Annotated in this window: 98 protein-coding genes, 1 other RNA gene and 1 other annotated feature; of the genes, 43 read left to right on the top strand and 56 right to left on the bottom strand. The window is 54.1% G+C overall.

All coding sequences use genetic code 11. The features are described from left to right. Nucleotides 1-159: 159 nt before the first annotated feature. From clpB to rluD, 3 genes are all read right to left on the bottom strand, one after another. The gene (gene clpB / locus INF61_RS17145; protein ID WP_193547940.1) at nt 160-2,733 is read right to left on the bottom strand and encodes an ATP-dependent chaperone ClpB; all 2,574 of its coding nucleotides are present in this window, start codon (nt 2,731-2,733) and stop codon (nt 160-162) included. Nucleotides 2,734-2,862: 129 nt separating this feature from the next. Next, nucleotides 2,863-3,594, bottom strand: a complete 732-nt coding sequence (gene yfiH, locus INF61_RS17140) for a purine nucleoside phosphorylase YfiH (protein WP_045339950.1) — start codon at nt 3,592-3,594, stop codon at nt 2,863-2,865. Beyond that, the gene (rluD, locus tag INF61_RS17135) at nt 3,591-4,571 is read right to left on the bottom strand and encodes a 23S rRNA pseudouridine(1911/1915/1917) synthase RluD (protein ID WP_193042585.1); all 981 of its coding nucleotides are present in this window, start codon (nt 4,569-4,571) and stop codon (nt 3,591-3,593) included. The genes yfiH and rluD overlap by 4 nt, the downstream gene beginning before the upstream one ends. Before the next feature lie 131 nt (nt 4,572-4,702). On the opposite strand from rluD, the gene bamD reads away from it, so the two are divergent. From bamD to pheA, 4 genes are all read left to right on the top strand, one after another. Next, nucleotides 4,703-5,440, top strand: a complete 738-nt coding sequence (gene bamD / locus INF61_RS17130) for an outer membrane protein assembly factor BamD (protein WP_003863164.1) — start codon at nt 4,703-4,705, stop codon at nt 5,438-5,440. A gap of 267 nt (nt 5,441-5,707) precedes the next feature. After that, on the top strand, nt 5,708-6,049 hold the full coding sequence (raiA, locus tag INF61_RS17125) for a ribosome-associated translation inhibitor RaiA (RefSeq protein ID WP_003863162.1): 342 nt from the start codon (nt 5,708-5,710) through the stop codon (nt 6,047-6,049). A 104-nt stretch (nt 6,050-6,153) separates the two neighbouring features. Further along, nucleotides 6,154-6,279: a sequence feature (Phe leader region), on the top strand. Next, the gene (pheL, locus tag INF61_RS17120; RefSeq protein WP_100229775.1) at nt 6,155-6,202 is read left to right on the top strand and encodes a pheA operon leader peptide PheL; all 48 of its coding nucleotides are present in this window, start codon (nt 6,155-6,157) and stop codon (nt 6,200-6,202) included. Its footprint overlaps the feature before it by 48 nt. A 30-nt stretch (nt 6,280-6,309) precedes the next feature. Next, on the top strand, nt 6,310-7,470 hold the full coding sequence (pheA, locus tag INF61_RS17115) for a bifunctional chorismate mutase/prephenate dehydratase (protein ID WP_015571567.1): 1,161 nt from the start codon (nt 6,310-6,312) through the stop codon (nt 7,468-7,470). Here pheA and INF61_RS17110 read toward each other — a convergent pair. The 3 genes from INF61_RS17110 to aroF are packed head-to-tail and all read right to left on the bottom strand — an operon-like array spanning nt 7,467 to nt 10,602. Then, on the bottom strand, nt 7,467-8,339 hold the full coding sequence (locus tag INF61_RS17110; RefSeq protein ID WP_193547939.1) for an SMP-30/gluconolactonase/LRE family protein: 873 nt from the start codon (nt 8,337-8,339) through the stop codon (nt 7,467-7,469). The genes pheA and INF61_RS17110 overlap by 4 nt on opposite strands. 60 nt (nt 8,340-8,399) lie before the next feature. Beyond that, nucleotides 8,400-9,521, bottom strand: coding sequence for a bifunctional chorismate mutase/prephenate dehydrogenase (tyrA, locus tag INF61_RS17105; RefSeq protein WP_049133915.1), 1,122 nt, complete (start codon nt 9,519-9,521; stop codon nt 8,400-8,402). Nucleotides 9,522-9,531: 10 nt separating this feature from the next. Next, nucleotides 9,532-10,602 (bottom strand): 3-deoxy-7-phosphoheptulonate synthase AroF, encoded by a 1,071-nt coding sequence (gene aroF, locus INF61_RS17100; protein WP_006811632.1) that lies wholly within the window; start codon nt 10,600-10,602, stop codon nt 9,532-9,534. 212 nt (nt 10,603-10,814) lie between these two features. Here aroF and INF61_RS17095 point away from each other — a divergent pair, with 212 nt between their 5' ends. The 4 genes from INF61_RS17095 (at nt 10,815) to INF61_RS17080 (ending at nt 13,590) form a co-directional block, all read left to right on the top strand. After that, nucleotides 10,815-11,189, top strand: a complete 375-nt coding sequence (locus INF61_RS17095; RefSeq protein WP_032619209.1) for a DUF2799 domain-containing protein — start codon at nt 10,815-10,817, stop codon at nt 11,187-11,189. Nucleotides 11,190-11,342: 153 nt separating this feature from the next. Next, a complete protein-coding gene (locus INF61_RS17090; RefSeq protein WP_015571570.1) occupies nt 11,343-11,879 on the top strand; it encodes a YfiR family protein in 537 nt (178 codons plus the stop codon). Further along, nucleotides 11,872-13,092 carry a diguanylate cyclase DgcN gene (gene dgcN / locus INF61_RS17085; protein ID WP_017692859.1) on the top strand — a complete coding sequence of 407 codons (1,221 nt, stop codon included), beginning with the start codon at nt 11,872-11,874 and terminating at the stop codon, nt 13,090-13,092. The genes INF61_RS17090 and dgcN overlap by 8 nt, the downstream gene beginning before the upstream one ends. Nucleotides 13,093-13,104: 12 nt before the next feature. Further along, nucleotides 13,105-13,590 carry an OmpA family protein gene (locus INF61_RS17080; protein ID WP_017382956.1) on the top strand — a complete coding sequence of 162 codons (486 nt, stop codon included), beginning with the start codon at nt 13,105-13,107 and terminating at the stop codon, nt 13,588-13,590. A 2-nt stretch (nt 13,591-13,592) separates the two neighbouring features. On the opposite strand, the gene INF61_RS17075 is transcribed toward INF61_RS17080, so the two are convergent. From INF61_RS17075 to ffh, 7 genes are all read right to left on the bottom strand, one after another. Then, nucleotides 13,593-14,963, bottom strand: a complete 1,371-nt coding sequence (locus INF61_RS17075; protein WP_193547938.1) for a PepSY-associated TM helix domain-containing protein — start codon at nt 14,961-14,963, stop codon at nt 13,593-13,595. 38 nt (nt 14,964-15,001) lie between these two features. After that, nucleotides 15,002-15,406: a DUF2946 domain-containing protein gene (locus INF61_RS17070; protein ID WP_023304265.1), complete on the bottom strand. Its 405-nt coding sequence runs from the start codon at nt 15,404-15,406 to the stop codon at nt 15,002-15,004. A 132-nt stretch (nt 15,407-15,538) separates the two neighbouring features. Further along, nucleotides 15,539-15,886, bottom strand: a complete 348-nt coding sequence (gene rplS / locus INF61_RS17065; RefSeq protein WP_002914145.1) for a 50S ribosomal protein L19 — start codon at nt 15,884-15,886, stop codon at nt 15,539-15,541. Between the two features lie 43 nt (nt 15,887-15,929). Then, on the bottom strand, nt 15,930-16,697 hold the full coding sequence (trmD, locus tag INF61_RS17060; protein ID WP_015571574.1) for a tRNA (guanosine(37)-N1)-methyltransferase TrmD: 768 nt from the start codon (nt 16,695-16,697) through the stop codon (nt 15,930-15,932). 31 nt (nt 16,698-16,728) lie between these two features. Next, nucleotides 16,729-17,268 carry a ribosome maturation factor RimM gene (rimM, locus tag INF61_RS17055; protein ID WP_015571575.1) on the bottom strand — a complete coding sequence of 180 codons (540 nt, stop codon included), beginning with the start codon at nt 17,266-17,268 and terminating at the stop codon, nt 16,729-16,731. A gap of 15 nt (nt 17,269-17,283) precedes the next feature. Then, a complete protein-coding gene (gene rpsP / locus INF61_RS17050) occupies nt 17,284-17,532 on the bottom strand; it encodes a 30S ribosomal protein S16 (RefSeq protein WP_003863133.1) in 249 nt (82 codons plus the stop codon). A 116-nt stretch (nt 17,533-17,648) separates the two neighbouring features. Then, the gene (gene ffh, locus INF61_RS17045) at nt 17,649-19,010 is read right to left on the bottom strand and encodes a signal recognition particle protein (RefSeq protein ID WP_003863132.1); all 1,362 of its coding nucleotides are present in this window, start codon (nt 19,008-19,010) and stop codon (nt 17,649-17,651) included. A gap of 166 nt (nt 19,011-19,176) precedes the next feature. Here ffh and INF61_RS17040 point away from each other — a divergent pair, with 166 nt between their 5' ends. Next, nucleotides 19,177-19,968, top strand: a complete 792-nt coding sequence (locus INF61_RS17040) for an inner membrane protein YpjD (RefSeq protein ID WP_014832951.1) — start codon at nt 19,177-19,179, stop codon at nt 19,966-19,968. Nucleotides 19,969-19,987: 19 nt separating this feature from the next. Further along, nucleotides 19,988-21,274, top strand: a complete 1,287-nt coding sequence (locus INF61_RS17035) for an HlyC/CorC family transporter (RefSeq protein ID WP_026094274.1) — start codon at nt 19,988-19,990, stop codon at nt 21,272-21,274. Nucleotides 21,275-21,325: 51 nt separating this feature from the next. Here INF61_RS17035 and grpE read toward each other — a convergent pair whose 3' ends face one another. Further along, complete coding sequence (gene grpE / locus INF61_RS17030; protein ID WP_003863126.1) at nt 21,326-21,919, bottom strand: nucleotide exchange factor GrpE; 594 nt, start codon at nt 21,917-21,919, stop codon at nt 21,326-21,328. Nucleotides 21,920-22,041: 122 nt separating this feature from the next. Here grpE and nadK point away from each other — a divergent pair, with 122 nt between their 5' ends. The 3 genes from nadK to bamE all read left to right on the top strand — a co-directional run bounded on the left by nadK (nt 22,042) and on the right by bamE (nt 25,144). Then, on the top strand, nt 22,042-22,920 hold the full coding sequence (gene nadK, locus INF61_RS17025; protein ID WP_017383004.1) for an NAD(+) kinase: 879 nt from the start codon (nt 22,042-22,044) through the stop codon (nt 22,918-22,920). A gap of 85 nt (nt 22,921-23,005) precedes the next feature. Next, nucleotides 23,006-24,667: a DNA repair protein RecN gene (gene recN / locus INF61_RS17020; RefSeq protein ID WP_193547937.1), complete on the top strand. Its 1,662-nt coding sequence runs from the start codon at nt 23,006-23,008 to the stop codon at nt 24,665-24,667. A gap of 138 nt (nt 24,668-24,805) precedes the next feature. Continuing rightward, entirely contained in the window at nt 24,806-25,144 is a 339-nt protein-coding gene (bamE, locus tag INF61_RS17015; protein ID WP_003863121.1) for an outer membrane protein assembly factor BamE, read from the top strand. A gap of 108 nt (nt 25,145-25,252) precedes the next feature. Here the strand turns inward: bamE and INF61_RS17010 are convergent, their stop codons facing one another. After that, the gene (locus INF61_RS17010; RefSeq protein ID WP_017383006.1) at nt 25,253-25,540 is read right to left on the bottom strand and encodes an RnfH family protein; all 288 of its coding nucleotides are present in this window, start codon (nt 25,538-25,540) and stop codon (nt 25,253-25,255) included. Beyond that, complete coding sequence (locus INF61_RS17005) at nt 25,530-25,967, bottom strand: type II toxin-antitoxin system RatA family toxin (protein ID WP_003863117.1); 438 nt, start codon at nt 25,965-25,967, stop codon at nt 25,530-25,532. Before INF61_RS17005 ends, INF61_RS17010 begins: the two co-directional genes overlap by 11 nt. Before the next feature lie 156 nt (nt 25,968-26,123). On the opposite strand from INF61_RS17005, the gene smpB reads away from it, so the two are divergent. From smpB to INF61_RS16965, 9 genes are all read left to right on the top strand, one after another. Further along, nucleotides 26,124-26,606 carry an SsrA-binding protein SmpB gene (gene smpB / locus INF61_RS17000; protein WP_003863115.1) on the top strand — a complete coding sequence of 161 codons (483 nt, stop codon included), beginning with the start codon at nt 26,124-26,126 and terminating at the stop codon, nt 26,604-26,606. An 89-nt stretch (nt 26,607-26,695) separates the two neighbouring features. Continuing rightward, nucleotides 26,696-27,059, top strand: a transfer-messenger RNA (tmRNA) gene (ssrA, locus tag INF61_RS16995). Nucleotides 27,060-27,486: 427 nt separating this feature from the next. Beyond that, nucleotides 27,487-28,725 carry a ribokinase gene (rbsK, locus tag INF61_RS16990; protein WP_032649197.1) on the top strand — a complete coding sequence of 413 codons (1,239 nt, stop codon included), beginning with the start codon at nt 27,487-27,489 and terminating at the stop codon, nt 28,723-28,725. A gap of 121 nt (nt 28,726-28,846) precedes the next feature. Then, entirely contained in the window at nt 28,847-29,770 is a 924-nt protein-coding gene (locus INF61_RS16985; protein ID WP_227413505.1) for a sugar ABC transporter permease, read from the top strand. After that, nucleotides 29,770-30,669: a carbohydrate ABC transporter permease gene (locus INF61_RS16980; RefSeq protein WP_017692842.1), complete on the top strand. Its 900-nt coding sequence runs from the start codon at nt 29,770-29,772 to the stop codon at nt 30,667-30,669. The genes INF61_RS16985 and INF61_RS16980 overlap by 1 nt, the downstream gene beginning before the upstream one ends. A gap of 14 nt (nt 30,670-30,683) precedes the next feature. Next, on the top strand, nt 30,684-32,084 hold the full coding sequence (locus tag INF61_RS16975) for an extracellular solute-binding protein (protein ID WP_040118006.1): 1,401 nt from the start codon (nt 30,684-30,686) through the stop codon (nt 32,082-32,084). Next, a complete protein-coding gene (locus INF61_RS23040; protein WP_255510104.1) occupies nt 32,081-32,746 on the top strand; it encodes an ADP-ribosylglycohydrolase family protein in 666 nt (221 codons plus the stop codon). The genes INF61_RS16975 and INF61_RS23040 overlap by 4 nt, the downstream gene beginning before the upstream one ends. After that, nucleotides 32,659-33,291: an ADP-ribosylglycohydrolase family protein gene (locus INF61_RS23035; RefSeq protein ID WP_255510106.1), complete on the top strand. Its 633-nt coding sequence runs from the start codon at nt 32,659-32,661 to the stop codon at nt 33,289-33,291. Before INF61_RS23040 ends, INF61_RS23035 begins: the two co-directional genes overlap by 88 nt. Nucleotide 33,292: 1 nt before the next feature. Further along, on the top strand, nt 33,293-34,348 hold the full coding sequence (locus INF61_RS16965) for a sn-glycerol-3-phosphate ABC transporter ATP-binding protein UgpC (RefSeq protein ID WP_193547936.1): 1,056 nt from the start codon (nt 33,293-33,295) through the stop codon (nt 34,346-34,348). A 65-nt stretch (nt 34,349-34,413) separates the two neighbouring features. Here INF61_RS16965 and INF61_RS16960 read toward each other — a convergent pair whose 3' ends face one another. The 19 genes from INF61_RS16960 to flgB form a co-directional block, all read right to left on the bottom strand. Further along, complete coding sequence (locus INF61_RS16960; RefSeq protein ID WP_015571587.1) at nt 34,414-34,917, bottom strand: chemotaxis protein CheW; 504 nt, start codon at nt 34,915-34,917, stop codon at nt 34,414-34,416. Beyond that, nucleotides 34,914-36,902 carry a chemotaxis protein CheA gene (gene cheA / locus INF61_RS16955; RefSeq protein ID WP_193361052.1) on the bottom strand — a complete coding sequence of 663 codons (1,989 nt, stop codon included), beginning with the start codon at nt 36,900-36,902 and terminating at the stop codon, nt 34,914-34,916. The genes INF61_RS16960 and cheA overlap by 4 nt, the downstream gene beginning before the upstream one ends. Continuing rightward, on the bottom strand, nt 36,889-37,794 hold the full coding sequence (gene motB / locus INF61_RS16950) for a flagellar motor protein MotB (protein ID WP_017692838.1): 906 nt from the start codon (nt 37,792-37,794) through the stop codon (nt 36,889-36,891). The genes cheA and motB overlap by 14 nt, the downstream gene beginning before the upstream one ends. Next, nucleotides 37,791-38,687: a flagellar motor stator protein MotA gene (motA, locus tag INF61_RS16945; RefSeq protein ID WP_017692837.1), complete on the bottom strand. Its 897-nt coding sequence runs from the start codon at nt 38,685-38,687 to the stop codon at nt 37,791-37,793. The genes motB and motA overlap by 4 nt, the downstream gene beginning before the upstream one ends. 85 nt (nt 38,688-38,772) lie before the next feature. Beyond that, a complete protein-coding gene (gene flhC / locus INF61_RS16940) occupies nt 38,773-39,345 on the bottom strand; it encodes a flagellar transcriptional regulator FlhC (RefSeq protein ID WP_015571589.1) in 573 nt (190 codons plus the stop codon). A gap of 1 nt (nt 39,346) precedes the next feature. Further along, a complete protein-coding gene (flhD, locus tag INF61_RS16935) occupies nt 39,347-39,697 on the bottom strand; it encodes a flagellar transcriptional regulator FlhD (RefSeq protein ID WP_023295279.1) in 351 nt (116 codons plus the stop codon). A 356-nt stretch (nt 39,698-40,053) separates the two neighbouring features. Continuing rightward, nucleotides 40,054-40,782 (bottom strand): RNA polymerase sigma factor FliA, encoded by a 729-nt coding sequence (fliA, locus tag INF61_RS16930; protein WP_026094273.1) that lies wholly within the window; start codon nt 40,780-40,782, stop codon nt 40,054-40,056. Between the two features lie 169 nt (nt 40,783-40,951). After that, complete coding sequence (locus tag INF61_RS16925; RefSeq protein ID WP_032649212.1) at nt 40,952-42,580, bottom strand: methyl-accepting chemotaxis protein; 1,629 nt, start codon at nt 42,578-42,580, stop codon at nt 40,952-40,954. Between the two features lie 65 nt (nt 42,581-42,645). Further along, nucleotides 42,646-43,539: a flagellar hook-associated protein FlgL gene (gene flgL / locus INF61_RS16920; RefSeq protein ID WP_017692833.1), complete on the bottom strand. Its 894-nt coding sequence runs from the start codon at nt 43,537-43,539 to the stop codon at nt 42,646-42,648. 11 nt (nt 43,540-43,550) lie between these two features. Beyond that, a complete protein-coding gene (flgK, locus tag INF61_RS16915; protein WP_017692832.1) occupies nt 43,551-45,191 on the bottom strand; it encodes a flagellar hook-associated protein FlgK in 1,641 nt (546 codons plus the stop codon). Nucleotides 45,192-45,295: 104 nt separating this feature from the next. Beyond that, the gene (flgJ, locus tag INF61_RS16910) at nt 45,296-46,225 is read right to left on the bottom strand and encodes a flagellar assembly peptidoglycan hydrolase FlgJ (protein ID WP_045349520.1); all 930 of its coding nucleotides are present in this window, start codon (nt 46,223-46,225) and stop codon (nt 45,296-45,298) included. Then, a complete protein-coding gene (locus INF61_RS16905; RefSeq protein ID WP_045324746.1) occupies nt 46,225-47,289 on the bottom strand; it encodes a flagellar basal body P-ring protein FlgI in 1,065 nt (354 codons plus the stop codon). Before INF61_RS16905 ends, flgJ begins: the two co-directional genes overlap by 1 nt. Nucleotides 47,290-47,347: 58 nt before the next feature. Beyond that, a complete protein-coding gene (locus INF61_RS16900; protein WP_015571594.1) occupies nt 47,348-48,061 on the bottom strand; it encodes a flagellar basal body L-ring protein FlgH in 714 nt (237 codons plus the stop codon). Between the two features lie 62 nt (nt 48,062-48,123). Continuing rightward, nucleotides 48,124-48,906 (bottom strand): flagellar basal-body rod protein FlgG, encoded by a 783-nt coding sequence (gene flgG, locus INF61_RS16895; RefSeq protein ID WP_015571595.1) that lies wholly within the window; start codon nt 48,904-48,906, stop codon nt 48,124-48,126. An 18-nt stretch (nt 48,907-48,924) separates the two neighbouring features. Continuing rightward, nucleotides 48,925-49,662 carry a flagellar basal body rod protein FlgF gene (locus tag INF61_RS16890; RefSeq protein WP_017692829.1) on the bottom strand — a complete coding sequence of 246 codons (738 nt, stop codon included), beginning with the start codon at nt 49,660-49,662 and terminating at the stop codon, nt 48,925-48,927. 9 nt (nt 49,663-49,671) lie between these two features. Continuing rightward, nucleotides 49,672-50,886, bottom strand: coding sequence for a flagellar hook protein FlgE (flgE, locus tag INF61_RS16885; RefSeq protein WP_193547935.1), 1,215 nt, complete (start codon nt 50,884-50,886; stop codon nt 49,672-49,674). Between the two features lie 28 nt (nt 50,887-50,914). Continuing rightward, nucleotides 50,915-51,613, bottom strand: coding sequence for a flagellar hook assembly protein FlgD (locus INF61_RS16880; protein WP_015571598.1), 699 nt, complete (start codon nt 51,611-51,613; stop codon nt 50,915-50,917). Nucleotides 51,614-51,621: 8 nt separating this feature from the next. Next, entirely contained in the window at nt 51,622-52,026 is a 405-nt protein-coding gene (flgC, locus tag INF61_RS16875; protein ID WP_015571599.1) for a flagellar basal body rod protein FlgC, read from the bottom strand. Nucleotides 52,027-52,030: 4 nt separating this feature from the next. After that, nucleotides 52,031-52,441 carry a flagellar basal body rod protein FlgB gene (gene flgB, locus INF61_RS16870; protein ID WP_015571600.1) on the bottom strand — a complete coding sequence of 137 codons (411 nt, stop codon included), beginning with the start codon at nt 52,439-52,441 and terminating at the stop codon, nt 52,031-52,033. Nucleotides 52,442-52,700: 259 nt separating this feature from the next. Here flgB and flgA point away from each other — a divergent pair, with 259 nt between their 5' ends. From flgA to INF61_RS16855, 3 genes are all read left to right on the top strand, one after another. Next, nucleotides 52,701-53,399 carry a flagellar basal body P-ring formation chaperone FlgA gene (gene flgA, locus INF61_RS16865; protein ID WP_015571601.1) on the top strand — a complete coding sequence of 233 codons (699 nt, stop codon included), beginning with the start codon at nt 52,701-52,703 and terminating at the stop codon, nt 53,397-53,399. Between the two features lie 73 nt (nt 53,400-53,472). Further along, nucleotides 53,473-53,763 carry a flagellar biosynthesis anti-sigma factor FlgM gene (gene flgM, locus INF61_RS16860; protein WP_017692828.1) on the top strand — a complete coding sequence of 97 codons (291 nt, stop codon included), beginning with the start codon at nt 53,473-53,475 and terminating at the stop codon, nt 53,761-53,763. A 23-nt stretch (nt 53,764-53,786) separates the two neighbouring features. Further along, complete coding sequence (locus INF61_RS16855; protein ID WP_015571603.1) at nt 53,787-54,230, top strand: flagella synthesis protein FlgN; 444 nt, start codon at nt 53,787-53,789, stop codon at nt 54,228-54,230. A 116-nt stretch (nt 54,231-54,346) separates the two neighbouring features. Here the strand turns inward: INF61_RS16855 and fliT are convergent, their stop codons facing one another. From fliT to fliD, 3 genes are read right to left on the bottom strand one after another with little or no spacing between them, the layout of a single operon-like run. Then, complete coding sequence (fliT, locus tag INF61_RS16850; RefSeq protein WP_015571604.1) at nt 54,347-54,655, bottom strand: flagellar protein FliT; 309 nt, start codon at nt 54,653-54,655, stop codon at nt 54,347-54,349. Beyond that, nucleotides 54,648-55,055: a flagellar export chaperone FliS gene (gene fliS / locus INF61_RS16845; protein WP_017692827.1), complete on the bottom strand. Its 408-nt coding sequence runs from the start codon at nt 55,053-55,055 to the stop codon at nt 54,648-54,650. The genes fliT and fliS overlap by 8 nt, the downstream gene beginning before the upstream one ends. A 44-nt stretch (nt 55,056-55,099) precedes the next feature. Continuing rightward, nucleotides 55,100-56,602 carry a flagellar filament capping protein FliD gene (fliD, locus tag INF61_RS16840; RefSeq protein ID WP_017692826.1) on the bottom strand — a complete coding sequence of 501 codons (1,503 nt, stop codon included), beginning with the start codon at nt 56,600-56,602 and terminating at the stop codon, nt 55,100-55,102. 310 nt (nt 56,603-56,912) lie between these two features. Here fliD and INF61_RS16835 point away from each other — a divergent pair, with 310 nt between their 5' ends. The 3 genes from INF61_RS16835 (at nt 56,913) to INF61_RS16825 (ending at nt 60,575) form a co-directional block, all read left to right on the top strand. After that, nucleotides 56,913-58,406, top strand: coding sequence for a flagellin (locus INF61_RS16835; protein WP_032654678.1), 1,494 nt, complete (start codon nt 56,913-56,915; stop codon nt 58,404-58,406). A gap of 863 nt (nt 58,407-59,269) precedes the next feature. After that, a complete protein-coding gene (locus tag INF61_RS16830; RefSeq protein WP_039269992.1) occupies nt 59,270-60,088 on the top strand; it encodes a transcriptional regulator in 819 nt (272 codons plus the stop codon). After that, nucleotides 60,054-60,575 (top strand): hypothetical protein, encoded by a 522-nt coding sequence (locus INF61_RS16825; protein ID WP_128771948.1) that lies wholly within the window; start codon nt 60,054-60,056, stop codon nt 60,573-60,575. Before INF61_RS16830 ends, INF61_RS16825 begins: the two co-directional genes overlap by 35 nt. Nucleotides 60,576-60,579: 4 nt before the next feature. Here INF61_RS16825 and fliR read toward each other — a convergent pair whose 3' ends face one another. From fliR to fliF, 13 genes are all read right to left on the bottom strand, one after another. Beyond that, complete coding sequence (gene fliR, locus INF61_RS16820) at nt 60,580-61,359, bottom strand: flagellar biosynthetic protein FliR (RefSeq protein WP_017692823.1); 780 nt, start codon at nt 61,357-61,359, stop codon at nt 60,580-60,582. Beyond that, nucleotides 61,359-61,628 (bottom strand): flagellar biosynthesis protein FliQ, encoded by a 270-nt coding sequence (fliQ, locus tag INF61_RS16815; RefSeq protein WP_017692822.1) that lies wholly within the window; start codon nt 61,626-61,628, stop codon nt 61,359-61,361. The genes fliR and fliQ overlap by 1 nt, the downstream gene beginning before the upstream one ends. 9 nt (nt 61,629-61,637) lie before the next feature. Then, nucleotides 61,638-62,381 (bottom strand): flagellar type III secretion system pore protein FliP, encoded by a 744-nt coding sequence (gene fliP / locus INF61_RS16810; RefSeq protein ID WP_077580234.1) that lies wholly within the window; start codon nt 62,379-62,381, stop codon nt 61,638-61,640. Next, complete coding sequence (gene fliO, locus INF61_RS16805; protein WP_015571611.1) at nt 62,378-62,773, bottom strand: flagellar biosynthetic protein FliO; 396 nt, start codon at nt 62,771-62,773, stop codon at nt 62,378-62,380. Before fliO ends, fliP begins: the two co-directional genes overlap by 4 nt. Then, on the bottom strand, nt 62,773-63,156 hold the full coding sequence (gene fliN / locus INF61_RS16800; RefSeq protein ID WP_015571612.1) for a flagellar motor switch protein FliN: 384 nt from the start codon (nt 63,154-63,156) through the stop codon (nt 62,773-62,775). Before fliN ends, fliO begins: the two co-directional genes overlap by 1 nt. 7 nt (nt 63,157-63,163) lie before the next feature. Further along, complete coding sequence (gene fliM, locus INF61_RS16795; protein ID WP_015571613.1) at nt 63,164-64,156, bottom strand: flagellar motor switch protein FliM; 993 nt, start codon at nt 64,154-64,156, stop codon at nt 63,164-63,166. A gap of 5 nt (nt 64,157-64,161) precedes the next feature. Continuing rightward, entirely contained in the window at nt 64,162-64,668 is a 507-nt protein-coding gene (gene fliL / locus INF61_RS16790) for a flagellar basal body-associated protein FliL (protein ID WP_032669358.1), read from the bottom strand. Nucleotides 64,669-64,795: 127 nt separating this feature from the next. Beyond that, nucleotides 64,796-65,857 carry a flagellar hook-length control protein FliK gene (locus INF61_RS16785; protein ID WP_086524002.1) on the bottom strand — a complete coding sequence of 354 codons (1,062 nt, stop codon included), beginning with the start codon at nt 65,855-65,857 and terminating at the stop codon, nt 64,796-64,798. Next, nucleotides 65,854-66,285, bottom strand: a complete 432-nt coding sequence (fliJ, locus tag INF61_RS16780; protein WP_015571617.1) for a flagellar export protein FliJ — start codon at nt 66,283-66,285, stop codon at nt 65,854-65,856. Before fliJ ends, INF61_RS16785 begins: the two co-directional genes overlap by 4 nt. Before the next feature lie 21 nt (nt 66,286-66,306). Then, entirely contained in the window at nt 66,307-67,680 is a 1,374-nt protein-coding gene (fliI, locus tag INF61_RS16775) for a flagellar protein export ATPase FliI (RefSeq protein ID WP_033487535.1), read from the bottom strand. Next, nucleotides 67,677-68,381 carry a flagellar assembly protein FliH gene (locus INF61_RS16770; protein ID WP_017692817.1) on the bottom strand — a complete coding sequence of 235 codons (705 nt, stop codon included), beginning with the start codon at nt 68,379-68,381 and terminating at the stop codon, nt 67,677-67,679. Before INF61_RS16770 ends, fliI begins: the two co-directional genes overlap by 4 nt. Continuing rightward, nucleotides 68,368-69,354, bottom strand: coding sequence for a flagellar motor switch protein FliG (gene fliG / locus INF61_RS16765; RefSeq protein ID WP_015571619.1), 987 nt, complete (start codon nt 69,352-69,354; stop codon nt 68,368-68,370). Before fliG ends, INF61_RS16770 begins: the two co-directional genes overlap by 14 nt. Then, nucleotides 69,351-71,021: a flagellar basal-body MS-ring/collar protein FliF gene (fliF, locus tag INF61_RS16760; protein ID WP_193547934.1), complete on the bottom strand. Its 1,671-nt coding sequence runs from the start codon at nt 71,019-71,021 to the stop codon at nt 69,351-69,353. The genes fliG and fliF overlap by 4 nt, the downstream gene beginning before the upstream one ends. A 264-nt stretch (nt 71,022-71,285) precedes the next feature. Here fliF and fliE point away from each other — a divergent pair, with 264 nt between their 5' ends. Genes fliE through INF61_RS16720 form a run of 8 tightly spaced genes read left to right on the top strand, consistent with a single transcriptional unit; the run spans nt 71,286 to nt 78,233 of the window. Then, nucleotides 71,286-71,609, top strand: a complete 324-nt coding sequence (fliE, locus tag INF61_RS16755; RefSeq protein WP_193547933.1) for a flagellar hook-basal body complex protein FliE — start codon at nt 71,286-71,288, stop codon at nt 71,607-71,609. Nucleotides 71,610-71,624: 15 nt separating this feature from the next. Continuing rightward, nucleotides 71,625-72,479, top strand: a complete 855-nt coding sequence (locus INF61_RS16750) for a CheR family methyltransferase (RefSeq protein WP_015571622.1) — start codon at nt 71,625-71,627, stop codon at nt 72,477-72,479. Then, complete coding sequence (locus INF61_RS16745; protein ID WP_193547932.1) at nt 72,476-73,537, top strand: chemotaxis response regulator protein-glutamate methylesterase; 1,062 nt, start codon at nt 72,476-72,478, stop codon at nt 73,535-73,537. The genes INF61_RS16750 and INF61_RS16745 overlap by 4 nt, the downstream gene beginning before the upstream one ends. Beyond that, nucleotides 73,527-73,913, top strand: coding sequence for a chemotaxis response regulator CheY (cheY, locus tag INF61_RS16740; RefSeq protein ID WP_015571623.1), 387 nt, complete (start codon nt 73,527-73,529; stop codon nt 73,911-73,913). Before INF61_RS16745 ends, cheY begins: the two co-directional genes overlap by 11 nt. Nucleotides 73,914-73,918: 5 nt before the next feature. Then, a complete protein-coding gene (cheZ, locus tag INF61_RS16735) occupies nt 73,919-74,560 on the top strand; it encodes a protein phosphatase CheZ (protein ID WP_015571624.1) in 642 nt (213 codons plus the stop codon). 18 nt (nt 74,561-74,578) lie between these two features. Further along, on the top strand, nt 74,579-75,724 hold the full coding sequence (gene flhB, locus INF61_RS16730; protein ID WP_015571625.1) for a flagellar biosynthesis protein FlhB: 1,146 nt from the start codon (nt 74,579-74,581) through the stop codon (nt 75,722-75,724). Then, nucleotides 75,724-77,817 (top strand): flagellar biosynthesis protein FlhA, encoded by a 2,094-nt coding sequence (gene flhA / locus INF61_RS16725; protein ID WP_015571626.1) that lies wholly within the window; start codon nt 75,724-75,726, stop codon nt 77,815-77,817. The genes flhB and flhA overlap by 1 nt, the downstream gene beginning before the upstream one ends. Continuing rightward, the gene (locus INF61_RS16720; RefSeq protein ID WP_023304283.1) at nt 77,814-78,233 is read left to right on the top strand and encodes a flagellar protein FlhE; all 420 of its coding nucleotides are present in this window, start codon (nt 77,814-77,816) and stop codon (nt 78,231-78,233) included. Before flhA ends, INF61_RS16720 begins: the two co-directional genes overlap by 4 nt. Here INF61_RS16720 and INF61_RS16715 read toward each other — a convergent pair. The 5 genes from INF61_RS16715 to INF61_RS16695 form a co-directional block, all read right to left on the bottom strand. Next, nucleotides 78,230-79,600, bottom strand: a complete 1,371-nt coding sequence (locus tag INF61_RS16715) for an amidase (RefSeq protein WP_015571627.1) — start codon at nt 79,598-79,600, stop codon at nt 78,230-78,232. The genes INF61_RS16720 and INF61_RS16715 overlap by 4 nt on opposite strands. A gap of 53 nt (nt 79,601-79,653) precedes the next feature. Further along, the gene (hisD, locus tag INF61_RS16710; protein ID WP_063413152.1) at nt 79,654-80,949 is read right to left on the bottom strand and encodes a histidinol dehydrogenase; all 1,296 of its coding nucleotides are present in this window, start codon (nt 80,947-80,949) and stop codon (nt 79,654-79,656) included. Beyond that, complete coding sequence (locus INF61_RS16705) at nt 80,950-82,092, bottom strand: ester cyclase (RefSeq protein ID WP_033487538.1); 1,143 nt, start codon at nt 82,090-82,092, stop codon at nt 80,950-80,952. Between the two features lie 105 nt (nt 82,093-82,197). After that, nucleotides 82,198-83,169: a nuclear transport factor 2 family protein gene (locus tag INF61_RS16700; RefSeq protein ID WP_015571630.1), complete on the bottom strand. Its 972-nt coding sequence runs from the start codon at nt 83,167-83,169 to the stop codon at nt 82,198-82,200. Next, entirely contained in the window at nt 83,166-84,236 is a 1,071-nt protein-coding gene (locus tag INF61_RS16695; RefSeq protein ID WP_003862277.1) for a LacI family DNA-binding transcriptional regulator, read from the bottom strand. Before INF61_RS16695 ends, INF61_RS16700 begins: the two co-directional genes overlap by 4 nt. Before the next feature lie 308 nt (nt 84,237-84,544). On the opposite strand from INF61_RS16695, the gene INF61_RS16690 reads away from it, so the two are divergent. From INF61_RS16690 to INF61_RS16660, 7 genes are all read left to right on the top strand, one after another. Then, the gene (locus INF61_RS16690) at nt 84,545-85,783 is read left to right on the top strand and encodes an MFS transporter (protein WP_023295299.1); all 1,239 of its coding nucleotides are present in this window, start codon (nt 84,545-84,547) and stop codon (nt 85,781-85,783) included. A gap of 75 nt (nt 85,784-85,858) precedes the next feature. After that, nucleotides 85,859-87,181, top strand: a complete 1,323-nt coding sequence (gene hisD, locus INF61_RS16685; RefSeq protein WP_017692807.1) for a histidinol dehydrogenase — start codon at nt 85,859-85,861, stop codon at nt 87,179-87,181. 3 nt (nt 87,182-87,184) lie between these two features. Continuing rightward, nucleotides 87,185-87,949 carry an SDR family NAD(P)-dependent oxidoreductase gene (locus tag INF61_RS16680; protein ID WP_033487539.1) on the top strand — a complete coding sequence of 255 codons (765 nt, stop codon included), beginning with the start codon at nt 87,185-87,187 and terminating at the stop codon, nt 87,947-87,949. Between the two features lie 8 nt (nt 87,950-87,957). After that, complete coding sequence (locus tag INF61_RS16675; protein ID WP_023295300.1) at nt 87,958-88,701, top strand: alpha/beta fold hydrolase; 744 nt, start codon at nt 87,958-87,960, stop codon at nt 88,699-88,701. Then, nucleotides 88,683-89,474 carry an HpcH/HpaI aldolase/citrate lyase family protein gene (locus INF61_RS16670; protein ID WP_023295301.1) on the top strand — a complete coding sequence of 264 codons (792 nt, stop codon included), beginning with the start codon at nt 88,683-88,685 and terminating at the stop codon, nt 89,472-89,474. Before INF61_RS16675 ends, INF61_RS16670 begins: the two co-directional genes overlap by 19 nt. Before the next feature lie 11 nt (nt 89,475-89,485). Further along, a complete protein-coding gene (locus INF61_RS16665) occupies nt 89,486-90,661 on the top strand; it encodes a cupin (protein WP_126495402.1) in 1,176 nt (391 codons plus the stop codon). Between the two features lie 864 nt (nt 90,662-91,525). After that, nucleotides 91,526-92,070 (top strand): BapA prefix-like domain-containing protein (locus INF61_RS16660; protein WP_193042565.1); only part of this gene is annotated, 545 nt, incomplete at its 3' end.

Here is a 92,070-nt window from a genome sequence, read left to right as displayed (position 1 = left end):
GGAGGCGCATTATAGGGAGTAATTCCGAACCTGCAAGGATAAAGTGAAAATTATTTACTGACCGCTCATTTTCCAGGCAAATCACATCCCAGACCTCAATTTTCGCCTGGTTTTTAAACAAAAACGAGCCGCAAGCGGCCCGTTTTTGCGTTTTGTGACTTACTGCACTGCCACAATGCGATCGTCGTTGGCTTCCAGACGAATAACTTTGCCCGGAACCAGCTCCCCAGAGAGGATTTGCTGTGCCAGCGGGTTTTCGATCTGCTGCTGGATAGCACGTTTTAACGGACGCGCACCATAAACAGGATCGTAACCATTCTCGCTCAGCAGTTTCAGCGCATCGTCGGAAATGTGGATTTCATACCCACGCTCTTCCAGACGTTTGTACAGACGCTGCAACTGGATCAGCGCAATCGACGCGATGTGTTTCTCGCCCAGCGGATGGAACACGACCACTTCATCAATACGGTTGATGAACTCCGGACGGAAGTTTTGGCTGACCACACCCAGCACAAGATCTTTCATATGGCTGTAATCCAGCTCACCGAAGCGTTCCTGAATCAAATCGGAACCCAGGTTCGAGGTCATGATCACCACCGAGTTACGGAAGTCGACCGTTCTTCCCTGCCCGTCCGTCAGACGCCCATCATCCAGCACCTGCAACAGAATGTTAAACACGTCAGGATGAGCCTTTTCCACTTCATCCAGCAGGATGACGGAATAAGGACGACGACGAACCGCTTCCGTCAGGTAACCGCCCTCTTCATAACCGACATATCCCGGAGGCGCACCGACCAGACGCGAGACGGAGTGTTTCTCCATAAACTCGGACATATCGATACGCACCATCGCGTCATCGCTGTCGAACATAAAGTTAGCCAGCGCTTTACACAGCTCGGTTTTACCGACACCGGTTGGCCCCAGGAAAAGGAACGAGCCGATTGGACGATTCGGATCGGACAGCCCCGCACGGCTACGACGAATGGCGTTAGATACCGCTTCGACCGCTTCGTTCTGTCCAATGACGCGCTGATGCAGATCCTGCTCCATACGCAGCAGTTTCTCACGTTCGCTTTCCATCATGCGAGCCACAGGAATGCCCGTCCAGCGCGCCAGCACTTCGGCAATCTCGGCATCCGTCACTTTATTACGCAACAGACGCATGGTTTTGCCTTCCGACTGCGTGGCAATCTCTAGCTGTTTTTCCAGCTCAGGGATCTTGCCGTACTGTAGCTCGGACATCCGCGCCAGATCTCCTACGCGACGGGCCTGCTCAATGGCAATTTTCGCCTGCTCCAGCTCCGCCTTGATTGTCTGGGTGCCAGAGAGGGAGGCTTTCTCAGCTTTCCACTCTTCTTCCAGCTCAGAATACTGACGCTCTTTCTCGTCCAGTTCTTCGTTAAGCATATCGAGGCGTTTCTTACTCGCTTCATCAGACTCTTTGTTCAGCGCCTGCTGTTCCAGCTTGAGCTGGATAATGCGGCGATCGAGTCGGTCCAGCTCTTCCGGTTTCGAGTCAATCTGCATACGGATGCTGGACGCCGCTTCATCGATAAGGTCGATGGCTTTATCCGGCAACTGACGGTCGGCAATGTAACGATGCGAAAGCGTCGCCGCCGCAACGATGGCCGGGTCAGTGATCTGCACGTGATGGTGCAGCTCATAACGCTCTTTCAGACCACGCAAAATGGCGATGGTATCTTCAACGCTTGGTTCAGCGACAAACACCTTCTGGAAGCGACGCTCCAGCGCGGCATCTTTTTCAATGTACTGACGATACTCGTCCAGCGTAGTGGCGCCGACGCAGTGAAGTTCACCACGCGCCAGCGCAGGTTTCAGCATGTTCCCGGCATCCATTGCGCCGTCAGCTTTACCCGCGCCCACCATGGTGTGCAGTTCGTCGATAAACAGGATGACGTTACCTTCCTGTTTCGCCAGATCGTTCAGCACGCCTTTCAGACGCTCTTCAAATTCACCGCGGTATTTCGCCCCGGCCACCAGCGCGCCCATATCCAGCGCCAGTACGCGACGGCCTTTCAGCCCTTCGGGCACTTCGCCATTAACGATACGCTGCGCCAGCCCTTCAACGATGGCGGTTTTACCGACGCCAGGCTCACCAATCAGCACCGGGTTGTTTTTGGTACGACGTTGCAGTACCTGGATAGTCCGACGAATTTCTTCGTCACGGCCGATTACCGGGTCAAGTTTGCCCTGCTCGGCACGTTCGGTCAGGTCGACCGTAAATTTCTTCAAAGCCTGACGTTGGTCTTCGGCTCCCTGGTCGTTCACGCTTTCACCTCCGCGCATTTTCTCAATCGCCTGGGTCACATTAGCGGTGGTTGCACCGGCGGATTTCAGCAGGTCGGTTAAGGTACCGCGTGATTCAAGCGCCGCCAGAACAAACAGCTCTGACGAAATAAAGTTGTCCCCACGTTTTTGCGCCAGCTTGTCGCAAAGGTTCAGCACGCGCACCAGATCCTGCGACGGCTGCACGTCGCCGCCGGTACCTTCTACCTGCGGTAAACGGCTCAGCGCCTGATCGATGGCGGTGCGTAACTGGCCGGCATTAATGCCAGCGGACGTTAATAAAGGACGTACCGATCCCCCTTCCTGATTCAGCAAGGCGCTCATTAAATGAAGAGGTTCGATAAATTGGTTGTCGTGCCCCAGTGCGAGGGACTGGGCATCGGCGAGAGCAAGCTGGAATTTATTAGTAAGACGATCCAGACGCATAACTCCTCCCATAACAGGTCAAATTTGCTACTGGAGATTAAATGAGGTCATCCCTCAATTATTCAAGGTTAATAACCTGAATTATGTGAAAAGAAAACGGCGCGTACCGGATCGTCTTGATTCTTTAGGTTATATCAGCCAAATGAAACTTGCCATACGACCTGTCGTCTTGTCGCGGCGATAGGAGAAAAAATCACCCTTTTCGGTGAAGGTACAGCGATCTCCGCCGAAGATGTGGGTCACGCCGACGTTATTCAGGCGCTGGCGGGCAAGCTGATAAATATCGGCCAGATATTTATCTCCGGAAGCCACAAACGCTTCGACCGCTTGCGGATCTTTTTCCATAAAGGCATCGCGCACTTCGGGCCCGACCTCAAACGCCTGCGGGCCAATCGCCGGGCCAAGCCAGGCGATGAGATTTGCAGAATCGTCATGGAAGCAGGCAACGGTCTCTTCCAGCACGCCTTCGCACAGGCCTCGCCATCCGGCGTGGGCAGCAGCCACTTCAGTTCCTGCCTTATTGCAGAACAACACCGGCAGGCAATCAGCAGTCATCACCGCGCAAACCGTTCCCGGCGTATTGCTGTACGAAGCATCGGCGCGCTTAGACGCATAGGGCTCCCCCGTCAGCTTCAGCACCGCTTTACCGTGCACCTGCTCAAGCCAGACCGGTTTTGAAGGAAGGTTTCCCGCAGCAAAGAGGCGTTTACGGTTCTCTTCAACGTGCTCCAGGTTATCGCCACAGTGCGCACCGAGGTTCAGAGACTCCCACGCGCCCTGGCTCACGCCACCGATACGGGTTGAACTACAGGCGGCCACGCCTTCAGGCAGTGGCCACGCCGGGACAATCAGTTTGGTCATAACCAGTCCACGTGATCCTTATGTTCTTCGAAATCTGCGCGCATCGCGTCGATAAGTTCCACCATATCCTGTGGGATCGGCGCATGCCATTCCATCTGAATTCCAGTAATTGGGTGATAAAGACGCAGCATCGTCGCATGCAGCGCCTGGCGATCGAATTTACGCAGCACGGAGATGAATTCATCCGATGCGCCCTTTGGTGGACGCGGACGACCGCCGTAAACCGGGTCACCCACCAGCGGATGGGTAATATGCGCCATGTGCACGCGGATCTGGTGAGTACGCCCGGTTTCCAGGCGCAGACGCAGGCGCGTATGAATACGGAAATGTTCCATGATGCGGTAGTGGGTTACCGCCGGTTTACCCATCGGGTGTACGGACATATGCGTACGCTTGGTTGGGTGACGGCTGATAGGCTCTTCCACCGTGCCGCCAGAGGTCATATGACCAATCGCCACCGCTTCATATTCACGGGTAATTTCGCGCAATTGCAAAGATTCCACCAGGCGAGTCTGAGCTGGGACCGTCTTCGCCACCACCATCAGACCCGTGGTGTCTTTATCCAGACGGTGAACGATACCGGCACGCGGTACGTCGGCAATCGGCGGATAATAATGAAGGAGAGCGTTAAGTACCGTACCGTCAGGATTGCCCGCGCCCGGATGAACAACAAAGTCGCGCGGCTTGTTGATGATCAGAATATCGTCATCTTCGTAGACGATATCCAGCGGGATATCCTGCGGCTCGAAGCGGACTTCCTCTTCGATTTCAGCATTGATGGCGACAGCTTCCCCACCAAACACTTTCTCTTTTGGTTTGTCCCAGATCTTGCCGTTTACCAGCACGCGCTGGTCAAGGATCCATTCTTTTATGCGTGAACGCGAATAATCAGGGAACAATTCGGCCAAAGCCTGATCTAAGCGTTGACCGAGCTGATTTTCGGAGACTGTTGCGGTGAGTTCTACTCGTTGTGCCATAAACTGCTTCTTCGTTTAACGTTGGGTTTTACGGCTTTGCCGTTTAATATAGTGTGCTATTGTAGCTGGTCTTAATCGGGAGCAGGAACTGAGTTTCTCCCGGACAAACATTTGAGGAAAGTCAAAACGTCATGACGCGCATGAAATATCTGGTGGCAGCGGCCACGTTGAGCCTGGCTTTGGTGGGCTGCTCCGGTTCGAATGAACAGGTCCCTGACAATCCGCCGAATGAAATCTATGCGACTGCACAACAAAAGTTGCAGGACGGTAACTGGAAACAGGCGATAACGCAACTGGAAGCGTTGGATAATCGCTATCCGTTTGGCCCGTATTCGCAGCAGGTACAGTTAGATCTTATCTACGCCTACTACAAAAATGCCGATCTGCCGCTGGCTCAGGCAACGATCGATCGTTTCATGCGTCTGAACCCTACCCATCCTAACATCGATTACGTGATGTACATGCGCGGCCTGACTAACATGGCGCTGGATGATAGTGCATTGCAGGGCTTCTTCGGGGTGGATCGTTCCGACCGTGACCCGCAACATGCGCGTGATGCTTTCAATGACTTCTCCAAGCTGGTGCGTAGCTACCCGAACAGCCAGTACATTACCGATGCCACTAAGCGTCTGGTGTTCCTGAAAGATCGTCTGGCGAAATATGAGTACTCCGTTGCGGAATACTACACCCGCCGTGGCGCATGGGTTGCCGTGGTTAACCGTGTAGAAGGCATGCTGCGTGATTATCCGGATACCCAGGCCACGCGTGATGGCCTGAAGCTGATGGAGAATGCGTATCGCCAGATGCAGATGACGGCTCAGGCTGACAAAGTGGCGAAAATCATCGCCGCGAACAGCAGCAACACCTGATACCGCTACAATGCATAACGGCAGCCCGCGGGCTGCCGTTTTTTTATTCTTTCAGACTTACGCTGAAGCGGTTTAGCTTCAACACATCCATTCAACTATGACCGCAATTGTTGGCTTCGACAAGGTAAATCTCACCTCTTCCTGCCCTGCCTCACAAAAAAGATTCCCTGACAAAAACCGACAAAATAACGTGATCTAAATCACACATTTTGACATTAGGTCGGGTATGCTGGGATCACCAAGACGGAAAGACAAGAGGTAAAATTTATGACAATGAACATTACCAGTAAACAAATGGAAATTACTCCGGCAATCCGCCAGCACGTCGCAGACCGTCTCGCCAAACTGGATAAATGGCAAACACATTTGATTAATCCACATATCATCCTGTCCAAGGAGCCGCAGGGTTTCATCGCTGATGCAACTATCAATACTCCAAACGGCCATCTGGTCGCCAGCGCAAAACACGAGGATATGTACACCGCAATTAACGATTTGATCAACAAGCTGGAACGGCAGCTCAATAAAGTGCAACACAAAGGTGAAGCACGTCGCGCCGCAACCTCGGTGAAAGACGCCAGCTTCGCGGAAGAAGTTGAAGAAGAGTAATCCTCTAAAATTGAGTGTACCGACAACGCGCCTTCGGGCGCGTTTTTTATTGACAGGATCAAAACAGTGCAGGTACTTTAACCCTATCAATTTCAGGATGACTTTATGAAACAGACACCGTTTTTCTTCGCATTCTTTTTTACCTTCCCCTGACCGGGAGGCGTTTCGTCGTGTGATAAAGAATGCGAAGACGAACAACAAGGCCTCCCACACCGGGAGGCCTTTTTTATTGATAACGATAAAATGAGACAGACAACACTATGACACCGGAAAACCCGCTCCTGGATTTACGCGTAAAAATCAGTGCACTCGACGAAAAATTACTGGCCCTGCTGGCAGAACGCCGCGCGCTCGCCGTTGAAGTGGGCAAAGCCAAGCTCGAGTCCCATCGGCCGGTGCGCGATATCGATCGCGAACGTGATTTACTGGAACGGTTGATTCAACTCGGCAAAGCGCATCATCTGGATGCGCACTACATCACCCGCCTGTTCCAGCTCATCATCGAAGACTCCGTTCTGACGCAACAAGCCCTGCTCCAGCAGCATCTGAACAAAACCAACCCGCACTCTGCTCGTATCGCTTTCCTCGGCCCGAAAGGGTCCTATTCTCACCTGGCAGCTCGCCAGTACGCAGCCCGCCATTTCGAAGAGTTTATTGAGAGCGGCTGCGCGAAATTTGCAGACATTTTCAACCAGGTCGAAACCGGCCAGGCAGATTACGCCGTGGTGCCTATTGAGAACACCAGTTCCGGCGCCATCAACGATGTTTACGATCTGCTCCAGCACACCAGCCTGTCGTTAGTCGGCGAGTTGACTATCCCTATCGATCACTGCGTGCTGGTCTCTGGCTCAACCGATCTGAGTCAGATCGAAACGGTGTACAGCCACCCGCAGCCGTTCCAGCAGTGCAGCCAGTTCCTGAACCGTTATCCGCACTGGAAAATTGAATACACCGAAAGCACCTCGGCGGCGATGGAAAAAGTGGCGCAGGCAAACTCTTCTGCCGTCGCGGCTCTCGGTAGCGAAGCGGGCGGCGCGCTGTATGGCTTACAGGTGCTGGAACGCAATCTGGCCAACCAGACGCAGAATATCACCCGTTTCGTGGTTCTGGCCCGCAAGGCCATCAACGTGTCGGACCAGGTCCCGGCGAAAACCACCCTGCTGATGGCGACCGGCCAGCAGGCGGGTGCGCTGGTTGAAGCGCTGCTGGTGCTGCGTAATCACAACCTGATCATGACGAAGCTGGAATCCCGCCCAATACATGGCAACCCGTGGGAAGAAATGTTTTATCTCGACGTTCAGGCCAACCTGGAGTCTGCGTCCATGCAGAAAGCCCTGCGCGAACTGGGCGAGATCACACGCTCCATGAAAGTGCTGGGCTGCTATCCGAGCGAAAACGTGGTCCCGGTCGATCCGGCTTAACGTTCGATAAAGCGGCTTTTCTTCATCCCTGCCACATTTACAGGCAGGGTGAAGATGGCACCGGAAAGCGGATATTTCGCCAGCTCCTCCGCCTCCATATTTTCCCGCGTGGTGGTGATAAACAGCGTTTTCATATCGTCGCCGCCAAAGCAGACCATTGTCGGGCAGCGTACCGGCAGCCGGTACTCTTCCAGCTGTTCGCCTTGCGGTGAAAACCGTGCGATACGCCAGCCGTCAAACAGTGCGCTCCAGTAGCAGCCTTCCTCGTCCATTGCCGCTCCGTCGGGCATACCTTCTCCCTCGCTAAACCGGCGAAACTCTTCGCGCTTACCGGGTTCCCCCTGCTCATCAAGCGGCGTACGGTAGATCACACCGTTCGGCGTATCAGAAGTAAACATCCATCGTTTGTCAGGACTAAACGCTAAACCGTTATGCCCGTGAATATCGCACTGGATCACTTTCGGCGTCAGGTCGTTGTCAATACGCATCAGCATGGCGCCGTTATAATCTCCCGGCCCCCAGAAGGTGCCCGCATAAAACCGTCCCTGATGCTCGGTACCGCCATCGTTAAAGCGTGCAAGCTGCGGGTTGGATGGGTTATCGCAAACTTTACGCTGTAGCAGGCCGTGCTTATCGGTCAGCCAGATGGCGTTTCGCATCGCGACGATAAATCCGCCGCGTTCACGCAGGGCAAAACACCCAACTTCTTCATGGAATGAGAGCACCGAGTGCTCTGCGGTGGGCAGATGGTACCGATGGATCTCCCCTTCCAGGATATCCGCCCAGTAGAGCGCCTTCTCTTCTGCACTCCACGTCGGGCATTCGGGCAGATGCCCGGTATAGTTCAACAGCAGCTGCGGTTCAGCCATGACAGTTCCCCAAAATGAAAAAAGCCAGCAATGCTGGCTTTCAGTATATACATCATCGCATTACTGGCGACTGTCATTTGCCTGGCGCAACAGCGTGCGGCTTTCACTCTGGAATCGCGTGGCGTAATCACCGAACCAGTGCTCCACTTTACGGAAACTGTCGATAAAGGCTTGTTTATCGCCGTGTTCCAGCAAGGTGATCGCTTCGCCAAAACGCTGATAATAGCGCTTGATCAGCGCCAGATTATTTTCAGACGACATGATGATGTCGGCGTAAAGCTGCGGATCCTGGGCAAACAGTCGCCCGACCATCGCCAGCTCCAGACGATAGATTGGCGAGGAAAGCGCCAGCAATTGTTCAAGCTGAACGTTCTCTTCCGCCAGGTGCAGCCCATAGGCGAAGGTTGCAAAGTGGCGCAGCGCCTGAATAAACGCCATGTTCTGGTCATGCTCTACCGCGCTAATGCGGTGCAAACGTGCTCCCCAGACCTGGATCTGTTCCAGGAACCACTGGTAGGCTTCCGGCTGCCGTCCGTCACAGTAAACCACTACCTGCTTCGCCAGGCTTCCGCTGTCCGGGCCAAACATCGGGTGTAACCCAAGCACGGGGCCAGTGTGCGCCGCTAGCATTGCCTGTAACGGACCATTTTTAACGGAGGCCAGGTCCACCAGTATGCAATCTTCCGGCAGCGGAGGAAGTTTCGCGATTATTTGCTCCGTCACATGGATCGGCACGCTGACGATAACCATTCCGGCGTCTTTCATCAGCTCCGGCGCGTGCGACCAGTCCTCTTTCTCCAGAATACGCACCTGATAGCCAGAAAGCGTCAGCATTTTCTCAAACAGACGCCCCATCTGCCCGCCACCACCGACGATAACCACCGGGCGCAGCGACGGACAGAGGGTTTTGAAGCCCTTGTCGTTTTCGCTGGAATAGGACTCGCGCATCACGCGACGCAGGACGTCCTCAATCAAATCAGGTGATACGCCCAGGGCCTGCGCCTCTTTACGGCGGGAGGCGAGCATAGTGGCCTCGCGCTCCGGAACGTAAATCGGCAGTCCGTATTTACTTTTAACCTCGCCGACCTCAGCAACCAGTGCCATGCGGCGCGCCAGAAGATCCAGCAACGCCTTATCCACTTCATCAATTTGATCGCGTAATGCGGTCAATTCAGCAACCATAACTACCCTCTTATGCCAGACGCGTCGCCAGCTGGCCGTTCAAATCTTTGTGGATCTCACGCAGCAGCGCATCGGTGGTTTCCCAGCTAATGCAGGCATCGGTGACCGAGACGCCGGGCTTCATCGCGCTACGCGGCTGTTCCGATGACTGATTGCCTTCATGAATATTACTTTCAATCATCAGGCCGATAATTGAACGGTTGCCATCTTTAATCTGAGCAATCACAGATTCTGCAACCGCAGGCTGGCGACGGTAATCTTTATTCGAATTACCATGACTGCAATCTACCATCAGCGCCGGACGCAGTCCCGCCTGTTCCATCTCTTTTTCACACTGCGCGACATCCGCCGGGCTGTAGTTTGGCGCTTTACCACCGCGCAGGATCACATGCCCGTCCGGGTTGCCCTGCGTTTGCAGCAGGCATACCTGGCCCGCCTGGTTGATCCCGACAAAACGATGGGGCATGGCGGCGGCGCGCATGGCGTTAATCGCCGTGGCCAGGCTGCCGTCGGTACCGTTTTTAAAACCAACCGGCATAGACAGGCCAGACGCCATCTCGCGGTGGGTTTGTGACTCGGTGGTGCGCGCCCCAATCGCAGACCAGCTAAACAGATCGCCCAGGTACTGCGGGCTGTTCGGATCCAGCGCTTCGGTTGCCAGCGGCAGCCCCATGCTGACCAGCTCTACCAGCAGGCGACGCGCAATCTTCAGGCCGGCTTCCACATCAAACGAGCCATCCATGTGCGGATCGTTGATCAACCCTTTCCAGCCAACGGTCGTACGTGGCTTCTCAAAATAGACGCGCATCACCAGATAGAGGCTATCGCTGACCTCCTCCGCTAATGCTTTAAATCGACGAGCGTACTCAATGGCGGTTTCAGGATCGTGAATAGAGCAAGGACCACATACCACCAGCAGGCGCGGATCGCGGCCAGCGATAATGTCAGAAATGGTCTGGCGCGAGTGCTCAATCTGAGCTTCCTGCGCGACGCTCAGCGGGAATTCCGCCTTCAGTTGATCCGGGGTGATTAACACCTGTTCGTCAGTGATATGTACGTTGTTCAGCGCGTCTTTTTGCATGATTGCGATCCTGTCAAACTCGTTTGCGATAGTGGTTTTCCTCGAAGAGGTGACACAACGATATCACATTAAGTAAAGATTTCAATCCAAAATACGTACACATTACTTTACACCAACCCTTTAATTGCAAAAATAATGGCCTAAAATCGTAAAGTTAAAATTACACACGCACGCCTGTAAGCCAGGCTATGCTCACAAAAAGGAGAATAGCCATGCGTTCAATTGCTTTTATGTTGTTGTCGCTGATTTTGTCGGGTTGCCAGATCAATCCTTATACTTTTCAGCCTAACTGGACCAGACCGGACTGGTTCACGGCCGGTAAAGAAGACGCTATGAATGGTGTTCCGGTTAAAGATAACCAGGCTCTGGCCGATAGTTTTAATGACCCTCAGGTTGATCGAGCGGAATATCTTCGTGGCTACGCTGACGGACAGAAAAAAATATGCGAAGAGGGCTTTATTCACGCCTGGGGATTAGCGGGCAAATCATTTCCTGCCAGCTGCGATGCAACTGAAAATGCAGTAAAACTGCATGAATCCTGGCAACAAGGATTGGATGAAAGTATGCGTTCCAGCAGGCTTAATTGAGCCTGCCTTAATTCCTCTGAATATAGCTCACTGTAAGATTTAGCTTAGGTCAAAACAGGGATATTTCTGACATAATGACGGCTTTGATAAACAATGGTATTCTGCCGACAATTCTTAAGGACATCTATTTCCGGGGCGGTTTGGCGGATTCTGATGAGAAATGCAATCTTGATCGCTTTGCTCCGACTCCCCCTGGTGCTAATACTGTTCATTTTAGTAGCCCCTGCAACGGCAGGCTCGTTCACGGAAACGGATAAATCAGTACGTTCGATTGTTTCTGGCATTGTGAGCTACACCCGATGGCCAGCACTGTCCGGCCAGCCTAAGCTCTGTATTTATGCCTCTTCCCATTACAGACAGGCGCTCAGCAGTGAAGATGAACACAACCCGTTGCCCTATAGTCCTGTCATTGTGCATAGCGATCGGGAAGCACTCGCAGCAAGGTGTGATGCCCTCTATTTCGGGAGCGAGTCGCCGGCAAAACAACAGGAAATAATAAATCAATATCAGGGCCAGGCGTTGCTATTAATGTCAGAACAAAATCCTGAATGCGTTATTGGCAGCGCATTTTGTCTGATAATAGAGCACAACCTCGTCAGGTTTTCCGTAAATCTGGATGCGCTGGCGCGCAGTGGCGTAAGAGTCAATCCGGATGTATTAATGCTCGCACGGAATAAGAAGCATGAATAAGGAAGTCGCACCAACACCGCGTCCGACGTTTAAAAGAACGTTGCGACGAATCAGCATGATAAGCGTCATTATAACGATGACGTTTATATGGTTGCTGCTGTGTTTCGCTTCCGTGGTGACATTAAAGCAATACGCGCAAAAAAACCTCGAACTTACCGGCGCCACCATGAGCCACAGCCTTGAAGCCTCTCTGGTGTTCAACGATGCCGTGGCGGCAAATGAAACGCTGGCGACCCTCGGCAAGCAGGGGCAGTTCGCCGTGGCGGAAGTGCTTAACGCACATCATAAACGGTTTGCCTGGTGGTCATGGAACCCGGCGGATAATACCGACACGCTGGGCGCGCTGGTCAACCGGTGGTTGTTCCCTGTTCCTGTCGCACAGCCCATCATACATAACGGCAATGTGATTGGCGAAATTCGTCTGACCGCGCGAGACAGCCTGATTAGCCACTTTATCTGGCTCTCATTTGCGGTCCTCACCGGCTGCATTCTTTTTGCCTCTGCCGTCGCATTGACCATCACTCGCTCGCTACATCATGGCATGGTTGTTGAAATGCAAAACATCACTGACGTTGTGCATGACGTTCGCACTAACCGCAACTTCTCTCGCCGGGTAACGGAAGGCCGCATTGAAGAGTTCCACCAGTTTGGTGAAGACTTCAACAGCCTGCTGGATGAAATGGAAGAGTGGCAGCTCAAGCTACAGGCGAAAAACGCTCAACTGTTGCGTACCGCCATGCACGATCCGCTCACGGGGCTTGCAAACCGCGCCGCGTTTCGCAACAACATTGCGGCATTAATGAACGACGCTTCAGCAAAAACCAATTCTGCCCTGCTCTTCCTGGACGGTGATAACTTTAAGGTTATCAATGACACCTGGGGTCATGCCGCGGGTGACTGCGTACTGATCGAAGCCGCCAAAAGGATGGTCGAGTTTGGCGAAAAACGTCATCAGTCTTACCGTCTTGGCGGCGATGAATTTGCCATGATCCTTTACGGCGTCCACACCGCACGTGAGGTCGAATTTATTTGCGCTGCTCTGTCGCAGCAATTTATCCGTCCGTTTGATCTGCATAACGGGCACACAGCATCAATGTCCCTCAGCATTGGCTTTGCTCTGGCGTGGGAAAATGCCTCCGTTGAAGCATTACTGGAGCAAGCCGATCGCAATATGTATCTGGTCAAAAACCAGCGTTCGAAAACAATATCCTGAAAGGAAGACGATATGTTAAAGCGATACTTTGCGCCGTTAATACTGGCATCACTGGTAATGTCCGGATGCCAGTCATCCCCTGAAGGGAAATTCACGCCAGAGCAAATTGCGGCCATGAAATCCTACGGCTTTAACGAACTGAATGGCGACTGGTCTCTGGGCCTGTCGGATAAGATCCTGTTTGATAAAAATGACGCCAGGCTGCGCCCGGAAAGTGAAACGCAGATCCAGACTATGGCCTCACGCCTGGCGGCAACCGGTCTGAACCACGCCAGGATGGATGGCCATACGGATAACTATGGCGAAGAGAGCTACAACGAAGCGCTTTCGTTAAAACGTGCCAATGTTGTGGCGGATGCCTGGGCGAAGGGCGCGAATATCCCGCGCAGCAATCTCACTACGCGGGGCTTAGGCAAAAAATACCCTGTCAGCAGCAACCGCACTGCGCAGGGGCGAGCTGAAAACCGCCGGGTTGCGGTAGTCATCAGCACGCCTTAAGGCTATTTAACGGCTGTTCCGGCGAGCGACACGCCTGAACCTGCTCGCCAGCGCAGCCAGTCAATCACAATAAAGACCGCCAGACTGACGCCCATTACCGGCAACGCCAGCCCCAGCAGGAGGCTTATCAGGAACGTCACTCCCCTTCCCCACAGCGGCAATGCCAGCCAGCTTTGACAGAGCGTCTGTACCGGGTTAGCGGCTGACGTTGCAGGGCGACGCATCCACCACATCCGGTATCCCCAGATAATTAACACACACAGCGCAACGCCAAACGCGATGAGCAGCAGCTGATTTGCCAGACCAAACATGATCCCCATATGGAAATCCACGCCCCAGCGGGTGAGTTTAGCCATCAGCGGGAAATCCCCGAAGCGAGTGCTGTCCAGCACCTTCAGTGAGTGGGGATCCACGGCAACGGCATCAACCTGCGTTGGCCAGCGGCGATCGATTTCCGTCACCGTCCAGGCCTGGTCGGCCCTGCTTGCCGGACGGATCTCAACGTTGTTCGCATCAATCCCTGACTGGCGGGCGACCTGCAATACGTTGTCAAAAAGCGACAGTTTGACTGGCATTTCAGGCATCGTCATTCCCCCGTGATGACCACGATGTTCGGCGTGTTCATCCCTCATTTCCGGCGCACCGGAAAGGGTGGTGTTTACCTGCGGCGTCAGCCAGTTCATCTCTGCACGCAGCTTATCGACGTTGCCACCGGCCCATTGTGACCAGGTTAACCCGGTGACTGAGAACAGCAGCATTCCCGCCAGTAACGTCCAGCCTAAGATCACATGCAGGCGGCGACGATTCTGGAAACGATTGTTAATACGGCGCTTCGGTCGGGTGTAGAACCACAGCGCGATCCCGCCCAGGGCAGCAACCCACATCCACGAGGCGGCTAACTCGCTATAGAGGCGCCCGATGTTGCCCAGCATCAGCGAGGTATGCAGATAATCGATAGTCTGACGCAGCGGTAAAATCCCGCTGGTGCCGTACACGGTCATATCCCCTCGAATCTCAAGGCTGGTGGGATCAATAAAAATAGCCCGATGCTCGGAGGGACCCAGCGCCGGGTCGGCAAACATCACGCGGGTCGTTTCGCCCTCTTCCAGCCCCGGACGTACAGCATGTAAACGCAGCGCTGAACCCACGGCCTTTTCCGCCACGGCAATTTGTTCAGCAAGAGGCTGCGCCTCACCCACGGCATCCGTGTGGAGTGCATGATGGTACAGCGCCTTTTCAAGCTGCGGCGTGGCGACATACAGTGTTCCGGTCAGCGCTGCGAAGAAGATAAACGGACCGACAAACAGCCCGATATAGAAATGGAGGCGACGCAGCAGGTTTCCCCATGCCGCGCGCGGAGTGCAGGTAGTCATACTTTTCCTTTTTAAGGCAAAAAGTGAGTGATTTTGTTTTAAAGGGAGAAAGCAGACCGACGCGGCGGCGCGCGGGTATCGGGGTAAAGCCAGGGGAAAAAGTGCCAGTGGCTGACCGCCTGACGAGGCGGTTTCACGCGCAGCCGCTGCAACACCACGCTGAGCAGAACGATAAGCGCCAGCATCACGCCCGGCACATGCGCTAACAGCACGCAGTAGCCGCATGCTTCCGCATGGTCAACTGGCATAGAATGCGGCATATCACCATGATGCTCGTCCATCGACATCATGCTCATGTCATGGTGCATACCCGGCATGGCGCTCATGGGATCTTTTTGCAGCGAGACGGAGATCAGCGGCGCCACGACGATCAGCAGGATCGCAAACAGCGCGGTCAATGCCGCTGCGCGTTTCCAGTTACGCTGATGCAGTACGTTATCCACTTACCCTCCACCCAAGAGGCGAACATTGTAAATGATTTATGACGGAAGGGTTAACGCGAGAGGTGCGATGGGATAAAAAAAGGGCCAGCCTTTCGGCCAGCCCTTTCTAACAGGATGTCGCTTAAGCGAATCTTAGTTCAGACGCTCTTTAATACGAGCAGACTTACCAGTACGCTCACGCAGGTAGTACAGTTTAGCTTTACGTACAGCACCACGACGTTTAACAGCAATGCTGTCAACTACCGGAGAGTGAGTCTGGAAGACACGCTCAACGCCTTCGCCGTTGGAAATTTTACGAACAGTGAATGCAGAGTGCAGACCGCGGTTACGAATAGCGATAACCACGCCCTCGAATGCCTGCAGACGTTTTTTGGAACCTTCAACAACCCATACTTTCACTTCCACGGTGTCACCTGGACGGAAGGAAGGTACGTCCTGCTTCATCTGCTCTTGTTCAAGTTGCTTAATAATGTTGCTCATAATTTAATCTCTTATCCTGGGTAAACTGATATTCGGGTGCGTATTACGCATTCCCATCATGTTCATGCTGCTGGTGCACGTGTTCAGTTTTGAACTCGGCCAGCAACTTTGCTTGCTCTTCAGTCAGAGCCAGGTTTTCCAGAAGTTCAGGTCTTCTAAGCCAGGTTCGGCCCAGCGACTGCTTCAAACGCCAGCGACGTATCTCGGCATGGTTTCCAGACAGTAATACTGCCGGGACTTCCATCCCTTCTAACACTTCAGGACGAGTATAGTGTGGACAGTCCAGCAATCCATCGGCAAACGAATCTTCCGTTGCCGAAGCTTCATGGCCCAGTACACCCGGAATGAACCGGGCAACGGAGTCAATCAGCGTCATTGCTGGTAACTCACCACCGCTGAGAACGTAATCGCCGATAGACCATTCTTCGTCAATCTCGGTTTGAATTACACGCTCATCTATCCCTTCGTAGCGACCACAGACCAGAATCAGCTTTTGATTCGTCGCCAGTTCGCTCACGCCCGCTTGATCAAGCTTGCGTCCCTGAGGTGAAAGATAAATCACCTTCGCGCCTTCACCTGCCGCGGCTTTTGCTGTGTGAATGGCGTCCCGTAAGGGTTGCACCATCATCAACATCCCCGGTCCGCCGCCGTAAGGACGATCGTCCACGGTACGGTGCCGGTCGTGCGTGAAGTCACGAGGACTCCAGCTCTGGATGCTCAGCAGGCCATTCTTTACTGCCCGGCCAGTTACCCCGTAATCGGTAATCGCGCGGAACATTTCAGGAAACAGGCTAATTATGCCAATCCACATAGCGCCGTCTTTTACCGTTTATCCGGAGAATTTAAAAACCAGGATCCCAATCTACTTCAATGGTTTGAGTAGTGAGATCGACTTTCTTGATAACCTGTCCATCGAGGAACGGAACCAACCGCTCCTTGATGCCAAATGCATCTTTCAGGTTTGCCTTAATGACGAGAACGTCATTTGACCCGGTTTCCATCATGTCGATGACTTTCCCCAGGCTGTAGCCTTCAGTGGTCACTACCTGGCAACCCATAAGGTCTTTCCAGTAGTAGTCACCCTCTTCCAGCTGTGGCAACTGCGACGAATCCACGACAATTTCACAATTAGTCAGCGCATTCGCGGCATCACGATCGTCAATGCCTTTCAGCTTGATGATGATGTCCTGATTGTGGTGACGCCAGCTTTCCAGCTCGACCTCTTCCCACTTACCGGCTTTCTGGATAAACCAGGGCTGGTAATTAAAAATGCTATCAGCGTCTTCAGTGGAGGAAAACACTCTGAGCCAACCACGGATACCGTAGCAAGAACCCATTTTTCCCAATACGATCGGTTCAACAGGTGCTTTATTGCTCATCATGACCACCGTGACAGATTAAGCTGCTTTGTTTGCTGCTTTGATCAGCGTAGCAACGCGATCGGAAACAGTAGCGCCCTGGCCAACCCAGTGAGCGATACGATCCAGATCCAGACGGGTTTCTTCTTCTGCGCCAGCGGCCAGTGGGTTGAAGAAACCAACGCGCTCGATGAAGCGACCGTTGCGTGCATTACGGCTGTCAGTCACAACAACCTGGTAGAACGGACGCTTTTTAGCGCCGTGACGAGCTAAACGAATAGTTACCATAACATCCTCTTGTGTGAATAAAACAACCGGGCCCCATCGAGGAACGGAGCCCGGGTGTCATATTAAAAGCCCGAAAATTTTACTCATTTTCGGGCAAAAAGCAATCTCAAAAGCGATTAACGCCCAGGAAAACCGGGAGGCATCATGCCTTTCATGCCGCGCATCATCTTCGCCATGCCGCCTTTCTTCATTTTCTTCATCATGCGCTGCATGTCGTCAAACTGTTTCAGAAGGCGGTTAACGTCCTGCACCTGCATGCCGCAACCGGCTGCGATACGGCGTTTACGGGAACCTTTGATGATTTCTGGCTTCGCGCGCTCTTTCAGCGTCATCGAGTTGATGATGGCCTCCATACGCACCAGCACTTTGTCATCCATCTGGGATTTGACGTTGTCCGGGATCTGGCCCATGCCTGGCAGTTTGCCCATCAGGCTTGCCATGCCGCCCATGTTTTTCATCTGACGCAGCTGCTCAAGGAAGTCGGTCAGATCGAAACCGTCACCCTTTTTCAGCTTGCTGGCGAGTTTTTCCGCCTGCGCGCGGTCAACCTTGCTTTCAATATCTTCGATCAGCGACAGCACGTCGCCCATGCCGAGGATACGGGAGGCAATACGATCCGGATGGAACGGCTCCAGCGCTTCGGTTTTCTCGCCCACGCCGAGGAACTTGATTGGCTTACCGGTGATATGACGAATAGAGAGCGCCGCACCGCCGCGGGCATCGCCGTCGACTTTGGTCAGCACCACGCCGGTTAACGGCAGGGCTTCGTTAAACGCTTTTGCGGTGTTCGCCGCATCCTGACCGGTCATGGCGTCAACAACAAACAGGGTCTCTACCGGATTGATAGAGGCATGCACCTGCTTGATTTCGTCCATCATCGCTTCGTCAACGTGCAGACGACCGGCGGTATCCACCAGCAGCACGTCGTAGAATTTCAGCTTCGCCTCTTTCAGCGCCGCGTTAACGATATCGACAGGCTTCTGCGCCACGTCGGACGGGAAGAAGTCTACGCCAACCTGCTCGGCCAACGTTTCCAGCTGTTTGATCGCCGCCGGGCGATACACGTCCGCCGACACCACCAGCACCTTTTTCTTGTGCTTTTCGCGCAGGAATTTCCCCAGCTTACCGACGCTGGTAGTTTTACCCGCACCTTGCAGACCCGCCATCAGCACGACGGCCGGCGGCTGAGCCGCCAGGTTTAGCACCTGGTTCTCTTCGCCCATCGCCGAAACCAGCTCGTTACGGACGATTTTGACGAACTCCTGACCCGGAGTCAGGCTCTTGTTCACTTCATGGCCAACCGCTTTCTCTTTCACGCGGTTGATAAAATCACGCACGACCGGCAACGCGACGTCTGCTTCCAGCAGCGCCATGCGCACTTCGCGCAGCGTTTCCTTGATGTTCTCTTCGGTGAGGCGTCCACGGCCGCTGATGTTGCGCAGCGTGCGCGACAAACGATCGGTTAAATTATCAAACATTGTCTCTCGCCTGGGGTAGAAACGTTAGGTCGCCTGGGCGACACATACACAGAATTTTGCCGGAGTATAACATGAAGGCGCCTTTGTTGTTATGCAACGGTTGGAGCAGGCGTCACGTAACGTTATACTGCTTCTCTTTCTTATTAAGACAACTGTCGACGCCTATATGCCTGTTTTCGCACTGATCGCCCTTGTTGCCTACTCTGTCAGCCTCGCGCTGATCATTCCTGGCCTGCTGCAAAAAAACAGCGGCTGGCGGCGCATGGCTATTCTTTCGGCAGTGATCGCACTGATTAGCCACGCGTTTGCGCTGGAATCACGGATCATTCCCGGCGACGGCAGCGTGCAAAATCTGAGCGTACTGAACGTCGGCTCGCTGGTCAGCCTGATGATCTGTACGGTCATGACCATTGTCGCGTCTAAAAACCGTGGCTGGCTGCTGCTGCCGATAGTCTACGCCTTTGCGCTGATCAACCTGGCGTTAGCCACGTTCATGCCCAATGAGTTTATTACTCACCTGGAAGCCACGCCGGGGATGCTGGTGCATATTGGTCTGTCGCTGTTCTCCTACGCGACGTTGATCATCGCCGCCCTTTACGCCATGCAGCTCGCCTGGATTGACTACCAGCTGAAAAATAAAAAGCTGGCGTTTAACCACGAAATGCCGCCGCTGATGGTAATTGAGCGTAAGATGTTCCACATCACCCAGGTCGGTGTGGTTCTGCTGACGCTGACGCTGTGCACGGGCTTGTTTTATATGAAGAACCTGTTCAGCGTGGAGAATATCGATAAAGCGGTCCTCTCCATCATCGCGTGGTTTGTCTATATTGTCCTGTTATGGGGCCATTATCATGAAGGCTGGCGCGGTCGTCGCGTGGTCTGGTTCAACGTAGCGGGTGCGGGCATTCTCACGCTTGCCTATTTTGGTAGCCGCTTCATACAGCAATTTGCTGGCTAAGTAACAAAAGGAGTTCCCCCTGGAACACATCTCTACCACCACGCTGATCGTCATTCTGGTCATCATGGTGGTCATCTCCGCTTATTTCTCTGGCTCTGAAACCGGCATGATGACGCTGAACCGCTACCGGTTACGTCATCGCGCCAAGCAGGGTAACCGTGCCGCGCGTCGTGTCGAAAAGCTTCTGCGTAAGCCGGACCGGCTGATTAGCCTGGTGCTTATCGGTAACAACCTGGTCAATATTCTCGCTTCTGCACTGGGCACCATCGTCGGGATGCGTCTGTACGGCAACGCAGGCGTGGCGATTGCCACAGGTGTGCTCACGTTTGTGGTGCTGGTGTTTGCGGAAGTGCTGCCCAAAACCATCGCGGCGCTTTACCCGGAAAAAGTCGCCTACCCCAGCAGCTTCCTGTTAGCACCGCTGCTTATTCTGATGATGCCGCTGGTCTGGCTGCTGAATATGGTGACACGGGTGCTGATGCGCATGGTGGGTATAAAGGCAGACGTCACCATTAGTAGCGCACTCAGCAAAGACGAACTGCGTACCATCGTGAATGAATCCCGCTCGCAGATCTCCCGCCGCAATCAGGACATGCTCCTGTCGGTGCTGGATCTGGAAAAGGTCAGCGTTGACGACATCATGGTGCCGCGCAATGAAATCGTCGGGATTGATATCAACGACGACTGGAAGGCCATTGTCCGCCAGCTGACACACTCCCCGCACGGGCGTATCGTCCTCTATCGCGATTCCCTCGACGATGCCATCAGCATGCTGCGCGTGCGCGAGGCCTATCGTCTGATGACTGAGAAAAACGAGTTCACCAAAGAGGTAATGCTGCGCGCCGCCGACGAAATTTACTACGTGCCGGAAGGCACCCCACTCAGCACGCAGCTGGTGAAGTTCCAGCGAAACAAGAAGAAAGTCGGCCTGGTGGTGGATGAATACGGCGACATACAGGGGCTGGTGACGGTCGAAGATATTCTGGAAGAGATTGTCGGGGACTTTACCACGTCAATGTCGCCTTCCCTTGCGGAAGAGGTCACCCCGCAAAACGACGGGTCAGTGCTTATCGACGGCAGCGCCAACATTCGTGAAATCAATAAAGCGTTCAACTGGCATTTGCCGGAAGACGAAGCGCGGACGATGAACGGTATGATCCTGGAAGCGCTGGAAGAGATCCCGGCGGCAGGCACGCGCGTGCGCATTGAACAGTATGATATTGATATTCTGGACGTTCAGGACAACATGATTAAGCAGGTGAAGGTCCTGCCCGTTAAGCCTCTACGCGAAAGTATTGCCGAATAAAATGTAGGCCGGGTAAGGCGAACGCCGCCACCCGGCACTACAGGCAGCACGTTATGCTTTCGCTTTCGCCACGGTCACCATCGCAGCGCGAATAGTACGACCGTTCAGGGTATACCCTTTTTGCATCACGCCCAGCACGTTACCCGCGGCAACGTCTTCGGATTCCACCATCGCAATGGCCTGGTGAACGTTTGGATCCAGCGGTACATCCGTATCGGCAATCACTTCAACACCGAACTTACGCACCACATCCAGCATGGATTTCAGCGTCAGCTCAATTCCTTCAATCATCGCCGCGTTATCCGGGTTAGCTTTATCCGCCACTTCCAGCGCGCGATCCAGGCTGTCGATCACCGGAAGCAGTTCGTTGACGAATTTCTCCAGCGCAAATTTGTGCGCCTTTTCAACGTCCAGCTCGGTACGACGGCGCAGGTTTTCCATTTCCGCTTTGATACGCAGTACGCCATCGCGTTCGCGATTCTGCGCTTCTACCAACTGAGCTTCCAGGTTGGCAATTTTTTCATCGCGCGGGTCCACCTGCTCAGCAGACGTGTCTGGCTCTACTGCCTCAACTTCATCGTGCTGTTCCGTGATAATTTCTTCAGGGGCTTGCCCCTCAGGCGTTTTCTGTTCTTTACTACTCATGAATTTCTCCGCGTTTTTCTGCATTCATCTCGCTAACTTCGCTTATTATGGGGATCAGTTTCCTGGATTCAAGGGAACAAGGCAGATTGTCATCATTCATCAGGCACAAGGACCTCCAGAAAATGAATAATCATTTCAGGTGTATTGGGATCGTCGGCCATCCGCGTCACCCTACCGCATTGACGACACATGAAATGTTGTATCGCTGGCTGTGTGGTAAAGGCTATGAAGTGATGGTCGAGCAGCAGATCGCCCAGGAGTTGCAGCTTAAAAGCGTCAGAACCGGCACGCTGGCGGAAATTGGCCAGCAGGCGGATCTCGCCGTGGTGGTCGGTGGCGACGGCAATATGCTGGGCGCGGCGCGAACGCTGGCTCGCTATGATATTAAGGTTATTGGTATTAACCGTGGCAATCTCGGTTTCCTGACCGACCTCGACCCGGACAATGCGCAGCAGCAGCTGGCGGACGTGCTGGAAGGCCACTATATCAGTGAAAAACGGTTTTTACTGGAAGCCCAGGTGTGTCAGCAAGACTGCCAGAAGCGCATCAGCACCGCCATTAACGAGGTGGTTCTCCATCCCGGTAAAGTGGCGCACATGATCGAGTTCGAAGTCTATATCGACGAAATCTTCGCTTTCTCGCAGCGTTCTGACGGGCTGATTATTTCAACCCCGACGGGGTCAACTGCCTACTCGCTTTCAGCCGGAGGCCCAATCCTGACGCCATCGCTGGATGCCATTACCCTGGTGCCGATGTTCCCGCATACGCTCTCGGCGCGTCCGCTGGTGATCAACGGCGACAGCACCATCCGCCTGCGTTTTTCCCATCGCCGTAACGACCTGGAGATCAGCTGCGACAGTCAGATTGCGCTCCCCATTCAGGAAGGTGAAGATGTCCTCATTCGCCGCTGCGATTACCATCTGAACCTGATTCACCCGAAAGATTACAGCTATTTCAACACATTAAGCTCCAAGCTCGGCTGGTCAAAAAAATTGTTCTGATTTTGCATCCAGCACTTTACTGTATATAAAACCAGTTTATACTGTATACAAACACAGTTATGGTTTTTCATACAGGAAAACAATTATGCTGGCACAACTGACCATCAGCAACTTTGCCATTGTTCGTGAGCTTGAGATCGACTTCCATAGCGGAATGACGGCGATTACCGGAGAAACCGGTGCAGGTAAATCCATTGCCATTGATGCCCTCGGCTTGTGCCTCGGCGGTCGTGCCGAGGGGGATATGGTGCGCACAGGCGCCGCCCGTGCCGATCTCTGCGCCCGCTTCTCGTTGAAAGACACACCTGCCGCCCTGCGCTGGCTGGAAGCGAACCAGCTCGAAGACGGACGTGAGTGTTTACTTCGCCGCGTCATCAGCAGCGATGGCCGCTCCCGCGGTTTTATCAATGGTACAGCGGTTCCCCTTTCCCAGCTTCGCGAGCTGGGCCAGCTGCTCATCCAGATCCATGGTCAGCATGCGCACCAGCAGTTAATCAAACCCGAACAACAGAAAGCCCTGCTTGATGGCTACGCAGGTGAGTACGCGCTTACTCAACTCATGGCGGAGCACTATCGTCAGTGGCATCAAAGCTGCCGCGAACTTGCGCAGCATCAGCAGCAAAGCCAGGAGCGTACCGCGCGCGCCGAGCTGCTGGAATATCAGCTGAAAGAGCTGAACGAATTTAACCCGCTGGCGGGTGAATTTGAGCAAATCGACGAAGAGTACAAGCGTCTGGCCAACAGCGGTCAGCTGCTTTCCACCAGCCAGACTGCCCTTAATATGCTGGCGGATGGCGAAGACGTGAATTTGCAGAGCCAGCTGTATAACGTGCGTCAGCTTGTGACCGAACTGACCGGCATGGACAATAAGCTTTCTGGCGTACTGGAAATGCTGGAAGAGGCCGCGATTCAGATTTCAGAAGCCGGGGATGAACTGCGCCACTACTGTGAACGTCTGGATCTCGACCCGAACCGTCTGTTCGAGCTTGAGCAACGCATCTCCCGGCAGATTTCACTGGCGCGTAAGCATCACGTAACCCCGGAAGAGCTGCCGAATTACTATCAGTCTCTGCTGGAGGAACAGCAGCAGCTGGACGATCAGGCCGATTCCCTTGAAACCTTGTCTCTGGCGGTTAATCTGCATCATCAGCAGGCGCTGGAAACGGCGAAACGGCTGCATGACGTGCGGCAACACTATGCGCTGGAGCTTAGCCAGCACATTACCGACAGCATGCATACGCTGGCGATGCCGCATGGGGTGTTCACCATAGATGTTCGCTTTGAAGAGAATCACCTGACGGCGGAAGGCGCAGATCGCGTAGAATTCCGCGTCACCACCAACCCGGGCCAGCCTTTGCAGGCGATTTCGAAAGTGGCTTCCGGCGGTGAACTGTCGCGTATCGCCCTGGCCATTCAGGTGATTACCGCCCGTAAAATGGAAACCCCGGCGTTGATTTTCGATGAAGTGGATGTGGGTATCAGCGGCCCGACCGCGGCCGTTGTCGGCAAACTGCTGCGTCAGTTAGGTGAATCGACGCAGGTCATGTGTGTGACTCACCTGCCGCAGGTCGCCGGTTGTGGTCATCACCACTTTATCGTCAGCAAGGAAACCGATGGCGAAATGACGGAAACGCACATGAAGCCGCTGGATAAACGCTCACGCTTGCAGGAGCTGGCACGCCTGCTCGGCGGCAGTGAAGTCACCCGCAATACGCTTGCGAATGCGAAAGAACTGCTGGCGGCATAAACTTTTTCGGGATCTCAGGGTCATACAGAACAACAAAAACGCCGCCAGACCGGTTTCAAAGTGGGGCAAGGTCTATTATCATCGGCATATTACATATGAGCCGCGTACTGCTCGGGCCCGAAAAGGAATCAAATCACTATGCGCTGTAAAACGCTGACCGCTGCCGCAGCGGTTCTTCTGATGTTGACCGCAGGCTGTTCCACTCTGGAGAAAGTGGTTTACCGTCCTGATATCAACCAGGGGAACTACCTTACCCCTAACGATGTGTCCAAAATCCGCGTGGGTATGACACAACAGCAGGTCGCTTATGCCCTGGGAACCCCGATGATGTCCGATCCGTTCGGCACAAACACCTGGTTCTATGTATTCCGCCAGCAGCCTGGTCATGAAGATGTGACCCAGCAAACCCTGACGCTGACCTTCAGCAGTGCCGGCGTGCTGACCAACATCGACAACAAGCCTGCCCTGACCAAATAATCAGGCGTCAGCAACGCAAAAAGGTGCTCATTGAGCACCTTTTTTGTATCTGAATTCTTACGCAGAATCGTAGTCCCGGTAAGCGAAGCGCCACCGGGGGAGAAAGCGTTACTTACCCGATTTCTCCGCTCGCTGACGGCGCAGCTCTTTCGGGTCAGCAATCAGCGGGCGATAAATCTCAACCCGATCGCCATCCTTCAGCGCATCAGCAAGCTTTACCGGACGGCTATAAATGCCGACTTTATTCTTCGCCAGGTCAATATCACGGCGAAGTTCAAGGATGCCGGAGGCCCGGATAGCCGCCTCAACGGTGGCACCCTCTTCAAGCATCACGCGCTGCAAATACTGCTTCTCCGGCAGCGCATACACCACCTCAACAGCAATCTTATGCGACACTGTAAACCTCTTTGGCGCGCGTGGTGAACGCCTGAACCATATTCGAGGCCAGCTCTTTAAAGATACGGCCAAACGCCAGTTCGATCAGCTTATTGGTAAATTCAAAATCCAGATGAAACTCAATGCGGCAGGCGTCAGCGCTCAGCGGCGTAAACTTCCACCCCCCCATCAGTTTTTTAAACGGACCATCCACCAGATGCATCAAAATACTCTGATTGCTCGTCAGGGTATTGCGCGTGGTGAACGTTTTGCTGATCCCCGCTTTGGAGACATCCACGGCCGCAGTCATCTGCGTCGGGCCGGATTCCAGCACCCGGCTACCGGTGCATCCCGGAATAAATTCCGGATAGGACTGAACGTCGTTCACTAACTGATACATTTGTTCCGCGCTGTAGGGAACAAGCGCGGTACGGCTAATCTGAGGCATAGCATTTTCCATGGTCACACAACAGACAAATAATAACATTTATCACCTGTTAAAAAAACGCTAAGCCTTATCTCGTGCTAAGATAGCGCGTTAGACCTCACAGGACGCAATGAGGTGACTTTTTAAAATCAGATTACCGACGGCTTTACGACACTTATGACGAAGAAAAAAGCACATAAACCTGGTTCGGCGACCATTGCGCTTAACAAGCGTGCTCGCCACGAGTATTTCATCGAAGAAGAATTCGAGGCCGGCCTTGCGTTGCAGGGCTGGGAAGTAAAATCGCTGCGTGCCGGGAAAGCCAATATCGGCGACAGCTACGTGATCCTGAAAGACGGTGAGGCCTTCCTGTTCGGCGCGAACTTTACGCCGCTGACCGTCGCCTCTTCACATTACGTCTGCGATCCTACCCGCACCCGTAAGCTGCTGCTGAACAAGCGCGAACTGGAATCCCTCTACGGACGCATCAACCGCGAAGGCTTCACCGTGGTGGCGCTCTCTTTGTACTGGAAAAATGCCTGGTGCAAAGTGAAAATCGGCGTGGCGAAAGGTAAGAAACAGCACGACAAACGCACTGACCTGAAAGCACGCGAGTGGCAGCTCGACAAAGCACGTATCATGAAAAACGCAGGACGTTGATTCTGCGCACTTATTGTACTATTCAATAAGTTAGCGTTTCGGGCTGGTGTCGAGGAAGTAAAATCTGGTATACTGAGTTCAACACTATTGGGGCTGATTCTGGATTCGACGGGATTTGCGAAACCCAAGGTGCATGCCGAGGGGCGGTTTGCCTCGTTAAAAGCCGCAAAAAAATAGTCGCAAACGACGAAAACTACGCTTTAGCAGCTTAATAACCTGCTAAGAGCCCTCTCTCCCTAGCTTCCGCTCTTAAGACGGGGATCAAAGAGAGGTCAAACCCAAAAGAGATCGCGTGGAAACCCTGCCTGGGGTTGAAGCGTTAAAACTAATCAGGCTAGTTCGTTAGTGGCGTGTTTGTCCGCAGCTGGCGTGCGAATGTAAAGACAAACTAAGCATGTAGTACCGAGGATGTAGAAATTTCGGACGCGGGTTCAACTCCCGCCAGCTCCACCAAAATTCTCCATCGGTGATTACCAGAGTCATCCGATGAAGTCCTGAAAGCCCGCACGGCGCAAGCCCTGCGGGCTTTTTTGTGTCTGTCGTTCTCCGAGCCATTCGACTTAGTCCGGCGATTATCGCTATACGTTCAGGTATTCCGGTTCATGCCGGATCAGCCACAGCCCCCCAGACCTACACCAATGTTCTGCGTGCTAAAGCGCCCGAGAAAAATCTAACGTTGCGTCATGGCCCATGCCATCGTTGAAATCCCCGCACTGCAAATCAAAGCCCAACCCCCCTTCACGCAATCAACATAACCAATTGATATTAAATAGTTATCACCTCATATATTTCCGTTTCCTTTTGTTTTGTCGAACGATCTGTGAACAACACCAAAACATTAACAACAAGGAAACAATAATATAACTACAGAGGTGACCTTATGCTCAATAAAGAACGGCATTATGCAATTTTGACCTGGCTTAACAGGTACGAACGGGCGACGGTGAATCAGCTTGCGAAAGTATTTAACGTCACCAGGGAAACGATTCGCAGCGACCTGAACTTATTAGCGCAGGAAGGCGGCATTGAGCGATGCCACGGTGGGGCAATTATCAAACGCCGTATTTTTCATACCCAATCAGTCAATAATTTAGATAGCAATATCATTCATTTTTTTGACTCCGCGCAGTCAAGAAAAACGATCAAATCCCGACATAAAGGGCGAAAGATGAAAGGTAAAGTCTGTATTCTGGGTTCATTCAACGTTGATATTATTGCTAATGTCGATCGTTTCCCGCAAAGCGGAGAATCTATTTTCTCCGAAAATACCATTATTGGCCCCGGCGGCAAAGGCGCCAATCAGGCGCTGGCCGTAAGCAAATGCAATGTTAAAACCCATTTTGTCGGTAAGGTGGGTAACGATCAGTTTAGTCAGATGGCCTTTGAACATCTTTCATCTTCTGCTATCGACAGCTTCACGCTTTATCAGGATAAAGATCAGAAAACCGGCACCGCGCTTATTTATGTTTGTCAAAGTGATGGTGAAAATATGATTGCCATCAGCCCTGGGGCCAATCGGTCCATTACTGCCGATGAAGTTGAAGCGATTACCCCTGAAGTGAAAAACGCAGATATTTTTTTAACCCAGCTGGAAAATAATCTACCCGCTACCTTTCGGGCCATTGAAATTGCCCGCCGTAACGGGATTAAGGTGGTTTTGAACCCTGCCCCCTGGTCATCTGATGTGGTTAGCTGCCTGAAGAACGTGGACTTTCTGACCCCAAACGAGACTGAGGCCTCATTGCTGTCCGGCATTCATATTGTGGATCTTGCCAGCGCGAAGGAAGCCGCCAGAGCCATTAAAGCGAAAGGGGTAGGTCACGTCATCATCACCATGGGAGCGAAAGGCGCGCTTATTTATGACGGTGAGCAATTTATTCATATCCCGGCGCTGAAAGCCGTATGTGTGGATACCACCGGTGCTGGCGATGCCTTCAACGGCGCATTCGCCGCCGCGATGGCGAAAGGGGAATCCATTATTCAGGCAGCAAAATTTGCCTGTGCTTTCGCGTCTTTGGCCGTCGAAAAAGAAGGCGCATCAAATATGCCTGAATATAAAGATGTCCTGACCCGCCTCGCGCAATATAACGATAAAAACATTCTCACCGAGAAAATTTAACGCACGCATATTTCTGCAAACACAGATTATATTCACGACAACCATTTCAGTAATGGGAGTATGTCCGATGAAAGCCCTGACAGAATCTAAACCCGGCGGCGCGATACCGCAGGTAAATAACATGCTTCACCAGCAAACACTATCCCGCATGGCACGTTGCCGCCAGACGTTACGCCGGTGGTGGCCGTTCTACGTAATGGCCCTGCCTGGGATTATCTATTTTTTTATCTGGCACTATTTACCCATTTGGGAAACCAAAATTGCTTTTGAGCAGTACCGTATTATCCCGCCGAATATCTGGGTCGGAATGGAGTATTTTGCCACGCTGATGTCATCCCCTGTTTTCTGGCAGGTGATACAGAACACCGTGATTATCGGCGCAATGAAGCTGATTTTTATTTTTCCGGTTCCCATTATCGTGGCGCTCTTGCTCAATGAAGTGCGCTCGTCCGGTTACCGTAAATTTGTCCAGTCGGTGATTTATCTGCCGCACTATCTCTCCTGGGTGGTGATCGCCAGCATCGCGATTGCCACGCTCTCGCCGGTTGATGGCGCAGTTAACGACATCATTAAATCGATGGGCTACGATCCGATCCCCTTTATGACCGACAGCGGCTCTATCCGCTGGGTGCTGGTGTTTACTGAAATGTGGCGCAGCGCGGGCTGGGACTCATTACTTTACATCGCGGCGATCCTCGCCATCGATCCACAGCTGTATGAAGCGGCAGAAATGGATGGTGCCGGGCGCTGGCGCAAAATCTGGCACATCACCCTGCCCGCTATCACCCCGACTATCGCCACGCTGTTTATCCTCAACGTCGGGCTGTTCCTGAGCCAGGGTTTTGATCAGGTCTTCAACATGACCAACGACGTGGTGAACGGTCAGATAGACATCATCGACACCTACGTCTACCGCATGGGCCTGCGCACCGGGGAGTTCTCGCTGGCGACCGCCGCAGGGTTATTCAAAGGCGTGATCGGCATGATCCTTATCGTGCTGGCACATAACGTTTCAAAACGCCTGACGGGTAAAGGAGTCTGGTAATGCGCATCTCATCACGAAGCACCCCTTTTGAGCGCATCGAATACGTGCTCATTCTCTCGGTACTGATGCTGCTGGTTGTCGTGACGCTACAACCGATCCTCAACCTGGTGGCGATATCCTTCTCCAGCCCGGCAAACGTGCCCGGCATGAGCGGCCTGGAAATTATTCCGCAGGGCTTTTCGCTGGACGTCTGGAAGCTGCTGCTGACCAACGAAGCCGTGCTGCGCGGGTTTGGCAATGCGATGCTGATTACCGTGGTGGGCACCATCATCAACGTAGTTTTCACCGTGCTGCTGGCCTGGGCGCTGGCGCAAAAACGCCTGCCGGGACGCCGCTGGCTGTTTATGTTTGTCCTGTTCACCATCGTCTTTGAGCCGGGCATCATCCCCGATTTTCTGGTGATGAAAAAGCTGGGGCTACTGAACAGCTACTGGTCCGTCATCCTGTATCGCGCCGTCTTCGCCTGGTACCTGATTATTCTGGTTCGCCTGTTCGAAGAGATCCCGGAGGAGCTGCTGGAAGCCGCCGAACTCGATGGCGCGAATCCGTTCCAGACGCTGTGGTACGTCATTATGCCGGTCGCCAAATCGTCCATTGCCATGATCACGTTATTTTACATGGTGCTGCACTGGAACGAGTTTTTCCGCGCCATGGTGTACCTCAACGACCCGGACAAATGGCCGTTGCAGGTGGTGCTGCGTCAGTTTGTCGTCGAGGGCGATAAGCTGGCGATGGTAGGCGTCGAAAGCATGTCGAACTACACCGATGCCAGCCAGATCAGCATCAAGGCGCTGAAAGCCGGGATGATCACCTTAACCATCGCCCCGCTGATTGCCATCTACCCGATTATTTTGCGCTTCTTCACCAAAGGGACCATGTCCGGCGCGGTGAAGGGTTAACAGGAGCGATGACGATGAAATTATTCACAGCAATCGCCTGCGGCCTGCTGTTATGCCAGGCCGCCTGGGCCGAGCCGGTCACTATCCGGATTGTGGAAAAAGATCTGCTGACCACCAACCGCGAAGATGTCGCGCATATTCAGCGAATTGAGCAGGCGCTGGCACGCCAGGGACACGATATCCACATTGAGATCGTCAACCTGTCGTCTTCCGGCTACTCCGACGTGCTGAACGTGATGCTGCTCTCCGGCACCATCCCTGATCTGATCTATTTCAACGGCAGCGACCAGAAGATGGTCGAACAGGGCATTCTTGAAGACTGGCGTCCGTGGATTGCGCAAACCCGCTATCTGAAAGAGGCGCTGTGGCCGCACAACCAGCTTCGCCTGCAAAACCATCCGACCCTGCTGTATGTCTTTCCCCTGCGCGCGCGCCAGCCGGTGATCCGTGAGGACTGGTTACAGAAGAGCGGATTCAGCGCATCACCCAAAACGCTGGCGGAGTACGTCACGCTGTTCAATGCGATCCACGCCGGTGACTACAACGGCGACGGTAAGACGGATAGCTGGGGGATCACCTCCGAGAAAGACCTACGCGATCTCGACGGTTTTATGAACCCGGCGTTTGGCATTCACGCCACCTGGCTCAAGGACGATCAGGGCAAGCTGATCAACGCCCAGATAAGCCCGCAGGAGCGGAGCAAGCTGGAGTTCTACCATTCGCTGTATCAGAAAGGACTGCTCTCCTCCCAGTACATCACCACCAACTGGGAGCTAAAAGAGGATGAGTTTTATACCGGCAAGGTTGGCGTGGTATCCGTCTCATCGCCGGGCAACGTCGGCGTGTACCAGGAAAAGATGCGCCAGATCCATCCTGACGCCACCCTCACCCTGCTCGACCCACCCGAAGGCCCGGCAGGTAAAGGGCTGGCGGCGACAGATGTTTCCATGGAAACGCGCGGCTTTGCCATGTCCTCGCTCTCGAAACATAAAAAGGAAGTGATGATCCTGCTCGATTTTCTGGCAAGCCCGGAAGGGCAAATGATGGAGCAGATGGGCTTCGAGAACACGCACTACGTTCGTAAGGGCAACACGATAAACGTGACGCCAAAAATTAATGCCTGGTATCCGCGGTTTATCCAGGCCGCCAACTGGAAGCCGCCGGTGGAGTGGCGGACGCCTGCGATGCTGCGCTATATCGACAATTCACAACGTTATTTTACGGCGGATAACGCCTTTATCTTCCCGGCGTCGTTTGCCGCCGCCATCGACTCAACCAGCAGTATTTATAACCAGTGGGCGTACCAGTTTGTCTCTGGCAAAGCGTCATTTGATCAGTGGGATCAGTATGTCAGCGCCTGGAAAGCCGCAGGTGGAAACGCCATGACCGAATATGCAGAGGAAAAATTAAAATGACCGTTACTCAAGCCGCTGATTTATCGTTCACGTCCCGCATTCTGGGCATGCTGTATGGCGTGGCGTTCGGTGATGCCTTAGGCGGACCGGTTGAGAAACTCTCCGCCCGGCAAATCGCGGAGAAATATGGCCGCGTCACCTCCATCCACCAGCGCTGGCACCGGATGGACGAGCCGTCCGCACGGCGCAACAACCGCGTACGCGGCAACGGTATCATCACCGACGATACGCTGATGACGCTCTGCCTGATGGAGGTTTACAGCGAGCTGGGCCGTCACGTTGATGCGTGGGATATGGGGGAGTCTTTTGTGCGGAAGATTGCCTGGGAACCGCGCTGGGTGCCGGAACTGGATCGGGAAGCGCTGGTTATTGAGCGCCTGTTTTATCCGGAAAAATGGATCTTCCATCGTCTGCAACTGGCCGCCTGCGATCCGCGCCAGGGCGGCGTGGGCAATATGGTGAACTGCGGCGCAGCCATGTATGCCGCCCCCATCGGAGCTATTAATGCCTGCAACCCTGAGGCAGCTAACAGGAAGCCATTAATTTCACCCAGGGGCATCAGCAGAGCTATGGGCTGGAGGCCGCCGGGGTCTTCGCCGCCTGCGTTGCAGCGGCATTTATTCCTGGCATCACCATTGAGGCTATCACCAACATCGCATTGAAACTGGCTAAAGACGGCACCCGCCAGGCCATCGCGGCAACGCTTGACGTCGCGCGTCGCTACCGTGGAACCGCATGGGATTATCAACAGGTCGTTGACGCCCTGCACGATGCGCTTTTGCCCTTCTCACCGATGGGAGATGACCTGATGCACGGCCCGGAAAAAGCGGGCGTCCCGACCATGGCCTACCAGCCCTCGCGCCTGATGTCGATTGAGGAACTGCCAATGGCGCTGGCCTTCTGCCTGCTGCGCGAAGGCGAGTTTCGCGGGGCGGTGGAAGACGCCATCAATTCAGGCCGTGATACCGACTCTATCGGGGTGATGAGCGGCGCGATTTTAGGCGCGCTGCACGGGGAAGCCATTGTCGAACCTGAGGTGCTGGCGGGTATTGATAGCGCCAACCGCCTGGATCTGCGTACGGCCGCGCTGCGCTTCAGCGAATCAGCACAAAGCATTATCCAGCAGGATCTCGCTGCGGCGGCGCTTTACCGCCAGCACGTCATGCCATTATTGCAGCCAGGCCACACCGCCGGGCGAGGAGAGTAACATGAGCCAAATCGTTTTAAATAATCTCGGTAAATCCTACGGCAACGTCAGCATCATTAAAGGGATCTCGCTGAGCATTCACGAAGGCGAATTTATTGTGCTGGTCGGCCCGTCCGGGTGTGGGAAATCCACCCTGCTGCGCATGATTGCGGGTCTGGAAGACATCACCTCCGGTGAACTGCTGATGCACGGCGAGGTGGTCAACACTCTGCCCGCCAAAAAACGCGATATCGCCATGGTGTTCCAGAGCTATGCGCTCTATCCACACATGAAGGTGCGGGACAACATGAGTTTTGCCCTGAAGCTTGCCAGCGTCTCAAAAGCGGAACGGATGGCGCGCGTGGAAGAGGCAGCGGAAATCCTCGGCCTGACGCATCTGCTCGATCGCCTCCCGCGGGATCTTTCCGGCGGCCAGCGTCAGCGCGTGGCGATGGGACGCGCGCTGGTGCGTGACCCGAAGGCCTTTTTGTTTGATGAACCGCTCTCCAACCTGGACGCCAAACTGCGCCATAAAATGCGCGGAGAAATTCGTAAGATCCACCAGCGGATGGGTCGCACCACCATCTACGTGACGCACGATCAGACGGAAGCGATGACCATGGCGGACAGGATTGTGGTGCTGAATGCCGGACATATTGAGCAGGTCGGCACCCCGGAAGAGCTGTACCGTAACCCGGATAACCTGTTTGTCGCGGGCTTTATCGGCACGCCGGAAATTAACACCCTTAAAGGCGTGATTCAGCACGGCGAGATTGTGTTCAACAACGGCTACCGCTTCCCCTGCCCCCTCCGCTCACATATTGAAGGGATGGAGATCATCTGCGCCACCCGACCGCACTATATCCGGCTCGGCGAGTCAGGGATGCCAGCGGAAATCGTGCTGATAGAAATGACCGGGGAAGGACAGGAGATCCGGGTGCGTATCAACGATCAGGAGCTGATCGTGGTGTCCCATGAAAAGCTGGATATCAACGTGGGTCAGAAGGTCTTCCTCACCGTAGACGCGGAAAAAATGTTCTTGTTTGATGCCCAGACCGGTAAGCGCCTGCGGTCATAGAATGCTTAATCAATCCCTCCTGCAATCGCAGGGGGATTTCATAATGGCGGTGGGTATATATCAGGCTAGGCCAGGCTAGTTTCCAGCATCGAATCCACCATATCCATCTCTTCACGGCTGAGCAGCATTTCGATATTGACCAGGATGATCATTCTGTTTTCCATCACGCCAAGCCCAAGAAGATAGCGGCTTGATAGCATGGACGCGAAGTCCGGCGTCGGTTTAATCTGATCCATGTCCATCGACAGCACGTCAACCACACCGTCTACCACGATTCCTACAACGCGATTATTGAGGTTAAGGATGATCACTACCGTACTGTCATCCTGCTGAACGTCAGGAAGACTGAAGCGCACGCGAAGGTCAACTATTGGCACTATCACACCGCGCAGGTTGGTCACGCCGGTGATAAAACCTGGCGCGTTCGGGATACGAGTAACGCTATCGCATCCACGTATCTCTTGTACCTTCAGAATGTCGATCCCATATTCTTCGTTACCGAGACGAAAAACCAGATACTCCTGCGCAATGGCGTCCGCGCCCGCAGGCTTTGTCGTTGTTTGGGTCATGCTGTTACTCCTTGCTTGCCGAACGTCGGCCTGACATGGTTTTCCTTTTGTCCGTTCATCGTCGACAGTTCAACCACGTCGAGGATTAGCGCAACGCTGCCATCACCGAGAATGGTCGCGGCTGAAACGCCCGGTACTTTGCGATAGTTCTGTTCGAGGTTTTTTACCACAACCTGTTGCTGACCAATGAGCTGATCGACCCACAGGGCGTAGCGGCATCCAGCGCTTTGGACGATCACCACAATGCCATCTTCAGGTGCGGTCTCGCCGGGCACCGATAGGCGCTGACGCAGCATCACCAGCGGAAGATATTCGCCACGAATTTGCAGCAGACGTTCCTCCCCGACGAAGCGGCAGAGCATATCCTCGCCGGGCCTCAGCGATTCCATTACCGCGCCGAGCGGCAGAACATAGATCTCCTGTCCAACTTTCACCAGCATGCCATCAAGGATTGCCAGCGTCAGCGGCAGAATAATGCGTATCGTCGTGCCTTCTCCCGGCTTTGAAAGGACTTCGACATGGCCGCCCATGGCCATAATGTTACGACGGACCACGTCCATACCCACGCCGCGCCCGGAAACATCCGTCACGCTTTCTGCGGTGGAAAATCCCGCGGCGAAAATCAGCATCCATACGTCCTCATCGCTGAGGGTGTCGCTGATATTCATTCCCTGGGAGCGGGCTTTCGCGAGGATTTTCTCCCGGTTCAGTCCGGCACCATCATCAGTCACCTCAATGATGATATTGCCGCCATGATGTTCCGCCGAGAGGATAAGATTGCCCACTACCGACTTCCCCTTACGGGCACGTTCTTCTTTCTGCTCAATGCCGTGATCGAGACTGTTACGCACCAGATGAGTCAGTGGGTCGATAATGCGTTCGATCAGGCTCTTATCCAGCTCGGCCGAGCCGCCACGAAGAGTTAGCTCTACCTCTTTGTTCAGGCGTGAACCCAGATCGTGCACCAGCCGCGGGAAGCGGCTAAACACATAATCCATTGGCATCATTCGAATTGACATGACTGATGACTGAAGCTCGCGTGTATTACGCTCCATTTGCGCCACGCAGCTGGAGAGCATGTCGTAGCTCGCTGGATCAAGTTTTTTGGAAAGCTGAGATAGCATCGCCTGGGTGATGATGAGCTCACCCACCTGGTTAATGATCTGATCGACTTTACTGACCGCCACGCGGATGCTGCCCGATTCCTGACTATTACTGCGGGCTGGCACCGGCACGGCAGGTCGTGAAGGCGGTTCTGAATGGTCCGCGACTACAGAAGCCTTGTCCGTAACAGGAGAAGTCACTTCAACCGACGCTGGTTGAACGACATGCTCGATAAGGATTTGCGACTCTTCAAGCACAAAACACAGCACTGCGGAGATATCATCGGCAGAGGCGCTCGTGCGCAGCTGAACCACCATGCCATCATCAGCCTTCTCCGTAGCGACAATCTCTCCCATGTGGGATAACTCTTCCTGAAGCATTGCCCGCTCGCTTTCAGGAATTTTCTTCAACGTCACGCAGAGTAAAGGCTCACCATCAGCTGCCCCCTGCTGCGTGGCGGCTTTGTCTTGCAACTCGACTGCCGTCTGGGCATGTTTGTCTTCCAGAGCAATCTTGCGCAGGGCTTCACAAATATAGCGATAACTCGCTTCATCAGGTTCCTGCGAAGACTGATAGGCTTCCAGTTGCGCTTGCATAATGTCTTTACATTCCAGAAATAGATTAACGGTCGTTCGGTTAAGCGAGCGTTCTCCGGCTCGCACCTGGTCAAACAGGTTCTCAAGTAGATGCGTGGTCTCTTGCAGGGCATTAAAGCCAAAAGTCCCTGCCCCGCCTTTCAAAGAATGCGCTGCGCGAAAAATGGCATTTACCTGTTCAGGATTCGGCGATGCGGCATCAATCTCCAGCAAATGCTTCTCCATCTCGGCCAGCAGCTCTTCCGCTTCGGTAAAAAAGATCTCGGTGAAATCATTCATGTCCATCGCTATACCCCCTTACCTCCTGCTGCGTAGTGTTGTTCAGGACGTTTTCTGGGCGATGCATGCGCGTGTCTTCCAGACGGATATCCTGTTCTTTGGTTTTACTTAATACCAAAATGCTAATACGGCGATTCGCCGGACTTGAGGGATCACTGTTTTCTAAAGGCATACGGCTTCCCGTGCCGATCACGCGAAGAAAACGCTCATCGTCAAGACCTGCTTTAACCAGCACGCGGCGCGCGGCGTTGGCGCGTCCGGAAGAAAGTTCCCAGTTACTGTATCCGGAGGTGCCGCCCGCATAGGGAAGCGAGTCGGTATGGCCGGTGAGACTGATTTTATTGGGCAACTCCTGCAACAGCGGCACAAGCGCCTGCAAAATGCCGTTCATATAGGATTCCGGCAGCTCGCTGCCTACTCTAAACATCGGGCGATCCTGGCTGTCGGTGATCTGAATGAGCAGGCCGTCGTTGGTAAGACGCAGCATAATGTTGGATTTAAAGTTATTGAGCCGGGGATCGGTTTCGATCATCTGCTGCAATTTATCTCTGGCCTGTTTCAGGCTCTCCATCCAGCGCTGCCGCTCGCTCTGTACCCGCTTATGATTCGCCACTTCTCCGTCCTGCTTCATCAGATCGTCACCGCCGCCGGGGATGATGCTGTCGCTCAGGCTGGTTTTGTCGCCATTGGCCATAGATGGCTTAAGCGGCATGCGGAAGTAATCGGCGATCATCTCCCGCTGCACCGTGCTGGACTGAGAAATCAGCCACATTACCAGGAAGAACGCCATCATCGCGGTCATAAAATCGGCGTAGGCGATTTTCCACGTACCACCGTGATGAGCATGCTTTTTCTTCTTTCGCTTGCGCGAAATGATTATCGGGGAATCGTTTTTCATGCCGTGGCATCCGCAGACTTAGACTTAAGGCTGGCGCTGGATTTCACTTCCCGCACATGCTCTTCAAGCTCCTCAAAGGAAGGCCGTTCGCTGGTAAAAATGGTTTTTCGGCCAAACTCCACGGCAATTTGTGGCGCATAGCCGTTTAGACTAGAGAGCAGCGTGACTTTTATACACTGAAGGATTTTGACCTGATCGGAACTCATCTGACGCAGCAGGGTTGCGAGCGGCAATACAAACCCGTAGGCAATCAAAATTCCGAGGAACGTGCCCACCAGCGCGTGGCCAATCAGCATTCCGAGCTCGGCTGCGGGTCGGTCCGCGGCACCGAGCGCGTTCACTACCCCCATGACGGCAGCCACAATACCAAAGGCCGGAAAGGCATCGCCGACGGTATTCAGACTGTGGGCCGGAACCTCAAGCTCCTCTTCGCAGGTTTCAATTTCCTCATCCATTAACGCTTCGATTTCATGCGAGTTCATACTTCCGCCAATCATCAGGCGGAAGTAATCGAGGATAAAGTTGCTTAACATCGGATCGCTCATCAGACGAGGATAAGCGCTGAAAATTTCGCTGCCCGCCGGATCTTCAATGTCTTTCTCAAGTGACATGAGTCCCTGAACACGACTTTTTGACAGCAGCAAAAACATAAGCGCCATCAGGTCCATATAAACCGTTTTGTTGTAGCGTTTCCCCACGAACAGCTTCACGATAGCTTTACCCGTCGCCTTAAGGGATTTCATGTTATTACCAACAATAAAAGCGCCGACCCCGGCACCGCCGATAATTAACAATTCCAAAGGCTGGAACAGCGCGAGCAGATTACCACCAGACAGTACGAACCCACCAAATACGGTAGCAATAACAACAAGATAGCCAAAGATAACTAACACACTCTCTCCTTTTTACTCGCTGACCGATGTCGAGTGCCGTGGCATCGAATAAAACGCCATCCTGTGCATTGCCATCGAACATCCGTCAGGCTGTCATAATTTCCGGCGTGGCATAATTGCCTGCGATTCCGCTGAGGTTGACCTGCGATTTCTTAAATGCCCGCGAAGGAGGGCTACACAAACTACAGGTGAACGGGTTTTTGATGAATTCCGTCGTGACCACAAAACCACCGGAACAAACGCTACAGGCCTTACGGGAAATAATACCGCAGTCGATAAAGCGTAATAATGTCCAGGCACGCGTTAGCCCCAGGACAGGTTTATCGTCGCAGCAAGAACCACACTGCTCCAGATAAAGACGGTAGGTTTTCATCAATATTTCAATAGGACGCCCGCCCCCAGTTTTCTGAAGATAAAGGTAAATGTTATAGAACATGGAAGAGTGAATATTCTGCTCCCATGACATGAACCAGTCTTCAGAAAAAGGGAGCATCCCTTTTGGAGGCGGACAGCCGCGTAACTCTTTATACAAGCGCAGTAAACGCCGACGACTTAAAGAAGTTTCAGATTCCAGAACCTGCATTCTTGCCCCAAGGTTAATTAACCCCATGGCAATATTTACCTCTTCAATTTCTTGCAATAAACTTTTCTCGCACATTTTATGCTTCTCCCGTCACAGCAGCATCGGACTCGCTTAATGAATTAAGTAAGTTTGTCGATAAAATGATGCCGGTATGAATTTGCTGAAGAGCTTCAATACGCGAATCTTTCGTCAAATTTTCGATGACCACTTCGTCATCGACGCGTAAACGACAAATCAACTGATTGGTCGCAGCCAGTTTCATCAACTGTGGTAAAGACAACTCTTTTAAATTATCAATCGTGCCTTCGGATAAGCCGAGACGAAAACTGGCAGCAAACTTGTCCTGTCTGATCAGCTGCTGCGCCAGTAATAAATAAGAAAGATTAATATCGTGAATGTTTTGCAGATACTCGTCAAAATTGGACACAAAAAGCTCCCACTGTTTTTCAACCACAAACAAGGCTAAATAGTTAAGGCAAAATGTTTACCCGGTCGATGCAGAGAGTCTTTTGGCATTGATAATCGCTGAATTCAGTCAAGCTGATTCAATAAATTATCGAAAAACTTTTCAATGCCAAAGGATGGCTACATCACAAATCTGACGAAATCATATTCATTAAGAATTTTCCTAGCAAGCTTTAAGAAAACAACGCGCACCAGAAAACTATCATAACTAAATGATTTACCTATAAAAATACACATTGTTAAACATTCTTAATTATCACGCAACGTAATTAACTTTACTTAGGAAATATTGTTAATCTTGTTAATGTTATCGCTATGTTATTCTTTCCTTAACCGATCCATTCTGCTTCGTAAGCGTTTTATCGCTAAACTGTGCAACTGGCTAACGCGCGTTTCGGTAACGCCCAAAATTAATCCAATCTCTTTCATGTTCAGATCCTGCTGATAATAAAACTGCAATATCTGCTGTTCACGCTTGGGGATCATTCGGATATGCTCAGCAATGTTGGCTATCAAGTTTTCCTGAATGGCCTCATTTAACGGATTAAGCTGTGCATTTTCGCCGTCATTACTCTCCCAACTGTCTGAATAGTTTTCCTGAAGCTCATCAATAGAGTACATCTGGCTGCTATTATTATCAGCCAGCATTTGCTGAAATTCCTTTAGCGAAACGCCCATCCGTTCAGCAATATCAGCTTCGGTCGCTTCCCCCCCCTTTTCCTGTTCGATCTGCTGAATAAGTGACACAATTTCCCGCGAATGCGATCGCACGCGCCGCGGAACCCAATCACTTTCCCGAAGCTCATCCATTAATGCCCATTTCACACGCTGTGAGATCCAGGCATTAAGGGCCACCCCTTTTTTAGGGTCAAAGCTATCAATGGCACTCAAAAAACCCATGGAGCCCGCCTGAATGAGATCGTCTAATTCGACATTGGCAGGCAGTCTCTTATGCAAACGCAGCGCTTCTTGCCTGACGATAAAATGGTATTTTGACCACAATGCCGTTTTATTCTCCAGCCCTTCAGCTGTGTATATACCGTCCACGCATTTCTTCCACCTAATCTTCACATTCTCAATTATCAGTTGAAACCACATAATCAAAAAGTGCGATAAGCTTTTATAAAAATGCGCATTCTGTTAATTTAATCATCGCGCTGCCTGACAGGAATAATTGGCGGCACTATTGACGCCAATTATTCTCTTTCCGCAGATGTCAGAACGTTTCCCACTGCGCATTATCATTTTCAACGTGACGCAACGTCATTTTTTCCGGCGCGGGCGTATGACGTTTTTCAACTTTTTCATCTCGCAGGGTAAACTGGGCAACAAGCTGCTCAAGCTCGTCCGACTGAGATTCCAGTTTGCCTGCCGCCATGGCCGCTTCTTCCACCATCGCCGCGTTCTGCTGAGTCACCAGATCCATCTCGTTCACGGCCTGCGAAATCTGATTGATACCCGCACTTTGCTCGTCAGAGGCCGAACTGATTTCGCCCATAATCTGCGTCACCTCAGCAACCGAAGTCACGATGTCCTGCATGACGCCGCTCGCCTGGCTTACCTGGCGCGAACCTGTATCAATATTGTTAACGCTGGTATTAATCAGCTGATTAATCTCTTTCGCTGCATCGGCGCTGCGCTTGGCGAGGTTACGCACTTCTTCCGCAACTACCGCAAAGCCACGCCCCTGCTCTCCCGCTCGAGCGGCTTCAACCGCTGCGTTCAAGGCCAGAATGTTGGTCTGATTGGCGATACTGTCGATGACGCCGTTAATATCAGCAATCTGACGGGAGCTTTCGGTAATCTGCGCCATGATAGCTTCCAGGTTTACCATCACCTCACCGCCATTTTGGGCATTCATGCTTGCCCCTTCTGCCAGACTGCGCGCCGCATGTGCGTTATCCGCATTCTGGCGTACGGTGGTTTTAATTTGCTCCATGCTGGCAGCCGTCTCCTGAAGGGCCGCAGCCTGTTCTTCGGTACGGGAGGAAAGGTCGCTGTTGCCCTGAGCAATCTCCTGGGCGTTAGAATGGATATTCACTACCCCTTCACGGATACCGGTAATGGTGTTGGTCAGGGAGACACGCATCTTCTCAAGCTCCCTGAGCATTTTGCCAATTTCGTTATCAGCGCCAGTCTCTATGGCATGACTCAGATCGCCTGCCGCTACGCGCTGAAGCATCTCAACGGTAGTTTCCATCCGGCGCACCAGCGCAATACGCAACCAGTAACGAACGGCTAACAATACGCAAATCGCGATAGCCATCATAACCACGCTTACCCAAATCATCATCTTGTAGCTGCTTTCAGCTACTGATACATATTCGTACCCCCGGTCAGATGAGATTTCTGAATACTTCTCAATTTTTTGACGCAGCTCGGTACGCAGTTCCATATCACCGTTCATCGAGCCCGGGTATCCTTCCGGTCGCTCAAGATAGCCGAGCTTGGTTTGGACGGTGTTATAAACCAGGTCAAATTTGGCGCGAAGCTCCTCAGCAGCCCTTGTCTCTGCCAGGCTGTTGAATTTCACCTGCGCGAAAGCATCCATCTCCTTGCGCGCCTCTTTCAGCAGGTTGTGGGTATGTTTGATCATCTCTGGAGACAGCGGTTTATGCAGCGACGTCTGAAGCATCATCCCGTTTGTATTCGCTACCACCGAGTTAATGTTATATGCGGCGTTAGTCATGTAGGCGTTGCTGTCATTAACGTCCACAACGCGTTTAAAATTTTTATTAATCGTCACCGAGTTATAAACGGAAAAAGCCGTAACGCCAAACAGCATGCAAGAGATCATGCCGATAATCAGGCTGATTACGGTATAGATTTTAAGTTTATTTAACATAGGTCCTCATAAGCCGCACATAAATATGCGGCTAAAACTTTCAGAAATAAGATGGAAAGATAATGTTATTTATTAAATAAATTCATTTTTTGCATTGACTGAAATACCATCATGGATGCGTTCAGCGCAAATTCTGACATTTTAGAATCCATAATGAGCGAGGTCATCGTGCTATAGTCAGCGCCAATGGCCGTCTGAACCTTGGTTATGGTGTCGTTGATCATGACGTCGCCACTCATATCAAGCGCGTCCAGTTGCTGAAGGTTGGTCCCCAGTTCCGCCTGCGCCTTACCCAGACGATCGATGCCGCCGGAAACCGCTTCGCTGGCGGCGCTCAACGCAGCATTCAGCGCATCACGGTCGATGGGATCGCGAGAAAGTTCTTCTACCGCTTTATCAAGAACAGAGAATATATCCCCGAAAACATCGCTGCCCAGGTGGCCCGTCTGCATATCCGTACCATCGGCAACGGTTTGTCGACGAGCGGTATCACCGCCGACATAGTTACCCGCATCGTCAAACGGCGCCGTATCGCTTTTAAATCCGCCAAAAATATAGCGCCCGCTCCCGTCGCGATTATTCGCGAGATCCATCAGATTGCCGCGAATACCTTTAATCTCTGCACCCAGCGCCCGACGATCTTCATCAGAGTAGCTTTCCGTTTTCGCCGCTACGATTTTTTCGGTGAGGGTGGTGGTCAGCAAATTGCCCACACCGTTCAGGATATTATCTTCATGCTCAAGTGAACTCCGCACCGTTGAACGTACGTTGCTGTAAAGCTCAAGCTTCGCCAGTGCGTCCTGATAATTTACCGCATCGGTAGCGGACTTTGGATCATCCGAGGCTCGCAGCAACGATTTTCCAGCAGAGAGTTGAAGATAAATATTATTATTATCACTCACGCGCTTTGACATGCTCTCGGCGCTCTGTTTAAACATATACAGCGTACTTAATCGCATCGGATAGCTCCTTATTTAATCGAAAGCAGCGAATCAAACATGGTGGTTGCGGTCTGTAGAATTTGCGCATTGGCCTGGTAATATTGAATAAACATCTGCATATTGACGGTTTCTTCGTTCATATCCACACCTGAAAGCGCCTGCTTCGCATCATATTTAGTTTGCAGGTCGATCTCAGCCGAGGAAATGCCCGATTTTACCGCCCGCGCGTTAGAACCAATGGTCCCCACCAGGCTTGAATAAGCCTCCGTCAGCGTGCTGCCGCCAATCAGTTTCTCATTCTGGATCTTAAGCATCTCTTCCAGATTAAGATTATTTCCCACCCCGCCCCCGGAGGCATCCGCTGCGGCAAAATCCTGTGCGCTGTTGATCGCGCGGCCAATACCCTCCGCAGCCCCAGCCATAGGATTAAAGGAAAAACTGTCCCCGGCGCTTGCGGTCACACCGGAGAGATCAATCTCAATGCCGTCAAACTCTAGCGTGGCGGAACCGGCCGGCACCTGCTTCACCAGGCGTCCGTCCTCCCCCATTACGTTCCAGTTTGTTCCATCAAAGTCGATGCTGTAATTTTCAGATTTTACGTTGGTGTAGTCCGTCACGCTGATAGCGTCGAGCGTTCCCCCACCGGCATTGCCTGCATTTGCCACCGCCTTCATAGGTGGCAGAGAGAAAAGATCGCCCCCCGGCACACCCGCTGGCGTCTCACCCAAACGGTGCTGCTCGTTCATGCGGCTCGCCATCATAAAGGCGATCTGGTTTAGCTCGTTTTTAGCGATCTCAAGATCTTCGCTGCGGAACTTAAACAACCCGGCCAGGCGGCCTTTGGTAATGCTCGCTTCGTTAACTGGCGTGGTAGTGCCGTTGCTATCAACGTAAGAGACAACGATTCTGTCAGGATCGCTTTCAGACGCTGTGGCCTGTAGCTTGCTGGCGTTTTCGCCAAAGACAAGGGGGCGACCATCCTGAAGCGTTACGTCGACGCGGCCAGATACGCTATTCTCGGTTACATCTATACCGATCTGCTCACTCAGTTTTTCCAGTAATGCATCACGTTGATCCAGCAGGTCCGCAGGCGGCGTACCGTTCTGCGCCTGTACGCGTTCCAGCTGTTTATTCACTTCTGCCAGCTGGTCGCTGATGCTATTAATTTCTTTAACGCTGGTTTCGATATTGGTGTTGGTGCTCTTTTCCAGCGCGGTGAGGCGCTTGCCGCTGTCATTGAAGCGCTGGGTCAATACGCCGAGTGAGCTGAATACTGCGGAACGGGCCGGGCCGTCATCTGGGGTTGCGCTCAGCGTCGCCATCGACTTGAACAGGTTATTGATAGAGACAGAGACGTTGTCGGATTCATCGCCCAACATATTATCAATGTCGCTCAATTGCTCCATGCGGCCGTTAAGCGAGGCCCAGTTTGAGACGGAGCCGCGTAGCTGCTTGTTGGCAAAAGCATCGTAAGCGCGATCGACGCCAGTTACCGTCGCACCGTAGCCATAAAATCCGTTTCCCGTGGTCATGCCACCGAGCTCACCAATCACAAGGCTGCGGCGGCTATAGGTATCGCTCATGCCATTGGTCAGGTTGCTGCCTACCACACTAAGAGCGGATTGCGCTACGCTAAGGCCACTTTTCGCGAGACTAAAGAGGTTGTTCATAAGGCACCTGGATATTCCGTTATTTCCAGCCCGATATTCGGGCAGGGTCAAAATTATTGCTCTGCTTTATTCATCGGTGATTGCGAATTTATCTAAAAACTTTTTTAAAATATTTTCGCGAGGTCGTTTTTATAGGCTTCTACACCCTGCTTAATATCACCTTTTACTTTCTGAATAATGGTGATCAGTTTTTTCGCATAGGCAGGATCGGTTGCGTATCCCCCCGCCTGAAGCGCTTTGGCCGCCTGCTCCGGCGAACGGGAATGCGCAACGCCCGCATAGCGCGGGTTCTTAGTGAGTAGCTTCGTATAATCGGCGAGCGCATGTTCATAGGAATCGTAAACGCGAAACGAGGCCTTTATCTTTTGCTTCACGCCGTTGATGTATTCGGTGGTCATCACCTCTGTGGTCTTGCCTTGCCAGTCACCTCCGGCCTTAATACCGAACAGGTTATGGCTGGGGCGGCCGTCAGCGGTGGGGATTTCACGCTGCCCCCATCCTGACTCCAGCGCCGCCTGCGCGAGGATCAGTTGCGGATGAACCCCGCTCTGCCTGGCGGCGATCTGTGCTGGACGCAGCAGACGAGAAATAAAGGATTGAGCACCCTGCGCTACTTTGCTGAAGGAGACCGACGCAGACGGCGCCAGCGGACCGGTGGCGGATCTGACGGAGGAGGAAAGTCCCGGCAAATTAAGCGGACCGCTGCCGGGCGTCGACACCGATGGGCTATCGATCTCCCCGCCTGACTGGCGCACAATCATATCCGCAAACCCAAGCTGTCCGCTCCCGGCAATATTTTGCGCCACCTGCTGGTCGTGCATCGCGGTAAACATATCGGTGGACTGGCTGTGCATGAGGTCATCTTTGATGGTGGCATCGCGCATGCTCTTCATCATCATCTGCACGAAGATCCCCTCCATCTGCTGCGCCGCCGCCCTGAGCGCCCCGGGTTCAGCGCGGCGTGCATCGCGCTTTAGCGCGTCGAGAGAGCGAACGTCAAAGGCTGGCTTATCCAGACGATCGAAAGCATTCATCACTCCACCTCCAGCTTCGCACGCAGGCAGCCTGCATTTTTCATTGACTGCAAAATGGACATCAGCTCATTTGGCGTCGCGCCAAGCGTATTGAGTGCCCTGATCACCGCGTTCAGATCCGTGCTGCTGCGCACGCTTTGCAGCGAGCCGCCGCGGTCGCGTACTGAGATATCGGTTTGTGGCACCACGACGGTCTGCCCTCCCCCGAGGGGAGTATCCGGCTGGCTCACAACATTATTCTGTGTAACCTCTACCGTCAGCGATCCATAAGCTACGGCACAGGCATCGAGGGAAACATGGCGGTTCATCACCACGGCGCCGGTACGAGAGTTAACAATGACCTTCGCATCCTGTATCCCCACCCGCAGCGGAATATCCTGGATATTGGCGAGGAAACGCACCCGGGAAGGACCATCCGGCGGTGCAAACAAACGTACAGTACGGGCATCTTCAGGGATTGCCGCCCCACCGCTATAGCGACGATTAATCTCGTCGCTGATCTGCTGCGCCAGCGAGAAATCTGACTCGTTAAGCTGTAGGCGCAGCGTGTTTTGCGTGGCGAAGTCATTTGGGACTTCGCGTTCAACCGTCGCCCCACCGCTAATGCGACCGCCGTTAAGCTGGTTAACCTGCACGCGACTGCCGCCAGCCTGCGCGCCAGCCCCGGAGATCAGCACATTGCCCTGCGCCATCGCGTAGATCTGGTTGTCCGCCCCTTTAAGTGGCGTCATCAGCAGCGTACCGCCACGCAGGCTCTTCGCATTCCCCAGAGAAGAGACCACGATGTCGATCTTATCCCCTGAGCGGGCGAACGGCGGCAGTTCGGCCGTCACCATCACCGCGGCAATATTTTTCAGCTGCATGTTGGTGCCCGCCGGTACGGTGATCCCAAGCTGGGACAACATATTATTGAGGCTCTGGCCCGTAAACGGCGCCTGCATCGTCTGGTCGCCCGTGCCATCAAGCCCTACCACCAGCCCGTAGCCCATTAGCGAGTTGGAGCGCACCCCCTGCACCGTGGCCAGATCGCGAATTCGCTCGGCCTGCGCCGGCGTGTACAGCATCGGAATGCTGAGCAGCAGGCCGAGAAATAACAGAATGGATTTTGTATTCATCGTCGTATCAAAAAGGAGAAAGGTTCAGGAACAGGCGTTGCAGCCAGCCCATCGTCTGCGCTTCGTTGATGTAGCCGTTGCCGACATACTCAATGCGCGCATCCGCCACCTGAGTTGAGGGCACGGTGTTGGCCCCGCTGATGGTGCGAGGGTTCACCACACCCGAGAAGCGTATAAACTCGGTCCCCTGGTTTATGGCTATCTGCTTCTCACCAACCACCTGTAAATTGCCGTTCGGCAGGAGTTTATTTACCGTCACCGTGATGGTGCCGGTAAAGGTGTTGCGCGCCGCCGCCCCGCCCTTGCCGGAGAAGTCGCTTTTGCCCTCCGCGTTAAAGTCAGCTTTGCCGTTACCCAGCCAGCTGTTCGAGCTGCCCGGCATGGCCAGTAATCCCATTCCGGCCGATCCATTACGGTTGGCACTGGCGGAGGAGCTCTTGCTGGCGCTAACGTTTTCCTGAAGCAGGATCGTCAACGTGTCGCCCACGCTGCGCGGCCTGCGGTCTTCAAACATCGGCTGATAGCCATAGTTCATGGCCTGTCCTGCCTGGAACAGCGAGCCGCCGGTTGTGACCGGTGCCATCGGTAATGGTTCTGCCGACGTTGGTCCGTCCACGAGCGGTTTTTGCAAAATATGCGCGCAGCCGCTTAGCAGCAGCACGCCCGCCAGCAGTGCAGGACGCGATAGCCCTGTTGGACTGTATGTAAAAAGTGTTTTCATTTACGTGTCGATAAACCATCTATCCGCCCGAGCCTGCGCCCGGAGCGGTAAGAGAGAGGAAATTAAAGCTGGGTAAGCCTCTGCAACATCTGATCGGATGCAGAAACGGCCTTACTGTTGATCTCGTAGGCGCGCTGGACCTGGATCATATTGACCAGCTCCTCAGCCACGTTGACGTTAGACGTCTCAATGTACTTCTGCTTGAGCGTACCCGCATCTTCAAGGCCCGGATTCAGTTCATTCGGTGCGCCGGAGGATTGCGTTTCACGATAGAGGTTGCCGCCAATGCTTTCGAGACCGGCATCGTTGACAAAGGTCGCCAGGGTCAACTGCCCCACCTGCTGCGGCTGAGCCTGACCCGGGAGCGTCACGCTGACGATACCATCAGGGCTTATCTGCATCTCTTTGGCGTCCTGCGGTACTACGACGCCCGGCAGAATGGGATGGCCTTCTGCGTTTACCAACTGACCGTTTTCATTTTTATCGAAATGTCCGTCACGGGTGTACGCGGTGCTGCCGTCAGGCAACTGCACCTGGAAGAAGCCTTTGCCTTCGATAGCGACATCGGTATCGTTGCCGGTCATGTTCAGGCCGCCCTGAGTATGCACGCGCTGGGTAGAGACCGGACGCACGCCGGTACCCAGCTGGAGGCCGCTTGGCAGCGTTGTCTGTTCGGAAGCCTGTGCACCGGGCTGGCGCATGGTTTGATAAAGCAAATCCTGGAACACCGCTCGCTGGCGCTTAAAGCCGTTGGTATTGACGTTCGCCAGGTTGTTTGAAATCACGTCCATATTGGTCTGCTGTGCTTCCAGACCGGTTTTTGCGATCCATAATGACCGAATCATCTGTACTCCTTGCGCGGGTTAGCCCACGCTTAATAGCTGGTTGGCCTTTTGCGCGTTTTCATCCGCGGTGCGGATCACCTTCATGTTCATCTCGAAGCTGCGTGCGGTGGCGATCATCTCCGTCATGGCCTTCACCGGGCTCACGTTACTTCCCTCAAGGGATTCAGGACTCAGACGCATGGCGTCATCCTGGGGTAACGCATTGCCCGCCGCCGGGCGAAACAGCCCATCGTCGCCGTGGAGCAGGGTGCTCATGGGAGCATTAACCATTTTCAGTCTTCCGACCGGCACGACGGCCGTTGGCTCATCACCCGCGCCAAGTGCAGAGACGGTACCGTCCTCCGCAATGGTGATCTGCGAATGGGGAGGAACCACCAGCGGTGCGCCATCGCCCATCAGCGGCTTCCCGCCAACCTGCAATGCGCCATCCCGATCGATCTCAATGCCGCCGTTACGGGTGTACCCTTCACTACCGTCTGGCAAGGCTACCGCCAGCCAGCCGTTCTGCGGAAGTGCAACATCGAGACTGCGTCCGGTGTGGGTAATCGGTCCCATGGTGTCGTCGTTATACGGCGTCGATTCCGCTACCAGCGCGCGAGTTTTCAGGGTCTGCCCCTCAACCGGCACAGCGCGAAACGCGGCCAGTTGAGCACGAAAGCCCGCCGTGGCGCTGTTAGCCATATTGTTCGACGTCACGGCCTGGCGGTTGAGCGCCGCGTTGGCAGCACTCAATGCGGTATATATTGCGCGATCCATCCGCCGCCCTTATCGCAGGTTAACCAGCGTCTGGAGTAGCTCAGACTGGGTTTTGATGGTTTGCGAATTCGACTGGTAGTTACGCTGGTAGACAATCATATTGACCATCTCCTGACCCAGATCGACGTTAGACTGCTCAAGCATATTCCCGTTAATCGTACCGAAGCTGCCGGAGCCGGAAGTACCAAGGAAAGGCTGGCCGGACTGCGGCGTTTCGCTCCAGACGTTATTACCTTCAGCCGCCAGCCCACCGCTGTTGGCGAAATCAGCCAGTACGATTTGTGCCACGGTCTGACGCTGACCGTTACTGTAGGTCGCGACCACTTCTCCGCTGTCGCCAATAACAAAGCTCTGATATTTACCCGGGGCCTGACCGTCGATGGTGTCAACTTTCACGAGGCTATCGGTGGCCCGGCGGGTCAAGCTGGAAAGATCCATGTCGATACTCAGCGGCGCGGAGCCATTAAACGCGGCCCCGTTAATGGTCATTTTGGTACTGGCCATCGCCGCCGTGTCCATATTGCCGTTGCTATCGAACTTTAAATCCAGGGAGGTCACATCAGGCGTGCCGGGCGCGGTTTCATCGCGCGCGTAAGCTTTCCACTCGCCTGCCGCGGTCTGCACGAAGTAGACCTTTACGGTGTGTTTATTGCCCAGCGTGTCGGTCGCCTCAATCTGGCTCTGGTAGTTGTAGGTTTTCGGATCGCTATAATCGAACGAGTCGGTGATGATGGTGGTGTCATCTGACTTCAGGTTACCCGTAAGGGATCCGGCGGTGGACGCCGCGGGGGGCATGTCTTCCGTCGGTATACGAATGGGTCCTACCGGTGCGCCAGGGGCGATTGTCGGCGGCGTACCGGTCGCCTGGTAGCCGGTCAGGTACAAGCCATTGGTGCTGTTGATGATATTGCCGTTCTGATCCTGCTTAAACTGGCCGTTACGTCCGTAATAGACGGTGCCACCTTCGCTTACCATGCGGAAAAATCCTTTTCCCTGTAAGCCCATATCCAGCGAGCTATTGCCCGCCGTGAGGCCACCGTCGCCGAAGTTCTGGGTCACGCCCGCAACCTGAACCCCGAGACCCGTCGTTCCGGCGAAGATGTCGGCGAAGGCCACGGAGCCTGCTTTAAAACCTGCTGTCTGGGAGTTGGCGATATTGTTTCCAACCACGTCCAGCGCTTTGGCGGCTGCATTGAGGCCGCTAAGACCTTGTGAAAAGCTCATATTGAAGTTCCAGAGAGTAAATTATTCGCTATTTTTGGATAACAACCACGTCGCCCATGGTGATGGGGTCATGATTGAGCAGGTGCAGTACCGCGCCGTTGGCCGTCATCGTGACGCCAGACACCTGCTCCTGAATCAGGCCGGATATTTCCGGGTTATCGCCTTCCGGATTTTTCGCCTCAAAGGAGAGCGTGTATTCCCTGTCCTGAGGCGGCCCCGGCTCCGGCTGGAAGTTTTCCAGATCGTCGAGGGTGTAAGTCTTCACACCGGATTTCACGTCCTTCAGCTGCGCCGTATAGGCATTGCCTTCATCATCCGTCAGCGTGACGGTGACCGTTTCTGCATCGCCCGATAACAGGAAACTAAAGCTGTCTGATGGCTTCTCCTCCCCGTCCAGTGGCTGCGTGGCGTCACCAAAGGCGACTTTCGGATCGCCCTCGATCAGTACCCCACGGCCAACCCAGGAGGCGGCGCTCATACTGCCCAACTGCGCCATAAGCGCCTGAACGTTGCCGACAGATGCGTTGAGTTTTTCCACTCCCGCGGCGGTATTGAACTGTGCCAGCTGGGAGGTCAGCTGGTTGTTATCCATCGGGTTAGTCGGGTCCTGGTTTTGCATCTGTGCAACCAGCAGCTTCATAAACTGCTCGGAGAGGTCGGCTGCACTGCTGCCCGTGCCGTAGGTGCTGGTATTGCCGCTGGTGTCGTTTACCGTTGAAACTGTCATATCCTGCCTTACTGACCGAGGGTTAAGGTTTTCTGCATCAGGGCCCTGGCGGAGTTCATCACCTCCACATTTGCCTGATAACTGCGTGAGGCGGAAATGGTATTGACCATCTCATTGACCACGTTGACGTTAGGCATACGTACATATCCCTGTTCGTCCGCCAGCGGATTACCGGGCTCATAGACCAGGCGATCGGGCGCTGTACTTTCCACTACGTCGCTGACTCTGACGCCGCCGATGCCCTGGCCGGCAGAGGTGTCCGCTTCAAACATGACCTGACGGGCGCGGTAAGGCTGTCCGTCCGGTCCGGCAACGCTGTCTGCGTTCGCCATATTGCTGGCACTCACGTTGAGACGTTTTGACTGCGCGGCCATCGCCGAGCCTGAAATATCAAATACGCTAAATAACGACATTTATTTACCCCTGACTGACTACCGTCATCATTTTCTTAATATCTGCACCGAGGAATGTCAGGCTCGATTGATATTTCATGGCGTTATCCGCGAAATTAACTCGCTCGCGGTCCATATCCACGGTGTTACCATCAGCACTTGGTTGATCCGGTACGCGATATAGCAACTGAGCATCATCAAAAGGCATTTTTTTACCCTGCATATGCTTGCTGGACGTTAAAGCCATTGTGACAGGCCCTGATGCAGGTTTATTCCCTAACGCATTTTTAAGTTGCTGAGAAAAATCAATATCTCGCGCCTGATAGCCTGGCGTATCGGCATTCGCAATATTCGATGCCAGGACTTCCTGCCGACGCGAGAGCAGACCTAACGCTTGCTGTTGGAAGCGAAACGCATCGTCAAGTTTATTCATCATGCACTCTGGCCTCTGCCTTGCTTTATATAAACCGCGATAGTGTAGACAGCGCTGATGAAATATCACACTGCAAAGACCTGACAGAAATAGGCGCTATTAGCGAAATTAAGATAGATATTTAAAACATGCGGAACTGATTCATGAAAACGGCAGCAGAAGTGTCGTTATTTAACGCAATAAAAGCGTTTCTATCACGTATATAATTTAGTCAGAATAAGCATACCCGTTTACTTTACTGGTTTTACAATAAGGCAACAAGATGAAGCTTCCATTATTACGCGTAACGCTGGTAACGCTCCTTTTCGCGAGCCCGCTGTATGCCAGCGTGCCATCCGCGACAACGGCGAAACTTCGATTAGTGCAGAAACTGGAGGCGCTGGTTAAGCTCACGGAAAATCCAGGCAATATCGTTCGTACCGTTACGCTGCTGGCCTCGCCCGGACAGCTATCAGCGGTGTGCGAAAATCCTGACCTGAGCCTGGCCGGGCATGATGACCGCCTCACCGGCAAACGCACCGCAGTGGCGCGCTGCGGCATGCGTAAGTTCTATCTGCCGTTTAGCATTAGCGCCCAGGGAACCTTCTGGGTCGCCAGTCATAGTCTGAAGGGCGGGGAAATTGTGCAGCAGGGCGATATTACTCCCATGACCGGCAGCATAGACGATTTGCCCGTTGGTCTAATGTTTGAGGCGAGGGACATTGTCGGCCAACGCCTTTTGCGCCCCCTTTCCGCGGGCAAACCGGTGCTGCAAAACCAGCTGCGCCAGCAGTGGCGTCTTCGCGCCGGGCAGACGGTAGAACTGGTCATGTCGGGACCGGGTTTCTTTATCCGCAGCCAGGGCAAAGCGCTAAACAACGCTGCGGTTGACGATACGCTGCGCGTGAAAACCACGGGTGGACGTAACGTTACGGGAAAAGTGGGTCGTGACGGAGCCGTGACAATTTTTTTAGAACAATAATTTTAGTTTTTTCGTGTATTTCCGAAGACTAGTGTATAGGCAAGAGCAGTAACGATTACTGGCGAGGATAAACATGAGCATCGAAAGCACCCAACCCACCGCACCGATTGGCAATCTGGCTGGCGGACAGGAACTGCGTACACGCGGCACTACTCAGGAAAATAGTGTCGCGACGGGCGAAGCGCGCGGAAACAAAACCGAAGTGACCCTGAGCGCGCTGACAAAAAAAATTCAGACCGATGACAGCCGTGACGTGGATTATGCACGGGTGGATAAAATCCGTGCCGCAATGGCCTCCGGGGAACTCACTATCGAGCCAGAGAAAATTGCTCAGGCGCTGGTGCGACATATTTTTGAGTATTAATAACGGCAGGATTTTTTAACATTATGGATAAGCTGTACCCGATACTGACGCAAATGAAAACGTCCCTGGACGAGCTGGAAGCCATCATGATTGAAGAGGTCAATCAGCTCAGCCGCGTACAAATAAATCCCGTTTCGCTACAGGTATTATCGGATAATAAAAGCCAATTGCTTTCGTCGATTCAGTACTATGATGAAATGCGTCTCCAGCAGGAACAGCTTTCCGCCCTTCAGGCGCCCTATCACCATCACAGCAGGCTGTTCACCAGCTGGAAGCTGATCAGAGAACGGGTGCAAAGCACCAAAACGCTGAACGCGCAGGTCGAAACGCTTCTGCAAAACCATATGAAGAAGAATCAATATATGCAGAAGGTGGTAGACCGCGTGGGTCACGCCAACACGCTCTACGGCCCCGCCGGGGAATCCAGCCAGGCACCTGCGGGTCGTAAATACAATATCAGCATCTGATTCGCCTCTTGCTTACCCGTAACCGAGCTCGCCCATGGCGGGCTTTTTTTACGCGCTAACGTCATCTTGCAGAGGGATTGAGGCGGGACATGCTCCCGCCTTCAGGGGCGGGAGCGTCAGACAGTGTGGTATGCCTGGGCAGACGCGTTTGATTTAAGTAGAGCAGAAATGTTATTGCTGAGATGACCTAGCCGGACAGACATCCGCTGGCGCAGACGTTCGTCCTGGGCAAGAAGCTGCGCAAGCTGTGCGCGGGCGTCTTCAGCAAGCGGCGAGAGATTGAACTCACAGAGCGCCTGCATACCCCGGGCGTAGGCTGCAACCTCTTCGTTAAAGTACTCCCACGCCTCCTCGTCTGCTAACTGCTGTAGACGTTCGTTACTCTGCAACATCAGGGCGATTTGCCGCGTGAGTTTATCAGCCATGCTTCACCTGACGCGCCTGTGGGTCGATGGCTTTCCACGTCTCGGCCATATCCACCATCAGTGAGATAAGATGCGGGAGCATTTCCCCGGACTTATTAAGGTTCGCTTCCAGCAGAGAGCGCGAAATATACTCGTACAGTCGCTCCAGATCGGCGGCAATCTGTCCCCCAACCTCATGGTTAAGCCCGGCGCGCAGGCCATTATCAATAATGTTGATTGCACGGGAGATCATCTCACCCCGGCGAGCGATGTTTCCAGACTGGAAGTAGATCTCGGCGCGACGCATGGCATTGATTGCTCCGTCGTAGAGCAAAACGATGAGCTGGTGCGGGGTGGCGCCAGCAATCTGGCTGTCCAGAGAGACGGAGGAATAGGCGCTGTTGCCCGTTTTGGTGTACATCTTCGGTTCCTGCCGGGCAGTTGGCCTGCCCGGATGCGTTAAGTTTAACCCATGATCCCAAGCAGCGCGGACTGAAGCTGCTGGCTCGTACTGTTCATTTGCGTCAGGGCCTGGTCGAGACGCTGGAATTCCTTACGGCTGCGGTCAAGGCTGTCCTGAATGCGTTCCTGCATGCGGGCTATCTGTTTTTCAACGCGGGTATTTTGTTCCTTTACCCCCTTGAGAGCGGTGGAGATCGCCCCTTCAACCTTCGGGATCGAATCGTTATCGCCCAGATAGGTGGTGAACACCTCCTCCATGCGATCCTTGATCCCGCCCGTTGAGCCGGTGCCTAAAAACAGAGCTTCCACTTCCTTTGGATTTTTCTTCAGCGCTTCGTCGAGCTTTTTATTGTCGATGGTGAGTATGCCCAGGGTCCCGGTACGCTCCTCGCCGGGTTTGGTTTCGTTGAACTTCACCTCAATACCGAGCGCACCCAGAGATTTGTACAGATCGTCGGCATCGCCATAGCTCCCGGCGACAGCGGACTTCATCTGGCTGGTCAAACGGCGCAGGGTACCGTCACCGAAAAGCGCGCCGTTTGACGCATTGGCCTGCGGCAGTTCATCGCCGGTCGTCTTTTCCGGTTCGTTGTATGCACTGGCGCTGGATGCCGCGCTAAGATAGGCGTTATAGACATTCACAAACTCTTCAATCAGGCTTTTAACCTTAGAGGTATCGGCGGTGATCGACAGTGTTTCTGATTTCAGTTTTGATGCGTCGTCAGGATCTTTTTCTGAGACCTCGCGCAGATCGAGGGTGATCCCGTCAATGGCGTCAGAAATGGTATTGGAGCTGCGTTCAATCTTCGTACCATCAACGTAGACAATGGCATTCTGCGCCGGCGTAATCTCCCGGGCATTATCTGCCCCCGGCGTGACTGCCGGGTCGTAATCCAGCACTTTTGCCAGCTTACTGTCGCCGCTTACGCTGATGCTAATTTCGCCATCTTCGCCGGTCTTTTTCGACGTCACGACCAGCTGATATTTGCCATCTTCGGCAGGCATTACCGTCGCGGTAACATCGCCATTTTTAGCATTAATTTTTTTAGCAATCTGTACCAGAGAGGTTTCATCATCTTTCAGCTCCACCTCCATCGGCTTGCCTTTGCCTGCGGTGATGGTCACCGTACGCGGACCGGCGCCGTCACCCAGCTGGGTGTCGTTCGCATTTTGCGGTGCCGTCCCCACTTTATTGGCTTTTGCTAGCTGCTCAACCTGGACCGAGTAACTATTCGGGATCGCTCCCTTACCTGCCGTTGCGTTAAATGCCTTGTTGGTGCCAATGCTGACCCCGTTGAACCCTTCATCCTCCAGTTTTTTCAGCGCCGTTTTCACCGCATCCAGACTGCTGGAGATTTTACCCCAGGAGGAAGTTTGTCCTTCATAATTGCTCTGCTTCTGCAAATAGGGGTTTAATTTTTTATTCTCAGCTACCTGGAGCTGCGAAATCATACTTTCAATATCTAACCCGGAGCCGCCGAGGCCTGACATAGAGAACGAAGCCATGATTTGTATTCCTGTTACAGTGAAGATAGATATAGCGATATCATCGGGGTTTCGGCCATAAAGTTTAATTTTTTACAGTTCAGGCGACAACGAAACCACCACATTAATACACTCTTACACGCTTATCAGGCTATTGACTGTGGTAATCGGGAGAATTGCCATCACTTGTGAATGCTTTTCCTGGAATATAAAAAATTATGAAAAAATAATTTAGTCATTTCTTTTTCATCCGATTAATTCAGTATGCGCAACAGACATCGCATATTTAACTGGCGAATGCCGTCGTTACTTTATTTAAAAGGATATTGATATGGCCCAGGTCATTAATACTAACGCATTGAGCTTGATGGCTCAGAACAACCTGAACAAATCTCAGACTTCTCTGGGTACTGCAATTCAGCGTCTCTCTTCCGGTCTGCGTATCAACAGTGCGAAAGACGATGCAGCAGGTATGGCGATCTCTAACCGCTTCACCTCTTCTATCCGCGGCCTGACCCAGGCAGCACGTAACGCCAACGATGGTATCTCCCTGGCGCAGACCACCGAGGGCGCGCTGGAAGAAGTAACCGAGAACTTACAGCGTATCCGTGAACTGACCGTTCAGGCAAAAAACGGTACTAACTCCTCTGACGACCGTGACTCCATTAAAAAAGAGATCTCTGCACGTCTGGACGAAATCAAACGTATTTCTGAAACCACCAACTTCAACGGCGTTAACGTTCTCGATGGCTCCAAAGATAAACTGACCATCCAGATTGGCGACAAAGATGGCCAGACCATCGACATCGATCTGAAGAAACTGGACATCGACTCTCTGGGTCTGGACGGCTTCACTGCTGCATTCGATAAAATTGCCGGCTCTGCGGGCGCCACCAGCCAGTACACCAAGAAAGCTGACCTTAAGGCTGATGGTGATGACATGGGTATCGATACCGGTGCTACTGGTATGTGGAAATACAACGAAGCTGATGATGGCGCTGCGCTGGCAACCGCAATTGGCGCAGGTGCTGCTGCGGATGTTGAAGTTTACAGCACTGGCGGTGAAGTGTTCGCCTACGACACCGTGAACGAAAAGATGTTTAAACTTGATACAGCCGCAATGACCTTCAAGGATGATGGTTCCGGTACTACTGCTCAAATCGACGCCGTCACTGCCGCTAACGTAACGGAAGTCAACGCGCTGGATGCCGATATCCTGTTGAACGGTCCATCTACGCTGAGCGATGCCACTAAGCTGAAAGAAGGCGCGACCTTCAAAGCTCAGGATGGTTCTGAAGTGACGCTGGATCAGGCTAAACTGGACGAGATCTCCAACGCGGCCTTTGGCGCTGACGCTGCTGACAGCAACATGCAGCTGTTCTCCGTGAAAGACGGTGCAAACACCAAATACTTCGCGCAGAGCACCGACGCAAGCGGTAACACCGTGGTGAAAGAGCTGACCTTCGCAGATAACGCAACTGCCCCTACCGTTGCGGATGCAGGCGCAGCGAACTCCGCGTTCATCAACACCGCCGCTAACGCTGCCGCAGCCGACGACCTGCTGGGTAACCTGGATGCAGCCCTGACTGAAGTGACTAACTTCCAGGCTGACCTGGGTGCGATTCAGAACCGTTTCAGCTCTATCATCGCGAACCTGAACACCACTGTTATCAACACCACCGAAGCCCGCTCCCGTATCCAGGATGCTGACTTCTCCGTGGAAGTGTCCGCAATGAGCCGTTCTAACATCCTGCAACAGGCCGGCGTATCCGTTCTGAGCCAGGCTAACCAGGTACCTCAGAACGTTCTGAGCCTGCTGCGCTAATCCCGAAAAGCCTCAACATTTTACGCGTATTTATTGCGCGTTAGCCCTCCCTGTCGGAGGGCTTTTTTCGTTTTGAACCTCGCTAATCGTCCTCAATCCTTCTCCCCTGCCCTGACCGTCTGTCAGGCAAGTCACAACCAACCAAAAACATTACAAATAATATGGTTAAAAAGGTCTCGCAAAACAATATAAAAACGCGTTTACCCTATTTGGAGACGATCGGTAATCGACCATAAATAGCATGCGTAAAGTGCCATTGAATACGAAATGAAAGAACGAACGCATCTCGTTTATTTATTATGAACGCAACCTTCCGCTAAACAGCTCTTCTCAACATTGTTTAAATGATATGACCAGTGAGATAAAATTAACCAACTCATTTATAGCGACTGCCGATATTTAATGTTAAAATCGTTTTCGCTGCACAGCGTGCAAAAGGAGAAATTCCCTCCTGTTACTTATACATTTTTAAGCGTTTAGCTTATCTAACTTGAGCAGTCAGCAAATGCCCGTCAGTCATTGCCCTTCACGTACTAAGCCTCAGAAAAATAGGAATATAAGCGTCACCCCACTGCTATCGTGCCGCCAGGTTCAGCGAGAGGAATCACCGCATGCGCATCAAAATGGGAGGGCATTTACTTTATTTATCACACAAATACGCCAACCGAGGCCTGGCCATTTTTAACATCGGCATTAATAACATTAATATCGTTGAAATTTACCTTTAGCGATCCGCGAATAGTTGCGATATAAGCCTTAGGTAGCCCGAAATTGTTGCGCATTGTTAACGAAAAGACTTTACCCAATTAACATAAATACCCATTCAATTCACCTTATCTTTCATTACGAAGTATCAAGATATTATGGTCAATTACATTGCGATTGGATCGTTAGTGACGCTGGATTTACACACGAGGTTACTAACACGAACGCGCGACGGCGAGTGCGTGACGCTGCCTGCCAGCGCCTGCCTCTGCCTTGCCGCCCTGGTGGAAGCGCAGGGACAAATTTTGTCTCAGGAACAGTTAATGGATATCGGCTGGCGTAGCGCTGGCGTTGAGGTCACGGATAATAGCGTGCGCGTTATGGTGAACAAGCTTCGACGAGCGCTGGCCTCGCTAGAGATGCAGGATGCTATTGCGCTGGTTGCCGTAACGCGAAGCGGCTATCGCCTGATTATTCGTGAAGAGAGCCCGCCGGAACCCTCGGCTGAAAGCGTTGAGATCCTCCCCCCACCACAGTCGCCTGAAATGCCGGTGGAGGTTACGCCTTCTCCCCCCTCCGCTACGCCAGCACCTCGTCGAAAAAGGCTTTTGCGAAGCGCTGCGTTCGCGGTCTGCGGCATGCTGATCGGTATTCTTATTGCCTTGTCCGTCAAAAATGCGTTTGTCCCCAGCCCGCAGAGTATCGAGTTTATCCTCTGGCAGGGAGAAGGGATCCCCCCCGGCCATATCGTGATGGTGCAAAAAAACCGAATAAGCCAAACAGAACTTATCCAGGCAACGCTGCACACCTATAGCGAATATGTGCTGGAAAGACGCGTCCATTACAGACCGGGTAAAATTTTATACATCACTACCGGTACGGGAAAGATAGATAAATATCAGGCAGTTATTGCCTGTCAAAAACCCATTCAGGAGCAAAAGAATGACTGTGAATCGTTCTATTTTCATCTTTATTAAACGCCCGCAGATCCTCTTTGCTGGCGGCCTGATGACAGGTTTAGCGTTAACAATCGGGTACACGATCGCCACGTCGCCGCTGAAACAGACGTGCTTTGCCCCAGCCTCGTTTTACACTATCAAGGACGAAAACAACGTGACGCTGGCGCGAGGAATTTATCGCTCATACCGCGATGGACTTCATGAGGGACACACGACCTATATCGGTAACATCCGCCATTTTCAGGACGGAAAACGCGTAGGGCAAGCTTCGCCCGTACAGCGCAGCGTGAATTATACCATGTCCTTCTCCAGCAACCTGCTGCATCTGACGATGCTTAGCCACGCCCGTCGGCTCGGCGATCAAAGCAACGAAAAAGAGGTGACGGATTATATTTTTCCGCAGCTTAAGAGCGGCGAAACCTCCACCAGTTCCCTCTATTTGCTGGAAAACAGCATCCTGGCATCGGGAACGGAGACGGTAGTACGGATAGCCTGCACGAATTAAGCCCTCAAACCAGCGCCTGTAGTAACCCGCTCAGGATCTCGAAGCCGTGGCTCATAAGACGTTCAAAAAATGGAGCCAGCGTTTCGTCGATGAGCAACAGTGCCAGCATGCCAAAGGTCAGCGTGAGCGGGAACCCTACTACAAAGATCGAGAGTTGCGGGGTAAGTCGGTTTAGCAGCGCAAGCACCATGTTTATGCTCAGCAGCAGGGCTATCACCGGGAGGCCCAGGATCAGTCCCTGACTGAAGATGAGTCCGGCATGATTAACGAGGTAAAACATCCCCCCAGCATGCAGCGGTTCTGAGTTAATGGGGAGAGCCTCGAATGTCTCTGCAAGCAGCGAAAGCAACCACAGATGGCCGTTAAACACCAGAAAGAGCAGCATCGCCAGCATGTTTAGCAGGCGAGCGATCACCGGGCTGTTACCGCTGCCCGGGTCGAAGAAGGTGGCAAACGAGAGTCCCATCTGCATCCCAATGATCTCGCCCGCCAGGCGAACGGCGGCAAACAGCAGTTGCATCGTCAGCCCCATCGCGGCGCCGATGAGCACCTGCTTAGCCATCGTCCAGACGCCCGCCCAGGAGTAAAGTCCTATATCCGCGTCAGAAACCAGCCCGCCCAGCAGCAGCGCGAGGGTTAAGGCCAATGCCGCACGCAGGCGGGCGCTTATCGCTTTTTCGCTAAATACTGGCGCAACATGCAGAAGCGCCGAGATACGCACCATGACCAAAAAGTAATGGCTTATCAGGGCGTAAAGCTGCTCAAGGGGAAGATTAAAAATCATTAGCCGATGGCGTAAGGAATGCTGGCGAACAACATGCGCGTGTATTCAATAAAGATTTTCATCATCCACGGACCGAGCAGTACGCCGACACCCACGATCATCAGGATTTTAGGGATAAAGGTCATGGTCATTTCGTTCACCTGCGTCGCGGCCTGAAGAATACTGATAATCAGACCGGTTGCCAGCGCGACCAGCAACAGCGGCCCCGCAATCATTAGCCCAACCTTGATAGCTTCCATGCCCAATACCATGACGCTTTCGGGGGTCATATCAGGCTCCTATGAGTAAAAGCTTTGTGCAAGCGAACCGACCAGCAGCTGCCAGCCATCCACGAGTACGAACAGCATCAGCTTAAAAGGCAGCGCAATTGTCGCTGGCGGAACCATCATCATCCCCAGCGCCATCAGAATGCTGGCCACCACCAAATCAATAATCAAAAACGGAATAAAGATGGTAAAACCAATCTGGAAGGCGGTTTTCAGCTCGCTGGTGACGAAGGAAGGCACCAGAATACTCAACGGCACGTCCTCCGGGCCGGTAAGGGTCGGCGTTTTAGCAATGCGGGCAAACATCGCCAGATCGGCTTCACGCGTCTGCTCAAGCATAAAGGCCCGCAGCGGTTTTACGCCTTCCTTCAGGGCCGTTTCCATGGTGATTTTATTGGCCTGCAACGGCTGCCATGCCTGTTCATGGATCTGGTTGAGCACTGGCGACATCACAAAAAAGGTCAAAAACAGGGCCAGTCCCACTAATACCTGATTTGGCGGTGCGGTCGGCGTACCAAGCGCGTTGCGCATCAATCCCAGCACAATAACGATACGCGTAAAGCCAGTCATCATCAGCAGTACCGCAGGGATGAACGTGAATCCACTGAGCAACAATAGCGTCTGGATGGGTAGCGTCCAGCCAGCGCTCCCCGGCGAACTGGCCAGCGTAATGTCGCCGTTAGCGGCGAGCGCAGAGGCGACGGGCAGCAGCAGACCAACGCCCGTCGCAGCACGGGCAATCAACAGACGGTTCATTTTTGCTCACCACCCGAACGGTATTTATGAAGAAAGTTATCCAGCATGGCGGGGAAAGCCGCTGAAGGAGTCGCCTGCTCAGGCACCTCTGGCCTAACCTGTACGGTAAGACAGCTAATGTGGGTTGGGGTAACACCCAGCACCAGACGCTGTTCGCCCACGTCAACCACCACCAGCCGTTCGCGCGAGCCGAGAGGTTTACTTGCCACCAGCGATACCGCAGCCTGGCTTTCGCGGGTGCAACGCGCCAACCCGCTGCGGCGAGCGATCCACGCCAGCAGTACCATCAGCATAATAATGAGCATGAGCGTACCGATAACCGATAGCGCGATTGCCCCGCCAGAGAGCACGTTCGTGCTCCCTGCGGCAAAAGGAGGTTGTACTGCGTTCATTAGCGGCTCAGGCGATGCATTCGCTCGGATGGGGTAATGATATCGGTAATACGAATCCCGAATTTATCGGACACGACCACCACTTCGCCCTGGGCAATAAGGTAACCATTGATCAGAATATCAAGCGGCTCACCCGCCAGACCGTCAAGCGAAACCACCGAGCCCTGGCTTAAGCGCAGCAGCTCCTTGATAGTCATTTTTGTGCGGCCCAGCTCAACGGTCATTTTGACAGGGATATCCAGAATCAGGTTCATCTCTTCAGAAAACTGAGGAACCGCCGTTTGCTCTGTACTTCCCGCAGCGTTCTGCTCGTTCAGCGCCTCACCCCAAAGATTGTCCATAGACTTATCTTCAGATCCCGACGAGTTATTCATGTCGCTCATGGGGAAATCACTCCTTATTGAAAGATTTTAATGCTGGCTGATTCATCCGATCGACCTTCAGAGCATATTGATTATTTACAGAGCCATATTTCGCGGTAAATACCGGCACGCTGCCGACGTTCGCTTCTATAAACTCCTGCTTATCCAGTGGGATAATGTCGCCTTTTTTCATCTTCATGACGTTTGACAACCGCGTGTTGATGTCGGCAAATTGCGCCACCAGCTCCAGCTCGGTTTCACGCATCTGGCTTGCCAGCATGCTGCGCCACTCAGAATCCTCATGGCGCGAATTATCCATTGGCGGATTGCTTAACAGTTCACGCAGAGGCTCTATCGTGCTGAAGGGAATACAAATATTGAACTCCCCGCGATGCGAGCCGATTTCCACGGAGAAAGGCGTGGTGACAACAACATCGTTTGGTGAAGAGGTAATATTGGTAAATTTCACCTGTATCTCTGAACGGATGTATTCCGTCTTAATTTTATAAATAGAGCCCCAGGCAAACTCATACGCCTCGCGTGCCATTGTCAGCATACGGTGGATCACCCGCTGCTCGGTCGGGGTAAATTCCCGCCCGTCTGCCTTCGTCGGGAAACGCCCGTCTCCGCCGAACAGGTTATCCACGGCCATAAATACCAGACCGGAGGAGAATGCCATCAGCGCGGTCCCACGCAGGGGATTAAGGTGCAGCAGGTTCAGGTTAGTTGGCACCGGTAAATTGCGGGCAAACTCATGATACGGCTGGATCTTGATATTTCCCGCCGTAATATCTGAACTGCGGCGCAGCAGGTTAAATAGCCCCATCCTGAACTGACGGGCAAAGCGTTCGTTAATAATTTCCAGAGAATGAAGCCGCTCGCGAATCACGCGTCGCTGAGTATTTGGATCGTAAGGTTTTATCCCCGCATCTCCCATGCTTCCATGGAGGTCATCGGGACTCTCCGTATCAGCATTGAGCAGGCGATCGATCTCATCCTGTGATAAAAAACTATCAGCCATTGTGTTTACCGCAGAATAAATTCATTAATCAAAACGTCAGTGACGTTAATCTTTTTGTTGAACGCCAGCGGTTTTTTAAGCTCATTATTGATGTTGCTAATCAGCTGGCGTTTACCTTCATCCGTTGAGAGCGTTTCATACGTTTGCTGAGAAAGCAGCATAAACAATCGGCTGCGATATTCCGGCAGGAATTTCTCAAGCACCTGTACGGACGACGTATCGCCAAGTCGTACGGACAGACCAATGTAGAGCACGCGATCCGACTCGTGCTGCGTCGGGGTCAGGCTAACGGTAAAGGTATTCATCGACACGTATAACGGTTCAACTTGCTGTACCGCCGGGGCTTCGTGCTCACTTCTCGAATTGTTGTCCGTCTGCACGTGTGCATATTTCATCGACCAGAACAGATAGCCTGAAAAACCGCAGGCTGCGAGGGCAATCAGAAACATTAGTATTAACAGAAGCGAGCGCGACCCTCCGCGAGCCGCAGCATTTTTATTTTTGTTACCCATTACGTAAACCCAATAAAATAAGAGAGGCAGCAACCTGCCCCTCGATAAATACGGCGGACATTGTAGTCCATTTAATCAGCAGAATAATCAGGAGATAAAATTTCATTCCTGTCGGCAATTCAGCAATTCAGGCAAAAGTGTTAATGCCGTATATATTTCCTTGCGTCGATGTTAATAATTCCGCCACAGTGTCTTCATCCACGAACACATTATCTGCGCCTTGAGCGGTATGCTGCTCTCCGGAAGGATGACGTCCCTGCTCGCCACCGCCAGTATGTGGTCGATCGGGGCTCACGCTCGCCTGGCCCAACTGAAGCCCGGTTTCCGCTAAAGCCGCCCGCAGGTGCGGTAGAGCAGTCTCCATCATCTGCCGCACCTGGGCATGTTCGCTGACGATATGGATCTGCGCCTGGTCCTGCTGCACGCGCAAAGAGATATGCAATGAGCCCAGCTCCTGAGGATGCAGGCGGATCTCCGCATTGTGCAAATTGTCGCGGCTGAACAGGGCAATATGTTGGCTCACCGACTGTTTCCATTCGGGCGACTCCAGCGGATAACGGACGTTGACCACCTGCTGTGAGACAGGCTGACTGACCAGTCGCGCCGTTGATGGCTCCATCACGACGCTCTGAACCGTGGGATCGCACGTAGCGTGCTGCGATGCGTCTCCCTGATGAGCCGTTAAGCCTGGCATCACGGCGCTGGCGTCCGGGGCTTTCCCCCCTAACGCCTGTGCCTGCATCTGGAGAGGGGTATCTTCGCGTCGGGCGGGCTTCAGCTTAATATCGTCAACAGGGATCGTTAAAGGCGCCTTTTCGCCAGCTACCTCTTCACGTGGCAGAGTCGCATCAGCAAGGGTCGAAGCCTCTGTAGCGCCCCTCGCCTGGCGGGTGACTATCTGCTGAAGCTGCCACTGCGGGCTTTCATCACCGGGAGAGGTGCTGATTCTGACCTCCGCCAGCGTGTCGTCACTCTCCCCCGGCTCAGCTACCGGCGGCAAAACCGGCTGCGGAAGAGGGTATCCTTCATGACTCAACAGCTGCGCCGGAACGTCCAGCCCAGGTAACAACAGTCCCATCTGCGCCAACCTGTCGTCGAGCGTGAGAGCAAAATCCTCGCCGATGAGTTTTCCTTTGCCTGCTCTCGTCGGCGCTCCGCCGGACAGCAGAGCCGTAATATCAATATTCATAGCCTTTCTCTTTTCTGTCCGGCACGCTGGGCGAATTCGTCCATCATTTTTTGCTCCTGGCGGCTCTGTGCCATAGCCAGTGCCGCTTCGCGGCGATCGATGAGCGTCTCAAACGCATTAAGGCGCTGCTTTTTCTGTAGCCACTTCTCTTTGACCCGATCCACGGCTTGTTCGCAGGTGGAAACATGTGATTCGTGCTGCTTCACCACCTGGTTAAGTGACAAAATGAAAGACTGTTGATTAACCAGATCCGCCATCGACATACCGCTGCCCAGCAGGCCCTGACGCAAAGATTGCTGGTACTCGCGCTCATAGTGCTGAAGCTGTTCATGCTGGGCCACAGCTGCCATAAGCGTCTGCTGGACGCTGCCGAGGGCGCGAGTGGTCTCCGTAAGCTTTTCCTGAGCCATATCACGCAGCATGACCATTGGATTATTCACTTTCACGTTTTATCCCGCCTGTTCAACGATGTCTGGGAAAAGTTGGCTCAGTGCGGCAATAGCCTCGTCGTAACCGCTCCGCTCGTGTATTGCCTGATGCAGGAAGGCTTCCAGCGCAGGATACTGGTCTATCGCTCTATCGAGCAGCGGATCGCTGCCCTTCACGTAAGCGCCTACGCTGACCAGATCCCGGTTACGCTGGTAGGTCGACAACAGCTGCTTAAAACGCTGAACCTTGCGGTACTGGACATGCGGAATTAGCTCCGTCATCGCGCGGCTAATAGAGGCTTCAATATCAATAGCAGGATAATGGCCCGCCTCAGCCAGGCGACGAGAAAGCACGATATGGCCATCGAGGATCGCGCGCGCCGAATCGGCGATCGGATCCTGCTGATCGTCCCCTTCGGTCAGCACCGTATAAAAGGCGGTTATCGATCCGCCGCCGCGCATACCGTTACCCGCACGCTCTACCAGTGCGGGCAGACGCGCGAAGACGGACGGTGGATAACCTTTCGTTGCCGGCGGTTCACCGATAGCCAGCGCCACTTCACGCTGCGCCATGGCATAGCGCGTAAGAGAGTCCATTATCAGCAGGACATTCATCCCACGATCGCGGTAATCCTCAGCAATTCGGGTGGCGTAAACCGCACCCTGCATACGCAGGATCGGTGAGACGTCAGCAGGTGCGGCGATCACGACCGCGCGTGAGAGCCCCTCTTCGCCAAGAATGTTCTCGATAAAATCTTTTACTTCACGTCCGCGCTCGCCAATCAGCCCGACGACGATGACGTCGGCGGTGGTGAAACGGGCCATCATGCCGAGCAGCACCGACTTACCGACGCCCGAGCCGGCAAAAAGGCCCATACGCTGTCCCCTGCCAACCGTCAGCAGGCCATTTATTGCCCTCACGCCCACATCGAGCACGGACTTGATGGGATCGCGGTGAAGCGGGTTAAACGAGGGGGTAAACAGGCCGGCTACGGGTTTTCCCGCCGGTGGACGACCATCCAGGGGGCGGCCCTGAGCGTCAAGCACGCGCCCCAGCAGGTGTAACCCCACCGGCAGCTGTTTACCCGCTCCCTTATCGGCCTCTGGCGCGTACGCGCGCGCGCCGGGAAGAATACCGTCAACATGTTCAAGCGGCATAAGATAGAGCGTCTGACCGTTAAACCCGACCACCTCACACTCGACCGGTAAAATAGCCTGCCCAGTCTGACGTTCAACAATGCACAACGCGCCTATCGGCAGCTTCAGGCCAACGGCCTCCATCACCAGCCCGGTAGCACGCGTCAGCTTGCCGTACTGACGAAAGCGCGGGAGCTCTCCGAGCTTCTCTTCCACCCGATCCATGACCGAGAGCCAGTTTTTTAACTGCTGGCTCATTGGGACAATTCCTCTCGGGCGAGCTGACAGAGAGACTGCCAGCGCGTTTCCATGGTGGCGTCATACTCCACGTCCGGCGTGACCACACGACATCCCCCTGCGGCCAATTGGGGATCGCTTTGTAAGGACCACCCCATTGAGGAGAGCGTCTCACCGATCGCCTGGGAGACCATGGGCAGATCCTGCGGGTTCACATGCAGTTCTGTCGGGCCGTTGAGCAGGGTATCCTGCTTCATTAACTGGCGGATCTGCGCAAGCAGAGCATGGTTATCCGCCACGCTCAGGGTGCCGTACAGCTGCTGTACCGCCGTCAGCGCCAGCTGAACCAGACGTCCGGGAATAAGGCTATCGAGATTCGAAAGCGCAAGCTTGCACTGCGTCACCCATTCTCCAGCCTGGAGCAGTAAAGCCTGCCGTTCGTCACGAGCCTGTTCCAGCCCCTGCGCCAGACCCGCCTCACGCCCCTCCTTCAGCCCGGCCTCATAGCCTTCGCGACGGCCTTCCTCTTTGCCTTGCGCCAATCCCTGAGCAATACCCTGCTGCTCAGCCTGCTTACGCAGGCGTGCCAGCTCGGCCTTAAACTGCGCGTCAGAATGGCCGGTATCCTGCGTCTGCAACGGTACTTCAACCGTTTCGTTTAACAGATCCTCAGGCTGCCAGCTGCGCCACTGAGCGGCGCTATTGGCATCAAACGTAGGCATCGTCGCTGCCTCCAATGATGATTTCCCCAGTCTCCGCAAGGCGACGAACGATGTTCAGAATAGTCTTCTGCTCGGCTTCCACCTGTGACAAACGAACCGGGCCGCGCGATGCCAGATCTTCGGTCATCAGATCCGACTGACGGCGCGACATGTTACGGAAGAACTTGGCCCGCAGCGCTTCGTCTGCTCCTTTGAGGGCGATGATAAGGGTTTCACTTTCCACCTCCTGCAACAGACGCTGGATGCTGCGATCCTCGACATCCACCAGGTTTTCGAACAAGAACATTTCGTCGATAATTTTCTGTGCCAGCTCACTGTCGAAATCGCGAACCGCCTCAATGGCGGCCTCTTCCTGCTGGGATTTCATCAGGTTTAAAATCTCCGCAGCCGGGCGCACCCCACCCATTTTGCTGCGCTTAAGATTCTGACCGTGGAGCAGGCCGTTGAGTACCTCCGTCAGTTCCTGCAACGCGGCGGGCTGAACCCCGCCGAAGGTGGCGATACGCAGCATAATGTCGTTACGTTCACGATCGTCGAATTTGCTCAGGACGTCCGCCGCCTGGTTACGCTTTAAGTGGACCAGGATCGTGGCGATAATTTGCGGGTGTTCTTCACGAATCAGATCGAATACCGCCAGCGGATCCATAAAGTTGAGCGTTTCGATCCCGTTTCCACCCTGGTGGGTATCCAGCAAATCCTCAAGCAGCGTTGACGCACGCTCTTCACCCAGCGCCTTGACCAGCACGCTGCGCAGATACTCGTTCGTGTTAAGGCTCAGCGCGGCATACTCGCTTGAGTCATTTTTAAAGTCGCGCAGCACGGAGGCCATTTGATCGTGGGTAAACCCCGCCATGTTGACCATAGAACTGCTGATGGTCTTCACCTCATGCGCGTTTAGGTGCTTAAAGACTTCGGCGGCCAGGACGTCGCCCAGCGTCAACATAACGATGGCGCTTTTCTCTGCGGCATTCATGATTTGAGCTCCTGATTCATCCACTGACGAATAACCAGCGCAATAACCCGCGGCTCTTGTTCCGCCAGTTCGCGCAGCTGCTGACTGTTAAGTTCCGTATCCACACGCTGCTGAGCGCGGTCACGCGCATCCTTTTCGGACGCTTTCTTGCGGGCGGCCAGCTCTTCCTGACGCGCCTCTTTTTCCATTTCCATGCGGCGCAGGCTGGTTTCCTGATGGCGGATCCAGGCCGGATGAACAAGCTTACGCCACATAACCCAGGCGATAATCGCAATAACCAGATAACGCGCAATCGCCATCATCAACTGATAAAACTTATCCTGTTTCCAGAATGGCGGGAGTTCCTCTTCCTCAACCCCGTTAAACGGCGAGTTCAAAATATTGACGCTATCGCCGCGTGAGGCCGTATAGCCGACAGCCTCCTTAACCAGAGCATTAATACGGTTCAGTTCAGCCTCACTCAGCGGACCCGGCTTGCCCTCAGCGCCTTGCGGCAGATGGTTTATCACCACCGCGACTGAAAGACGATCGATGCGCCCCATGGCATTTTTAATGTGGGTTAGCGTGCGATCGACCTCAAAATTGGTGGTCTCATCGTTGTGATTGTTGTAGGGCTGTGAACGGTCATTTCCGGTACCAGCGGTACTGGTTTGAGCGGCAGGCTTGTTAAGCGGCTGCGTAAGTGGCGCAGTGGCAGGCGCTGGCGGCTGATTCGTCAGCGCGCCCGGTACGCCGCCATTGCCGCGTCCATTACCCTGCTCGGACTGGCTCGTCTGGCGGCTTCGAATCACCATTTTTTGCGGATCGGCGTTGGGCTGATACTGCTCCTGCGTATGCTCCTGCTGGGTAAAATCAATCTGCGCCGTGACCTGGGCGCGAATATTTTTGCTGCCCACCAGCGGCGCCAGGATTCGCTGGATGCGCTGCTGGTAATCACTTTCGATCTCACTGGTGTACTTCAGCTGTGACATTTGCAGGCCGCGCAAACCACTTTGGGTGAGCAGCTCACCCCGCTGATCGACGATAGTGACATTTTCTGCCGTCAGCCCCGTCACGGCGCTGGAAATCAGATGGGTAATGGCAATGACCTGTCCTTCATCCAGGGTACGCCCCTGAATCAGGTTGACGGTAACGGAAGCCGTTGGCTGTTTTTGCTCACGCACAAACATCGTCTGCTTGGGTGTGGCAAGATGAACGCGCGCCGATCTGATCGGCCCCAGGTTTTCAATAGTACGCGCCAGCTCTCCCTCAAGCGCCCGCTGATAATTAACCTGTTCGCTAAACTGGCTAATACCAAACTTTTCCTTATCCAGCAGTTCAAACCCTACGGAGCCGCCTTTTGGCAACCCCTGTTGGGCCAGCTTCATACGCACTTCATGGACCTGCCCTTCAGGAACCAGAATAGCGCCACCCGGCGCGTCGATGCGGTAAGGGACATTCATCTGCGACAGCTGGGCAACAATGGCCCCACCGTCTTCATCACTGATATTGCTAAACAACACGCGATAGCCTGGCTCTTTTGCCCAGAACATAAGCGCAATTAATACCGATACGGCAGCCGCGGCGCAAATGACCAGCGATAGCTTCGGGCTGGCGCGAAGCCATGACAGAGCCGATTTAATTCGGTCAGCCGGATTATTCGTTAAATCATTTAATGTGGCACTCATGCCGTGATCCTGTAAGAAATAGCACGCACAATAATGCGAGTCAGCGCCTGTGATATCGCAGGGCTGATAACGACGATTTCAAATTAAGAGAAATTTTCAGGCGGGCATTATCGTCTGAAAGGCCGATTTTTTAAGGATAAATAAGCTTAAAGTAATGTTCGCTTATTGGATTTTATGGCCATTTTGCCTACGTGTTAAACTATCAACGTTTAAAAGATATGTAATAAATGTGTGCTTTTCCCTTATTAATTCAGGAAGTCAACAATGTCAGCAACTTTAATGCGTGGCGTACTCGATCAAATTAACACTCAGTCACAGCAAATAGCCGGCATGAGCCGAAACCAGCCTGCCGCGCTGAAAAACACCCCGTCGTTCTCTGACATTTTATTCAACAGTATCAATGAAATTAATGAAACTCAGGTTAACGCGAAAGAAATGGCGCAGCAGTGGATGTCTGGCAGTAGCGATATTGGATTAAATGACGTAATGCTGGCAATGCAGAAGTCCTCAATTTCTTTTAGCTTCGGTGTGCAAGCGCGCAATAAAATGCTCAGTGCCTACCAGGAAATCATGAATACCCCGGTATAAGGCCTCGCCCTGTCTATGAGTGAATTTAAAGACATTCCCGTGCGCTTATCGCCAAATAAGCTTACGTTATCCGATTCTGAATTACAGCGTATTGGGCAACTGATCTATCGCCGCGCCGGGATTGTAGTCAACGCACAAAAACGAGAGATGATTTTTAATCGTTTATCACGGCGGCTACGGGCGCTGGGGATTGACACATTTCTTGAGTACATCAGCATTCTGGAATCCCACAGCGAGCATCCGGAATGGCAGAACTTTGTCAACGCGCTGACAACCAATCTGACCTCTTTCTTTCGCGAAACCTACCACTTCCCGGTGCTCGCAGAACACGCCCGTCAGCGGCCCAACGGCTACCGCGTCTGGTGTACCGCCGCTTCCACCGGGGAAGAACCTTGCTCCATCGCCATGACGCTGGACGAGACTCTGGGGAGCGCGACGGGAGGGCCACGCGTCTGGGCCTCTGACATCGATACCGAGGTGCTGGCCAAAGCGGAGGCAGGGGTATACCGCATGTCCGACCTACACTCGCTGACCCTGGTGCAAAAACGCCACTATTTTTTGCGCGGCTCGGGTGAGAACAGCGATCGGGTGAAGGTAAAGCCAGAACTGCTGGCCGCTATTCACTATCAGCGGCTCAATTTGCTGGACAACAGCTGGCCGCTGCCCGGACCGTTTGACGCCATCTTTTGCCGCAACGTGATGATCTATTTCGATGCGCCGACGCAGAAGCGTCTGCTTGAGCGCTTTGCCCGCATGCTGAAGCCAGACGGCCTGCTGTTTGTTGGTCACTCTGAACATTTTAATCATCCGCACATTCCACTCAGGCTTCGCGGCCAGTCGGTGTATGAACTTACGGAGGCCTTACGGTGAAACGGATACGGGTGCTGACAGTTGATGATTCTGCGCTCATGCGCAACATCCTGAGCGCAGTGATCAATCAACAGCCAGATATGGAGATGGTCGGCACCGCGCCAGACCCGCTGATCGCACGCGAGATGATTAAGCAGTTGAATCCCGACGTGCCGACGCTGGATATCGACATGCCGAAAATGGATGGGCTGGAGTTTCTCTCCCGTTTGATGCGCCTTCGTCCAATGCCGGTGGTGATGATCTCCTCGATGACCACCCGAGGCTCGAAGGCGACAATGGCCGCGCTGGAACACGGCGCCGTCGATTTTCTGGCCAAACCCGATCAGCGTATCGCCGGAAATCTGGAACTGTGGGGTGTGCAGGTCGCAGAGAAGATCCGCATTGCCGCGAAGGCAAAACTGGGACGTCAGGCTGAAGTGGCCTCGCCGATACTGCGGGGCATTACCGTGGATCCGCAAAGCATTGTGGCGATTGGCTCCTCGACCGGCGGGACGGAGGCGCTGCGCCAGGTATTAACGCCGCTGCCAGCCAGCGTCCCCGGTATCGTCATCGCCCAGCATATGCCTGCTGGATTTACCCGCTCCTTCGCCCAGCGTCTTGATTCACTTTGCCAGATAAAGGTGCATGAAGCGGATGACGGCGAACCGGTACTTCCGGGTACGGCATTGATCGCCCCCGGCGACAAGCATATGGAGATCGTCCGTCACGGAAAAGGGTACGCCGTCAGGCTGACCGACGCGCCCCCCGTCAACCGTCATCGCCCGTCTGTAGACGTTCTCTTTAACTCCGTTGCACAGCTGGTGGGCGCACATGCCAGCGCCGCCATCCTTACCGGAATGGGAGCCGACGGCGCACGTGGGTTGCTGGCGTTGCGGGAGTCGGGCGCGTTTACCCTCGCTCAGAGCGAAGCGAGCTGCGTGGTGTTCGGTATGCCTCGCGAAGCGATTGCCCTTGGCGCTGCCCGAGAAATCGTCGATCTCAATAAAATTAGCCAGCGTCTGCTGGAAAGTTTCAGCCATAAACCACGACGTTCAGGAGAGAACACACATGTCGGATAAAAACCTGCGTTTTTTGGTGGTGGACGATTTTGCCACCATGAGACGTATCGTACGTAACCTGCTTCAGGATCTGGGCTATTCAAATATTGAAGAGGCGGAAGATGGCCAGGACGCGCTGAACAAGCTGCGCGCCGGTGAGTTTGATTTCGTTGTGAGCGACTGGAATATGCCCAACCTTGATGGCCTTGAGCTGCTGAAAACCATTCGCCTCGACCCGGCGATGTCAAAGCTGCCGGTACTGATGGTTACTGCGGAAGCAAAGCGCGAAAACATTATCGCCGCCGCGCAGGCGGGTGCCAACGGTTACATCGTTAAACCGTTTACTGCCGCCACGCTGGAAGAAAAGCTTGGCAAAATTTTTGAAAAACTCGGGTGAATACTATGACCACTCAGCCTGGCGAGATCGCGGAACCGCCAAAGGATCTCTTTTTGCGTATCGGTCAATTAACCCGGCTGCTGCGCGACAGTATGGCAAATCTTGGCCTGGAGCAGGCCATTAAAGAAGTCGCGGACGCGTTCCCCAACACGCGTGACCGTCTCAACTACGTTGTTGGCAAAACGTCTCAGGCCGCCGATCGCGCGCTGACGGCCGTCGAGGTGGCACGACCGCTCCAGGAAAGATTAGGTGAAAATGCCGGTAAGCTTACTGAACGGTGGGACGCCTGGTTTGAAGAGCCACAGCCGCTTGACGAGGCGCGAGAACTGGTGAAAGAGACACGTACCTTTCTGCTGGACGTGCCGGCCACCGCTCAGCAAACCAACCAACAGCTCACCGAAATAATGATGGCGCAAGACTTCCAGGATCTCACCGGCCAGGTGCTACAAAGCCTGATGCAGGTGATTCAGACCGTCGAAACCGAGCTGATCAGCGTGCTGGTTGAAAACATGCGCGAACGTGACGCGGGTATCGAACAGAGCGGTGACGCCCATCTCAAGAACGGCCCGCAGATTGATACCAGCGTCGCCGGGATTGTCGCCTCTCAGGAACAGGTGGATGACCTGCTGGAGTCGCTGGGCTTTTGATGACCCCAGGCCAACACTATGTCTGAAGAGAGCGAGAGCGACAAAACAGAAGACCCCACACCCCACCGAAAACAGAAAGCGCGGGAGGAAGGTCAGGTTCCGCGTTCGCGCGAGCTGACCACCCTTGCCATGCTTCTGGTGGGCTGGGGGCTTATCGTCGGCGCAGGTAGCCATCTGGCGACGCAGCTTGAATCTATTCTGCACAACGGGTTGACCTTTGATCGACTGCTGATCCGCGACCCGCAGAATATGTTACATCGTGCAGCCTCGCTGTTGAGCATGGCTTTTCTCGCCATTCTGCCCTTCGCCGGCGGGCTGTACGTGACCGCAATAACGGCACCGTCGATTATCGGCGGCCTGAACGCAAGCAGTAAGGCGCTAAAGGTTAATCTTAAAAAACTTAATCCCGTCACCGGTATCAAGCGTCTTTTCTCTGCCCAAATGGTATCAGAGATGATCAAAAGCATCCTCAAGGTGCTGTTGGCCGCCACGGGGGGAGGACTGTTTTTACTGCTCAATAAAAGCAGGTTCATCAATCTAATGTATGAACCGTTGGGCGGCGCGCTAAACGACATCAGCAACCTGCTGATTGGCTGCATGCTGTACGTGATTTTGTCACTGATCCCCATGGTGGCCTTCGACGTGATTTATCAGCTCTGGAGCAACTTTAAGAAGCTGAGAATGAGCCGCCAGGAGATAAAGGATGAATTTAAAAACCAGGAAGGTGACCCGCACATTAAGGGTCGCGTCAGGCAGATTCAGCGCCAGATGGCACAAAGCCGCATGATGGCCGAGGTGCCCACCGCCGATGTGGTCGTCAACAACCCGACCCACTATTCCGTGGCGCTGAAGTACCAGGAAGGCACCATGGGCGCACCGATCGTCGTCGCAAGCGGCAGTGGACTTATTGCCCTGCGCATCCGCGAGATGGCTGAAGAAAATCGGGTTCCGATGCTGGAAGCGCCACCGCTGGCGCGTGCGCTTTACCGGCACTGCGAGCCGGGTCAGCCGGTGCCCGGTGAATTATATAACGCTGTTGCCGAAGTCCTGGCCTGGGTATATAGCCTGCGCCGGTGGCGTAAAGGCTTTGGCTTGCGCCCAACAGAACCTAAAGATTTGCCGGTTCCCCCGGCGCTCGATTTTGCACAAGAGAGTAAAGAGTAATGGCTAATATCGCCACCAAATTACGTTTGCCCGGCATCAAGGAGACCCAGTGGCAGGTACTGGCCGGTCCAGTCCTGATCATGACGATCCTTGCGATGATGATCCTGCCGCTGCCAACCTTCGTGTTGGACTTGCTGTTTACCTTTAATATTGTACTGGCGATCATGATCCTTCTGGTCGCCATGTTTACCCAGAATACGCTGGAGTTTTCCGCCTTCCCGACGGTACTGCTCTTCTCAACGCTGCTTCGCCTGGCGCTAAACGTCGCCTCAACGCGCGTTATCCTGATGCACGGCCATAACGGCGCTGACGCCGCGGGCCAGGTCATCGAAGCGTTCGGCCACTTCCTGGTAGGCGGCAACTTTGCCATCGGCATCGTCGTTTTTATCATATTGATAATTATAAACTTTATGGTCATCACCAAGGGGGCCGGGCGTATTGCAGAAGTGGGCGCTCGCTTTACCCTTGACGGTATGCCCGGTAAACAAATGGCAATCGATGCCGACCTGAACGCCGGTCTGATCGGCGAGGAGGAGGCCAAACGCCGTCGAAAAGAGGTGACTCAGGAGGCAGATTTTTACGGCTCCATGGACGGTGCGAGCAAATTTGTGCGTGGCGATGCCATCGCAGGCCTGCTGATCATGGCAATAAACATTATCGGTGGCCTGATTATCGGCGTAATGCAGCATGATATGACCCTCAGCGCAGCGGGAGAGGCCTACACGCTGTTGACCATCGGTGACGGCCTGGTTGCGCAGATCCCTGGTCTTGTGATCTCCACCGCGGCAGGTGTCGTTGTAACGCGTGTGGTCAACGAGCAGGACGTAGGCGAGCAGATGGTCGGCCAGCTGTTTACCTCACCTCGCGTGCTTGCCCTCTCTGCGGCCGTAATTGGTTTGCTGGGGCTAATCCCAGGCATGCCCAATCTGGTCTTTTTACTCTTTACCTCCTCACTTTTAGGCATTGCATGGTGGCTGCGGGGCCAGGAAGGTAAGGCGAAAAAAACGGGCGCCGCCCCCTCCGCCCCTACCCGAGCTGAAGCTGACGTGGCGCAGGTTAATGAAGCGACATGGTCTGACGTACAGATGGAAGATGTACTGGGGCTGGAGGTTGGCTATCGACTGATCCCTATGGTCGATCATGAACAGCAGGGCCAGCTGTTAACCCGCGTACGGGGTATTCGTAAGAAGTTCGCGCAGCAGATGGGCTTTCTGCCGCCAGCAGTTCATATTCGCGATAATCTCGACCTGCCGCCGACTCACTATCGTATTCTGCTAAAAGGGGTGACGATTGGTAAAGGCGAGGTCCAGCCCGATCGCTGGATGGCGATCGATCCAGGCTGTGCAGAGGGAGAAGTGCCCGGTACGCCCTGTAAAGAACCAACCTTTGGACTTCCCGCTCTATGGATCGATGAAGTCCATCGCGAGCTGGCGCAGACGCTGGGCTATACCGTAGTCGATCCATGTTCCGTCGTCGCTACGCACCTGAACCACCTTATCAGCACCCACACGGACGAACTTTTCGGTCGCCAGGAGGCGCAGCAGCTGCTTGACCAGCTCACCAAACAGTCGCCGAAGCTGATAGAGGATTTGATCCCCGGGGTAATCAGCCTGACCACGCTGCACAAAGTACTGCAAAATCTGCTCTCCGAGCGCGTGCCGATCCGCGATATGCGGACCATCATCGACACGCTGGCTGAGTATGCCACTCCTCAGTCTGACGCTGACGAGCTGACGGCCCGCGTGCGCGCTCGCCTCTCCCGGGCGATTACGCAGCAGTGGTTCCCTGGCGACGACGATATCCAAATAATCGGCCTTGATATGTCACTTGAGCAGTTGCTGGTACAGGCAACCCAGAGCGGAAGCGCTATCGAGCCGGGAATTGCCGAGAATTTAATGAAACAGACCGAGCAGGCGTTGCAGCATCAGGAAGCGCTGGGTGCACCGCCGGTTCTGCTGGTGAACCCGGCGCTGCGTTTGATGCTGTCCCGCTATCTTCGTCGCATCTTCCCTCAGCTTGCAGTTCTCTCCAGCCAGGAGATAAACACTCAGCGCAACGTGAGAATGACGTATCTCATTGGAGGTAAATCGTGATAAGAGCCGCCTTGCTTGTTCTGCTGCTTGCGCCACCGGCGTTTGCTGCGGACGGTTCATGGAGCAGCCATAGTTTTGGCGGCACGCTGTCGCGCGGCAAGCAGGTACTGAAAAGTCGTCCAGTTCAGCCCGCCGCGCCCCTTCCGAAAGGGGTTACGCCGACGCATCTGCTGTGGAAGATTACACCGGACGGCCCCACGCCGCCGGGCTTTCGCATTCGCGTCTGTAACAACCTGCGCTGTCTGATGCTCAGGGAACTGGCGGGCGAAATCCCGTTGCCAGCGGGTTTCCCGGCCGCGGGCCCCTTTCGCTTTGAGTATCAGTCGGTAGCGCGCGGCGAAATGACGCCGCCGCTGACAATACTGAAAAATGAAATCACAATAAGGTATCGCGGCAAGGGGCCATCGGCGCCTTAAGAGAGGTTCTGACAAACGGTACCGCTCTGGCGATATCCTGCCTTAAACCTCAGCACCTCATTTATCCCGCCCAGCGCCCCCTCACATGCCAGCGCCAGCGTCATCAGCATCGTCTCATCCTCCTGCGCCGATAACATCTCCATCCCTACCGGCAGCCCGATACGGCTTACGCCACAGGGCAACGTAATGGCAGGCAGGCCGCTGATGGCGGCCAGTTCCGGCGCGCAGCCTGGCGGCATCTTCGCCATACTTTCTGGTAATCGTTGTACGGTGGGATACACAAATCCGTCGATGCGCTGCACCTCCGCCACCTGGCAAAGGTTCTGCCGCAACAGGCGCTGAAAGCGACGCCCCGCCAGCCAGAGCGGGGTTTTCAGCGTGTTACTCGCCAGCATCTGACGTAGAAACGGCGCAAACTCTGGCAGGAAAGCGCCGGAGTCCACAATGCTTGTCAGTCCGGAGGGAGCGCCAGGCTGTTTGCTAAGCCAGTCGTCAATCGCCACGCGAAATTCATACAGACTGAGGCAGGTGGCCTGCCTCACCTCTTCAAGGAAGGGGAGTGAAACCTCCACCAGCGTCGCTCCGGCACGGCGCAACGTGTGCAGCGCCGACTGCCAGACCTCCAGCTGTACCTCATCCTCTCCCTGTAACGCGGTCACCACGCCAAAGCGAACGCCTTTCAGCGAACGCACAGGAAGCGCAACCGGCGGCAGGCCATGGATCACCGCATGCAGCAAGGCGGCATCCTCAACGCTATGTACCATTGGCCCAACGGTATCTTTGCTGGGCGAGAGTGGCGCCACGCCGTCCAGCTGTGAACGGCGAAAGGCAGGCCGTAGCCCCACCAGCCCGGTATAGCTACAGGGAATGCGGATAGAGCCGCCGGTATCGGTACCCAATGCGCCATCCGCCATTCCAGCCGCCACCGCCGCGGCGCATCCTCCGCTGGAACCTCCGGCGGTGAGTGTCGGGCAAAGTGGATTCGCCACATCACCCCCCAGCGAGCTACGCGAGCGCACATCGAACGCGAACTCGGACATATTGGCCCTGGCAAGAATAATCGCCCCCGCTCTGCGCAATCGCTGCACGACCCGAGCATCCGCTGTCGCGTTAAGTGAGGCCAGCGCACGGCAGCCAAGGGTGATCGGCATCGGCGCGCAGGCAATATTATCTTTGACGATCAGCGGCACGCCGTGCAGGGGGCCGATCGGCTCTCCACGCCGACGCTGCTGCTGATGCTGTTCCGCCTGAGACATGGCGTCAGGGTTAACCCCGAGGATCGCGTTGAGCGCCCGGTGCTGCTGTATGACGTCGAGACGGCGGGCAATTTCCTCCGGACAGTCGTCTGGCGGTATCAGGCGCTTCATAGTCTCAGGCTCCCCGTGCTGAAAACCGGGCAGAAGGCTGCCCGGGATACGTTTTAGTCCCGCATGCCGGTAGTAATGGCATCAATGTCCTGCGGACGCAGACGAATTTCCGCCGCCCGTCGGTGCCCCTGCATCCCCTCGGTACGGCTCTGGCGGATCGCCGGTTGTGCGATTGCCGGGATACCCTGCTCGTCAATCCACTGATGGGTACAGATTTTGACGTATGCCCCTACCCACAGACCGCCGGTATAGCGTGCCGCCGCCATCGTCGGTAACGTATGGTTGGTGCCGCAGCATTTATCGGAGAACACCACGCTGGCGTTCTGACCAATAAACAGCGAGCCATAGTTGCGGATCTTCGCTGCCGTCGCGTGCGGATCGCGGGTATGCACCTGCAAATGCTCCGTCGCCATATGGTCAGCAAACGCAATCAGCTGCGCTTCATCTTCGCAGAGCACAATTTCACCCTGCCGACGCCACGCCTCGCCCGCCGTGGCGGCCGTTGGCAGGCTGGCAAGCTGACGCTCAACCTCCGCCAGGGTACGCTCAGCGATATCCCGGCTGGTTGTCGCCAGCCCGACGCGGGTATGAATATCGTGCTCTGCCTGCGCCAGCATATCGGCGGCCAGAATGCGCGGGTCGGCGCTGTCGTCGGCGATAGTAAAAATCTCGCTCGGCCCGGCGAGGGCATCAATGCCGACTCGACCAAACACCTGGCGTTTCGCTTCGTTAACGAAGGCGTTGCCTGGCCCAACGATTTTGTCCACCGACGGAATACTCTCCGTTCCCCAGGCCATAGCCGCAATGGCCTGCGCGCCGCCAACTTTGAAAATGCGGTGCGCGCCCGCCAGATGGCAAACGGCAATCATCGCCGGATGGGCGCCCGGGGGCAGACAGGCGATAATCTGTTCACAGCCCGCCACCGTCGCAGGAACAATCGACATCACGGGTGCGGAGAGAATCGGATACCGTCCGCCCGGCACGTAGCAGCCCACCGTCTGCACCGGGATGATCCGGTGACCGAGATGCACGCCAGGCAGCGTCTCTACCTCCAGCGGCAGCATGGTCGCCAGCTGCGCCTGCGCAAAACGACGCACCTGATTAATGGCAAACTCACTGTCGCGGCGCGTCTGGGCATCCATCCCCTCCAGTGCTTCGGCAATCTCCTGCTCGCTCACCTCAAACTGCGCCGGTACGACCTGATCAAACTGCTGCGAAAAGGCTCTTAGCGCCGTATCGCCCTCGGTTTTCACGCGCTCGATAATGGCGCTGACCTTCTCCGTCAGGGAACGATCGGCCTGCGCATCCTGCCCCTGCGGACGCTTAATCCAGCTCACCTGATTTAACATTTACGCGTCCTCCATCTGGCCGAGTTTGATCTGCGCCAGCAGCGCCAGATGGTCATAAACCACCCACTCATCAACAATTTTTCCGTTGACGATGTGGTAGTGCGACATGCCCATCACGAACAGTCGTTCTCCGGTCGGCTTGCCGAGTTCGCCGTAACCCAGGTGATGTCCTTCGATAATCCAGCGTACGGCCACTTTGACGCCGCCTTCATCGCATGGGTTGGAACAAATATGCTGCGGCAGCCACGCGCCGTCAGGGATCATCCCCACCAGCGCCAGCGTCTGATGGGTTACCGCCGCGGTGCCGTACAGCTCTTTCATCAGCGGACCGTGCCACTGTACGTTAGGCGCATACACTTCTTTGATCTTGCCAAACATCCGGCGGTTGTAGATCTCATGCAGCCAGCGCAGGCACTGCTCCTCCGTATCGGTGTGCGCAATGGAAACATCGCACTCCATCTCCGGCGGATATTGCCCCAGCATGCGGCCGTTTTCGCCGATGTCCATCACGCGGAAGCCTTTATCGAACTGCTCCTTTGCCATATTAAATGCGATTTGATCGGTATTCAGGCCAAGCTGTTTCATCAGTGACATATTGTCGCTGACCACCCACTCCCGATAAATTTTATTCTCGTGGATCATGCAATCCGCCACGGTACGCGTCACAAACGTACGGTTCGTCGGTTTGCCTAAATGGCTGTACTGGGTATGCCGCCCGCTTCCCGTCACCAGGTGAGAGGTATAAAAACCGTCAACATCATTTCCGTTCCAGATAACCTGAGTTGCCATTCCGCGCCGTTCCGGGAAGGCAATTAAGCGTTGCAGCGTATCCTGCACCACCTGTTCGCGGTTATAGAGTGTCCCCAGCGCGTTATACAGCACGCAGTTATGGGTATAGTGAGAATAAATTAAGCCGACATCGCGCTCGTCCCATATTTTATGGGTGCAGCGAACGATATAATCGACAATATCGGTATAGCAGTCATCAAAGCCGCGTAATGATTGCACGCGCGGTCTTTTTTCCGGTACCAGATCGACAAAATCACGACGCTCCACCTGTAATACAGGTTCCTCTTTCAGCGATTTCACGCTGCTTTTTTCGGGTACGGCTGGTGCTTTATTTGTTGCTTCGGTGGAAGACATATAAACTCCTGCTCTGTTTTCAGACAATAAGAACCCGCACCCGTAAGTGAGGGTGAATTAAACACGGTTATTTTTTGCAGCCGGAATAAGGGGGCTGCCGCCCCATTAATTAAATATTTGCGACCAAATCGCTAATTCATCGATCCCCAGATATTCACGGAAAATTAAACCATCACGTAATTCAAGCTGGCTGATACCGGTAATTGATATGGGTTTACGGGTCGGCGCACCAAATTTGCCGTAACCGTCATGCCAGGTTAACAACGACCAGCGCAATGAAAGTCGAATCGGCTCATTAGGATCTTTACGCACAATCAGGTGATGAAGCTGCGTTTCGCTGTCGGCAAATGAAGCGCGATAACCGGAAAGCTGTGCGCCAATTTCCTGTTCGCCGGTGCAGAGGCAGTGCCCCGGCGCGTACAGCGTCGCCGCCGGGTGATAGAGACCGGGCACCACGCCGCTGTTACCGCCCGCCCACATCGTTAAGTAGCGCTCAACGACCCCGGCCAGCGCCCCTTCCACGTCGTCGCCCTCAGGCCCACCCGCCCAGCGGGCGTCAAGCGTCTCAGCAGACACAGATTCCAGCCCAAGCTGCTGGCGCATGGTCGCCAGGTTAAAAGCAAAGTCGCGGACATCCAGCCCCAGTTGCGCCACAATCGCGGCACGATCCTGAAGCAGCCACTCCTGGCGTACGGCACCATCAACACAGATGCGATCGGCCCAGGTGCGGACCCAGACATTTTTCCCGGTCGGCGGGCCAAAAAATCCCTCCCCCTGGTGCTGAATGCGGGCTACGGTACGCTGCGCCGCATAGTACTCGTCCCCCGGGTTCTGGCTGCACAGAATATCCTCCGTCAGCACCGCTCGCTGCGGGAAGCTGTGCATCGCCTCAAGCGTCAGGCGCATAAACTGGGAAAGCTCATGCAGCTGTTTTTCGGGGGTAGTGAAAACCACCGGCGTGGCGTAAAAATCCGCCAGCTGGCCGATATCTTTCTGCTCCCACACCACGTGCGTCAGCGTCAAAATGAACTGCTGGATAGAGTCGAATTGAGGGCTGAAGCCCCGTAATCTGGTCATGTGCGCTCCTTAGACTGGAATAGCGTTAAACCATTGGTTTCGATAACGCCGCTGCGTGGGCGACGCGCCGAGTGGCGTATCACCAGCGTACCGGGCACCGTAATCTGTTCAGGCTCTATGGTTCCGCTATCAATTTGCTTCATTAACAGTTCCACCGTGGCATCCACCATCGCGCCGACCGGCTGCGACGCCGAGGTCAACGCATAAGAGGGCCAGCCGGAAGGGCCGATGTCGTCATAGCCGACAACGGAGACCTCCTCCGGAATGCGCAAACCAAACTCATAGCGCGCCACATCCATTACCGTGACGGCCATATGATCGTTGGCGACAAAGACCGCATCCGGCGCTGGCGACGTCGAAAACAGGGTATAGGCTGCCCGGGTGGTTTGCTGAGCGTCGTAATTCCCGTGCACCACCCGGACATCGGTGATGCCATGTTCTTCCAGCGTGGAAATGAACCCGCGCTGGCGGGCGATATTGACCGGGGAATCAGCCACGCCGCCCACGTAGGCAAAACGCTTGTGCTCCCCCGCCAGCAGAAACTCGGCAATCTGCCGCGCGGCCGCTTCGTTATTACTGTTGACGCTGGAGGCCATGCCACTCTCTTCGCTGCGGTTAAACAGCACTACCGGGATCCCGGCGGCAAGGCACTCCTCGGATAACTCCAGCGACAGCGTCACCGAGGCCAGCACAATGCCATCCACCCGGTACTGCATAATCTGGTCAAAAATACGGTCTACGTTACCTTCCCGGTCGCCAACGAACAGCAGCAGGTGATAGTTCAGCGTATCCAGCTTTTGCGCCAGCGCCTCCAGCACCTGCGAGTAAAAGGGGTTATCAAAGTAAGAAATGACGACACCGATAATGCGCGAACGAGCCGTGTTGAGCGAACGGGCGATCGCATTCGGGCGATAGCCCAGCTCGCGCGCTGCCTTCAGCACTTTTTCACGCGTTGCCGGTGAAATGCTGGCCCCCGGCGTGAACGTTCGCGACACCGCAGATTGCGATACCCCCGCCAGCTGAGCGACCTGTTGGGATGTGACTGCTGCAAAAGTCTTACGTTTCATTACCCCTGATTCCTTATCAACGTCCTGCCCATTTGCGCGTGCTTCAAACGCCTCAGCAAGTGGGTGTTTTTTATACTTACACCACCTTTGCATGCGTATGCAACACAAAAAATTAAAATTCTCACAACAAGATCGAGATCACTTTACAAATGTGAAACCTTTTCGTAACTTCAAATCTTGAATACGTATGCAAAGAGTTTTCATACCGTCAATGGTACCGGAGAGAACAGGAGTCGCCCAAAGGATTGAACCGGTAAACGTCGTCTCTGACTGGTTATAACCCATTAATTCTTAAGAGGTTCAAAACCATGTTTCAAGCACTGTTACGCCGTCGGGAAGCCCGGCTCTTTTTCATCATCAGCATCCTGTTCTTTATCTGCATTCATAGCATTGATGCATTCCTGGCCCCCATGATGATCAACCAGGGCATTGAGCCACAGATCATGGGCATCATCATGGGCGCGTCCGGTCTGGCAACCCTTCTGATACGCTTCCCATTAGGCATTATTTCCGACGTGGTTAAAAGCCGCAGGATCTTCATCCAGATTGGCCTGCTGCTGCCAATTATCGCCTGGCCGATTGCCTGGCTTGAACCCAACGCCATTACGCTGTATCTGGCGAAAGCGGCAGACGGTGTCACGGCGGCGACCTGGGTGCTGTACAACATCCTGTTCATGCGTTACTTCGGTCGCAACGAAGCGCCTGCCGCCGTCGCGCTGCTGGCGCTGGCAGGGCCCATCGGCGTGTTTCTCGGTAACTGTATTGGCGCGGTGCTGATTCACTATTTCGCCAATAACATCGCCTTTTTTGTCTCCTGCATCTCCGCCCTGGTGGCGTTATTCCTGACGACCCGCATTCAGGACGTGCACGACCCGGTTCAGGCCCCTACGCTTAAAGCCTGCATTACCGGCGCGCGCCAGCAGCTGGCCGACCGTTCCGTCTGGCTGATTGGCATCCTGGCAACCGTCGTCATTCTGGTGCCCTTCGCCACCCGCGACACGCTGACGCCGGTCTATGCCGAGCAGCTTGGCGCCCGGGCGGGGATCCTCGCGCTGCTGGGTAACATTCACCTTCTTTTTTACGGGCTGGCCATCGCCCTGTGCAGCTCGGTGTTTTATCAGCGCCTTGGGCTGGTAAAAACCGCCGTGCTCGGCATCGTTTTACAGGTGATTTCCACTTTCGGCATTCCCTTTACCAGCAATATCTATGTGATTTACCTGTGGCAGGCGCTGGCGGGGTTCTCGTTTGGTATGGCCTTTGCCGCATTCATGTCGCTCAGCGTAGTGAATACCTCGTCTGATGAACAATCCACGCGAATGGGACTATTCCAGACCATTTATTCCTGCGGCATGTTTGTCGGGCCGGTAATGATGGGAGTAATGATGCAACATATTAACCTGTCGTCCGGTTATATATTGATTGCCGCCCTTTCCGTTGTGGCCGCTATTGCCACGCCGCTGTCCGCTCGATGGGTATATGCCCGTAAAACGCAAACCTCAGCCCAATTATTAAAAAACGGTGCGTACGCTGCCGCGCCGGATCAATAACTCTTTCTGAAGTAAACACCCTTTCCCGGCTCGCCGGGAGGATAACTGACATCTGAAAAAGGTAAGGAGAAGCGAGTGTCCTGGAAATTAAAAACCGGTAAATCTACCGAAGAGCGCCAGCAAGCCAACCAGCAAATAAGAGAAACGGTTGAACAAATACTTGCGGATATTGAAAAACGCGGAAATAAAGCCATTCGCGAATTATCCATTAAATTCGATCGTTATGACCGTCAGGATTATCGTCTGACGTCCGCGGAGATTGACCGCTGCATAAAACAGTTAAGCCGCCAGGATATTCAGGATATTGAATTTGCCCAACAGCAGGTGGCGAATTTTGCCCGCGCGCAGAAAGAATGTCTGCGGGACCTGGAAATTGAAACGCGTCCCGGGGTGATCCTCGGACATAAAAATATTCCGATTAACGCCGTAGGATGTTACGTGCCTGGCGGAAAATATCCCCTGCTCGCCTCCGCGCACATGTCGATCATCACTGCCAGCGTGGCGGGGTGTTCAAGAATCATCAGCTGTGCCCCGCCGTTTAACGGTCAGCCCGCCCCGGCGATTGTCGCGGCGCAAAAAATGGCTGGCGCAACGGAAATCTATGCCCTTGGCGGCATTCAGGCGATAGGCGCCATGGCGCTGGGCACGGACTCGCTGGCACCGGTCGACATGCTGGTCGGGCCCGGTAACGCCTTCGTCGCGGAGGCCAAACGCCAGCTGTTCGGCCGGGTAGGTATCGATCTGTTTGCCGGTCCGACGGAAACGCTGGTGATTGCCGATGACACTGTTGACGCGGAAATGTGCGCCACGGACCTGCTGGGCCAGGCCGAACACGGCGTCACCACCCCTGCCATCCTGCTGACGAACTCGCTTCAACTTGCCAAAGAGACGCTCAGCGAAGTGGAACGGCTGCTGGAAAAGCTCCCTACCGCCGACATTGCCCGCCAGTCCTGGCAGGACTACGGGGAAATCATCGTCTGCGACAGCCACGAAGAGATGCTGCTGGAGGCAGATCGTATCGCTTCCGAACATGTTCAGGTGATGACCGACCGGGACGACTGGTTCCTGGCTAACCTGACCAATTACGGCGCGCTGTTCCTTGGACCGCGTACTAACGTGGCCTACGGCGATAAGGTGATCGGCACCAACCACACCCTGCCCACGCAGAAAGCCGCACGTTATACCGGCGGCCTGTGGGTGGGCAAGTTCATGAAAACCTGCACCTTCCAGAAAGTCCTCAGCGACGAAGCCACTGCCGAAATCGGCAGCTATTGTTCCCGTCTGTCGCTGCTGGAAGGGTTCGCCGGACATGCCGAGCAGGCCAATATTCGCGTGCGCCGTTATGGCCAGACGGAAGTTCCCTACGCCACACCGGCCCCGGTCAGGGAAAAGGTGTAAGCCATGACGCTTTTGCAAACGCCCTCTTTCACCCTGCACGGCAAACGCGCGCTGGTGACCGGCGGGTCAAGAGGGATTGGCTTCGCCGCCGCCGTCGCCCTCGCACAGGCGGGAGCAGAGGTATGGATCGCCGCCCGGGGCCGCGAGGCGCTGGCGCATGCCACAGGTCTGGCAGCGGAACACAGTCTCGCATTTCACCCGCTGGAACTGGATATTACCGACACTCAGGAGGTGGCGCGTGTGCTGGCGACGTTGCCCACGCCCGACATTCTGGTGAACAGTGCCGGGCTGGCCCGCCACCAGCCGTTTCTTAAGGTGAACGAGGAAAATTTCGATGCGGTGATGGCGCTTAACCTGCGCGCCACCTTTTTTATCAGCCAGCATGTGGCGCGCAGAATGCGGGTGGACGGTAAGGGGGGATCGATTATTCACATCTCATCGCAAATGGGACACGTTGGTGGCCCCGAGCGTAGCGTGTACTGTGCCTCCAAATTCGCGCTTGAAGGGTTAACCCGAACGATGGCGCTGGAGCTGGGCGATGCGGGGATCCGTGTCAATACGCTGTGCCCGACCTTCATTGAAACCGACCTGACGCGTTCGTCGCTCGCCGACCCGGCATTTCGCCGCTATGTGCTGGACAACATCAAACTGCGCCGGCCAGGCAGGCTGGAGGACATTATGGGGCCGGTAGTGTTCCTCGCCTCTGAGGCCGCCGGGCTGATCACCGGCAGCGCCCTGATGGTTGACGGCGGCTGGACGGCTACGTGAGGGATGCAATGGAATATCCGCTTCTGGACAATACCGATCTGCCGCTGGTTCTGCTTGGCGGCACGCTGTGTAACGCCCGGCTCTGGCAGCCCGTCATTGAACGGCTGAACGTCTCAGCGGTGCTGTGCATCACGCTGACGGGCGCAGAGTCCGCGCCGCAGGCGTCACGGCGGTTGTTAAAGGTTCTGCCACCGCGCTTTCTGCTGGCGGGCTTTTCGCTCGGCGCGATTGTCGCGCTGCAAATGGCCGCCGACGCGCCAGAAAGAGTGAACGGGCTGACGCTGATTTCCGTTAATCCGTTGCCCGTTGCGCCAGACACCCTTGCTTCACGCCGGGAAGCGGTACACACCGCACAGGCGCGGGGCCTGGCCGACTGGCTGGTCTCGTCGCTGTGGCAGAGCTATGTCGCCCCGTCACATCTGTCCGATCGGATCCTGCAAGAGACTATTTGCCGAATGGCGCAAGAGTGCGGCATTGAGACCTTTGCGGAGCAAACGGAAATGGCCATTCACCGGCAGGACAACCGGGCTGCGTTTAACGCCCTCTCCTGCCCCACATTACTTCTAAACGGCGCGCAGGACGTTATCTGCACGCCCCATCATCATCAGCTACTGGCAGCAGGCAACGCGAACGTGACCAGGCATACGGTGGAGGCTGGCGGGCATTTTATTCCGCTGGAAACCCCGGATGAGATCGCGCCGCTGCTGCGTCAGTGGATAACGGAGTGCATACAGTGCGCAAAAACAGTTTAAAGACCGCATTTCTGGAAAATACCCCGATCGTTAACGGCTGGCTGGCGATCCCGTCCGGGTATAGCGCGGAAATTATGGGCCATCAGGGTTACGACGCCGTCACCGTCGATTTGCAGCACGGCATGATTGATTTTGCCAGCGCGTTGTCGATGCTACAGGCGCTATCGAGCACGCCTGCCGTGCCGCTGGTGAGGGTGGCAGATAACGATCCGGCGCAAATCATGCGCGTATTAGACGCCGGCGCGTATGGCGTAATCTGTCCGATGATCTCCAGCGCGGAACAGGCTCGCCGTTTTGTCGCTGCCTGTCGCTATCCACCGCTGGGTGTTCGCTCCTTTGGTCCGGCCAGAGGTCTACTCTACGGCGGCAGTGATTATCCACAGCACGCTAACGACGAGATCCTGACGCTGGCAATGATCGAAACCCGCGAAGGGCTGGCGGATCTTGACGCCATCCTTGATACCGAAGGACTAGACGGTGTGTTTATTGGCCCCAACGATCTCTCGCTGACGCTGACCGGCAGCGCCAGCGCCGAATCCCAACATCCCGAAATGCTTGCTGCTATTGAGCGGGTGATTCACTGCTGCCGCCAGCAGCAGAAGATTGCCGGTATTTTCTGCACTTCCGGCGCGGCCGCCGCAGCGCGTATTGCGCAGGGTTTCCAGTTTGTTACCCCAGCAAACGACGTTATGCAGCTGGGTCGCGCCTCACGTGAAGCAATTGCTCTCGCCCGCGGCAACGCCATCCCTACCACCGGTGCATCCGGTTATTAAAAGGAGAAATGATGAAAACTATCCATCTTAGCCAGAGCCAGGCACGAACACGGTTAATCGCCCCCGACGATATGGTTTCCTGCAATCTTGCTTTTATTGATTGCAAGCTGCCCGGTTCGCATCTCAAACAAAACTATTCCTTCATCGGCCCGGGTGTAACTCAGTCCAGCGAGCAGATTGTTAATATCCCCGAGCCGCACGGCTTTAACATTGGCGCGGCGGCTATGCCGAAAGGGGTAACCAATAACCTGCATCTGCATTTCACCGCAGAAGTGTTCCTGATCCATGAAGGGACATGGCGTTTTCGCTGGGGCGCCAACGGCGAGCATGAAGCGGAATTTAGCGCGCCCACCATCCTCTCAATACCGACCTGGATCTTCCGCGGTTTCACCAACGTCAGTAAAGAAGATACCTGCGGCATGGTATTTACCGTGCTCGGCGGGGACAACACGGGCGGCATCATCTGGCACCCGTCAGTGCTGGCGGCCGCCAGCGAGTACGGTATGTATCTCAGCAAGGATAATATGCTGATTGCGCAGGAGGCAGGTGAACCAATGCCCGATCCCGCCACGCTGCTGACGCCGCTGTCAGAGCAATATATTGCCGGTCTGCGTGACTACAGCGTTGAGGAGATGCGCCAGCGTGCGGTAACCGGCGATGATCGCTGCTGGTCAGCGCAGGGACTGCTGGACTCGGTGCTGCCGGGACACGGCGGCGAAATTGCGCCGGTTATCGGTTTCGGCATTTCACAGGATCGGGATTCCGCTCCCGCTATCCTGAGCCCGCACGGTTTTTCCGTCGAATGGCTGCGGCTTGCTGACGACCACATTGTCGGTCGCCATCTCTGCCCGGATATTCAGGTGATCATGGTCTTTAAAGGCCAGCTGGAGGTGACCTGGAACGAGGCGGGTAAGGAAGTCAGCATTATCGCCCCGGAACGTTCGGTGATCTCCATTCCGGCAAACAGCTGGCGCCGCTACCGCGCGGTTGATGGCAATGTGGAGTTTATTCTGACGACCCAGGGCGATCAGCGTAAGCGCCTGTACTGGGACGAAGCGATCCTGCACCAGGCGAGAGAACACAATCGCTGTCTCGATCCTGATGGCTACGTGGCGGATGCCGACATCCTGCCAGCCACGGCCCGTCGGGCCGGAGAAAAAGTAGAAAAAGTGCCAGCAGCTAACTGATTTTTACGGCAAAGTGGCGCAAAATAGGGGGGCAGGGATCGCCTGCACCATCATCAATAATGATGCACATAAAACGGATTGCATGATAAACATGGATGGAAAATCAAATGTACAGACCCATAGTCGTTATCCTCTTTATTCTTCTGACGCTCGCCGCACTGATTGAAATGGGGATTATCTCTTTCGGCTAAACCTCCCCCCTCAGAAAGGCCACATTTGCGGCCTTTTTATTTATGAAATATGTGAAGTCGACAGTTTATTTTTATGCGTAGCAGAATCCAAACCCAAACCGAAAATATATTTCATTAATGCAATTCTTCGAAATATATCATACAGCAGATGATTCACCCTAACTTAAATCATTATTAAGCAGTCATTAATATTCGCTGTAATTATAAATAAAGCCTATGTATTCAGTATTATCCCCCTCTCATTTCTTCCACTACCTAATCCCGACAGCCTGTACGCCAACGCCTCTGTGGCGCGGCCCGCATAGCCAACAAAATATATTCGCGCTATCAATTAATTTTCTCTGCAATCACAGTGCAGGGTTTACAGACACTTAATTTGCACATTCAGATATTTATAGCTATATCATTTTTACAGCAAAACAAATAATACCTGCACAAATAATAAGGTTTATAAATTACGAAAATATAAATAAATAACAGTTACTCATGTAAATAATTAGCTTCGCCCTGATGTTGCCACGTTGATTGCTGGCGGGTCTCGGTCGCTCTAAAGAAAGCAACGGTAAATACTGTTTTATTCACAGTATTTTCGCCGGGAGCGCCCTCATCCCTCCAGAAAATATGGCCACGTCTGACACGCCGTAAACAATAACTCTGCTGGAGTAATAACTGTATGAGCCAAATATCTGTTATATCGAAACTAACTGGCGTGGAAACGACCACGGAGGGAACACAGGTAACACTCGGCCATTCGTCTATTGTTAAACTTAACGTGGATCGCGCCGATATCTCAGGTTACTCCCGCAGCGGAAACGATCTGGTGATTACCCTCCACTCGGGCGAAGTGATTACCCTCAAGAATTTCTACGTCACCGACGCGCAGGGCGTGAGCCAGCTGGTGCTTGAGGAGAGCGACGGTGCGCTGTGGTGGATTGAAGATCCAACCGGTGCCGCCACCTATGAATCCATCGCCTCCACGGACGCCCTACTGGCGGCGTCAGGGAGTGATACCGGCGGCGCCGCAGCGTGGCCCTGGGTGCTGGGTGGCCTGGCCGTCGCAGGTGGGATTGCCATTGCGGCGGGAACCGGCGGTGGAGGTGGCGGGGATGACGATAACAACAGCCCGAATCCCGGCAATCCGGGAAATCCTTCCGAGCCAGATACCACGCCTCCGGATGCCCCCACCAATCTACAGGTCTCACCTGACGGCAAAACCGT

This window comes from Enterobacter cloacae complex sp. P18RS (assembly GCF_014982105.1).
GTDB classification, from domain to species: Bacteria; Pseudomonadota; Gammaproteobacteria; order Enterobacterales; family Enterobacteriaceae; genus Enterobacter; species Enterobacter hormaechei_C.
This window is presented reverse-complemented; position numbering and strand designations above follow the sequence as displayed.

Coding starts and splice junctions, on each gene's coding strand:
- clpB (WP_193547940.1), bottom strand. CDS start 2,733: ATGCGTCTGGATCGTCTTACTAATAAATTCCAGCTTGCTCTCGCCGAT.
- yfiH (WP_045339950.1), bottom strand. CDS start 3,594: ATGACCAAACTGATTGTCCCGGCGTGGCCACTGCCTGAAGGCGTGGCC.
- rluD (WP_193042585.1), bottom strand. CDS start 4,571: ATGGCACAACGAGTAGAACTCACCGCAACAGTCTCCGAAAATCAGCTC.
- bamD (WP_003863164.1), top strand. CDS start 4,703: ATGACGCGCATGAAATATCTGGTGGCAGCGGCCACGTTGAGCCTGGCT.
- raiA (WP_003863162.1), top strand. CDS start 5,708: ATGACAATGAACATTACCAGTAAACAAATGGAAATTACTCCGGCAATC.
- pheA (WP_015571567.1), top strand. CDS start 6,310: ATGACACCGGAAAACCCGCTCCTGGATTTACGCGTAAAAATCAGTGCA.
- INF61_RS17110 (WP_193547939.1), bottom strand. CDS start 8,339: ATGGCTGAACCGCAGCTGCTGTTGAACTATACCGGGCATCTGCCCGAA.
- tyrA (WP_049133915.1), bottom strand. CDS start 9,521: ATGGTTGCTGAATTGACCGCATTACGCGATCAAATTGATGAAGTGGAT.
- aroF (WP_006811632.1), bottom strand. CDS start 10,602: ATGCAAAAAGACGCGCTGAACAACGTACATATCACTGACGAACAGGTG.
- INF61_RS17095 (WP_032619209.1), top strand. CDS start 10,815: ATGCGTTCAATTGCTTTTATGTTGTTGTCGCTGATTTTGTCGGGTTGC.
- INF61_RS17090 (WP_015571570.1), top strand. CDS start 11,343: ATGAGAAATGCAATCTTGATCGCTTTGCTCCGACTCCCCCTGGTGCTA.
- dgcN (WP_017692859.1), top strand. CDS start 11,872: ATGAATAAGGAAGTCGCACCAACACCGCGTCCGACGTTTAAAAGAACG.
- INF61_RS17080 (WP_017382956.1), top strand. CDS start 13,105: ATGTTAAAGCGATACTTTGCGCCGTTAATACTGGCATCACTGGTAATG.
- INF61_RS17075 (WP_193547938.1), bottom strand. CDS start 14,963: ATGACTACCTGCACTCCGCGCGCGGCATGGGGAAACCTGCTGCGTCGC.
- rplS (WP_002914145.1), bottom strand. CDS start 15,886: ATGAGCAACATTATTAAGCAACTTGAACAAGAGCAGATGAAGCAGGAC.
- trmD (WP_015571574.1), bottom strand. CDS start 16,697: ATGTGGATTGGCATAATTAGCCTGTTTCCTGAAATGTTCCGCGCGATT.
- rimM (WP_015571575.1), bottom strand. CDS start 17,268: ATGATGAGCAATAAAGCACCTGTTGAACCGATCGTATTGGGAAAAATG.
- rpsP (WP_003863133.1), bottom strand. CDS start 17,532: ATGGTAACTATTCGTTTAGCTCGTCACGGCGCTAAAAAGCGTCCGTTC.
- ffh (WP_003863132.1), bottom strand. CDS start 19,010: ATGTTTGATAATTTAACCGATCGTTTGTCGCGCACGCTGCGCAACATC.
- INF61_RS17040 (WP_014832951.1), top strand. CDS start 19,177: ATGCCTGTTTTCGCACTGATCGCCCTTGTTGCCTACTCTGTCAGCCTC.
- grpE (WP_003863126.1), bottom strand. CDS start 21,919: ATGAGTAGTAAAGAACAGAAAACGCCTGAGGGGCAAGCCCCTGAAGAA.
- nadK (WP_017383004.1), top strand. CDS start 22,042: ATGAATAATCATTTCAGGTGTATTGGGATCGTCGGCCATCCGCGTCAC.
- recN (WP_193547937.1), top strand. CDS start 23,006: ATGCTGGCACAACTGACCATCAGCAACTTTGCCATTGTTCGTGAGCTT.
- bamE (WP_003863121.1), top strand. CDS start 24,806: ATGCGCTGTAAAACGCTGACCGCTGCCGCAGCGGTTCTTCTGATGTTG.
- INF61_RS17005 (WP_003863117.1), bottom strand. CDS start 25,967: ATGCCTCAGATTAGCCGTACCGCGCTTGTTCCCTACAGCGCGGAACAA.
- smpB (WP_003863115.1), top strand. CDS start 26,124: ATGACGAAGAAAAAAGCACATAAACCTGGTTCGGCGACCATTGCGCTT.
- rbsK (WP_032649197.1), top strand. CDS start 27,487: ATGCTCAATAAAGAACGGCATTATGCAATTTTGACCTGGCTTAACAGG.
- INF61_RS16985 (WP_227413505.1), top strand. CDS start 28,847: ATGCTTCACCAGCAAACACTATCCCGCATGGCACGTTGCCGCCAGACG.
- INF61_RS16980 (WP_017692842.1), top strand. CDS start 29,770: ATGCGCATCTCATCACGAAGCACCCCTTTTGAGCGCATCGAATACGTG.
- INF61_RS16975 (WP_040118006.1), top strand. CDS start 30,684: ATGAAATTATTCACAGCAATCGCCTGCGGCCTGCTGTTATGCCAGGCC.
- INF61_RS23040 (WP_255510104.1), top strand. CDS start 32,081: ATGACCGTTACTCAAGCCGCTGATTTATCGTTCACGTCCCGCATTCTG.
- INF61_RS16965 (WP_193547936.1), top strand. CDS start 33,293: ATGAGCCAAATCGTTTTAAATAATCTCGGTAAATCCTACGGCAACGTC.
- INF61_RS16960 (WP_015571587.1), bottom strand. CDS start 34,917: ATGACCCAAACAACGACAAAGCCTGCGGGCGCGGACGCCATTGCGCAG.
- cheA (WP_193361052.1), bottom strand. CDS start 36,902: ATGGACATGAATGATTTCACCGAGATCTTTTTTACCGAAGCGGAAGAG.
- motB (WP_017692838.1), bottom strand. CDS start 37,794: ATGAAAAACGATTCCCCGATAATCATTTCGCGCAAGCGAAAGAAGAAA.
- flhC (WP_015571589.1), bottom strand. CDS start 39,345: ATGTGCGAGAAAAGTTTATTGCAAGAAATTGAAGAGGTAAATATTGCC.
- INF61_RS16925 (WP_032649212.1), bottom strand. CDS start 42,580: ATGTTAAATAAACTTAAAATCTATACCGTAATCAGCCTGATTATCGGC.
- flgL (WP_017692833.1), bottom strand. CDS start 43,539: ATGCGATTAAGTACGCTGTATATGTTTAAACAGAGCGCCGAGAGCATG.
- flgK (WP_017692832.1), bottom strand. CDS start 45,191: ATGAACAACCTCTTTAGTCTCGCGAAAAGTGGCCTTAGCGTAGCGCAA.
- flgJ (WP_045349520.1), bottom strand. CDS start 46,225: ATGAATGCTTTCGATCGTCTGGATAAGCCAGCCTTTGACGTTCGCTCT.
- INF61_RS16905 (WP_045324746.1), bottom strand. CDS start 47,289: ATGCTGTACACGCCGGCGCAGGCCGAGCGAATTCGCGATCTGGCCACG.
- INF61_RS16900 (WP_015571594.1), bottom strand. CDS start 48,061: ATGAAAACACTTTTTACATACAGTCCAACAGGGCTATCGCGTCCTGCA.
- flgG (WP_015571595.1), bottom strand. CDS start 48,906: ATGATTCGGTCATTATGGATCGCAAAAACCGGTCTGGAAGCACAGCAG.
- INF61_RS16890 (WP_017692829.1), bottom strand. CDS start 49,662: ATGGATCGCGCAATATATACCGCATTGAGTGCTGCCAACGCGGCGCTC.
- flgE (WP_193547935.1), bottom strand. CDS start 50,886: ATGAGCTTTTCACAAGGTCTTAGCGGCCTCAATGCAGCCGCCAAAGCG.
- INF61_RS16880 (WP_015571598.1), bottom strand. CDS start 51,613: ATGACAGTTTCAACGGTAAACGACACCAGCGGCAATACCAGCACCTAC.
- flgC (WP_015571599.1), bottom strand. CDS start 52,026: ATGTCGTTATTTAGCGTATTTGATATTTCAGGCTCGGCGATGGCCGCG.
- flgB (WP_015571600.1), bottom strand. CDS start 52,441: ATGATGAATAAACTTGACGATGCGTTTCGCTTCCAACAGCAAGCGTTA.
- flgA (WP_015571601.1), top strand. CDS start 52,701: ATGAAGCTTCCATTATTACGCGTAACGCTGGTAACGCTCCTTTTCGCG.
- flgM (WP_017692828.1), top strand. CDS start 53,473: ATGAGCATCGAAAGCACCCAACCCACCGCACCGATTGGCAATCTGGCT.
- INF61_RS16855 (WP_015571603.1), top strand. CDS start 53,787: ATGGATAAGCTGTACCCGATACTGACGCAAATGAAAACGTCCCTGGAC.
- fliT (WP_015571604.1), bottom strand. CDS start 54,655: ATGGCTGATAAACTCACGCGGCAAATCGCCCTGATGTTGCAGAGTAAC.
- fliS (WP_017692827.1), bottom strand. CDS start 55,055: ATGTACACCAAAACGGGCAACAGCGCCTATTCCTCCGTCTCTCTGGAC.
- fliD (WP_017692826.1), bottom strand. CDS start 56,602: ATGGCTTCGTTCTCTATGTCAGGCCTCGGCGGCTCCGGGTTAGATATT.
- INF61_RS16835 (WP_032654678.1), top strand. CDS start 56,913: ATGGCCCAGGTCATTAATACTAACGCATTGAGCTTGATGGCTCAGAAC.
- INF61_RS16830 (WP_039269992.1), top strand. CDS start 59,270: ATGGTCAATTACATTGCGATTGGATCGTTAGTGACGCTGGATTTACAC.
- INF61_RS16825 (WP_128771948.1), top strand. CDS start 60,054: ATGACTGTGAATCGTTCTATTTTCATCTTTATTAAACGCCCGCAGATC.
- fliR (WP_017692823.1), bottom strand. CDS start 61,359: ATGATTTTTAATCTTCCCCTTGAGCAGCTTTACGCCCTGATAAGCCAT.
- fliQ (WP_017692822.1), bottom strand. CDS start 61,628: ATGACCCCCGAAAGCGTCATGGTATTGGGCATGGAAGCTATCAAGGTT.
- fliP (WP_077580234.1), bottom strand. CDS start 62,381: ATGAACCGTCTGTTGATTGCCCGTGCTGCGACGGGCGTTGGTCTGCTG.
- fliO (WP_015571611.1), bottom strand. CDS start 62,773: ATGAACGCAGTACAACCTCCTTTTGCCGCAGGGAGCACGAACGTGCTC.
- fliN (WP_015571612.1), bottom strand. CDS start 63,156: ATGAGCGACATGAATAACTCGTCGGGATCTGAAGATAAGTCTATGGAC.
- fliM (WP_015571613.1), bottom strand. CDS start 64,156: ATGGCTGATAGTTTTTTATCACAGGATGAGATCGATCGCCTGCTCAAT.
- fliL (WP_032669358.1), bottom strand. CDS start 64,668: ATGGGTAACAAAAATAAAAATGCTGCGGCTCGCGGAGGGTCGCGCTCG.
- INF61_RS16785 (WP_086524002.1), bottom strand. CDS start 65,857: ATGAATATTGATATTACGGCTCTGCTGTCCGGCGGAGCGCCGACGAGA.
- fliJ (WP_015571617.1), bottom strand. CDS start 66,285: ATGGTCATGCTGCGTGATATGGCTCAGGAAAAGCTTACGGAGACCACT.
- fliI (WP_033487535.1), bottom strand. CDS start 67,680: ATGAGCCAGCAGTTAAAAAACTGGCTCTCGGTCATGGATCGGGTGGAA.
- INF61_RS16770 (WP_017692817.1), bottom strand. CDS start 68,381: ATGCCTACGTTTGATGCCAATAGCGCCGCTCAGTGGCGCAGCTGGCAG.
- fliG (WP_015571619.1), bottom strand. CDS start 69,354: ATGAATGCCGCAGAGAAAAGCGCCATCGTTATGTTGACGCTGGGCGAC.
- fliF (WP_193547934.1), bottom strand. CDS start 71,021: ATGAGTGCCACATTAAATGATTTAACGAATAATCCGGCTGACCGAATT.
- fliE (WP_193547933.1), top strand. CDS start 71,286: ATGTCAGCAACTTTAATGCGTGGCGTACTCGATCAAATTAACACTCAG.
- INF61_RS16750 (WP_015571622.1), top strand. CDS start 71,625: ATGAGTGAATTTAAAGACATTCCCGTGCGCTTATCGCCAAATAAGCTT.
- cheY (WP_015571623.1), top strand. CDS start 73,527: ATGTCGGATAAAAACCTGCGTTTTTTGGTGGTGGACGATTTTGCCACC.
- cheZ (WP_015571624.1), top strand. CDS start 73,919: ATGACCACTCAGCCTGGCGAGATCGCGGAACCGCCAAAGGATCTCTTT.
- flhB (WP_015571625.1), top strand. CDS start 74,579: ATGTCTGAAGAGAGCGAGAGCGACAAAACAGAAGACCCCACACCCCAC.
- flhA (WP_015571626.1), top strand. CDS start 75,724: ATGGCTAATATCGCCACCAAATTACGTTTGCCCGGCATCAAGGAGACC.
- INF61_RS16715 (WP_015571627.1), bottom strand. CDS start 79,600: ATGAAGCGCCTGATACCGCCAGACGACTGTCCGGAGGAAATTGCCCGC.
- hisD (WP_063413152.1), bottom strand. CDS start 80,949: ATGTTAAATCAGGTGAGCTGGATTAAGCGTCCGCAGGGGCAGGATGCG.
- INF61_RS16705 (WP_033487538.1), bottom strand. CDS start 82,092: ATGTCTTCCACCGAAGCAACAAATAAAGCACCAGCCGTACCCGAAAAA.
- INF61_RS16700 (WP_015571630.1), bottom strand. CDS start 83,169: ATGACCAGATTACGGGGCTTCAGCCCTCAATTCGACTCTATCCAGCAG.
- INF61_RS16695 (WP_003862277.1), bottom strand. CDS start 84,236: ATGAAACGTAAGACTTTTGCAGCAGTCACATCCCAACAGGTCGCTCAG.
- INF61_RS16690 (WP_023295299.1), top strand. CDS start 84,545: ATGTTTCAAGCACTGTTACGCCGTCGGGAAGCCCGGCTCTTTTTCATC.
- INF61_RS16680 (WP_033487539.1), top strand. CDS start 87,185: ATGACGCTTTTGCAAACGCCCTCTTTCACCCTGCACGGCAAACGCGCG.
- INF61_RS16675 (WP_023295300.1), top strand. CDS start 87,958: ATGGAATATCCGCTTCTGGACAATACCGATCTGCCGCTGGTTCTGCTT.
- INF61_RS16665 (WP_126495402.1), top strand. CDS start 89,486: ATGAAAACTATCCATCTTAGCCAGAGCCAGGCACGAACACGGTTAATC.